At 68.2% G+C, this 112,612-nt stretch carries 113 protein-coding genes and 2 tRNA genes (1 of these 115 running past the window's edge); 57 read left to right on the top strand and 58 right to left on the bottom strand.

Annotated features, from left to right (window positions below):
- A protein-coding gene (locus LFM09_RS20335; protein WP_414098068.1) for a hypothetical protein crosses the window boundary here: on the top strand, positions 1–206 show its final stretch. It extends 1,450 nt beyond the left edge of the window; the window shows 206 of its 1,656 coding nt (coding positions 1,451–1,656); the start codon falls outside the window, past its left edge; it ends in the stop codon at positions 204–206.
- Here LFM09_RS20335 and LFM09_RS20330 read toward each other — a convergent pair.
- The 4 genes from LFM09_RS20330 to LFM09_RS20315 all read right to left on the bottom strand — a co-directional run bounded on the left by LFM09_RS20330 (position 203) and on the right by LFM09_RS20315 (position 4,893).
- Positions 203–2,302, bottom strand: a complete 2,100-nt coding sequence (locus LFM09_RS20330; RefSeq protein ID WP_414098067.1) for a tetratricopeptide repeat protein — start codon at positions 2,300–2,302, stop codon at positions 203–205. The two genes, LFM09_RS20335 and LFM09_RS20330, sit on opposite strands and share 4 nt — an antisense overlap.
- A gap of 24 nt (positions 2,303–2,326) precedes the next feature.
- Positions 2,327–2,521 carry a DUF397 domain-containing protein gene (locus LFM09_RS20325; RefSeq protein ID WP_414098133.1) on the bottom strand — a complete coding sequence of 65 codons (195 nt, stop codon included), beginning with the start codon at positions 2,519–2,521 and terminating at the stop codon, positions 2,327–2,329.
- Positions 2,522–2,773: 252 nt separating this feature from the next.
- Positions 2,774–3,646, bottom strand: coding sequence for a helix-turn-helix domain-containing protein (locus LFM09_RS20320; protein WP_414098066.1), 873 nt, complete (start codon positions 3,644–3,646; stop codon positions 2,774–2,776).
- 437 nt (positions 3,647–4,083) lie between these two features.
- Positions 4,084–4,893, bottom strand: coding sequence for an NAD(P)H-binding protein (locus tag LFM09_RS20315; RefSeq protein WP_414098065.1), 810 nt, complete (start codon positions 4,891–4,893; stop codon positions 4,084–4,086).
- A gap of 86 nt (positions 4,894–4,979) precedes the next feature.
- Here LFM09_RS20315 and LFM09_RS20310 point away from each other — a divergent pair, with 86 nt between their 5' ends.
- The 4 genes from LFM09_RS20310 (at position 4,980) to LFM09_RS20295 (ending at position 8,620) form a co-directional block, all read left to right on the top strand.
- Positions 4,980–5,759, top strand: coding sequence for an AraC family transcriptional regulator (locus LFM09_RS20310; protein WP_414098064.1), 780 nt, complete (start codon positions 4,980–4,982; stop codon positions 5,757–5,759).
- Between the two features lie 34 nt (positions 5,760–5,793).
- A complete protein-coding gene (locus LFM09_RS20305; protein ID WP_414098063.1) occupies positions 5,794–6,441 on the top strand; it encodes a TetR/AcrR family transcriptional regulator in 648 nt (215 codons plus the stop codon).
- 74 nt (positions 6,442–6,515) lie between these two features.
- Positions 6,516–7,493 (top strand): acyltransferase domain-containing protein, encoded by a 978-nt coding sequence (locus tag LFM09_RS20300; protein WP_414098062.1) that lies wholly within the window; start codon positions 6,516–6,518, stop codon positions 7,491–7,493.
- Between the two features lie 83 nt (positions 7,494–7,576).
- Positions 7,577–8,620 (top strand): IS701 family transposase, encoded by a 1,044-nt coding sequence (locus tag LFM09_RS20295; RefSeq protein ID WP_414098061.1) that lies wholly within the window; start codon positions 7,577–7,579, stop codon positions 8,618–8,620.
- Here the strand turns inward: LFM09_RS20295 and LFM09_RS20290 are convergent.
- The 7 genes from LFM09_RS20290 to LFM09_RS20260 form a co-directional block, all read right to left on the bottom strand.
- Complete coding sequence (locus LFM09_RS20290; RefSeq protein WP_414098060.1) at positions 8,591–9,679, bottom strand: ketoacyl-ACP synthase III family protein; 1,089 nt, start codon at positions 9,677–9,679, stop codon at positions 8,591–8,593. The genes LFM09_RS20295 and LFM09_RS20290 overlap by 30 nt on opposite strands.
- Positions 9,663–11,891 carry an MMPL family transporter gene (locus tag LFM09_RS20285; RefSeq protein ID WP_414098059.1) on the bottom strand — a complete coding sequence of 743 codons (2,229 nt, stop codon included), beginning with the start codon at positions 11,889–11,891 and terminating at the stop codon, positions 9,663–9,665. The genes LFM09_RS20290 and LFM09_RS20285 overlap by 17 nt, the downstream gene beginning before the upstream one ends.
- A gap of 121 nt (positions 11,892–12,012) precedes the next feature.
- On the bottom strand, positions 12,013–12,519 hold the full coding sequence (locus LFM09_RS20280; RefSeq protein WP_414098058.1) for a nuclear transport factor 2 family protein: 507 nt from the start codon (positions 12,517–12,519) through the stop codon (positions 12,013–12,015).
- Entirely contained in the window at positions 12,516–13,220 is a 705-nt protein-coding gene (locus LFM09_RS20275; protein WP_414098057.1) for a DUF4386 family protein, read from the bottom strand. The genes LFM09_RS20280 and LFM09_RS20275 overlap by 4 nt, the downstream gene beginning before the upstream one ends.
- A complete protein-coding gene (locus tag LFM09_RS20270; RefSeq protein WP_414098056.1) occupies positions 13,220–14,440 on the bottom strand; it encodes a cytochrome P450 in 1,221 nt (406 codons plus the stop codon). The genes LFM09_RS20275 and LFM09_RS20270 overlap by 1 nt, the downstream gene beginning before the upstream one ends.
- On the bottom strand, positions 14,437–15,855 hold the full coding sequence (locus tag LFM09_RS20265) for an FAD-dependent oxidoreductase (protein ID WP_414098055.1): 1,419 nt from the start codon (positions 15,853–15,855) through the stop codon (positions 14,437–14,439). Before LFM09_RS20265 ends, LFM09_RS20270 begins: the two co-directional genes overlap by 4 nt.
- On the bottom strand, positions 15,842–16,774 hold the full coding sequence (locus LFM09_RS20260) for a prenyltransferase (protein ID WP_414098054.1): 933 nt from the start codon (positions 16,772–16,774) through the stop codon (positions 15,842–15,844). The genes LFM09_RS20265 and LFM09_RS20260 overlap by 14 nt, the downstream gene beginning before the upstream one ends.
- 45 nt (positions 16,775–16,819) lie before the next feature.
- Here LFM09_RS20260 and LFM09_RS20255 point away from each other — a divergent pair, with 45 nt between their 5' ends.
- Positions 16,820–17,227, top strand: a complete 408-nt coding sequence (locus tag LFM09_RS20255) for a hypothetical protein (RefSeq protein WP_414098053.1) — start codon at positions 16,820–16,822, stop codon at positions 17,225–17,227.
- Positions 17,228–17,253: 26 nt separating this feature from the next.
- On the opposite strand, the gene LFM09_RS20250 is transcribed toward LFM09_RS20255, so the two are convergent.
- The 8 genes from LFM09_RS20250 to LFM09_RS20215 are packed head-to-tail and all read right to left on the bottom strand — an operon-like array spanning position 17,254 to position 24,568.
- On the bottom strand, positions 17,254–18,744 hold the full coding sequence (locus LFM09_RS20250; protein ID WP_414098052.1) for a PEP-utilizing enzyme: 1,491 nt from the start codon (positions 18,742–18,744) through the stop codon (positions 17,254–17,256).
- On the bottom strand, positions 18,741–19,742 hold the full coding sequence (locus LFM09_RS20245) for an NAD-dependent epimerase/dehydratase family protein (RefSeq protein ID WP_414098051.1): 1,002 nt from the start codon (positions 19,740–19,742) through the stop codon (positions 18,741–18,743). The genes LFM09_RS20250 and LFM09_RS20245 overlap by 4 nt, the downstream gene beginning before the upstream one ends.
- Positions 19,739–20,788, bottom strand: coding sequence for an SDR family oxidoreductase (locus LFM09_RS20240; protein WP_414098050.1), 1,050 nt, complete (start codon positions 20,786–20,788; stop codon positions 19,739–19,741). Before LFM09_RS20240 ends, LFM09_RS20245 begins: the two co-directional genes overlap by 4 nt.
- The gene (locus LFM09_RS20235; protein WP_414098049.1) at positions 20,785–21,648 is read right to left on the bottom strand and encodes an ACP S-malonyltransferase; all 864 of its coding nucleotides are present in this window, start codon (positions 21,646–21,648) and stop codon (positions 20,785–20,787) included. The genes LFM09_RS20240 and LFM09_RS20235 overlap by 4 nt, the downstream gene beginning before the upstream one ends.
- Entirely contained in the window at positions 21,645–22,370 is a 726-nt protein-coding gene (locus LFM09_RS20230) for a 3-oxoacyl-ACP reductase family protein (protein WP_414098048.1), read from the bottom strand. Before LFM09_RS20230 ends, LFM09_RS20235 begins: the two co-directional genes overlap by 4 nt.
- Positions 22,367–23,062 (bottom strand): hypothetical protein, encoded by a 696-nt coding sequence (locus LFM09_RS20225; RefSeq protein WP_414098047.1) that lies wholly within the window; start codon positions 23,060–23,062, stop codon positions 22,367–22,369. Before LFM09_RS20225 ends, LFM09_RS20230 begins: the two co-directional genes overlap by 4 nt.
- Before the next feature lie 5 nt (positions 23,063–23,067).
- Positions 23,068–24,234 carry a beta-ketoacyl-[acyl-carrier-protein] synthase family protein gene (locus LFM09_RS20220; protein ID WP_414098046.1) on the bottom strand — a complete coding sequence of 389 codons (1,167 nt, stop codon included), beginning with the start codon at positions 24,232–24,234 and terminating at the stop codon, positions 23,068–23,070.
- Entirely contained in the window at positions 24,227–24,568 is a 342-nt protein-coding gene (locus tag LFM09_RS20215) for a phosphopantetheine-binding protein (RefSeq protein ID WP_414098045.1), read from the bottom strand. The genes LFM09_RS20220 and LFM09_RS20215 overlap by 8 nt, the downstream gene beginning before the upstream one ends.
- A 255-nt stretch (positions 24,569–24,823) precedes the next feature.
- Between LFM09_RS20215 and LFM09_RS20210 the strand changes: the two genes are divergently transcribed.
- The 3 genes from LFM09_RS20210 to LFM09_RS20200 are packed head-to-tail and all read left to right on the top strand — an operon-like array spanning position 24,824 to position 28,394.
- On the top strand, positions 24,824–25,651 hold the full coding sequence (locus LFM09_RS20210; protein ID WP_414098044.1) for a MaoC/PaaZ C-terminal domain-containing protein: 828 nt from the start codon (positions 24,824–24,826) through the stop codon (positions 25,649–25,651).
- Positions 25,651–27,807: a pyruvate, phosphate dikinase gene (locus tag LFM09_RS20205; protein ID WP_414098043.1), complete on the top strand. Its 2,157-nt coding sequence runs from the start codon at positions 25,651–25,653 to the stop codon at positions 27,805–27,807. Before LFM09_RS20210 ends, LFM09_RS20205 begins: the two co-directional genes overlap by 1 nt.
- Positions 27,804–28,394, top strand: a complete 591-nt coding sequence (locus LFM09_RS20200; RefSeq protein WP_414098042.1) for a hypothetical protein — start codon at positions 27,804–27,806, stop codon at positions 28,392–28,394. The genes LFM09_RS20205 and LFM09_RS20200 overlap by 4 nt, the downstream gene beginning before the upstream one ends.
- Before the next feature lie 42 nt (positions 28,395–28,436).
- On the opposite strand, the gene LFM09_RS20195 is transcribed toward LFM09_RS20200, so the two are convergent.
- Genes LFM09_RS20195 through LFM09_RS20170 form a run of 6 tightly spaced genes read right to left on the bottom strand, consistent with a single transcriptional unit; the run spans position 28,437 to position 32,928 of the window.
- Positions 28,437–28,889 carry an SRPBCC family protein gene (locus LFM09_RS20195; protein ID WP_414098041.1) on the bottom strand — a complete coding sequence of 151 codons (453 nt, stop codon included), beginning with the start codon at positions 28,887–28,889 and terminating at the stop codon, positions 28,437–28,439.
- A 3-nt stretch (positions 28,890–28,892) separates the two neighbouring features.
- Positions 28,893–30,068 (bottom strand): flavin-containing monooxygenase, encoded by a 1,176-nt coding sequence (locus tag LFM09_RS20190; protein ID WP_414098040.1) that lies wholly within the window; start codon positions 30,066–30,068, stop codon positions 28,893–28,895.
- On the bottom strand, positions 30,065–30,766 hold the full coding sequence (locus LFM09_RS20185) for a maleylpyruvate isomerase family mycothiol-dependent enzyme (protein ID WP_414098039.1): 702 nt from the start codon (positions 30,764–30,766) through the stop codon (positions 30,065–30,067). Before LFM09_RS20185 ends, LFM09_RS20190 begins: the two co-directional genes overlap by 4 nt.
- A complete protein-coding gene (locus tag LFM09_RS20180) occupies positions 30,763–31,431 on the bottom strand; it encodes a hypothetical protein (RefSeq protein WP_414098038.1) in 669 nt (222 codons plus the stop codon). Before LFM09_RS20180 ends, LFM09_RS20185 begins: the two co-directional genes overlap by 4 nt.
- Positions 31,431–32,567 (bottom strand): beta-ketoacyl-[acyl-carrier-protein] synthase family protein, encoded by a 1,137-nt coding sequence (locus LFM09_RS20175; RefSeq protein WP_414098037.1) that lies wholly within the window; start codon positions 32,565–32,567, stop codon positions 31,431–31,433. Before LFM09_RS20175 ends, LFM09_RS20180 begins: the two co-directional genes overlap by 1 nt.
- Positions 32,568–32,586: 19 nt before the next feature.
- A complete protein-coding gene (locus tag LFM09_RS20170) occupies positions 32,587–32,928 on the bottom strand; it encodes a phosphopantetheine-binding protein (RefSeq protein ID WP_414098036.1) in 342 nt (113 codons plus the stop codon).
- A 151-nt stretch (positions 32,929–33,079) separates the two neighbouring features.
- On the opposite strand from LFM09_RS20170, the gene LFM09_RS20165 reads away from it, so the two are divergent.
- The 5 genes from LFM09_RS20165 to LFM09_RS20145 are packed head-to-tail and all read left to right on the top strand — an operon-like array spanning position 33,080 to position 36,256.
- On the top strand, positions 33,080–34,027 hold the full coding sequence (locus LFM09_RS20165; protein WP_414098035.1) for a TIGR03564 family F420-dependent LLM class oxidoreductase: 948 nt from the start codon (positions 33,080–33,082) through the stop codon (positions 34,025–34,027).
- 13 nt (positions 34,028–34,040) lie between these two features.
- Positions 34,041–34,472: an SCP2 sterol-binding domain-containing protein gene (locus LFM09_RS20160; RefSeq protein ID WP_414098034.1), complete on the top strand. Its 432-nt coding sequence runs from the start codon at positions 34,041–34,043 to the stop codon at positions 34,470–34,472.
- 20 nt (positions 34,473–34,492) lie between these two features.
- A complete protein-coding gene (locus tag LFM09_RS20155) occupies positions 34,493–34,870 on the top strand; it encodes a hypothetical protein (RefSeq protein WP_414098033.1) in 378 nt (125 codons plus the stop codon).
- A gap of 29 nt (positions 34,871–34,899) precedes the next feature.
- Positions 34,900–35,868 (top strand): copper resistance D family protein, encoded by a 969-nt coding sequence (locus LFM09_RS20150; protein WP_414098032.1) that lies wholly within the window; start codon positions 34,900–34,902, stop codon positions 35,866–35,868.
- 16 nt (positions 35,869–35,884) lie between these two features.
- Positions 35,885–36,256, top strand: a complete 372-nt coding sequence (locus LFM09_RS20145) for a hypothetical protein (RefSeq protein WP_414098031.1) — start codon at positions 35,885–35,887, stop codon at positions 36,254–36,256.
- Here LFM09_RS20145 and LFM09_RS20140 read toward each other — a convergent pair.
- Complete coding sequence (locus tag LFM09_RS20140) at positions 36,220–36,795, bottom strand: TetR/AcrR family transcriptional regulator (RefSeq protein WP_414098030.1); 576 nt, start codon at positions 36,793–36,795, stop codon at positions 36,220–36,222. The genes LFM09_RS20145 and LFM09_RS20140 overlap by 37 nt on opposite strands.
- A gap of 85 nt (positions 36,796–36,880) precedes the next feature.
- Between LFM09_RS20140 and LFM09_RS20135 the strand changes: the two genes are divergently transcribed.
- Entirely contained in the window at positions 36,881–37,519 is a 639-nt protein-coding gene (locus LFM09_RS20135) for a class I SAM-dependent methyltransferase (RefSeq protein WP_414098029.1), read from the top strand.
- Here the strand turns inward: LFM09_RS20135 and LFM09_RS20130 are convergent.
- Positions 37,467–38,267 carry a DUF3152 domain-containing protein gene (locus LFM09_RS20130; RefSeq protein WP_414098028.1) on the bottom strand — a complete coding sequence of 267 codons (801 nt, stop codon included), beginning with the start codon at positions 38,265–38,267 and terminating at the stop codon, positions 37,467–37,469. The two genes, LFM09_RS20135 and LFM09_RS20130, sit on opposite strands and share 53 nt — an antisense overlap.
- 80 nt (positions 38,268–38,347) lie before the next feature.
- On the opposite strand from LFM09_RS20130, the gene LFM09_RS20125 reads away from it, so the two are divergent.
- Positions 38,348–39,013, top strand: coding sequence for a response regulator (locus tag LFM09_RS20125; RefSeq protein ID WP_414098027.1), 666 nt, complete (start codon positions 38,348–38,350; stop codon positions 39,011–39,013).
- Positions 39,010–40,740, top strand: a complete 1,731-nt coding sequence (locus LFM09_RS20120) for a sensor histidine kinase (RefSeq protein ID WP_414098026.1) — start codon at positions 39,010–39,012, stop codon at positions 40,738–40,740. Before LFM09_RS20125 ends, LFM09_RS20120 begins: the two co-directional genes overlap by 4 nt.
- Here the strand turns inward: LFM09_RS20120 and LFM09_RS20115 are convergent.
- On the bottom strand, positions 40,721–41,530 hold the full coding sequence (locus tag LFM09_RS20115) for an NAD(P)/FAD-dependent oxidoreductase (RefSeq protein ID WP_414098025.1): 810 nt from the start codon (positions 41,528–41,530) through the stop codon (positions 40,721–40,723). The two genes, LFM09_RS20120 and LFM09_RS20115, sit on opposite strands and share 20 nt — an antisense overlap.
- Before the next feature lie 50 nt (positions 41,531–41,580).
- Between LFM09_RS20115 and LFM09_RS20110 the strand changes: the two genes are divergently transcribed.
- Both LFM09_RS20110 and LFM09_RS20105 read left to right on the top strand, forming a co-directional pair.
- Positions 41,581–42,141: a helix-turn-helix domain-containing protein gene (locus tag LFM09_RS20110; RefSeq protein WP_414098024.1), complete on the top strand. Its 561-nt coding sequence runs from the start codon at positions 41,581–41,583 to the stop codon at positions 42,139–42,141.
- A gap of 7 nt (positions 42,142–42,148) precedes the next feature.
- On the top strand, positions 42,149–42,418 hold the full coding sequence (locus LFM09_RS20105; RefSeq protein ID WP_414098023.1) for a DUF2277 domain-containing protein: 270 nt from the start codon (positions 42,149–42,151) through the stop codon (positions 42,416–42,418).
- Here the strand turns inward: LFM09_RS20105 and LFM09_RS20100 are convergent.
- Entirely contained in the window at positions 42,415–42,678 is a 264-nt protein-coding gene (locus tag LFM09_RS20100) for a hypothetical protein (RefSeq protein WP_414098022.1), read from the bottom strand. The two genes, LFM09_RS20105 and LFM09_RS20100, sit on opposite strands and share 4 nt — an antisense overlap.
- A 284-nt stretch (positions 42,679–42,962) precedes the next feature.
- Between LFM09_RS20100 and LFM09_RS20095 the strand changes: the two genes are divergently transcribed.
- The gene (locus LFM09_RS20095; RefSeq protein WP_414098021.1) at positions 42,963–43,643 is read left to right on the top strand and encodes a hypothetical protein; all 681 of its coding nucleotides are present in this window, start codon (positions 42,963–42,965) and stop codon (positions 43,641–43,643) included.
- Positions 43,644–43,999: 356 nt separating this feature from the next.
- Here LFM09_RS20095 and LFM09_RS20090 read toward each other — a convergent pair whose 3' ends face one another.
- Positions 44,000–44,641 carry an HNH endonuclease family protein gene (locus LFM09_RS20090; protein ID WP_414098020.1) on the bottom strand — a complete coding sequence of 214 codons (642 nt, stop codon included), beginning with the start codon at positions 44,639–44,641 and terminating at the stop codon, positions 44,000–44,002.
- Between the two features lie 63 nt (positions 44,642–44,704).
- A complete protein-coding gene (locus tag LFM09_RS20085; RefSeq protein WP_414098019.1) occupies positions 44,705–45,652 on the bottom strand; it encodes a methionyl-tRNA formyltransferase in 948 nt (315 codons plus the stop codon).
- A 92-nt stretch (positions 45,653–45,744) separates the two neighbouring features.
- Between LFM09_RS20085 and LFM09_RS20080 the strand changes: the two genes are divergently transcribed.
- A complete protein-coding gene (locus LFM09_RS20080) occupies positions 45,745–46,995 on the top strand; it encodes a lysine N(6)-hydroxylase/L-ornithine N(5)-oxygenase family protein (RefSeq protein WP_414098132.1) in 1,251 nt (416 codons plus the stop codon).
- 10 nt (positions 46,996–47,005) lie between these two features.
- Entirely contained in the window at positions 47,006–48,541 is a 1,536-nt protein-coding gene (locus LFM09_RS20075; protein ID WP_414098018.1) for an amidohydrolase, read from the top strand.
- Between the two features lies 1 nt (position 48,542).
- Here the strand turns inward: LFM09_RS20075 and LFM09_RS20070 are convergent, their stop codons facing one another.
- From LFM09_RS20070 to LFM09_RS20060, 3 genes are read right to left on the bottom strand one after another with little or no spacing between them, the layout of a single operon-like run.
- The gene (locus LFM09_RS20070; protein ID WP_414098017.1) at positions 48,543–48,854 is read right to left on the bottom strand and encodes an ArsR/SmtB family transcription factor; all 312 of its coding nucleotides are present in this window, start codon (positions 48,852–48,854) and stop codon (positions 48,543–48,545) included.
- Positions 48,851–49,285 carry an SRPBCC family protein gene (locus LFM09_RS20065; protein WP_414098016.1) on the bottom strand — a complete coding sequence of 145 codons (435 nt, stop codon included), beginning with the start codon at positions 49,283–49,285 and terminating at the stop codon, positions 48,851–48,853. Before LFM09_RS20065 ends, LFM09_RS20070 begins: the two co-directional genes overlap by 4 nt.
- A gap of 37 nt (positions 49,286–49,322) precedes the next feature.
- Positions 49,323–50,132, bottom strand: coding sequence for a hypothetical protein (locus LFM09_RS20060; RefSeq protein ID WP_414098015.1), 810 nt, complete (start codon positions 50,130–50,132; stop codon positions 49,323–49,325).
- A 153-nt stretch (positions 50,133–50,285) separates the two neighbouring features.
- Between LFM09_RS20060 and LFM09_RS20055 the strand changes: the two genes are divergently transcribed.
- Entirely contained in the window at positions 50,286–51,758 is a 1,473-nt protein-coding gene (locus tag LFM09_RS20055; RefSeq protein ID WP_414098014.1) for a CHAD domain-containing protein, read from the top strand.
- A gap of 376 nt (positions 51,759–52,134) precedes the next feature.
- Entirely contained in the window at positions 52,135–53,700 is a 1,566-nt protein-coding gene (locus LFM09_RS20050) for a beta-N-acetylhexosaminidase (RefSeq protein ID WP_414098013.1), read from the top strand.
- 18 nt (positions 53,701–53,718) lie between these two features.
- Here LFM09_RS20050 and LFM09_RS20045 read toward each other — a convergent pair whose 3' ends face one another.
- Positions 53,719–55,056 carry an aldehyde dehydrogenase family protein gene (locus LFM09_RS20045; RefSeq protein ID WP_414098012.1) on the bottom strand — a complete coding sequence of 446 codons (1,338 nt, stop codon included), beginning with the start codon at positions 55,054–55,056 and terminating at the stop codon, positions 53,719–53,721.
- Positions 55,057–55,214: 158 nt separating this feature from the next.
- Here LFM09_RS20045 and LFM09_RS20040 point away from each other — a divergent pair, with 158 nt between their 5' ends.
- The 8 genes from LFM09_RS20040 (at position 55,215) to LFM09_RS20005 (ending at position 61,381) form a co-directional block, all read left to right on the top strand.
- Positions 55,215–56,609, top strand: coding sequence for a GAF domain-containing protein (locus tag LFM09_RS20040; protein WP_414098011.1), 1,395 nt, complete (start codon positions 55,215–55,217; stop codon positions 56,607–56,609).
- Between the two features lie 69 nt (positions 56,610–56,678).
- A complete protein-coding gene (locus LFM09_RS20035; RefSeq protein ID WP_414098010.1) occupies positions 56,679–57,968 on the top strand; it encodes an FAD-dependent oxidoreductase in 1,290 nt (429 codons plus the stop codon).
- Complete coding sequence (locus LFM09_RS20030) at positions 57,946–58,488, top strand: DUF402 domain-containing protein (RefSeq protein ID WP_414098009.1); 543 nt, start codon at positions 57,946–57,948, stop codon at positions 58,486–58,488. The genes LFM09_RS20035 and LFM09_RS20030 overlap by 23 nt, the downstream gene beginning before the upstream one ends.
- Entirely contained in the window at positions 58,485–59,078 is a 594-nt protein-coding gene (locus LFM09_RS20025; protein ID WP_414098008.1) for a uridine kinase, read from the top strand. Before LFM09_RS20030 ends, LFM09_RS20025 begins: the two co-directional genes overlap by 4 nt.
- Before the next feature lie 60 nt (positions 59,079–59,138).
- Positions 59,139–59,711: an RNA polymerase sigma factor gene (locus LFM09_RS20020; RefSeq protein ID WP_414098007.1), complete on the top strand. Its 573-nt coding sequence runs from the start codon at positions 59,139–59,141 to the stop codon at positions 59,709–59,711.
- A complete protein-coding gene (locus tag LFM09_RS20015; protein ID WP_414098006.1) occupies positions 59,708–60,415 on the top strand; it encodes a hypothetical protein in 708 nt (235 codons plus the stop codon). Before LFM09_RS20020 ends, LFM09_RS20015 begins: the two co-directional genes overlap by 4 nt.
- A 13-nt stretch (positions 60,416–60,428) precedes the next feature.
- Positions 60,429–60,710 carry a DUF6412 domain-containing protein gene (locus tag LFM09_RS20010; protein ID WP_414098131.1) on the top strand — a complete coding sequence of 94 codons (282 nt, stop codon included), beginning with the start codon at positions 60,429–60,431 and terminating at the stop codon, positions 60,708–60,710.
- A 41-nt stretch (positions 60,711–60,751) separates the two neighbouring features.
- The gene (locus LFM09_RS20005) at positions 60,752–61,381 is read left to right on the top strand and encodes a YidC/Oxa1 family membrane protein insertase (protein WP_414098005.1); all 630 of its coding nucleotides are present in this window, start codon (positions 60,752–60,754) and stop codon (positions 61,379–61,381) included.
- On the opposite strand, the gene LFM09_RS20000 is transcribed toward LFM09_RS20005, so the two are convergent.
- The gene (locus tag LFM09_RS20000; RefSeq protein ID WP_414098004.1) at positions 61,363–62,871 is read right to left on the bottom strand and encodes a PucR family transcriptional regulator; all 1,509 of its coding nucleotides are present in this window, start codon (positions 62,869–62,871) and stop codon (positions 61,363–61,365) included. The genes LFM09_RS20005 and LFM09_RS20000 overlap by 19 nt on opposite strands.
- A gap of 112 nt (positions 62,872–62,983) precedes the next feature.
- On the opposite strand from LFM09_RS20000, the gene pruA reads away from it, so the two are divergent.
- Together pruA and LFM09_RS19990 are read left to right on the top strand one after the other, a co-directional pair.
- Entirely contained in the window at positions 62,984–64,609 is a 1,626-nt protein-coding gene (gene pruA, locus LFM09_RS19995; RefSeq protein ID WP_414098003.1) for an L-glutamate gamma-semialdehyde dehydrogenase, read from the top strand.
- An 87-nt stretch (positions 64,610–64,696) separates the two neighbouring features.
- Entirely contained in the window at positions 64,697–65,620 is a 924-nt protein-coding gene (locus tag LFM09_RS19990) for a proline dehydrogenase family protein (RefSeq protein ID WP_414098002.1), read from the top strand.
- On the opposite strand, the gene LFM09_RS19985 is transcribed toward LFM09_RS19990, so the two are convergent.
- Complete coding sequence (locus tag LFM09_RS19985; RefSeq protein ID WP_414098001.1) at positions 65,607–68,036, bottom strand: hypothetical protein; 2,430 nt, start codon at positions 68,034–68,036, stop codon at positions 65,607–65,609. The two genes, LFM09_RS19990 and LFM09_RS19985, sit on opposite strands and share 14 nt — an antisense overlap.
- A gap of 73 nt (positions 68,037–68,109) precedes the next feature.
- On the bottom strand, positions 68,110–69,063 hold the full coding sequence (locus LFM09_RS19980) for a class I SAM-dependent methyltransferase (protein WP_414098000.1): 954 nt from the start codon (positions 69,061–69,063) through the stop codon (positions 68,110–68,112).
- 228 nt (positions 69,064–69,291) lie between these two features.
- Here LFM09_RS19980 and LFM09_RS19975 point away from each other — a divergent pair, with 228 nt between their 5' ends.
- The 3 genes from LFM09_RS19975 to LFM09_RS19965 all read left to right on the top strand — a co-directional run bounded on the left by LFM09_RS19975 (position 69,292) and on the right by LFM09_RS19965 (position 72,567).
- A complete protein-coding gene (locus LFM09_RS19975) occupies positions 69,292–70,932 on the top strand; it encodes a bifunctional 3'-5' exonuclease/DNA polymerase (RefSeq protein WP_414098130.1) in 1,641 nt (546 codons plus the stop codon).
- 124 nt (positions 70,933–71,056) lie between these two features.
- A complete protein-coding gene (locus tag LFM09_RS19970; protein WP_414097999.1) occupies positions 71,057–72,442 on the top strand; it encodes a carbohydrate-binding protein in 1,386 nt (461 codons plus the stop codon).
- 53 nt (positions 72,443–72,495) lie between these two features.
- A tRNA-Val gene (locus LFM09_RS19965) sits at positions 72,496–72,567 on the top strand.
- A gap of 16 nt (positions 72,568–72,583) precedes the next feature.
- Here LFM09_RS19965 and LFM09_RS19960 read toward each other — a convergent pair.
- Positions 72,584–72,823, bottom strand: a complete 240-nt coding sequence (locus LFM09_RS19960) for a hypothetical protein (protein WP_414097998.1) — start codon at positions 72,821–72,823, stop codon at positions 72,584–72,586.
- 524 nt (positions 72,824–73,347) lie between these two features.
- Here LFM09_RS19960 and LFM09_RS19955 point away from each other — a divergent pair.
- Positions 73,348–73,998: a helix-turn-helix domain-containing protein gene (locus LFM09_RS19955; RefSeq protein ID WP_414097997.1), complete on the top strand. Its 651-nt coding sequence runs from the start codon at positions 73,348–73,350 to the stop codon at positions 73,996–73,998.
- Here LFM09_RS19955 and LFM09_RS19950 read toward each other — a convergent pair.
- Positions 73,980–74,807, bottom strand: a complete 828-nt coding sequence (locus LFM09_RS19950) for a hypothetical protein (protein WP_414097996.1) — start codon at positions 74,805–74,807, stop codon at positions 73,980–73,982. The two genes, LFM09_RS19955 and LFM09_RS19950, sit on opposite strands and share 19 nt — an antisense overlap.
- Positions 74,808–74,954: 147 nt before the next feature.
- Here LFM09_RS19950 and LFM09_RS19945 point away from each other — a divergent pair, with 147 nt between their 5' ends.
- The 4 genes from LFM09_RS19945 to LFM09_RS19930 are packed head-to-tail and all read left to right on the top strand — an operon-like array spanning position 74,955 to position 78,019.
- Entirely contained in the window at positions 74,955–75,347 is a 393-nt protein-coding gene (locus LFM09_RS19945; protein ID WP_414097995.1) for a hypothetical protein, read from the top strand.
- 16 nt (positions 75,348–75,363) lie between these two features.
- Complete coding sequence (locus LFM09_RS19940; RefSeq protein WP_414097994.1) at positions 75,364–75,936, top strand: DUF3558 domain-containing protein; 573 nt, start codon at positions 75,364–75,366, stop codon at positions 75,934–75,936.
- Positions 75,937–75,940: 4 nt separating this feature from the next.
- Positions 75,941–77,233, top strand: a complete 1,293-nt coding sequence (locus LFM09_RS19935) for a PPE domain-containing protein (protein ID WP_414097993.1) — start codon at positions 75,941–75,943, stop codon at positions 77,231–77,233.
- 9 nt (positions 77,234–77,242) lie between these two features.
- Positions 77,243–78,019 (top strand): ESX secretion-associated protein EspG, encoded by a 777-nt coding sequence (locus LFM09_RS19930; protein WP_414097992.1) that lies wholly within the window; start codon positions 77,243–77,245, stop codon positions 78,017–78,019.
- Positions 78,020–78,077: 58 nt separating this feature from the next.
- On the opposite strand, the gene LFM09_RS19925 is transcribed toward LFM09_RS19930, so the two are convergent.
- From LFM09_RS19925 to LFM09_RS19910, 4 genes are all read right to left on the bottom strand, one after another.
- Positions 78,078–79,241 (bottom strand): lactate 2-monooxygenase, encoded by a 1,164-nt coding sequence (locus LFM09_RS19925; RefSeq protein WP_414097991.1) that lies wholly within the window; start codon positions 79,239–79,241, stop codon positions 78,078–78,080.
- Between the two features lie 127 nt (positions 79,242–79,368).
- Positions 79,369–79,521 (bottom strand): tyrosine-type recombinase/integrase, encoded by a 153-nt coding sequence (locus LFM09_RS19920; RefSeq protein ID WP_414097990.1) that lies wholly within the window; start codon positions 79,519–79,521, stop codon positions 79,369–79,371.
- Positions 79,522–79,704: 183 nt separating this feature from the next.
- Positions 79,705–80,325 carry a phage integrase central domain-containing protein gene (locus LFM09_RS19915; RefSeq protein ID WP_414097989.1) on the bottom strand — a complete coding sequence of 207 codons (621 nt, stop codon included), beginning with the start codon at positions 80,323–80,325 and terminating at the stop codon, positions 79,705–79,707.
- An 11-nt stretch (positions 80,326–80,336) separates the two neighbouring features.
- Positions 80,337–80,933, bottom strand: a complete 597-nt coding sequence (locus tag LFM09_RS19910) for a hypothetical protein (protein WP_414097988.1) — start codon at positions 80,931–80,933, stop codon at positions 80,337–80,339.
- Positions 80,934–81,257: 324 nt separating this feature from the next.
- Between LFM09_RS19910 and LFM09_RS19905 the strand changes: the two genes are divergently transcribed.
- Both LFM09_RS19905 and LFM09_RS19900 read left to right on the top strand, forming a co-directional pair.
- Positions 81,258–81,380, top strand: coding sequence for a hypothetical protein (locus LFM09_RS19905; RefSeq protein WP_414097987.1), 123 nt, complete (start codon positions 81,258–81,260; stop codon positions 81,378–81,380).
- A gap of 235 nt (positions 81,381–81,615) precedes the next feature.
- Positions 81,616–82,128, top strand: a complete 513-nt coding sequence (locus tag LFM09_RS19900; RefSeq protein WP_414097986.1) for a hypothetical protein — start codon at positions 81,616–81,618, stop codon at positions 82,126–82,128.
- Here the strand turns inward: LFM09_RS19900 and LFM09_RS19895 are convergent.
- The 5 genes from LFM09_RS19895 to rox all read right to left on the bottom strand — a co-directional run bounded on the left by LFM09_RS19895 (position 82,117) and on the right by rox (position 87,441).
- A complete protein-coding gene (locus LFM09_RS19895) occupies positions 82,117–82,488 on the bottom strand; it encodes a VOC family protein (RefSeq protein ID WP_414097985.1) in 372 nt (123 codons plus the stop codon). The two genes, LFM09_RS19900 and LFM09_RS19895, sit on opposite strands and share 12 nt — an antisense overlap.
- A 9-nt stretch (positions 82,489–82,497) precedes the next feature.
- Positions 82,498–84,618, bottom strand: coding sequence for a protein translocase subunit SecD (secD, locus tag LFM09_RS19890; RefSeq protein WP_414097984.1), 2,121 nt, complete (start codon positions 84,616–84,618; stop codon positions 82,498–82,500).
- A 79-nt stretch (positions 84,619–84,697) separates the two neighbouring features.
- The gene (locus tag LFM09_RS19885; RefSeq protein WP_414097983.1) at positions 84,698–85,030 is read right to left on the bottom strand and encodes a hypothetical protein; all 333 of its coding nucleotides are present in this window, start codon (positions 85,028–85,030) and stop codon (positions 84,698–84,700) included.
- Positions 85,030–85,980, bottom strand: a complete 951-nt coding sequence (locus LFM09_RS19880; protein ID WP_414097982.1) for a tetratricopeptide repeat protein — start codon at positions 85,978–85,980, stop codon at positions 85,030–85,032. Before LFM09_RS19880 ends, LFM09_RS19885 begins: the two co-directional genes overlap by 1 nt.
- Positions 85,981–86,025: 45 nt before the next feature.
- Complete coding sequence (gene rox / locus LFM09_RS19875; RefSeq protein ID WP_414097981.1) at positions 86,026–87,441, bottom strand: rifampin monooxygenase; 1,416 nt, start codon at positions 87,439–87,441, stop codon at positions 86,026–86,028.
- 228 nt (positions 87,442–87,669) lie between these two features.
- On the opposite strand from rox, the gene LFM09_RS19870 reads away from it, so the two are divergent.
- Positions 87,670–88,782 (top strand): MFS transporter, encoded by a 1,113-nt coding sequence (locus LFM09_RS19870; RefSeq protein ID WP_414097980.1) that lies wholly within the window; start codon positions 87,670–87,672, stop codon positions 88,780–88,782.
- Here LFM09_RS19870 and LFM09_RS19865 read toward each other — a convergent pair whose 3' ends face one another.
- From LFM09_RS19865 to LFM09_RS19855, 3 genes are all read right to left on the bottom strand, one after another.
- Positions 88,783–90,633, bottom strand: a complete 1,851-nt coding sequence (locus tag LFM09_RS19865; RefSeq protein WP_414097979.1) for a glycoside hydrolase family 97 catalytic domain-containing protein — start codon at positions 90,631–90,633, stop codon at positions 88,783–88,785. It lies immediately after the preceding gene.
- A 62-nt stretch (positions 90,634–90,695) separates the two neighbouring features.
- A complete protein-coding gene (locus LFM09_RS19860; RefSeq protein WP_414097978.1) occupies positions 90,696–91,082 on the bottom strand; it encodes an NUDIX hydrolase in 387 nt (128 codons plus the stop codon).
- A gap of 10 nt (positions 91,083–91,092) precedes the next feature.
- Entirely contained in the window at positions 91,093–91,674 is a 582-nt protein-coding gene (locus LFM09_RS19855; protein WP_414097977.1) for an FMN-dependent NADH-azoreductase, read from the bottom strand.
- An 82-nt stretch (positions 91,675–91,756) separates the two neighbouring features.
- On the opposite strand from LFM09_RS19855, the gene LFM09_RS19850 reads away from it, so the two are divergent.
- Complete coding sequence (locus LFM09_RS19850) at positions 91,757–92,227, top strand: MarR family winged helix-turn-helix transcriptional regulator (protein ID WP_414097976.1); 471 nt, start codon at positions 91,757–91,759, stop codon at positions 92,225–92,227.
- Here the strand turns inward: LFM09_RS19850 and LFM09_RS19845 are convergent.
- A complete protein-coding gene (locus LFM09_RS19845) occupies positions 92,224–93,411 on the bottom strand; it encodes an NAD(P)/FAD-dependent oxidoreductase (protein ID WP_414097975.1) in 1,188 nt (395 codons plus the stop codon). The two genes, LFM09_RS19850 and LFM09_RS19845, sit on opposite strands and share 4 nt — an antisense overlap.
- Positions 93,412–93,599: 188 nt before the next feature.
- Here LFM09_RS19845 and LFM09_RS19840 point away from each other — a divergent pair, with 188 nt between their 5' ends.
- The 3 genes from LFM09_RS19840 (at position 93,600) to LFM09_RS19830 (ending at position 96,710) form a co-directional block, all read left to right on the top strand.
- The gene (locus LFM09_RS19840) at positions 93,600–93,800 is read left to right on the top strand and encodes a hypothetical protein (protein WP_414097974.1); all 201 of its coding nucleotides are present in this window, start codon (positions 93,600–93,602) and stop codon (positions 93,798–93,800) included.
- A 71-nt stretch (positions 93,801–93,871) separates the two neighbouring features.
- Entirely contained in the window at positions 93,872–95,371 is a 1,500-nt protein-coding gene (locus tag LFM09_RS19835) for an AMP-binding protein (protein WP_414097973.1), read from the top strand.
- Positions 95,372–95,399: 28 nt separating this feature from the next.
- Positions 95,400–96,710 (top strand): response regulator transcription factor, encoded by a 1,311-nt coding sequence (locus tag LFM09_RS19830; protein ID WP_414097972.1) that lies wholly within the window; start codon positions 95,400–95,402, stop codon positions 96,708–96,710.
- 225 nt (positions 96,711–96,935) lie between these two features.
- Here LFM09_RS19830 and LFM09_RS19825 read toward each other — a convergent pair whose 3' ends face one another.
- On the bottom strand, positions 96,936–98,174 hold the full coding sequence (locus tag LFM09_RS19825; protein ID WP_414097971.1) for a helix-turn-helix domain-containing protein: 1,239 nt from the start codon (positions 98,172–98,174) through the stop codon (positions 96,936–96,938).
- A gap of 30 nt (positions 98,175–98,204) precedes the next feature.
- Here LFM09_RS19825 and LFM09_RS19820 point away from each other — a divergent pair, with 30 nt between their 5' ends.
- From LFM09_RS19820 to LFM09_RS19805, 4 genes are all read left to right on the top strand, one after another.
- Positions 98,205–98,351: a hypothetical protein gene (locus tag LFM09_RS19820; RefSeq protein ID WP_414097970.1), complete on the top strand. Its 147-nt coding sequence runs from the start codon at positions 98,205–98,207 to the stop codon at positions 98,349–98,351.
- A 180-nt stretch (positions 98,352–98,531) separates the two neighbouring features.
- The gene (locus LFM09_RS19815; RefSeq protein WP_414098129.1) at positions 98,532–98,957 is read left to right on the top strand and encodes a PH domain-containing protein; all 426 of its coding nucleotides are present in this window, start codon (positions 98,532–98,534) and stop codon (positions 98,955–98,957) included.
- Positions 98,954–100,468 (top strand): PH domain-containing protein, encoded by a 1,515-nt coding sequence (locus LFM09_RS19810; protein WP_414097969.1) that lies wholly within the window; start codon positions 98,954–98,956, stop codon positions 100,466–100,468. The genes LFM09_RS19815 and LFM09_RS19810 overlap by 4 nt, the downstream gene beginning before the upstream one ends.
- Positions 100,465–103,128, top strand: coding sequence for a BTAD domain-containing putative transcriptional regulator (locus LFM09_RS19805; protein ID WP_414097968.1), 2,664 nt, complete (start codon positions 100,465–100,467; stop codon positions 103,126–103,128). Before LFM09_RS19810 ends, LFM09_RS19805 begins: the two co-directional genes overlap by 4 nt.
- Here LFM09_RS19805 and LFM09_RS19800 read toward each other — a convergent pair.
- On the bottom strand, positions 103,107–104,048 hold the full coding sequence (locus tag LFM09_RS19800; RefSeq protein ID WP_414097967.1) for a GlxA family transcriptional regulator: 942 nt from the start codon (positions 104,046–104,048) through the stop codon (positions 103,107–103,109). The two genes, LFM09_RS19805 and LFM09_RS19800, sit on opposite strands and share 22 nt — an antisense overlap.
- 71 nt (positions 104,049–104,119) lie before the next feature.
- On the opposite strand from LFM09_RS19800, the gene LFM09_RS19795 reads away from it, so the two are divergent.
- Positions 104,120–105,385 (top strand): MFS transporter, encoded by a 1,266-nt coding sequence (locus LFM09_RS19795; protein ID WP_414097966.1) that lies wholly within the window; start codon positions 104,120–104,122, stop codon positions 105,383–105,385.
- Here LFM09_RS19795 and LFM09_RS19790 read toward each other — a convergent pair.
- Positions 105,317–106,837 carry a helicase HerA-like domain-containing protein gene (locus LFM09_RS19790; protein ID WP_414097965.1) on the bottom strand — a complete coding sequence of 507 codons (1,521 nt, stop codon included), beginning with the start codon at positions 106,835–106,837 and terminating at the stop codon, positions 105,317–105,319. The genes LFM09_RS19795 and LFM09_RS19790 overlap by 69 nt on opposite strands.
- Positions 106,838–106,909: 72 nt before the next feature.
- Here LFM09_RS19790 and orn point away from each other — a divergent pair, with 72 nt between their 5' ends.
- From orn to LFM09_RS19775, 3 genes are all read left to right on the top strand, one after another.
- On the top strand, positions 106,910–107,515 hold the full coding sequence (orn, locus tag LFM09_RS19785) for an oligoribonuclease (protein ID WP_414097964.1): 606 nt from the start codon (positions 106,910–106,912) through the stop codon (positions 107,513–107,515).
- Positions 107,516–107,581: 66 nt separating this feature from the next.
- Positions 107,582–107,654: transfer RNA gene (locus LFM09_RS19780), tRNA-His, on the top strand.
- Between the two features lie 137 nt (positions 107,655–107,791).
- Positions 107,792–109,417 (top strand): ABC-F family ATP-binding cassette domain-containing protein, encoded by a 1,626-nt coding sequence (locus LFM09_RS19775; protein ID WP_414097963.1) that lies wholly within the window; start codon positions 107,792–107,794, stop codon positions 109,415–109,417.
- 1 nt (position 109,418) lies between these two features.
- Here the strand turns inward: LFM09_RS19775 and LFM09_RS19770 are convergent, their stop codons facing one another.
- Together LFM09_RS19770 and LFM09_RS19765 are read right to left on the bottom strand one after the other, a co-directional pair.
- Complete coding sequence (locus tag LFM09_RS19770; protein ID WP_414097962.1) at positions 109,419–111,416, bottom strand: PQQ-dependent sugar dehydrogenase; 1,998 nt, start codon at positions 111,414–111,416, stop codon at positions 109,419–109,421.
- A gap of 112 nt (positions 111,417–111,528) precedes the next feature.
- Positions 111,529–112,572 carry a L,D-transpeptidase gene (locus LFM09_RS19765; protein WP_414097961.1) on the bottom strand — a complete coding sequence of 348 codons (1,044 nt, stop codon included), beginning with the start codon at positions 112,570–112,572 and terminating at the stop codon, positions 111,529–111,531.
- Positions 112,573–112,612 lie beyond the last annotated feature (40 nt).

The raw sequence follows: 112,612 nt of genomic DNA, 5'->3' as shown, positions 1-112,612 counted from the left end.
GGTTGTCGTTCAGCTGCGAGCTCAAGCGCCACCGGTTCTCGGCCTACGACATCAGGGCGCTGGAACGGGTCTGTCCTGACCCCGGTCTGCGGCTGAGGGTGGCACGGCGCGGCCGCACGTGGTCGGTCTTCTGGGAATTCCCGGGCCGGATCGGCGACAAGAACTGGAAGCGCGCGGTGGAGGAGACCCAGGCCGGCGAGGGCTAGCCGCCGAGCGCGGCCTCACACCTCGCCGCTTCCACAGTTCGGTGCTGGCTGAGGTAGAGCTCACGGGCCCGGTGCAGAGTGTCCGCGGCGGCCGCGTTTCCTTGTGCTGCAAGCACGAGGCCCAAGCGCTCGGTCACTTCTGCCTCGAAGAAGTGGTTCTCCTGATCGGAGGCCAGTCGTGCGGCCTCCGAGAAACGGGACACGGCCTCGTCGAGCGCTCCCGTTCGGTGCAGCAGGACGCCCAGGTTGTCCAAGGCGACGACACGGCCGCTGCGGTTACCGAGGCCCTCGCTGAGGACCAGGGATTCGGTGCAGCTGCGAATCGCGGCCTCGTGGTCGCCCAGCTCGCTTTGCGCGCGGCCCAACGCGTTCAGGGCGTGCGACTCCCCCACGGCGTTGTGCCCGGCCCGGTAGTGGCGCAGGGCTCCCGAGGCGTGGTGCAACGCGGCTTCGTGGTCACCGGAGCGAGCAGCCAGCCTGCCGAGGTCGTGGTGGACGTGGCCGAGCTCGGTGTCGTTGCCGTCCTCGCCGATCGACGCCAGGGCGCGGTGGAGGCAGTGTGCAGCCGGCTCGAAGTCCCCAGCCCTCGTGTACGCGCGGCCGAGCTGGCGCAGGGCGATGGCGGTCAGCGACTCCTCGCCGAGAGCACTCGCCGCGATCACACCCACCCGCGAGGTCTCGATGTTCTCGGCGAGGCGCCCGCTGCGGTAGTGATACGTGTCCAGCGCCCTGGCCAGGTGCCAGGCTTGCTCGTGCCACCTGCCGCGCACGGCTTCGTCCAGTGCCGCACGCAGTTCGCGGTACTCGGCGCCCAGCCACTGAACCGCGTCGTCCTCGCTGCCGAACGCCAGTGGCTCGCTTCCTTCCACGGGTTCGGGCAGCGGGACAGCGGCGCGGTTCGGGTACAGCAGGCGGTCCGCCGCACAGGCCGTGTGGGTGTAGAAGTCGACCAGCCTCAGCGTCGCGTTCAAGACCTCTCCCGGTTCGTCTGTGGCCACGCACATCTGGCGCGCGTAGGCGCGAACCAGCGGATGCATGCGAAATCTGAACCGGCCGCGCTGGGCGAGCAGGTTTCTCGACGTCAAGCGCCGCAGGTGCCGGGTGGCCGTGCCGCCGCGGACGGCCAGGAGGCTCGCCGCCGACGCCGCGGTCAGCTCGTCCGCAGGCGAAGTGCCCAGCATTCGCAAAGCACGCGCGTCCTCCTCCGACAACGACGTGTACGCCCACGTGAACACGGCACGCAGTCGGTTTCCGCCGTCGGTGGAGTCGAAGGCGTCGAGCTCGTCGTCCGCGTCGTCGAACTCCGCGACGAGGCCCGGCAGGTCGTGATCCTCGGCGGCACGGGCCGCCACGATCGCGAGCGCCAGCGGCAGGCCTGCGCAGCGCTCGACGAGGACCTCGACGGACTCCCGCTCCGCGTCCGCGCCGAGGTACGCCCGCAGCAACGTCGTGGCTTCCGCGTTCGCCAGCTCTCCCAGGTGGATCGCGGCGACACCGTTCAGATCCGGCCCGGTCAGCCTCGAACGGCTGGTGGCCACCAAGGCACTTATGGCGGTTCCAGGTACGAACGGCAGCACCTGTTCCGCGTTCACCACGTTCTCGAGCACGACGAGCACTGGACGCTGCGCCAGAACACTGCGGTACAACGCCGCCGCCGTGCCCAAGTCCTGAGGCAGAGCGGCCGGCTCCACGCCCAGCGCACGAAGAAAGCCGTGCAGTGCCACCAAAGTCGAGACGTCGCGGGCTCCACCGAGGTCGGCGAACAGCTGGCCGCCGGGAAACCGGCCGGCGTGATCGTGCGCCCACCTGAGCACCAGGCTGGATTTGCCGATTCCCGCGGCCCCCTCGACCACGGCCACCGGCACCTCGTCACGCTCCCGCATCCGATCGAGCGCTTCGGTGAGCAGCCTCAGCTCCGGATCGCGGCCGACGAGCACACGAGGCGGGGCGGGCAGCTGCCGAACCTGAGGACGCGACGCGTCTCCTGCCAGCGGCACGGTCAGTGATCCGAGGACGGTCCCCACCTGCACCACGGACCCCAGCGACGAGGAATCGACCTGGTTGTGCACGTCACCGAAACCCTCAGGCGGACGCATCAGCTGTCACTTACCTGTCGGTGATCAGATTCCTTTGACGACGGCGATGAACATCGCCCAAGAAGATTCACGGAAGCGCAGCCTCCCGCCCTCGCGATCACGCGAAGTCCTCACCAGCACATCGCCGTCTGCTTTGGACGTGAATTCCACGCACGATTGACTGTTGGTGACAGGTCCGCTCGCCGAGCTTTTGACCCACGTGCATCCGGCACCATCCACCTGAACCACACGGGCTCGCCTTGTCCTGTTCTCTGTCCTCTTCACGTTCGCCCCTCACCCCGATGGACGCACACGAACAGCGCCCCTTGTGAAGTTAGCTCGATATAGCGGAGAACTGCACCGCCGATCGAGTACGTGAACAACGGGGCCGCCGGAGAACATCGACTCTCGATCGAACCGTTCAGACCACCCGATTACTCGGTTGAGCCGCACGCGCAAGCACCGAACCAGCCCATCGGATCCGACCACGGGTCACGATTTGGCTGACAGCGCCTTCTCGATGAGGCCTTCAATCATTTCGCGCGAATCTTCTTCCGTCATCGCCAGGCTCTGCAGCACGACAAACGCTTCGTCGTACTTCCGGATGTCCTCCTGGTCGTCCCGGATCATGACGTCGCGAAGCGGTTCCTCCAGGACGAGGACATCGCCGTCACCACCAGGAAGTTCCAGCAAGGAGAAAGATCCACGCATGCCGCGGTGCGCCTTCGCGTGCTCCGGCTTGAGCGGCAGCACCCGCACGAAGACATTTGGCAGTTTCGCCTTCTCCAGGATCGCTCGCCACTGCTCGACCATGATTTCCGGATCGCCGACGTGCCTCAGCAGTACCGCCTCGTCGATGATGAAGTGCAGCTCAGGGCCGCCTTCGACGACAATGCCCTGACGTTGCGCGCGAATTACGACGCCACGATCGATCTCGGCCTGGTCCTCACCCACCCCGGATCCGAGCGCGCGGGTGTACGCGCTCGTCTGCACCAATCCCGGCATCGCCAAAGCTTGGTACTGACGGATCCGAACAGCCGAAGCCTCATAGCCGATGAACACGTACAGCTGCGGGTCGATATACGGCCTGAAAGGAGTCCACCACACACTCTTGCGACTCGCACGCGCTTCATCCAACAACGAGTCGACCTCTTCGGTGTCGGTCACTCCGTAAAGATGCAGAAGAGCTTTCAGGTCCGTGACCCCGACCTTCGATGTTCCGTTCTCAATTCTGATTATCTTGGATACCGACCATTCAAGTCGCTCGGCTACGTGCTTTTGGGTGAACCGAACCGACTCGCGCAGCTTGCGCAGCTCGCCCCGCAGTCGCCGCTGGTGGACGATCGGGGTGTCCCTCTGGCTCATGACGCCCTCCCAATGTGGGTTCATCTTGCCACATGGCAGAAGTTAGATCGCAGCCTGCACCTAACTGTTACGCACGTTGCGCACCGACATCAGACGAAATGCCACGGTCGATGCTGCACCACCACCGACCGAGACACCCCACATCCCGTACTACTCACCCACCGAGATAACAGTCCGTAGCGAAACCACCCGAGCAGACTCCATCTGAGTGTTTCTCGAAAGCGTGAAGTGCTCGACACGAACATCGTCCACTGGCGAATCCCGGAAGCAGGACCCTGCTAACCAGCGAAGATCGAACTTGGCGGGTGGCCACCACGCGGAGTGATCTTCATCGGCGAGCGCTCGATTCCTGCCCACGCCGCAACGGCCGGATCGGGCAGCAACCCACCAGTTCTGCCCGATCGACCGTTGATTCCCGGTCCCATTTCCGGTAGTCGCTACCTCCAGATTTGGGCCACGTAGGTGTCGAAAGTGGTGGCCGGCCGACCCAGCAGGTCGCTGACATCGGTAGTCGGAGTGGCCAGCAGGCCCGCGCGCATGCCGGCGAAGAGGGTGTTCAGTTCGGCGGCTTCGGGTTCGGAGACGCCGTGGGAGAGCAGGAAATCGCGGTACTCGTCCGGGGTCAGCTTCACCAGTTCGACGGGTTGGCCGGTGGCTGCGGAGATCTTGGCGATGGCGTCCGCGAACGCGATGGCGGTGGGACCGCTCAGGTTGTAGGTCTGGCCGTGGTGCTCGGTGGAGGTCAGGGCCAGGGCAGCCACGTCAGCGATGTCCTGGACGTCGACGAACGGTTCCGGGGTGTCGTCCACCGGCAGAGCGAGGCGGCCCGCACGGATCTCCGGCTCCCAGATCTCCTCTGAGAAGTTCTGGTTGAAGTTGTTGGCCCGCAGGATGGTCCAGGACAGGACTGAGGCGCGGACGGCCTCTTCGGCGGCGCGCATGCCTTCGAAGAAGCCGACTGGGGTTTCGTCCAGGCCTCGGCCGGAGAGCAGGACCACGCGGTGCACGCCGGATTCCGCGGCCTGTTTGAAGAACGGGGCTGCGGCGGCTGGGTCGTGAGGGGCGATTACGTAGGCCGCGAAGATCCCGGACAGGGCTGAGTGCCAGGTAGCGGAGTCGGACCAGTCGAAGCGGGTGGCGCTGGAGCGGGAGGCTGCGCGGACTGGCACGTCCAAAGCTTTCAAAGCGGTTACCACGCGGCGGCCCGTTTTGCCGGTCGCTCCCAGGACCAAGATCTCGTTTGTCATGGAACCAGCCAAGCTTCTGGGCAGTCGTATGGACATGGGTGAGCGTTCATCGATGATGTTCGATCGTCCACGGTTAGGTTGGGGGTATGGATCCGTTTGACGAACTGCTGCGCGGGGTGCGCGCGGATGGGGCTGGGCTCGGCCGGGTCGAGGTGGACGGAGCACGGGTGGCGCAGGGGCTCACGTTGTACGCGGTGGCGTCCGGGGAGATCCGGGTTCTGGATCAGGTCGCCAGGGCCGGGGACATGGTTGTCACGCGAGGGGAGCTCGCCGTGAAAGGGCGGGCGTCGGCCATCAGCGGGACGTACGACGTCATGGGGGCCAAGGCGCAGCGCCTCGCCCAGGCACTGCCGGAGGTGTTGGTGGCGCCGGGCAGCGATGAGTGCGCGGCGTTTTACGGGGCCGTTGACGGCGGGCCGCAGGTGGTCGCGGACCGGTTGCTGGACTGGCTGATGACGTGTGCGCTCAAGGAGTGGTTCGACCGGGAGCACGGGGCAGGGTGGCTGGCGGCGCTCGGGGACGAGGTGGTCGGGGCGGCGCTCAAAGCGATGCACGCCGAACCTGGCAAAGCCTGGACGCTGGCGTTGCTGGCGGAACAGGCACAGGTGTCGCGGACGACGTTGGCCACGCGGTTTGCGCGGCTGGTCGGGGTGGCGCCGCTCAAGTACCTCACGGAGTGGCGGATGGCGCTGGCGGCCGATCTGCTGGCCGAAGGTCAGACGGTGGCCGCGGTGGCGCGGAGGGTCGGGTATGCGGACCCGTTCGGGTTCAGTGCGGCGTTCAAACGGGTGCGCGGAATCAGCCCTGGTCAGTATCGGATACGAGGTGAAGTTGTGAGCCACACCACACTAACCACTGTTACCTGACGCTTGTCAGGTTCCGCGTTTAGACTCGGTGGCGATGACCGAGCAGCAGAGGCGTGGCCAGTCGACTTCCCGCTTGTCGTTCACCGAGCGGGGAGCGGTGATCCTCGCCGCCGCCACGGAGGTCTTCGCGGCACGGGGGTTCGATCAGGCCTCCATGCGGGAGATCGCCCGGATCGCCGGCATCACGACGCCGGTGCTGTACGACCACTTCAAGTCCAAGACGGACCTGTACATCAGCGTGGTGCAGCACCACGCCGGAGCCCTGATCGGTCATTGGGCCGATCCAGGGGACGCTTCCACGATGGAGGAGCTCTTCCATCGGACCACGGAGGTGTTCTTCGGCTGGATCGCCGACAACGAAGCAGGTTGGCGGATCCTCTTCCTCGGCAACCCGAGTGATCAGGCGGCCAAGGACGTCCACGACCAGGTACAGCAGATGGCCACCGACGCGATGGCCATGCTCCTGCAGAAGATGCCACCGCTCGACCTGCCCAGCGAGCTGGAGCGGGAGCGTGCACACCAGGCGATTGCGGAGTCGGTCAAGGGAGCCGGCAACGCGTTGGTCGCGTGGTGGTGGAACAACAGAGACGTACCGAAAGAAACCATCGCCAAGCTGAACTCCGAACTCGTGTGGAACGGGCTCAAGGATCTCGTCGGGCGTCAACCGGACGAGACCGCCTGAAACCGTTTCGCTGAAGGCAGCGACGAACGCTGTGTTCGGCGTGCACGAAAACATGCGGTTTTGGGGAGATCCGTATGTCCCAGAATGTTTCACTGATGTTTCCCGGCCAGGGGGCCCAGCACCACGGAATGGGTGTCGGGCTGTACCGGGACGAACCGGTTTTCCGGAACGCGATGGACGACTTCTTCGCGGCGCTGGGAAACGACGGCGAGCAGTTGAGAGACGAATGGCTCTCCGCCGCTCCCGGACCGCTCCTCGACGACTCCTCCAGGGCGCAGCCGCTGCTCTTCGGACTCGGCCACGCGCTGGGTGCGGCGGTGCTCGCCCGCGGAATCGAGCCGTCGGCGCTCATCGGCCACAGCGTCGGTGAGCTCGCCGCGGCGGCCGTCGCCGGGGTGTTCACCGCGACAGAAGCCGGGCGGATCATGGCCGGGCGCAGCGAGGCGATGGCCAAGACCGTGCCCGGTGGCATGGTCGCGGTCGCCGGCACGGTTGACGACGTCACGCCGCACCTCCGCGGTGACGTGGTGGTCGGGGCCGTCAACACGCCACGTCAGGTGGTGCTGGCCGGGCCGCAGGAAGACCTTCAAGCAGTCGTGCAGGCGTTGGCCGCGCACGGATTCGCATGCCAGCCGGCGCGTGCCCGGCAGGCTTTCCACAGTCCCGCTTGCGCAGGGGCCGCGGTCGAGTTCGAGAGCGCGTTCGACGGCGTGCGGCTGTCCACTCCCCGCATCACCATCCGGTCGACGCGAACCGGACTGCCCGTCACACCGGATCAGGCGGCGACGCCCGAGTTCTGGGCCGCGCAGATCGCGTTGCCCGTCCGGTTCTGGGCCGCGCTCGACCACCTGCTCGAAGAAGAAGGCACGCATGTGCTGTTGGAAGCCGGTCCTGGAGGCAGTTGTTCCAGCATGACCCGCCGGCATCCCGCGGTACGAGAAAAACGCGCCGAAGTCCTCCCGCTCCTGCCGCCAGCCGGACAGGATCCGGGCATGGACGTCGATACGTTCGACAGAGCACTGACTCGGTTGTCGACAGTTCCGCACGCCTGATCAGATCTCATGGGGGAGAAATGATTCCGGTCGAAGCTCACGATTACGAACGATGGCTCAGGAAGGTGTACAACCAGATAGCTGTGAATTTCGGCAGGGCAGAACCCCGCCGCCGCATGTGGACCTATTTGCTCAGCCTCCCCAGCGCGTACAGCGAGGGCCGGCGCAACGGTAACCAGTTCGGCACGTATGACGGCGAGCAACGGGCAGACGGTGTGCAACGACTGCTCACCAGCGCCCAGTGGGACGAGGAGGCCGTCCGCAACGACCTCCGTGCGTTGATCTCTCGAGTTGGCGGCGCCTCTGGCGGTGCGTTGTTCGTCAGCGAGGTGGCGTTCCCGAAGAAGGGCAGCCAGGCTGTCGCGGTCGAACGCCAGTACTGCGTCGAGACCGAGAAGCACGAGAACTGCCAGATCGGCATCATCCTGTCCTACTTCACCGCCAGCGGGCAGGCGTTCGTGCTGGACCGCGAGCTGTACCTGCCCAAGACCTGGGCGGGCGACGCGGCACGGCGCAAGCGGGCGGGCATTCCCGAGGACGTCGTCTACCGCAGCAAGTCCGTCATCGCGGCGGAGATGATCGAACGGACCATCCGCTCCGGCATCGTGCCGCGGTGGGTCGGCCACGCGATCCAGTGCCCGGACAAGCAGACGTTCCGGCGCATCATGCAGCGCAACCACATCCCGCACGTCATGGCGGTCACGCCGGGCGAGCTCTCCCGGATGCGACCACAGCAGGAAGGCCACACGGCGTTGCGCGCGCTCGGCGGGAAGCCGCCTGTGCGCGAGACGTTGACGTACGGCAGCACCACGCTCGCCCAGTCACGAATGCCGGGCGCGGCACCGGAGGGCTTCGGCCACTTCCACGTCGTCGCGTCGAGCGAGGAGCAGGCCCACTACCTCGCGTTCTCCAAGCAGGGCACCAAACTCGCCGAACTCGCCCAGGTCGTGGAGGTGCTGCGCAACTCGCGGGCCTACTGCAGCAGGGCGAAGCAGGAGATCGGCCTCGGCTACTACGAGGTCCGCAGCTGGCGTGGGTGGTACCGCCACATCACGCTGGTCATCGCCGCGTACACGGCGATGGAGATGGCACGCAGCTCAGAGCAACCCGTCCTCGCGCACGCGTGAGATGCGCCCGGCACGCCAACGGTGACTGGCGTGCTGGGCGGGCTCATCGACCTGGCGAATCTCCACGACCGCGCAGGACCACGAGAACCCGGCGCCGGTGCCGACCAGCAGGCAGAGCTGCCCCGGCCGCGCCTTGCCCGTCGTGACCAGGTGATCAAGACCTGCGACCTGGTCCCCCGCGCCGAGATGACCCACCTGCCGCGCCCACGGCCACGTCGACCGCTCCGGATCGGCGCCGAGCCGGCGGAACAGTCCCAGATCCAGGCGCCTGCGCCCGAACGCGGGCAGCACGAACCAGTCGATCTCGCCGAGCTTCACGCCCGCCTCGGCCAACGCCCGGTCGATCACCTCGTCCTGCCCGGCCTCGACCCGGTCGATCGCGTACTGCATCCCGACCTTCTCGACGAACTGCTGCTTGCGCACTTCGAGACTCATCGGTTGCGGCGCCAGCGATTCACCGTCGTAGAACGGATCCGTGCCGCGGTGCATCTGCTCCAGGTCCGAGTCGGACACCATCGCCAGCGAGAGCAACCGCGCGAAACCGTCCTTTTTGGACAGCAACGCCGCGGTGCCGCCGTCCGCGTACACAGTGCCGGGATCGGTGTTCCAGCGGTCGAAACCCGGCGGGCAGAACTTGTCCCCGGTCGTCACGAGCACGAGTGCGTCGTCCGAACACCCGGCCAGGAAACCAGCGCCGAGGTGCACGGCCGCCATGCCACCGTTGGACATCTGCCGCACGTCGATCGCCGGCGCCCGGCCTCCGACGGACTCCCGCTGCACGAACGAAGCGGCCGGCCACATCTCCCGGCCCTGGTAGTGCATGTTGGCGTGCAACAGGAGCTCGACGCGGTCAGCACTGAACCCGGCCATCACGGACCGGGCAGCGAAAGCCGCCATCTCCGCCGGCGACTCGTCCCCGGCGACCCGGACCGCTTCCACCTGACAACGGCGGAAGCTCTTCTGGTCGAACAACCCCGCGCTCACCGCGTCCGCAGCGGCGACGGCCGGCGGGAGCCAGACCGCCGTCGCCGCGAAGAACACATCACCGCTCAGCGGCATCGGCCATCACTTTCGGTTCGGGCTTGACCGGCTCGTCGTCGATGCTCTCCGACAGGTGGAACTTCTCGTGGAACCGCCGCAGGAAGCCCGGCGCCCACCAGTTCGCCTTGCCCATCATGGACATCAGCGCGGGCACCAGCGCCGAGCGGATCAGCGTGGCGTCCATCAGGATCGCCAGCACGATGCCGAGACCGGCCATCTGGATGATCGACACCTTCGACGCCACCAGACCGGCGAACACGATCGCCAGCAACAGCGCCGCGGAGGTGAACACCGCACCCGTCTTCTTGATGCCCTCGACGACGGCGAGGTTGTTGTCGCCGGTGCGGACGTACTCCTCCCTGATGCGCGCCACCAGGAACAGCTCGTAGTCCATCGACAACCCGAAGGCGGCGCAGAACATCAGCACCGGCATGGCGTTGTCGAGATAACCGGACGACGTGAACCCGAGCAGCCCTTCGAGGTGGCCGTCCTGGAAGCCCCACACCATCACGCCGAACGTCGCCGTCAAGCTGAGCAGGTTCAGGAACAGCGCCTTGATCGGCACGATCACGCTGCCGGTCAACAGGAACACGAGCACCAGCGTGAACAGCATGATCAGACCGATGGCGATCGGCAGCCGTTCGCTGATGATCTGCTTGTTGTCCACGAGCCGCGCGGACTCGCCGCCGACCATGACGCCGTGGTCCTTGCCGGCCTCGCGGATGCTCTTGATCGCCTCGGCCGCCTCCCCGGAGTACACCTCGATGTCCGGGCGCAGCAACACCGACAGGAACGAGGCCTGCTCGGTCGACATGAACTCGCCGACACCGGGAACCGGCTGCGCGAGCGCACCCTTCTCGTAGATCCCCTCACCACCGCGGACGAGACTGATCTGCGGGATGGCCGAGATCTTCAGCGACAGGTCGGCGAGCGCCTTCTGGTCAGCGGCGTCACGACCGAGGTCCGGCAGGTACACGTTGACCGGGAACGCCGTGTTGCCGGAGAAGTTGTCCCGGATCTGCTGGCCGACCTCGCGCACCGACGCGTTCTCCGGCAGCACGCGGTCGTCCGACTTGCCGATGTTGACGTGGAAGAACGGGACGGCGAGCAGCGCCAGTCCGAGCACACCCACGGCCGCGACCGGGACGCGCCAGCGGATCGTCCACTGCGACAGGCGTTCCCAGCTGCGTTCGCTCGGGTTGATCGACGGCAGCTTGTGCAGCGAGCCCTTCTCCACGTTGTGGCCCAGGAGCTTGAGCATCGCGGGCAGCACGAACAACGCGCCGAGCATCGTCACGAAGACAACAGGAACCGCGGCGTAACCGAAGGAACGCAGGAACGGCAAGGGGAACAGCAGCAACGTGCCGAGCGAGAGCGCGACGGTGATGCCGCTGTAGAGCACGGTCCGGCCGGCCGTGCGCATCGTCCTGCTGATCGCGTCGGGAACTGTCCTGCCGTTCGCCAGTTCTTCCCGATATCGCGTGACTATGAGCAGGCCGTAGTCGATGCCGAGGCCGAGCGCCAACGCGCTCGTGAGGTTCAGCGAGAAGATCGAGACCTCGGTGAACTCGGTGAGCACGCGCAGCACGAACAACGTGGCGCAGGCGGACAACGCGCCCATCGCGATCGGCAGCAACGCGGCCATGATGCTGCGGAACACGAAGAGCAGCAGGATCAGGCTGATCGGGATCGCGATGGCCTCCGCGATCAGCATGTCCTCCATGATCTGGTCCTGGATCGCGCGGAACACCTCGGCGTTGCCGCCGATCTGCACCTTCAGCACGCCCTGCGGGGAGTCGTAGCGCTCGTGCATCGAGCGCAGCCACTCGCTCTTGTCGTTCTGCGTGCCGTCGAGCTGGACGATCAGGATCGCGGACTTGCCGTCGTTGCTGCGCAGACCGCCGAGCTGCTGGTTCTCCCAGTAGTTGACGACCGACTTGACCATCTTGTCGTTCTTGAGGTCACCAGCGAACTTGTTGCCCGCCGCGGTCGCCTCAGGACTGTCGATGGAACCCGAGTTCGACGTCGCCAGGAATACCGCGTCGGACTCGCCGACCTTGAATTCCTTCTCGAGCTTCTCGGTCGTCAGCACCGATTCCGTGCCGTTGGCGTCGAAACCGCCACCGGAAAGGTGTGGAATGACCCCGATACCTGTGACGAGCGTCACCAGCAGGATGGCGGCAGCGGTGAACAGGACCAATTTCGGCCGCTTTTGCGAAAGTTCTTTCACGTGACTCAGCCGCTCCCCTGCCAGGCCTTATCATGATCAGTAGTCAGTTGATTACGGTACCGGCGACACCAGTCACGACTCCATCTCCGACCGCGATCCCACAGCCATATACGCACATAGCTCAGCGCTTGCCGGCGAGCCGCCTCGACACCGCCACCTTGAAGTTGAAAGCACCCGTCATGATCTTCTCGACAATGCCTCCGGGTGGCGGCAGCAGTTGCAACTGCTGAGCCAGGTCCATGCTGTCCATATACGCGTCCATGCGCGTGATGAGACCGTTCTCAACGGTGAAGAACTCCGCCATTCGAGCGCTCCACGGCCGCCCGTTGGCGCTCAGCCCGTTGAACTTCCCGCCGGTGAACGTGCCGGTCAGCGTGACCTGGACGGCCACCCTCCCGGCGCCGTCCGAGACGATGCTGTCGATGCGGGTGCGCGCGTCGGGGAACGCGCCGTAGAACGACCGCAGGTGGGGGCCGAGCTCGGTCCTGGCCCGCATCTCCCCCTTCAACGGCAGGAACTCCACACCGTCGTCGTGCCAGCACGCCAGCACGCCGTCGATGTCGTGCCGGTTGTAGGCCTCGTAAAGCCGCTTCACCACAGCGATCGCAGGACTGTCCACACTGGTCATGCCGCCACCGCCACGTGCGTCTCGGCGGACGCGCGGACCTGGCGCACACCGGCCGCGAACAGCCACACGAAGCCGAGCATCGAGAACAGCAGGAACATCAGCGTGGTCACCAGGAACGACGATCCGAGCAGGTAGATCAGGCAGCCGGTGACCAGGCCGCCGAGGCCGGCCGTGACGCCGAGCATGCCGATCCACCGCGGGTAGAACGTGTCGCGCAGCATCGCGAGCGAGTACAACGGCATCGCCACACCGAAGAACAGCGCGTACCAGAGACCGAGCATCGCCAGCAGCAGCAACAGGATCAGGTACGCCACCGGGTACGCGGCCGCGCGGCCTGCCTCGTCGGCGGCGACGTAGAAGTCCGCGATGTGCTTGGTGGTGAAGCCGTCGACACCCATCAGCACGATCATGACCGCGGCCGACAGGATCGCCGACCCGTTGGCGTAGCGGACCAGGTCGGGCCGGTCGACGTGCTTCAAAGTCCGGCCGATGGCGAGCATCGCGAACATGTCCAGCACGACCGCGATGGAGATGCCGAGGTGCAGCGGGATCCACAGGTTCCCGGACTCGTGCACCTCCTTCATGAACGGCTCGGTGGGCACGTCCTGGTGCGGGTGCAGCATGTTGACGACGACCGAGAGGATCGTGCCGCCGATCGCGAGCCAGCCGCCCAGCTTCAGTTCACGAGCGGTGATCTTCATCAGGATTCCTTCAGCGTGAGCGGGAGCTTGTCGAGCGAGCGGAGGATGGCCGTGTCGCGCCACACCGGCTCGTCACCGATGCGGACGTTCGGGAACCGTTGGGCCAGCGCGGAGAACACGACCTCGGCCTCGGTCTTGGCCAGCGCCGCGCCCAGGCAGAAGTGCGGGCCGTGCGCGAACGTCATGTGCCGGTTGGCGTTGGCCCGCGTCAGGTCGAGACGGTCGGGGTCGGCGAACACGCTCGGGTCGCGGTTCGACCCGCCCAGCAGCACCACGACCATCTCGCCCTTGCGGATCGTCGTGCCGGCGACGTCGATGTCCTCCATCGCCTTGCGCGCGGTGACCTGCACGGGCGCCTCGTGCCGCAGCAACTCGTCCACGGCAGCGGAGATGATCTCCGGTTCACGCTGCAGGCGCTCGAACTGGTCGCGGTTGGTCAGCAACGAGTGCATGCCGTTGGCCAGGTGGTTCATCGTCGTCTCGTAGCCGACGGTCACCAGCAGCACGCACATGAAGATGATCTCGAAGCTGTCCGACGCGCGGCCGTCCGCGTGCGCCTGGATCAACGCGCTCACCAGGTCGTTGCGCGGCTGGTCCAGGCGCGATTCGAGGATGTCGACGAACCTGTTGGAGATCTCCAGCATCGACTCGCCGGCGAGGTTGACCCGCTCGTTCGGCGCGTCCCACTCCAGCAGGCCGGCCAGCGCCCAGCCCTTGTCGTAGAAGAACTTCTGGTCCTCCTCGGTGCTCGCGCCGAGGATCTCGGTGACCACCCTGATCGTCATCGGGTAGGCCAGGTCGCTCATGAACTCCATCTCGCCGCGCTTGCCGAGCGAGTTGTCCAACAGTTCGTTGGCGATCTCCTCGATGCGGGCGCGGAAGTTCGTCACGATGCGCGGGGTGAACGTCGTCGACACGATGCTGCGCAGCCTGCGGTGCGCCGGGTCGTCGAGGAAGTAGTAGAAGCCCTGCATGATCTGGTCGACCGTCTCGTTGGCCGCGTGCTGGCGCTCCAGGAAGTTCGATCCCGGCCGCACGTGCCACTTGCTGCTCTTCAGCACCTCGACGACGTCGTCGTAGCGCGGCACGACGTAGGCGTTGAACCCCTCGTGCCAGAAGATCCGGTGGTTCTCCCGCAGCTCCTGGTACTTGGGGTACGGGTTCTTCCGGAACTCCGGGTCCTTCAGATCGAAGTCGACCGACTCCGTCACCGCGCTCACGACATCTCCTCCTGCTTCAGGTCTCCTGCCCAGACCTCGCCACCGGACCGCGCGGCTGCCGCGCCCCCGGTCGGCTTGGGCAGCGGGGCGTACTTCGGCCGGCGCATCAGGTACTGGCGCTTGATCTCCATGCCGATCCTCTTGAACACCACGCCCAGCACGCGCGGCAGCGGGAACTTCTGGTCGCGCGACAACGACCGGGCGGCCTTGAGCATCAGGCCCGGTGTCAGCACGGCGTACGGCGACGCGCGGTGCGACAGCACCTCGTCGATGAACATCTGGCGCACCCGGTCGTCCGCGGCGATGCAGCGCAACATCTCGCGCTCCAACGGGTCCATGTCGCCCGCCTTCGCCAGGTCCCAGGCGAGCCAGTACATCGGCGTCGCGTCCCGGTCGCGCCACTTCCACCACGCCCGCATCGCGCGGTCGACCGCGCCGACGTCCCGGAAGTCCACTGCGGACAGATCCGCGGACATCCGTTCGGCCTGGCGCAACGCGTCCGAGATGCCCTGGCCGACGGTCGGGTCCTTGAAGTGGCCGGAGTCGCCGACCAGTGCCCAGCCGGGCCCGGCGGACTCGCGGAAGTAGCCGGGCACGTAGGCGGTGCCGACCAGTGAGCTGACCCTCTTGGCACTGGCCAGGAACGGCCGCAGCGGCACGCACGCGTCGACGGCCTCGTCGAAACTGTCGGGCAGCCGGCGCTTGAACGCGGAGAAGTGCTCCAGCCCCGGCGACACCATGACGGTGAAGCGGTCGCTGTCGGACTGGAACCCGAGCGTGAGGTCAGGTCCGGAACGGTAGTGGTGCACCGCGGCCGGGCCCTCCTCGACCGCGCCCTCGTAGTCCGCCCAGTACACGAACCGCTGGTTCTCGGTGACGTTGTACGTGCGCGCGCCGACGAGGTCGCTCACCTTGGAGTTGCGGCCGTCCGCGCCGACCAGCAACGTCGTCCCCACGACCTCGACCGTGCCCGCGGACTTGAGCTCGACGCCGTTGACCCGGCCGGCAGCGTCCTTGCGCACACCCACGAGCGAGGTGCGCAGCCGGACGTCGACGCCCTCCTTCTCGGCGACGTCGACGAGGAACTTGTCCAGCAGGTTGCGGCTGATGCTGATACCACCGGGCGGCCAGTCCTCGTGCGCGCGCACCACCGAGTCGAGGCTGATGCCGTCGTAGATCGGCCGCATCGCGGTCAGGAACGGCGCCCCGGTGCTCGCCAGCTCGTCGAGGATCCCGAGCTTCTGCATGCACCGCACGCCGCTGACCTGGATGAGGTGCGTGGACAGCGTGTCGCTCGGGAACTTCGCCCGGTCGACGAGCATGACCGACACACCGGCGCGGGCGAGGTGGATGGCGAGCGACGCGCCCGCGATCCGCGCCCCGACGATCACTACATCCGGCTCACGCGAGGACATTGACGACCACCAATCCGAGAACCGCCAGGCGCAACGCGAAGAAGCTGTAGTTGCGCTTGTTCCGCCACTGGCCGCGCATTCCGTTGCGCAGCACGTAGAACTGGAGCGCCCAGGCCGGCAGCAGGGCGACGATCGACCAGAAGCTCATGACCCCGAACACCACCGCGCCGATGGTCAGCAGCCAGGTCGAGCTGAAGACGACAGCCACGAAGATCTTGTTGCCGCGCACCGACGTCAGCGCCGCGACCGTGCGCCGGCCGACCTTGCGGTCGTCCTCGGCGTCCGCGCTGTTGGAGCAGATCAGCACCTGCACGAGCCAGACCCCGAACAGGACTCCCTGCACCACCGCGATCGCGTCGAGCCGCTGCAACGACGCCGCGTACGGCAGCCACACGCTGGCCGCCAGAGTCACACCCGTGAGCGTCTCGCCACCACCGACGAACCGGTAGCTGAAGTTGATGCCCGCGGAGTACTGCGCGCCCAGAACGACGACCCCGAGCCCGCCGACGAACGCCCACCACGGCTGGAACTCCGCCACCGCGCTGAACCCGACGATGCACGCCACCGCGAGACCCGCTGTGATGAACGCGAACGTCTGCGCCTGCTTCACCGTGAGATGCCCGTGCACCAACGGCTTCACCTGGCTGCGGTTGCGTTCCGGGGCGTAGTTGCGCAGATCGCTGCCGTCCTTGAACCCGGTGATGTCGTCGAACGCGTGGGTCGCCCACATGCCGACCGCGATCGCGCCGAAGAACAGCAGGCACATCGCGCTGGTCCGCACGTCCAGCACGCCCGCGCCGATCACCAGCGACCACGCCAGGATCGGGCCCAGCCAGATCTCGAACAGGCTCGCCTTGCCGAGTCTGGCGAACGCCCCGATCCGCTGCGCCGGGGTCAGCACCGCCGCCGTGGTCGTCATCGAAGTCCTTTCCAGAAGAGCATTTCTGTGCCTACAGTCGGTTTCGTGAACCAACACCTCCGCGCAGCCGCCGCCGGTCTGGCAGGCACCGCCGGCTACACGTTGCTCAGCAAGACCTTGAAGGCTCGCGCCGCCACCCACCACGAGTCGGTGCAGCCCGTCACCGTCGCAGCCGCACTCACCGGCACCGAGGCGAAACCCAGTGGAGGACTGAACTTCGTCCTCCACTGGGGCTACGGCGCGTGGGGCGGTGTCGCCCGCGGTCTCGTGGAACGCCGGCTGAGCGGCTGGCGTGCCGAGGCCGCCCATCTCGCGGTGATCTGGTTGCCGTGGCGGTTGATGCTGCTCGCCAAGCGCGGGCACCGCACCAGTCCACAGGCCCTCGCACTCGACTTCGTCAAGCACTCGGTCTACGTACTGGTGACGGGTGCGGTGCACCGCAAGATCCGATAGAGCCGCGCCAACTCCGGGCGCGCGGTTTACCCGGAGTTGGCGTGGTCCACCGTTACCGCGCCGGTCCAGCCGTCGACCACGGCGTGCTTGCCGATGTCCGACTCCGGCACGGAAACCCCGGCCACGAACGGAATTCCGAGTTCGCGGCACACGATCGCGACGTGCGAGAGCACGCTGCCGTACTTGCTCACCACGCCGTCGGGCAGCACCGCGAGGACGTAGTTGCCGTCGACGCGGTCGCCCACGACGATGCGGCCTTCCTCGCCGTCGCTCTCCCGCACGAGCACGCCCTCTGCCCAACCGGGCGCCAGAGCGTTGCCGGTGTCCGCAGCGGTGCGACGGGGGCGGCGGGCCTCGGTCAGACCGCGGCTCTGGTGGTGCAGGTCCGTCGGGTAGTCCAAAGCCGCGGCCTCAGCGAGTTCCTCAGACCGTTGCGCGGCAAGGCGCTTGCGCTCCACCGCACTCGCCGTCCGCAGCTCGTGCACGCCCAGCATGGCGGCTTCCTCAGCCTCGGCACCGAACGCACCGCGGTCGAGCAGCACGCGGGTGCAGTGCAGCGCCCGCAGGCCGATCTCCTTGGACTTCTCCCGCTCGCCGAGCCCCAGGCCCATGAACTTGACCATGCGCTCGTACACCGGGCCCATCGCGGTGCCGAACGGCACACCGACGTGATCAGGCACGACCTCGGGCCGTGCCTGGGCGGGCTTGGCGCGCAGCAAAGACGCGGCGGACGACAGGCTGGCCGAGCCGAACCGGGCGAACGCCGGGGTGGAGTCGGCCACCTCGTAGTTGTTCATCCGGTCGAGGTCCACGGTCAGCGCGCCGGCTCCGGCACTGCTGTTCTGGCCGTCGTCCTCCCGATGTGCGCTGGCGCGCAGCAACTCCAGCGCGGTGGCCTCGTCGTACTGCGTCTGCAGGATCCGCTTGGCCGCCGCGGACGCGACGAACGCGACGCAGGTGGTGCGGATGTGGAGCGCCCAGGCCGAACGTCCGGCGCGGATCGCCGCCTCGATCGCGACACCGCTCTGCCAGGCGCTGCCCGACTCGACGGCGTCCATCGTGGCCTGTTCCGCGGCGGCGAGGTCGGCGTGGGCACGACCGAACGCCTCGGCGTTGGAGCCCAGGAACTTGAGCCCGCCGACGAGCCGGCTCAACCGGTGCCACTGACTCGGCCGCTTCTCCCGCTTCACGTCCGGCGCGGGACCACCCAGCAGCAGCTCCCAGATGTCCTCGGGCGCCACCAACGGGAGTTCGTCAGCCAACCGCTCAACCGTCGTCATGTTGAAGAACGGCCGGAACCCGAAGTAGCTCACGAAGTGCGGACGCGCGCCGCGAGGGCGTTCCCGGCCGAACTTGTCGGCGGCGGCCCGGAAGCCCTGCTCCATGCCGGCGCCGATGATCGACCAGGTGAGCGGCGACAACAGCTCGGGAGCGACCTCGCGGAAGTTGTGGCCGCTGTGCACCGAGTTGCGGTCGGTGAACGGCGTGTCGAGCGAGAAGCTCGGAAGTGTGGTCACGGCAGACGCTCCCGCAGTCGAGAGAATTCGTAGTCGAGCGCCTCCACGAGGTAGCTCCGGTCGGCGGGCGCGGTGACCCGGCCCGCCTCGAGCAGCTCGTCGAGGCAACGCAGTTCCAGGTCCCACACGGCGTTGCAGTAGTCGAAGACCTCGCGCTCCATCGGCAGGTCGAGCCACGAAGGCTTGACCACGGCACCGATGGCGCGGGCGAGCTTCGCGCTGCGGACCCGCTTGGCCCGCACCCCGAACCGCGCGTTGATGAGGTCGAAGATCTCCGCGTACGTGGGCGACTTCGGGTCCACTGCCCACACCGCGGAACCACCGGTGCCGAACCGGACCCGGTCGATGATCACCTGGGTGGCGAAGTCCAGCGGGCACGACCAGTAGCGGTTGGACCCGACCACCGGCAGCGGCCAGCCACCGGCGAGCATCCGCAGCAGCTCGAACAACGCCTGCGGCGGCGCCGAACGGTCCGGGCCGTCAGCAGTCGCCACGACGTGCCCGGCGCGCACGATGTCGACCGGCAGGCCGGACGCCTTCGCGAGCTTCTCGCCGTGCAGCTTCGCCCACTCGTAGAAGTTGCGGTGCCGCATGGAGTCCGGGATCAGGTCGCTGCGCAGCCGCTGCTTCACGTCACCAACGGCGAGCAGGCTCGACACCAGCACGACGTTGCGCAGGTTCGGGCACTCCCGAGCGAAGTTCAGCACCCCGCGCAACGGCACGACGTGCTCGGCCTGCGCGTCCGACAACGAGATCGACAGGTTGAACCCGCCGGTCGCGACGACGATCGAGGTGACCTCGTCGGCGAGCGACGCTGCCTCGTCCTCGGCCAGCCCGAGACCGGTCCGGCGGGCGTCACCGACGTGCACCTTGGCATAGGACTCGATGTGCGGCGCCGGCCTGCGCACGAGACCGTGCACTTCGAGGTCGTGGCCGGCGGCGGACTCGGCGAGTGCCGATCCCAGATGGCCACCGGCTCCGACGATCAGGACACTCATGCAGGCCACCCCGCGTAATAGCTGTTGATCTTCGGCGGATCGTCGTGCAGCGGCATGCCCAGCGTCTTCACCAGGCTCCGCACGGAAACCTCACGGCCGAGCCCCGTTCCGGTGTAGACGGTCCGCGAGGCGAAGTAGCGCAGGCCGATCACCGCGGCGTTGCGCGGGTGCTCGTCGAGCCGGTCCGCCTGCAGCGAGATCGCCTTGAGCCAGTTGGCCGGCATCCGCACCGGACGCGGGAACGACTGCGGTTCCCGTTCCGCGGCAACGGAAGCCTCGCGGATGAACGACTCGACGAACGGCGCGGCCGCACCGTTGCCGATGTTGCGCACGTCGATCAGGTCCTGCTGGTCGCCGTCCACGAGCTCGACCAGCCGAGCCGCGACGAGGTCGCGCGGGCACACGTCGAGCCGGGCACCGGTGCTGTACGGCAGGATCTTGAACCAGCCACTGGTGATCAGCCGGGCGAGCGGGACTTTCTTGGCGCCGTTGTCACCTGCCACCGCGTCGAGGTCACCGGACAACGCCGGGATGCGCGCGATCACCGCGGGCACGTCGTACTTGCGCGCGGCACGGGCGACGGCCCACTCACCGCGCAGCTTGCTGCGCTCGTACTTGGTGAGCTTCTCCTTCTCCTCCAGGAGAACCTCACCGACCTCGTCACCCGACTCGTAGCCCACGTAGAGCGAGCCGGCGTGCACGAGCTTCGCACCGAGCCGGCGGGCCAGTTCCGCGCCCTGCTCGGCACCATCAATGTTGATCTTCGAGAGCCTCGACCACGGTGCCGACCACGCGACGTCGCCGGCGACGTTGAGCACGACGCGGACTCGGCCGGCCAGCTCGTCGATCTGCCGGTCGGACAATCCCCAGTTCGGCAGTCGCAGATCTCCCTGCACGGCCTCGATCTCGGCGCCGCTGCGGCGGGCGAGCGACCGGCCGCGCTGCTCGAAGTCCCGGCCGCGGATCACCGCGACGACGGGCTCGCGCAGCTGGCGGAGCACCGCCAGGCCGAGGAAGCCCGTGCTCCCGGACATCAGTACGGTCATTGCGCTGCCTCCAAAGCAACGAACTTCACGATGCTCTCCCGCTTGGCGAGCCTCGCGAGGGTGGTGCCGGGACCCGCGTCCCACAGCTGTTCGACACCGAGCGCCCGCACCGCGCGCATCGCGTCCAGCCAGCGGACCGGCAACAGCAGAGCGCGGATCACGAGTTCCCGGATCTCGGCCGGATCGGTGTGCACCTGACCGTCCACAGAGGACACGAACGGAACGCGCGGCGCGTGGAACTCGACGGCCTCGACGACCTCACGCCAGCGCGGGATCGCGCCGTGCATGAGCGGGCTGTGGAACGAGCCGCCGATCGGCAGCACCTCCACGATCGCCCCGGTCTCCTTGGCCACCTCGACGCACGCCTCGACCGCCGCCACATCACCGGACAGCACCGTCTGGCGCTTGCCGTTGAGCCCGGCGATCTCGATCACGCCGCCCGACCGAGCGACAGCCTGCCTGCGCAACCACTCGGCGCCGGTGACGTCGGTGCCCATCACCGCGATCATCGAACCGCGGCGTTCACCCTGCTGCTTGTGGCAGATCTCGCCACGACGCTGGGCGAGCACGAACCCGTCGTGCGGGTCGAGCACACCGGCGAACCCCGCGGCCGTCAGCTCGCCGAGGCTGTGGCCGAGCACCACGGGCACATCAGCGGTGCCGAAGGCTGCCTGGGCTGAGGCGATGCCGGCGGTGTAGGTCGCGGGCTGGGACACCGAGGTGTTGCTCAGGTCGAGCTCGTCGGGTTCCTGACCGCCGAGGAACTCCGCGACGAGCGGGTGCGCGCGGTGTTCGCGCAACGCCGCGATCGTGGCGTCCCTCTTGTTGCCCTGTCCGGGAAACGCGATGCCGGGGGTCATGAGATCGACAACCCGCCGTCGATCGAGAGCACCTGACCGGTCATGTACCCGGCGTCGACCAGCAGGCCGACGCCCTCGGCGATCTCGTCCGGCGTGCCGAAGCGGCGCACGGCGGTGCGGTCGAGGAACCCCTTGCGGATCTCGTCCGGCACCTCGCCGGTCAGCTTGGTCTCCATGAAACCGGGCGACAACGCGTTCACCGTGACGTTGCGCTTGCCGCACTCCAGCGCGAGCGACCGGGTGAACCCGATGACGCCCGCCTTCGAGGCGGAGTACGCGGTCTGACCGCGGCTGCCGATGATGCCTGCGGGCGAGACGACGTTGATGATCCGGCCCCAGCGCTGGCTGAGCATGCCGGCGGCGACCGCGCGGCACGTGTGGAACGTGCCGATCAGGTTCGTCTGGATGGTCGCCTGCCAGTCCTCGACCGACTGCGTCGCCATCAGGCCGTCACGCCGGATCGCACCGGAGTTCACCAGCACCGACACCCGGCCGAGCTCCTCGGTGACCTGGTCGACCATGGTCCGCACGGAGTCCCAGTCACCGACGTCCGCGCGCACCACGGTGGACTGGTTCGTCAGCTCGGCCTGCACCTTGCGGGCGCCGTCCTCGTTGCCCGAGTAGTGCAGCGCGACCCGGAAACCCTTGCTGTCCAGCAGTTTCGCGATCGAGGCACCCAACGCGCCGGAGGCACCGGTGACCAGTGCGACGTCCTTGCTCATGTCGCCACCAGCGCTGTCCGGGTGGACTCGATGTAGCTCTGCATCGCGACCAGCGCGGTGGTGCCGGCGGGCTGGTCCGCGGCCGAACGCACGAGCCGACTGGCGGGACGGTCGCCCGCACCCTTGGCCAGCACGACCGCCGCCGCGGAGGAATCTCCTTCGTGCGCAAGGAGGTGGTGCTCGCCGTCGGGCATGTCGTACGCGACGACCATGGCCACGTCCGCGGTGCCGTCGGCGATCGTGGACAGTGCGACCGTCGTGATCATCGACAACGCGTCGGCGCCACCGATGTAGTGCATGCACGGCCCGCGGAACCCGGTGGTGATCGCGATGTTGCAGATCGGGTTGTTCGGCATGCGCCGCAACCAGTCCGTGGGGTTCGCCGGGTGCGTGTAGAAGTGGCTGAGCCGCTCGATGCGGTCCTCCGCCTCGACCTCGGCGTAGTCCGGCACCGGCACCGACGGGTCCCAGCTGCTCACCGTGAACAGCGCGAACTTCTCCAGATCGCCCTGCCCGTACTGCTTGTGCAGCTCGACGGCGGCGACGTACGGCGCGTAGAACGTCCGGTCCAGCAGCCGCCGCACGGCCCGCTGGCTGGCCTTCTTCGAGTAGTCGACCAGGTCTTCGGGCAGTTCGTCGGAACCGAGCGCGGCGACTACCGAGAATTCGTCCGCAGTTGCGATCTCACGCATTGCGCTCACCCCCTGCCGATCACGAGCGACGCGTTGTGGCCGCCGAATCCGAAACTGTTGTTGACGACCTTTTCGAGCTTCATCTCGCGCGCGCCGTCCGGGATGTAGTCGAGATCGCAGCGCGGGTCGGGATTGACCAGGTTCACGGTCGGTGGCGCGATCTGGTCACGCAGCGCGAGCACGCTGATAACCGTTTCGATGGCACCCGCGGAGGCCATGCTGTGCCCCAGCACGCCCTTTACCGAGCTGATCGGAATCTGCTCGGCGACCGCGTTGCCGAACGCCTGCCGAATCGCGAGCGTCTCGCACCAGTCGTTGTCCCGCGTGCTGGTGCCGTGCGCGTTGATGTAGTCGATGTCCGACGGGTCGAGCTCCGCGTCGTGCACCGCCCTGGCCATCGCGTACTGCGGCCCGAGAGCATCGGGCGGCGAGGCCACCATGTGGTACGCGTTCTGCGAGAACCCGAAGCCGTCGATCGTGGCGAGCCGGTCGGCGCCACGGCCGCGCGCGTGCCGTTCGGACTCCAGCACGACGAACGCCGCGCCCTCGGCCAGCAGGAACCCGTCCCGGTTGGCGTCGAACGGGCAGGACGCCTCCTCGGGCGGGCAGTCCCGCGCCGTCATCGCGTAGAGGCTGCAGAACGAGAAGTAGTCGATCTCGCGCAGCAGGCTGTCCGTGCCGCCCGCGATGACCACGTCGGCCTCGCCGGAACGGATCAGCTTCGCGGCCGAACCGACCGCGAGGGCACCGCCCGCGCAGGCGCCGTACAGCGCCGTCGTGCGCCGTGCACCAGCGGTTTTGCGCACCGACTCGACGATGTCGGCGACCTTGCCCAGCTGCGCGGGACGACCGGGGCCGGGCATCTGGCGCTCGCCGTGCGTGGCGACGACGGCGACGTCGACACCGGTCTCGGCGCCGAGGCCGGCCTGCAGCATCGCCTCACGGGCGGCGTGCTGACCGAACGCGATGGCGTGCGAGCGGTCGAGCGGCGCGTTCTCCAGTGAGGGCACCGGGGCGCCGACCCGCGTGGCCGCGTCGTAGAGCGGGAAGCGCTGCAGGTATTGGCCGAACCGCTTGCCCGCGGCGACCGCGTCCCAGGTCTCCTCCGCGGACCAGCCGCCGGGCGTGACAGCGCCCAGGCCGGTGACCCAGACCTCGTTGCCGCTAGACACCGGCACCCACCCGGTCGGCGATGAACTCGACGATGTTGGCCACGGAGAGACGGCGCGAGACCTCGGCCAGCTCCTGGTCGGACAGCTGGCCGCCGTTGCCGACGTCGGGGAGGAACCGCGCCAGCTCGGTCAGCAGGAACTTGACCTCGCCGTCGTTGACGCCGATGCCGAACTCGCCCTTGAGCGCCAGAATCAGCTCCAGCAGATCCAGCGAATCCGCGTCCAGGTCGTCCACCAAACGCGAGTCCAGCTCAATCGAGTCGGCATCCAGTTCCAAATGCTTCGCCATCTGGGTGCGCAGGCGCTCGAAGATCTCGACACGATTCACAGACATGGTGATTCCCCACCCCACGGATACATTGCTTCTGACTGAAAGATTGAGTCCGGCACGAGGAGTGGCCGGTACGTCGTACTAAACACCGCGCCCAGCGAGCGGCTCAAACCTAGCTCCGCACTTAGGAGCAATCGCAGCTACAACCGCAGATACGATCATTCGGGGCCACATCCGCACTTGCGGCTTCCCCGTCGCGAACCGATTGCACAACCCTGGCGGCCACTTCCACTCTCTTCCCGCTGGGGGCTGCTCGTGGTGAATCGCCGCACGCTCGCCGGACGCCGCTTCTCGATCAACGCGCTGCGCGTCGACGCCGACGAGAGCGCTCTGTACGCCGCCGCCGTCGGTGACGAACCGAAGGCCGGCACGGCACCGGCGTTCTACTCCGTCCGCCTGGTCGCACCGCTGTGGCGGCTGATCTACCAGGCGCCCGAGCTCGGCACGGCCGACCAGCTGGTGCTGCACGCGGAGCAGAGAATGCTGTTCCACCGCGACATGCGCATCGGCGAGGTCCTCGACGGACACGCCGAGGTGCGTGACGTCGTCGGCTTCGGCTTCGGCGACGCGGCGATCATCCGCTGCACGCTCACGGACACCGAAGGCCGCTCCGTCGTCACGATGGAGAGCACGCTCGCCGTGCAGGGCAGCAGCGGGTTCCCGCCGGACCCCCGCCGCTTCACCCAGCCGTCCAAAAAGGACATCGCGGTGGAGCTGAGCCAGTACTTCGGCGAGGAGACGCCGCAGCAGTACGCCGACGCGGCCGACGACCACAACCCGTTGCACCTCGACGACGAACTGGCCCGCCAGGCCGGGCACCCGCGCCGGATCGTGCACGGCATGTGCACGCTCGCGACCGGGATCAGCGGGCTGGCCAACAAACTCGACGGGCGACTGTCCTACGTGCGAGCCCGGTTCACCCGGCCGGTGCTGCCGGACACCGCGGTCGACTTCACCGCGCACAGTTCCGGTTCGCCGAACACCTACCTGGTGTCGGCCAAGCACGACGGCAAGGCCGTGCTGAAGAGCACCTGGTTCCGGCTATCGCGGATCCAGCCTTCGACACAGGCCTTGGGAGGCCAGTGATGACCAGTCCCTACGGTGGCTATCTCGACGTGCCCGCGCTGCTCAGCCTGCAGCGGCCGTTGACCGACGTGCCGGACGAGTACCTGTTCATCGTGACGCACCAGGCACTCGAACTGTGGTTCGCCGAGGCGTTGCACGAGATCGACCAGGTCATCGGCGCGATGACGCACGGCGAGCTGACCGCGGCACGTCACGGCGTGCAGCGGCTGCACCGGATCGTCCGGCTGTGGCTCGCCCACCTCGACGTGCTGGACACCATGCCCGCCAAGGAGTTCGCCGCGTTCCGACCGGCGCTGGGCAACGCGAGCGGCCTGCAGTCCGGGCAGTTCCGCGAGCTGGAGCTGGCTTCGGGACTCGCCCGTGACGGCGTGCTGCGGATCGCGCGAGCGGTCGGGTCCGACGACGTCAACGTGCGCCGCCGGGCCGGAAACTCCTCGCTGCGCCAGTCGTTCCTCGACCTGCTGCAGCGGGCGGGGATCACGGTCTCGAAGCTCTACGACCCCAAGGCGCCCAACGACGAGCTGCGGGCGTTGGCCGAGGACCTCGTCGAGTACGACATGGTCTTCAGCCAGTGGCGCTACCGCCACTACCTGATGGTGCTGCACGCGATCGGCGTCGCGCCGGGAACCGCCGGCAGCGAAGGTTTCTCGTACCTGAGGAAGACCCTCGACAAGTGGTTCTTCCCCGAACTCTGGAGCGCACGAAGCATGTCGGAGAAACCGCCGGCCTCGCCGGTAGCCTTCGTCGTCCCGCTCGACGGGTCCGTCACGGCCGACCGCGCCGTGCTGGGCGGCAAGGGCTGGGGACTGCAGCAGATGAACCAGCTCGGCATCCCGGTGCCACCCGCGTTCACGCTCACGACCCGCGCCTGCCACGAGTACTTCCGCAACGACGGCACGCTGCCCGAGGAGATCTGGGCGGAGGTGCTCACCCAGCTGGAGATGCTGGAGCGCCGCACCGGTTCGCGCTTCGGCAGCTCGCCGTCGCTGCTGGTGTCGGTGCGCTCGGGCGCCCCGGTCAGCATGCCGGGCATGATGGACACGATCCTCAACGTCGGTCTCACCCACGCCAGCGCGGCCTGGCAGCTCGACGAGCTCAGCTCGACGTTGCGCGAGTCGTTCCCCGACCTGCCGACGCTGGTCGCGTTCGACTCCGACGGCACGCGCACCGAGGCGTTGGCGCAGCTGCGGTCCGCGATCTGCCGGATCTTCGACTCGTGGCACAGCGACCGCGCGCGGATCTACCGGCAGGCCAACGGGATCCCGGACGACCTGGGCACCGCGGTCACCGTGCAGGCGATGGTGTTCGGCAACCGCGACGAACGCTCCGGCACCGGCGTGTACGTGACCCGCAACCCGATCACCGGTGAGGCCGTGCCGTTCGGCGAGTGGCTGCCGCGGGCGCAGGGCGAGGACCTGGTGGCGGGCAAGCGGACGCCGTTGCCGTTGACCGCGCTGAGCGAGGAGCAGCCGGAGATCTACCGGCAGCTGATCGCGATCGGCCAGCGGCTCGAACGCGCGCACCGCAACGTCCTGGAGATCGAGTTCACCGTCGAGTCGGGTGAGCTCTTCCTGCTGCAGGCCCGCAACTCCTCCAGCTCTGCCGTCGCCGCTGTGCACTGGGCGGTCGATCTGGTCCACGAAGGACTGATCGACATCCCGGAGGCGCTGTCCCGCGTGCCGGCGGACTGGCTGCCGTCGACCACCGAGGACGCCGCCGTCGCCGCTTCTTCCGACGCCCCCGTCGCGACCGGCCTGGGCGTCTCCCCCGGCTTCGCGACCGGCTGGGTCGTCGACGACGCGGACGAGGCCGGCGACTTCGCCGACCTGGGCAAGCCGGTGATCCTGGCCCGCCCCACCACCAGCCCGCACGACGTCCACGGCTTCCTGGTCGCGGCCGCCGTGATCACCGAACGGGGCGGCAGCACGTCGCACGCGGCCGTCGTCGGCAGGCAGATCGGCCTGCCGTGCGTCGTCGGCTGCGGTGACGGTGTCGTGAAGAAGCTGCTGGGCAAGTTCGTCACGGTCGACGGCTCGTCCGGCGCCGTGTACGAGGGTGACCTCACCACCCGGCGGAAGACGGCACCGCCGTCGCCGCAGATCGAATGTCTCCTGCGCTGGCGCAGCGAATCACAACCCGGGGAAGTGCTGACATGACCACGACCGAAGAGTTCGACACCGCGGTGCTGCACAGCCTGCGCCTCAAGGGCAGGGCGAGCACGTCCAGCATCGCCGCCGCGATCGGTGCCGACGAGGAGATCGCCGCCGCGGTGCTGGAGGCCAACGCCGCCAAGGGTCTGGTGCTGCTGCGCTCCGGCCGGATCAGCGGCTGGCTGCTCACGCCGGAGGGCAGGACGAACATCGGCGAGCGCATCTCCATCGAGAAGTCCACTGTGGACCTCGCGGTGATGGGCGCGCTGTACGACGACGAGTTCCTCAAGCTCAACGGCAAGTTCAAGGAGCTGTGCACGCACTGGCAGCTCGCCGGCGGCAAGGCCGAGGTCGTCGAGACCGAGCTGACCACGATCCACGAAGCGAACCTCATCCTGCTGGAGCGGTTCGGGGCCAGCGCTCCCCGCTTCACCAAGTACGTGGCGCGGTTCGTCTCGGCCTACGACCGGTTCCGCGGCGGTGAGGCGGCGGCGCTGCTGCAGCCGATGCGCGAGTCGTACCACGACGTGTGGCTCGAACTGCACGAGGACCTGCTGATCCTGCTCGACCGGCAGCGCGAAGAAGACGACTAACGAGAAAGGGCCCCTCGCGAGAGGGGCCCTTCTTCGTTCAGCTCACGCCGCGCGTTCGAGGAACGCTTTGGCTTTCGCCAGCTCGTCCGGCACGTCCTTCGCCAGCCACTTGCTGAAGGGCTTGTCCAGCAGCCAGGCCAGCGCGGACGGGAACGTGAACGTCACCCGCCGCGTCACCCAGGTGCCGCCGTCGCCCTCCTCGAAGCGGAAGAACGCCGCGAAGGCCGCGATCTTGTCGGTGAACGCGGGCTCCGCGCCACCGATGTCGATGCGCTTGCCGTCGTCGGACAGCACGACCTTCTGCGTCGTCGCAGGCCCCGGCAGTCCGAGCAGCTTGGGCTGGAACTTGAACGTGACGACGTTGCCGTCGCGCTTCACCCAGTGGATCTTGCCCAGCTTCGCGTCGACCTGCTGGTACTGCCGCAGGTCGAGGATGAACTCGATGATCTCCCCAGCCGGCCGGGCGATGTGTTCCCTTGCCTCGCCGTACGCCATGACTTACCTCCCCGTGCGCATGGACGGCACCGACGCTACCGGTGCCGCCGCGGGGACCGGCGCGCGCCTGATCCGTTTCGCGGTCTTCCTCGCCAGCAGACCGATCTCACGCAGGTGCCCGGTGAGCGGTGAGGCGAACCCGACGAAGTGCAGGCCCTGGTCAGCCCAGTGCTGGTTGTCCTTGCCGTACTGCGGCGGCACGCCACGTGAGTCGAGCACGCCGAGCGGGCCCAGCACGTCGGCGAGGCCGGTGCGGTAGCCGGTGGCGGCGATGATCGCGTCCGCCTCGACCTTCTTGCCGGACTTCGTGACGACGCCGTCCTCGTACAGCCCGACGACCTCGTCCACGACCTCGACCCTGCCCTCGCGCACGGCCGGCACGAACACGCCGTCGTCGACCGCGGGGTTGACGCCGGTGCGCTTGAGCCTGCTGAACATGCCCTCGGTGGGGCGGCCCAACGGTGTGTCGCCCAGGTCGCCGACCGACAGCCACTGGATGAGCTTGCCGCCGAGGTCCTGCACCGCCGTCGGGGCGTGCCGGTTCGTCACGGACAGGCCCTGCAACGGGATGTTCCACATCTCGCGCGGCAGGAAGTTCGGCGGCGTCCGCACGGCGACCACGAGCTCGCCACCCCTGCGCGACAGGAGATCCGCCGCGATGTCCACACCGGACACACCAGGTCCGACGATGAGCACCCGCTTGTCCTCGAACGGCTCGGTGCGCATGTAGTCGGCGGCGTGCAGCAACCGGCCGCGATAGGTGTCGCGGCCGGGCCAGTCCGGGATGACCGGTGTGCCGTAGAGCCCGGTCGCCACCACTACGTGGGCCGCGTCGAAGTCGCCCTGATCAGTGACGACGCGCCACGGCGTACCGCGCTCGACCCGCAGGACCTTGACGCCGTTGCGGATCTGGTCCTTGATCGGCGCGGCATAAGCGTTGACGTACTCGACGAGATCGTCGCGACTGACCCAGCGGCCGTAGCGCTTGGGCATCGGCATGCCCGGCATGTGCGAGAGCCACCGCACCGAGTTGAGTTTCAGGTTGTCGTAGCGGTTGGCCCACGTGTGGCCGACGTCCGGGTTCTCGTCGAGCGCGATCGCCTCGATGCCGTTGTCTCGCAGGCAACGCGTCACCGCGAGCCCCGCCACGCCCGCACCGATCACGACGGTGTTCGTCATGCGTCCACCCTGCGGTAGATGTTCACGTTCTCGTCCAGGCCCAGTGGCAGCGGGTCGGTCCGGCCGGTCGCGGCCAGCACGAAGGCGAGCGGGTCGCCGTTGACGACGGGTCCGCCACCCCGCACAGGCAGGCTCTCCACGCCGTCGAGTTCGAGCGTCGCCGGGCCCCAGCCCCACAGCCCCAACGTCTCCGCGACGTGCACGACGCTCGCGCGCATGCCGGTGCCGCGGTCCGACGGGCGGCCGATGGCGTGCCGGATGTCGTCACCGTGCACGTAAAGCTCGTACCAGAGCACGAGAACGGCGCGGCGCAACGGCCCGGGGAACCCGCCGGGCGCACGGGCGAGCCACGCGTCGTCGTCGAACCCGGCGAGCACCTGGCCGCACAACCGGCCGGCCTTCTCCAGTTCCTTGGCCACCTTGGCGGGTTCGCGGTCGCGGCGGTCGGCGGCCTGGCGCGCGGTGACCTCGGGCAGACCTTGGCCCTGCATGCGGCCGACCGCCACGTCGGCGAAGAGCCCGGCCACGTGACCCGCGACGTCGCGGACCTCCCAGCCCTCGCACCGGCTCGGCGCGGTCCACTCCTGCTCGTTCAGCGACCGCACGAGCGTGCCGAAGTTCTCGCAGTACTCCGCGATGCCGGCCATGACCTCGGTCCGCGGCAGCACGATCGGCGGTGCGATCTGACGCTGCCTCACGACTGCGCTCCCACCGGGAGAGCCAGCTCCAACGCCTCCAGCGCGGTCCGGCGTTCGGCCGCGGCGGCGTCGATGATCTCGAAAAGCCTTGGCAGCACGTCGGTTCCGTCCTCGGCTGCGCTCAGCCCGATCGCGGCGGCCGTGCTCGGCGCGCGGTCGGACGGGTTGTTGCGGTCGGCCTCGGCGACGTCGTAAGCGACGACCAGAGCGAGCTTCGCGGCACCTGTGCGCAGGTCGTAGGCCGCGGCGGCGAGCGCCTGGGCCAGCGCGTTCGCGTCACCGACGAAGTGCGCGTTGGGACCGCGGAAGCCTTCGACGATCGACACCTGGCACAGCGAGTTGTTGGACAGCATCCGCAACCAGCCGGTCGGGTTGGCGTCCTCCAGGATGTGCCTGCTGAGCTTCGCGTACTCCTCGCGCGAACCGTCGGTCGGGAACGGCTGGTCGGGCATGTCGCCGTCCCACCCGCTCACGGTGTAGAGCGCGACGTGCTCCGGCTCGCACACGGGGTTGCGCCGGTACGCGGTGGCGACGGCCGCGAACGGCCCGTACGACACCGCGTCGAGGAATCGCAGAATCTTGCGCGAGGCGAGCGCCTTGACCTGCCCGCGCACGTCCTCCTGCTGTTCGGCCGCCGCGCAGACGGCCGTGACGTGAATGTTCATCACACCCGCCCGAAAATGAGAGAAGCGCTGTGGCCGCCGAATCCGAAACTGTTGCTGAGCACGTGGTCGACCGCGATCTCGCGCGGCTTCAACGGCACGTAGTCCAAATCGCAGGCGGGATCGGGTTCGTGCAGGTTCGAGGTCGGCGGAATGATTCCCGAACGCAGTGACTGGATGCTCAGCACTGCCTCGATCGCACCGCAGGCACCCATTGTGTGGCCGATCTGGCTCTTGTTCGAGCTGACCGGGAGAACGTCCGCGTGCGCGCCGAACACCTCGCGGATGGCCATCGTCTCCGAGGAGTCGTTGTCCTTCGTGCTGGTGCCGTGCGCGTTGATGTACCCGATGGCCGACGGGTCGAGGCGGGCGTCGCGCAACGCCTCGCGCATCGCGTCGGCGGGACCGCGGCCGTCCGGTGGCGGCGCGAACATGTGGTACGCGTTCTGGCGCAGGCCGAAGCCCTCCAGCACGGCCAGCGGCTCGGCGCCGCGCGCCCGCGCGTGCGCCTCGGACTCGAGGATCAGGAACGCCGCACCCTCGGCCAGCACGAACCCGTCGCGCCGCACGTCGAAGGGGCAGGAGGCCTCCTCGGGCGGGCACTCGCGCGTCGACATGACGTAGAGGCTGGAGAACGAGAAGAAGTCGAACGGCGTGACCAGTGCGTCGCAGCCACCCGCCAGCGCGGTCTGAGCGCGGCCGCTCCTGATCAGCTTCGCGGCCGTCCCGATGGCCTGCGCGCTGCCGGCGCACGCCCCGTACGGCGCGCTGTAGCTACTCGCACCAGCGACTTTGCCGACCTCGGAGGCGATGTCGGACACGCCGGTGACGCGGCCGGACGCGCTTTCCGCGGGCAGCCTGCGCTCGCCGTGGTTCGCGACGATCGCGGTGTCCACGGCGGCGAGCCCGGACCGTTCGAGCGCCTGCCGGGCCGCGTGCACGCCGTACTCCAGCGACAGCGAGTGCTCGGGCAGCACGGCCTCCCGGCCCGGCACCATCCCGGCGACCCGGCTGGACGAGGAGAAGGTCGTGAACCGGTCGACCTGGCTGATGCAGGACTTGCCCGCCGACACCGCGCTCCAGGACTCCTCGACGGACCAGCCGCCGGGTGTCACCGCGCCGATGCCGGTGACCCACACGGCCCCAGATCCTGTTGGGCTAGACACCGGCACCAACCCGATCAGCGATGAACTCCACGATGTTGGCCACGGACAGCCGTCGCGAGACCTCGGCCAGTTCCTGGTCCGACAGCTGACCGCCGGTGCCGACGTCCGGCAGGAACCGCGCCAGCTCGGTCAGCAGGAACTTGACCTCGCCGTCGTTCACGCCGATCCCGAACTCGCCCTTCAGAGCGAGAATCAATTCCAGCAAATCGAGCGAATCCGCGTCGAGGTCGTCGACCAGACGCGAGTCCAGCTCAATAGAGTCGGCATCCAGTTCCAAATGCTTCGCCATCTGGGTGCGCAGACGCTCAAAGATCTCGACACGATTCACAGACATGGGGCGACTAAACACCGTCCTCGCCGGAGAGCTCAAACCTACCTCCGCACTTGTGCGCAATCGGTTCTACAACCGCAGATAGCCCACTCCGGCACCACATCCGCACTTGCCGCTCGTCCCCGTGGAGACATCGGTACTAGCTTCGGCTCTCGTGCGAATCGGCATCAATATCGACGGCGGTCGCCGGCTTGACGAGCTGGTGCGCAAAGTCCGGGAAGCCCACGAGCGCGGTTACGTCAGCGCGTGGCTCCCGCAGAGTCCCGGCGGCGGCCCGCGACACAGCGGCGGCAACCGGCGGCGGCGGCACGAGCTGTTCGGCTACGACGCCCTGACGGCGCTCGCGGTCGCCGGAACCCAGATCTCGGGGATGGAACTGGGAACCTGTGTGCTGCCAACGTTTCCGCGTCACCCCATGGTGATGGCGGAGCAGGCCCTGACCGTGCAGGCGTCCTACGACGGCCAGGTCACCCTCGGCATCGGTGTGTCGCACCGGCACGTCGTCGAGGACCAGTGGGGCTACACCTACGACCGCACCGCGCACCGGATGCGCGAGTACGTCGAGGTGCTCAACGAGATTCTTGAGACCGGCGCGGTGTTCTACGAGGGCGACACGGTGTCCGCGCGCGGCTCGCTGTCGTTCGACGTGCCACGCCGCGTCCCGATCCTGGTGGCAGCGCTCGGTCCGCGGATGCTCGAAGTCGCAGGGTCGCTGACCGACGGCGTGATCACGTGGATGACCGGGGCGAAAACCCTGGAGGAGCACACGGTTCCGCTGCTGACGGCGGCGGCGGACAAGGCGGGCAAGCCACAGCCGCGCGTTGTGGCGTCGTTGCCGGTGTGCGTCACCGATGACGCCGATGCCGCCCGTGACCTGGCCGCGCGGATGTTCCTCATCTACCGGTCGCTGCCGAACTACAAGGCCATGCTGGACAAGGAAGACGCCGAGCACGGCGGTGACATCGCCCTGGTGGGCACCGAGGACCAGGTCGCGGGTGCGCTGAAGCGGCTGGAAGACATCGGCGTCACCGACCTCAACGCGCTGGTGATCGGCTCCGAGACCGAGCAGGAACGCACACACGCGTTGCTCACCAACCCGTGAGGAGAACCTCGACATGACCGACCAGAACACCGTGGCGTTCCACGAGATCAAGCAGGCGATCACCGGACTCGGCACCGACGGCGTCGACGCGTACGCGACCGGGCGTGACGGCGGCGTGGAAGGCTTGCTGGACCTCGTGTTCGCGAACCTGCCCGGCGCGTTCATCCCGGAACGGGCCGGCGACCAGAACATCAGCTTCCAGTACGTGATCACGTCAGCCGGCGAGACCTACCGCTACCACGCGGTCGTCGCCGATCGCTCATGCATCGCCGGTCGCGGCGACACCGAGGCGCCGAACGTCACGATGACCATGGACCTGGCGGTGTTCCTCCAGGTTCTCGTCGGCACCATGGCACCGGTCCGCGCGTTCCTCACACGCAAGATCAAGGTGTCGGGCGAGATGATGGCCGCCACCAAGTTCGAGAGCTGGTTCGCGCGTCCGTGAACCGTCCACTTAGGAGCACCGTGAAGATCCACCCGATCCGTCTGCTCACCTACGGCGTGGTCGGCGTCCGCGTCGTCGTGGCGGCGATGTTCGCGTTCGCGCCGCAGAGCACCATGGCGAAGCTCTTCGGATCGACCGGCACGAGTCCGCGCGCGCGGGCGGTCGCGGGTGCATATGCCGCCCGCGACCTCGCCCTCGGCGTTGGTCTCTTGAACGCGTTGCGCAAGGGCCGCAACGAAAAGGCGTGGATGGCCGCGGGCACGGCGTGCGACGTCGCGGACCTGGCCGGGATCATCGCGACCGGGTCGAAGCCGGGCCAGGGGCAGATGGTCGCCGGCATGATCGGCATCATCGCGACCGACACCGTGCTGACCGCCAAGGTCGAGGAGACGCGCTAGTGCTGATGCGCCGTCCCACCCCTGCGCGCGTGTCACCCTCCGTGCGGCTCTCCCCGCTCGGATGGTTCTGCGCGGCCGCACTCGTCGCGGTCGTGGGTGGGACGGCGTGGACGTCGTTGAACGCCATCGCCGGGCTCTCGGCGAGTCCGTTCGTCACCTATGCCCTGCCTGTCGCACGGGTGCTGATGAACGTCGGTTCGGTGCTCGTCGTCGGTTGCGCGCTGGTGCCGGTGTTGTCCGGGCGCGTGGTGCGCAGCGCGACCGCGGGTGGGATCGCGGCGGCTTCGGTGGTGGCGCTGGCGTCTTTGGTGACATTGGTGCTGCAGGTCGCCGAGCTCTGGCCGGTGACCGTGCCGAACGTGTTGCGGTACATCAAACTCGTGGTCGTCGGCCAGTCGTTGTTGGCCACTGTGGTGTTGGCGCTGGCGTGCCTGGTTGTCGGCGCGGTGTCGTTGCGGCGCCCTTTGCTGATCCCGGCCGAGCTGCGGTTCGTGCTGGCGTTGTGCGCGGTGGTGCCGTTGCCGCTCACCGGGCACGCCCGCGGCTCCGAGTACAGCGACGTCACGGTGCTGACCCTGCAGGCCCACGTGCTGGCCGCGGCCGCGTGGACCGGCGGCCTGCTCGCTCTCGTGATGATCCTGGCCCACCTGCCCGCGGTGCTCGCCGTTGCCCTGCCCCGGTTCTCGCTGCTCGCCACGATCGCGATCGCCGCCGTGGCGTTGAGCGGCCTGGTGAACTCGGGCGTCGAGCTCGGGACCACACCCGGCGTCGGACTGGCCGGGTTCTTCACCACGACCTACGGGTTGATCAGCCTGGCGAAGGTGGCGTGCGTCGGGTCGGTGGCCTTCCTCGGCGGGACGATCCGGACCCGCCTGCTGCCGCGGATCGTCCTGCGGGAGCGCACGGCGTTCGTGTCGCTGGCGCTGGTGGAGATCGGTGTGCTGGGAGTCTGTTATGGACTCGGCACCGTGCTGTCGCGTGCGCCGGTCATCGCCTGAACAGTTACCCTGCCGCGTGGACAAGACCCGGTTGGGCATCTCCGTCGTCGCCGCCGTCCTGGTGATCCAGACCCTGGCCGGCCTCGTGTGGAGCAGCACGCCCGAGCTCACCGCGATCGGCCTCGTCTTCAACGCCGTCGCCGCTGTTTCGCTGGTGCTCTTCGCCCGCCGCGGCAGTGCGGCGTGGGTCGTGGTCGGCTGGTGCGCGGCGTTCTTCGGCTGGCACGTCACCGGTCTCGGCGCGCTCGCCGGCTGGTGGACGACCGGCCTGGAGGCGGTGTTCCTGGTCGGAGGGACCCAGCTGTCGCTGATCTACCAGGCCGTGCTGGCGACCGGCTGCGGCTTCGCCGTTCACCTCCTGCTGCCACCCAGGACCAGCGCCAGCTGATGGTCGACCAGCTCCACCGCGGCCTCGGCTGACACCTGACCGATCAGCACCTGCATCATCAGGCCGTCGACGAACGCCAGCAGCACCATCGCGTCTTTCGCCGAGTCACCGCCGGGGCGAACCGCCGTGATCATCCCGGCGAGCCACGCCACCATCGCGCCGTTGCCCTCGTGCAACGGCAGACCCAGCCTCGGTTCGACCACGGCCTGCGCCAGGAACGCGGCGAGCACCGGTGCCTCAGCGCGTGCGGCTTCGCTGAGCGGCAGCAGTTCCAGCAGGATCGCGCGCAGGCAGACCGCGGGATCGTCGGAGTCCACAGCACCCAGCCGCGCGGCCACCCGTTCGCTGATCAGGTCGAACGCGAACATCAGCATCTCGTCCTTGGTGGCGAAGTAGTGCTGCACCCGCCCCATCGACACTCCCGCCTCGGCGGCGACGTGGCGCAGGCTCACCGCGTCCAGGCCTCTCGTGGCGATCAACCGGCACACGGCGTCCCCGATCTGACGTCGGCGTTCGTCGTGGTCGACCTGCTTCGGCATGCCTCACTCCAATGCAATCGCATTGCATCCTACGACCAGGTCGTTTTACGATGCAGTCGCATTGCAAAACCGACTGGGGGTCGTCATGGAGCTCTGGGACTTCGCCGCACTCACCTACTACCGCGTGCTCGACCTGTTCTCCGGCTCGCTCAACCGGCTCGCGATCGCCGAGCTGGAGCTGGAGCCCGGCCAGGCCGTGCTCGACATCGGTTGCGGCACCGGCGGGTCGATCTCGGCACTCGCGGAAGCCGTTGGGCCAGAAGGACGTGTGGTCGCGATGGATGCCAGCCCGCGCATGGTCGCGGTGGCCAGGAAGCGTGCGCGGAAGTGGCCGAACGTCGAGGTCCGCCAAGCAGACGCGTGCACCACCGATCACGGCGCGGGCGAGTTCGACGCGGCGATCGCGTTCGGGGCGTTCAGCGCGATGCCGGACGTGCCGGCGGCGTTGGCGAACGCCGCAGACGCGTTGAGGCCGGGCGGGCGGCTGTTCGTGTTCGACATGCGCCTGGTCAAGAAGACGAGGACGACCCGGTTCCTGCGCGCCGCCTACCGGAGGATCGCCGGGTTCAGCGGTGCCGACGTCGTGGCCGAGCTCCGGAAGGTGTTCGGGCAGGTCGAGCCGGTGTTCGCGGTCGAGGGCGAGACCACGACGGTGGTCATGGCCCGCAAGGTCACGGGTACGGCCACCCGTTCGGCAGGCACACCTTCCCGTCCTGCGGGATGAAAGCACCCTGCGGAACTCCTTGGGTGATGCGCACGATCTCGTCGTTCGAGACGCTGAACGACTGCTGCATCATCACCGGCGCCGGGCCGCCGGCCACCTCGCAGGGGCGGTGGGGCTGACCGAACGCGTGACCGGTCTCGTGGTTGACCATGTACTGCCGGTACGAGGTCAGATCTCCGTTGAACGCAACGGCTCCGCGGATCCAGCGGGCCGCGCTGAGGAAGACGGCGTTGCCCTCGCGGCACGACACGTCGACCGGGATCTCGTAGCCGCACACCATCCGTGCGGTCTTCTGCGAGGTCAGGCGGATGCGCAGCGACGCAGGGCCGGAGACGCGCTGCACCGAGCGGGCGCCTCCGGCCGTCCATCCGCGCGGGTCTGCGAGTGTGGCGTCGACGAACGTGGCGAAGCCCTGCTCGTCGACCGTCATGCCGTCCTCGACCTCGACGGCGTAGGTGCGCAACGGTCCGGTGCCGACCCTCGGGCCGTCGCCGGGGACGACGTGGAACGTGCCCGCGCCGGCCGCCGGGAAGTCCGGGCCGTCGGGCAGGTCGGAGCTGGAGGCGTACACCCGTGGCGGTGGTGCGACCGAGGAAGGCGTCACGGACGAAGGCGCCGGAGCGGAAGAAGGAGACGACGACGGCACCGCCGTCGGAGCGGCCGCGGGGGACGTTTCCCCTGCCAGCTGGGTGGTCGTGAGGAGCACCGCCGTCAACGCGACAGCACCCAGCACCAGGTGGAGCTTCATGGGCACCACGCTCGCCGGAACTGATGAAGAACCTGTTTACGTCCCGCTTGACTGTCGTGAAGACCTGCATACTGCGAAACGTGTGTGCCCACATCCTCGTGGCCGAGGACAACGTTCACCAGGCGGAGCTCGTGCGCCGGTACCTCGAGCACGACGGGCATTCCGTGGTCGTCGTGCACGACGGGCGCGCGGCCATCGACGAGACCCGGCGCCGCAACCCCGACCTGCTGGTTCTCGACGTGATGATGCCGCTGGTGGACGGCATCGACGTGATGCGGGCGATCCGGACGGAGTCGGACGTGCCGATCGTGCTGCTCACGGCGCGGTCGACGGAGGACGACGTGCTGCTGGGGTTCGACCTCGGCGCGGACGACTACATCACCAAACCGTTCCGGCCACGGCAGATGGTCGCGCGCGTGCGGACGATCCTGCGGCGCACGGGGCGTGCGCGCGAGACGAGCGCGACCGTGCTGAAGGTGGGTGATCTGACCGTCGACCCGATCCGGCACGAGGTGCGCATCGAGGACGAGCTGATCACCCTCACGCCGGCGGAGTTCCGGTTGCTGGCCAAGATGGCCGCGCAGCCGCAGCGGGTGTTCACGCGCGAACAGCTGCTGGAGGACGGGTTCATCACCGCGCGCACGGTCGACGTGCACATGATGAAGCTGCGCCGCAAGATCGAGAAGGACTCACGCAGACCCGAGCGGCTGCTGACCGTCTACGGCATCGGATACAAACTCGTATGAAGACCCTGCTGATTCGCTTCTTCCTGTTCTCACTGGTGATCGCGGCCTGCTCGATCGCCGTGACGGCCTGGCTCGCGAGCCAGGCGACGACCGGCGCGATCCGGCAGGAGCAGGGCGAGGCACTCGAAACCGACGCCCAGATCTACGACGAGCTGCTGAAGCTGGCTGCCACCAACAAGAACTGGGCGGACGTCAAGTCCCAGGTGGACGAACTGGCGCGCACGCACAACCGGCGCATCGCGTTGACGGACCGCAACGGCAAGAAGCTGCTCGACACCGGGAACGAGAACTCACCACCGTTGCCCGTGAACCCCAGGGCGTACGTGGATCCGCTCGACGTCAACCCGGTGCTCAAGCAGGGCACCGGCAAGATCGACCCGCGCGCGGTGGGGCCGTTCAAGCTCACCGACGAGGAGTACCGGACGCTGCACGCCTACGCCGGGCAGCTCAAGGACGAGTGCAACGTCAAGATCCAGATCGTCGACGCGCCCAACGGCAGGCCGCGGCTGGAGAACGACGACCCTGCCAGCCCCTCGTACTGGGACTGCCTGCCCGGTAAGCAGCTCTACGAGCTCACGTTCACGGAGAAGGCCGCGTACGCGCAGTTGAACCCGTTGTTCGAGGAGTGCCTGACCAGGACGAACGTCTACGGGGACAGGCCACCGAGGTTCGGCACGATCAGGCTCGACTGGGAGTACACCGCGGTCGCGGGCCAGCCGACCCAGGTCGTCGAGTGCATGGACGAGGCCCGCCAGAAGCTGCTGCGGCCCTACGTCGCCGAGCGGGCGAACCTCTTCATCACCGAACCGACCGGAGGCATGCCGCAGGCGATCGACCTGTCGACCACGGGCGTCAACCGGATCACGTTGGTGGCGCTGGGAATCCTCGCGCTGGCGGGCTTCGCGTCGTGGCTCACGGCGACCCAGCTCGTCCGCCCGATCCGCGCGTTGACCGCCGCCACCAAACGCACCGCGGAAGGCGACCGGACCGTGCGGGTGGCCGGTGGCGCAGGTGAGATCGGTGAGCTGGCCAAGTCGTTCAACGCGATGTCGGAGAAGCTCGCCGACACCGAACGGCAACGGCAGGCGCTCATCAGCGACGTCGCACACGAGCTGCGCACACCGCTGGGCAACATCACCGGCTGGCTGGAGGCCACGCAGGACGGCCTCGCCGAACCGGATCCGCACCTGATCGACATGCTGCTGGAGGAATCCCTTCTGCTGCAACGACTCGTGGACGACCTGCACGACCTGGCGCAGGCCGACGCCGGCACGTTGCGGCTGCACCCCGAGCCGATCGCGCTCGACGACGTGGTCGACCAGGTCGTCAACGCGCAGCAGAACCGCGAGATCCTGCTGCGCGCGGAGACCACGCCGGTGCACGCCACCGCGGACCCGGTGCGGCTGCGGCAGGCGCTCGGCAACCTGGTCGCGAACGCCGTCCGCTACACCCCGGCAGGCGGCGAAGTCGTTGTGCGGCTTCGACAGGAAGGCGACTCCGCGATCCTCGAAGTGCAGGACACCGGCACCGGGATCGCACCCGACGACGTGCCGCACGTGTTCGACCGGTTCTGGCGGGCGGACAAGTCCCGCAGCCGCACGACGGGCGGCAGCGGGCTCGGGCTCGCGATCACCCGGCACCTCGTGGAGGCGCACGGCGGCACGGTGTCGGTGACCAGTGAGCTCGGCGTGGGCACGACTTTCCGGATCAGCCTGCCGCTGACGTGATCAGGTCCATGTTGATCATCCCGGCGGCCTGCGCGCCCTGCGCGGCGGCGACGATGACGATCGCGGTCGGGTCCGTGACGTTGCCCGCCGCGTAGACACCCGGCACGCTCGTGCGGCCCTTGTCGTCCGTGCGCACGAACGGACCGGCCATCGTTTCCGCGGTCTCGGCGCCCAACGCCAGAAGAAACTCGTCGCGTGGTTTGACCGGTGCGGAGTACACGAGTGCGTCGGCCGGGAAGCGTTCGCCGCCGGAGATCACCGCGACCAGCCGGTCGTCCTCGACCTCGATGTCGTCGACCGACGGGACGTGCGTGACGTCGTCGGACCACTGCCGGACCAGCGCGACCTTCATCTCCTCGCCGAACACCACCAGCTTCTGGTCGCGGACCTCGTAACCGTGGCAGTACGGGCAGCCGAAGACGTCCCGGCCCCAGCGTTCGCGCAGGTTGTCCGGCACCTCGTCGACGAGCCCGGTCGCGAACAGCAGCCGCTTGGCGTGGACCGTGCGTTCGGACAGCTCGACCGCGAACCCGTCGTCCGTCCTCGTGACGCCGCGGACCTCGTCGTTGACGATCTCTCCGCCGTAGCCCTCGACCTCCTCTCGACCGTGCTTGAGCAGGTCCAACGGCGAGAAGCCGTCACGAGAGAGGTAGTTGTGCATGTGCGCGGCCGGCTTGTTGCGCGGCTCGGCACCGTCGACCACCAGCACGCTCCTGCGCGCCCTGGTCAGCATCAGAGCGGCGCTCAGTCCGGCCGCTCCCCCACCAATGATCACCACTTCGCAGCTCATGCTTCGAGGATGCGGTCGACAGCGCAGTTTCGGCAACGTATGTTGCTGTTATGGCAACTTCCGTGGGGGCGAGGCTGGCTGCTCTGCGAGCCGAGCACGATCTGACGCTGGCGGCGTTGTCCGAGATGACGGGCATCTCGAAGTCGACGCTGTCCCGCCTGGAGACCGACCAGCGCAAGCCGACGCTGGAGCTGCTGCTGCCGTTGTCACGGACGTACCAGGTGTCGCTCGACGACCTGGTCGGCGCGCCCGAGGTGGGCGACCCTCGCGTCACGATGAAGCCGCGCCAGCTCGACCACGGCCGCGTCGGAGTGCCGCTGACCAGGTCGATCGGCCCGCTGCAGGCGTGGAAGATGATCCTCACCGAGACGAACCTCCACGAACCGCGCGTGCACGAGGGCTACGAGTGGTTCTACGTGCTGAGCGGCCGCATCCGGCTGCGACTGGGCGAGCAGGAGGTCGTGCTGCGCGCCGGCGAGGTGGCCGAGTTCGACTGCCGCCAGCCGCACGCCCTGGCCAGCGCGGACGGCAACCCGGCCGAGATCATCAGCCTGTTCGGCAAGCAGGGAGAACGCCTGCACACCCGCGCGGCGCCGCCGAACAGGTCATAGTGGAGCCATGTGCCGAAACATCCGGGTGCTCCACAACTTCGAACCGCCGGCGACGACCGACGAGGTGCAGGCCGCGGCGCTGCAGTACGTGCGGAAGGTGAGCGGGGCGGCGAAACCGTCGACGGCGAACCAGGCGGCGTTCGACAAGGCGGTGGCGGCGGTCGCGGCGGCGACCCAGGAACTGCTCGACGCGCTGGTGACGTCCGCGCCACCGAAGGACCGCGAGGTGGAGGCCGAGAAGGCTCGTGCGCGTGCGGCCGAGCGCTACGGGCGTTAGTTCCTGGTTCCGACGCGGGTGTCGAGGTACATGCAGATGAGCTTGGCCGCGACGCCCGCCGACCCGACGATGAACGCCTGGTCAGGACCGAGCGTGAGGGCGATGGCCCAGAGCAGCAGGGCGATCAGCGCGAGGATGACCGACACCTGAGCGGCATGCGGCCACTGGGCGGGGTGGACGAGCCACCTCGTCGGCTGCCGAGGCTGCGGAACCTCCACGTCACCCGCACTATCGGGTGAACGCTCCGCCTTTACCGCCATCGTGCTCCCTCACTGCGATTCTTCCTGCGGGACCCATTCTCCCGTGTTGATCTTCTACAGAGTGTTACTTCCGCTTGTCGTGCGGTGAGCGTTGGGTGAGCGTCGGCGAACGGCAGACGAGCGGTCACCAACGTGATCAGTCGCCGGTCCGTCACCGTCCGTTTACCGATTGAGGTCCAGGCCACCACATTGAGTGGCGCCCACAGGGGAGTCGCTCAACTCTACGTAGTCGTTACACCGTTCGGAGCAGCACGGTTTTTGTCAGACCCCTCGGATAACGTCAGGTGAAGAGAGCGGTACGAGGGGAGAAAGCGTTGCCGGACAACAACGTCAGCGTCACCGCACTGTCGTTCACCGAGTACGTCATGAGCGGCCAGCGTGGACGCATCAACATCGTGTCGGAGCAGCGGGGGATGTACCTGACCTCCGACACCAAGGTCTGCGGGTTCTACAACCCGATCCGCGACGCCATGCGACGAGCGGTCAGCTCCACCGAACCCGAACTGGAGCTCAAGAAGGCGATCATGAACGCGAACCGCACGGGCCAGCCGCGCGCGTTCGAGGAGATCGCGGACGGCTTCCTGCCGTGGCTGGCGTCGTTCAAGGCCACCGGTGTGCAGGTCGAACCGGCCACCTACCGAGTCGGCGACCTGACCCTGAAGGTCCGCCCGCACCTGGGGTTGCGGCGCAAGGACGGGTCGACCTACGCCGTGCTCGTGCACACCAAGGAGGTGCCGCTGACCAGGGAGGCGGCGAACGTCGGGCTGCGGATCCTGCAGCACACCATCGCGGACACGCTGCCGGGGGCGACGCCGATGGTGCTCGACGTGCGGCGGGGCAAGGCCTACCAGATGCCGGTGCGGACGAACCTCGGGAAGCTCGACGTGCTGATCGCGGCCGAGGCGATGGGGTACGTGACGCACTGGCAGCTGTCCGGGCTGTTCGAGTCGGTGCAGGCCGGGTAGAAGGCGCCGACGCGGCCCGCCTGGGGGGTCGGGCTGTGTCGTCGGGTTGAAGGACGGATGTTGTGGCCTGCTTGGGGGAGCAGGCCGCGCTGTCCGGTTGGGGGAAGGGACCGCGTAGCTCGCTGAGGAGCGGGCCGCGCTGTCCAGTCGAGGGAACGGACAAGGCCGCCTGTCTGGGGGGACGGGCCGTCGCGTCCAGTCGAAGAAACTGATGGCGTGGCCCGCCGGGGAAGCCGGGCCGCGCCATCGGGTTGAGGAAACGGACAAGGCGACCCGCCTGGGTAGACGGACCGCCAAGTCCAGTCGAAGAAGCGGACGACGCGGCCCGGCTGGGGGGTCGAGCCGCGTCGTCCGTTTCAGCAAGCCTTGAGCATCGCGGCCAGCGCGTCGTGCTCGGCCTGATCCACCGTCAGCTTGTAAGTGATCTTCACCGAGATCCAGTGCTGCGCGTAGGTGCACCAGTACGCCTCGACCGGCGGCTTCCACTTCGCCGGATCCTGGTCGCCCTTGGAGCGGTTCGACTTCGCGGTCACCGCGATCAGCTGGATCCCGCCGAGGTCGTTCGCGAACGCCTTGCGCTCCTCGTCGGTCCACTTGTCCGCACCGGACCGCCACGCCTCGGCCAGCGGCACCGTGTGGTCGATGTCGACGTCGCCGCCGTCCTTGATCACCACGCCGTCGTAGACGCTGTTCCAGGTACCCGAAACCGCCTTGCAGTCCTTGTCCGACTTCACGTCGGCACCCTGGCGCTGCAGCACGATCTCCCTGGTGTCGCAGGAGTTTCCCTGCGAGGCCCAGTGCGGGAACCGGTCGCGGCTGTAGCCGGCCATCTTGCTCTCGGGCGCGATCTTCAACGCCCCCAGATCGGACGAACCGGCCGGAGCGGACTGGGTGGGGGTGGGCGGATTCTCCTTGGAGGACTGGAGTTCCGTGAGGTACCAGCCGAGTGCCACCAGCAGCACGAAGACCACCAGTGACGTCACCGCGGCGCGATTCATGCGCCAATGATCGACCATGCTGATCACGGACCGGTCACCCGGCCCGTGATCAGCGTGTCGGGGTCACGGACGCGAGGTCAGGTACCCGCCCATGTTCTTGAAGTACTCGTGCGCCTTGAGCTCGGTGCCGTCGGCGGTGCGAACCTTCTTGACCAGCAACGCCTTGCTGCGGCCGCGCCGGGCCTCGGCGCCCGCGACGATCGCCACGCCGTCGCCCTCGCGGTAGAAGATGCGGCCGGGTGTGCCGCCGTAGACCTCGGAAGACAAGTCCGCCTCGATGATCTCCAGGCGCTGACCGCGGTGGAAGCAGAACGCGCTCGGGTACGGGGCACACTGCGCGCGCACCAGGCGGTCCAGCTCCTCGGCGGTCCACGTGAAGTCGATCCGGAGATCTTCCTCGGCGCGCTTGTGGAAGAACGAGGCCTGCGAACGGTCCTGCTTCACGAAGTCGGTCCGGCCGGATGCGATCTCGGCGAGGCCGTCGACGGTGATCGGGCCGAACAGTTCGAGCGTCTTCTCGAACAGGACAGCCGTCGTGTCGCGCGGGCCGACCGGGACCGAGCGCTGCAGCACGATGTCGCCGGCGTCGAGTGTGTCGTCCATCATGTGCGCCGTCACGCCGACTTCCTTCTCGTCGTTGATGAGCGCCCAGATCAACGGCGAGAAGCCCGCGTACTTCGGCAAAAGCGAGTCGTGCACGTTCAACGTGCCGCGCTTGGGCAGCGCGAAGACCTGCGGCGGGATCCACGTGCGCCAGTTGCAGGCGACGATCACGTCGGGGTCCGCGGCCTTGAGCGCGTCCAGCAGCTCCTGGTCCTCGGGACGCTCGCGGATCAGGACCTCCACGCCGTTCTCGCGGGCAAGATCCTCGACGGAATCGCTCCAGATCTTCTCGTACGCGCCCTCCCCCTTCGGGTGCGTCACCACCAGGACGACCTCGTGCTCAGATGCCAAAAGTGCCTGCAGGGTGCGATGTCCCCAGGTCTGGAACCCGAACATGACGACCCTCATGGGGGTGTCCTCCTTCTGCGCGGTGGGATACGGTCAGGCTAACCTAACCAGCGGCTTGCAGATTAGCTTAGGCTGCCCTAAGTTAGGTGCTCATGCATCCGATCTACGACATCGTCGGTATCGGGTTCGGTCCGTCGAACCTGGCGCTCGCCATCGCTCTGACCGAGCACAACGAGCAGGCCGAAACCCCTGTCACCGCGGTGTTCCTCGAACGTCAGGAAGCGTTCGGCTGGCATCGGGGCATGTTGCTCGACGACGCCACCATGCAGGTGTCGTTCCTCAAGGACCTGGTCACCATGCGGAACCCGACCAGCCGCTTCTCGTTCCTCTGCTACCTGCAGGACCGCGGCCGGCTGATCGACTTCGTCAACCACAAGAACCTGTTCCCGCTGCGCGTCGAGTTCCACGACTACTTCGAGTGGGCCGCGGCGCAGGTCGACGACCTGGTCGCCTACAACGCCGAAGCCGTTGGCGTGGAAGCGATCGCGGACGACCTGTTCGAGGTGACGACCGCCACCGGTGACGTGTATCGCGCCCGCAACCTGCTCTTCGCCACCGGCCTGCGCCCGACCGTGCCGGACGGCATCGCGTTGTCGGACCGCGTGTGGCACAACAGCCAGTTCCTGCACCGGATCGCCGAGCTGAAGGACCCCGAGCGCTGCGTCGTCGTGGGCGCCGGCCAGAGCGCCGCGGAGGCCGTGGCGTACCTGCACCGCGAGTTCCCGAACGCCGAGGTGTGCTCGGTCTTCTCGCGCTACGGCTACTCCCCCGCCGACGACAGCTCGTTCGCGAACCGGATCTTCGACCCCGAGGCCGTCGACCACTACTACGACGCGCCGGACGCGGTGAAGCAGCGGTTGATGGGCTACCACCGCAACACGAACTACTCGGTCGTCGACATCGACCTCATCTCCCAGCTCTACCGCACGATGTACCAGGAGAAGGTCCTCGGCACCGAGCGCCTCAAGATGCTGAACATGACGAGGCTCGTCGCCGTCGAGGAGTCCTCCACCGGCGCCCGCGCCGTGATCCAGTCGCAGGTCACCGGCGAGCAGGAGTTCCTCGACACGGACCTCGTGCTGCTCGCGACCGGCTACGACGAGGCCGCGCCGATCCTCGGTTCGCTCGACGAGACCTGCGCACGTGACGAAGAAGGCCGTCTGGTCGTGGGCCGCGACTATCGCGTGAAGTCGTCGTTGCGCGGCGGCATCTACCTGCAGGGCGGCACCGAGCACTCGCACGGCATCACGTCGTCCCTGCTGTCCAACGTCGCGGTGCGCTCGGGTGAGATCCTGGCGTCCGTGCTGACCAACACCCCTGTGCCGGTCCTCGCCACCGCGTAAGACTGGCCGGGTGAGACTGGATCTCAAACTGACGGGCTGCCGGGCCATCACGATGGACCCGGCGCGCCCCGCCGCGCACACGATCGGCATCTGGCAGGGCCGGATCGCGGGCCTCGACGAGCAAATCGCCGACCTGCCCGCCGCCGAGACCGTGGACCTCGGCAACGCCGTGGTGCTGCCCGGTTTCATCGACGCCCACACGCACCTCGCGTGGAACGGCCGCCGGAGCCGAACCGTCGACGTGACCGGGCTGACCGCCGTGGCCCAGGTGCTCGAACGGCTCTCCGGCGCTCCCGGCGAGGGCTGGATCGAGGCCTCCGGGTACGACCCGCGGATCATGGACCGCCCGCTCACCGCGACGGCCCTCGACTCGGTCAGCAGCGGCAGACCTGTGTACGTCGCCGATCTCTCCGGGCACGCGTGCGTCGTCAACACCGTTGTCCTGAAACAGCTTCCGGAGATCACCAGCGACGGCTGGCTGACCGAGAACGAGCAGCTGGCCGCACGGTCGTTGCGACTGCCGCACTCGATCGAAGAGATCATCACCGACCTGCGCGAGAGCGCACGCCAGGTGCTGTCCGAGGGCGTGACGATGTGCGCGGAGGCGGGCATCGGCGCGGGCCTGATCGCGAGCAGCCCCCTGGAAGCCGCCGCGTACCAACGAGCTCGGCTGCCGATCCGCGTGCAGCTCATGGTCTCCGCGACCGTGCTGCAGCCCGTCGCCGCCGACGCGGCGGACGGCATCTCCCGGGCGATCGACCTCGGCCTGCACACCGGCTTCGGCGACGACATGCTGTCGCTGGGCGCCCTCAAGCTGTGGACCGACGGCGGCATGATCGCCCGCACCGCCGCGTTGTCCGAGCCCTACGCGGGAAGTGACAACACAGGTCAGCTCGCCGACTCCGAGGAAGCCATGCGGGCGGCGATCATCGACGGCCACCACGCCGGCTGGCAGCTCGCGATCCACGCGATCGGCGACCGCGCGATCGACTTCACGCTGGACGCGGTGGCCGAGGCGCAGTCCCAGCGATCACGCCCCGATTCCCGGCACCGCATCGAGCACTGCGGCCTGGTGCGTCCAGAACAACTCGAACGGATCGCGGCCCTCGGACTGATACCCGTTGTCCAGCCGACGTTCCTCTGGTCCTACGGCGACGACTACAGCGAGATCATGGGCGAAAAGCGGGCACCCTGGATGTACCGCGGGCGGTCGTTCCTCGACCACGGCATCACCGTGGCGGGCAGTTCGGACCGCCCGGTCGCGGACGGCGCACCGTTGCGCGCCATCGAGTTCATGGTGCGGCGCCGGTCCTCCGGCGGCCGCGCGGTCGGACCGGACGAGGCGATCACCGTCGAGGAGGCGATCCGTGCGTACACGCTCGGCAGCGCCTACGCGTGCCACAAGGAGCACGTGCTGGGCAGCCTCACGCCGGGCAAGCTCGCGGACCTCGTGGTGCTCGGCGACGACCCGCGCACCAGCGACGCGATCGCGGACATCCCGGTCCTGGCCACGATGGTCGGCGGCACCCTCATCCCGCAGCGCTGAATCAACCTTCGGCGATCTTCTTGATCGCGGCCAGCCGCCGATCCCACTGCGAGGCCAGCGAGGCCATCCACGTGGCGGTGGCGTCCAGCGCGCCGGACCGGACGGAGAAGTTGTTCTCCCGGCCCGCCCGCTCGGACGCCACCAGCTCGGCCTTCTCCAGCACGGCCAGGTGCTTCACGATCGCCTGCCGGCTCACCGGCAGTTCGCCGGCCAGCGCCGACGCCGACACAGCCCCCTTGGCCGCCACGAGATCGAGGATCCGTCTGCGCATCGGATCAGCAAGCGCGGCCAGCACATCATCGACCTGACTCACTTCTCCAGGTACTCCCGCAACTCGTCCAGCTCGTGGCCCCAGCCGTCGACGTTGCCGGACGCGTACTTCTCCTGCTCCTCCGACGGCAGGTCGAGCCCCGTGAACCCGCTCTCGACCACCTGCAACAGCGTGCCGCCGTCCTTGGGCGTGAGCGTGAACTCGACCAGCGTCGCGTTGCCGGGCACCGGATCCGGTCCCAACGGCCCCGACCAGCGCCACGAGAAGAACGACTCGGGCTCGACCTTCTCGATGATCGCACGCCCGGTCCCGTGCTCGGCCCACGTCAGCGTGACCTCGCCACCGGCCACGAGCTCCGACACCGTCGCCCCGGCATCACCGAACCACGTGCCGAGGTGCTCAGCCGACGTCAGCGCATGCCACACCCGCTGCTGCGACGCGTTGATCAGCACATCGCGTTCGATCCGGTCCACTGCCGCCACCTCCTGCAACCCAGCGGTTGCAGAAAGACTACTGCAGGTGGAACGTGGCGGCCAGCGTCGTGAGCCGGTCGGTGATGTCCGCGTAGACGTTCGTGCGCCGAACCCAGTTCTGACACCCGCTGGAAGCCGACGGCGGCGTACCGAGCGGCGAGACCGCGTCGACGACCCCGTACTCCAGCCGATACGCGAGCACCGCGATGGCCGACTCCAGCCAGAACGAGGGATCAGGCGTGGGAATCTCGCCCAACCCGACCCGGAACCACACGGGCATGCGCGCGTACTGCCCCAACGCCTCCGAGATGCGCCGCGCGGCAGCGTCCTTGATCTCCCCGCGAGCCTTGTCCCCGGCCAGCACCGCCTCGGTCCGCCAGTCCTCACCGACCGCGTCCTCGTCGGCGTCCAACCGCTCAGCCGCCCGCTTGGCACTGGCCTCGTTGGCGTTGATCAACCACTCCATCTGCCGCACCTCGTGCGACAACGCGTCCCTCTCGAACCGAGGAACCCGCCCACCGTCCAACTTGGACTTGGCGTCATCCCGCCGAGCCTTGAGCCCGTCGAACTCAAGCACCTCTTGACGCAACTCGACCCGAGCCGGATCCGCCAAGATCTCCTGCTCCGCGTCCCAAGCCTTCCGCAACGCCTCAACCAGCGGCGCGACGTCCCCAGCCACCGCGTCCAGGTCCACCAGCGGCCCGTCCCCGGCCCCCGACAACCGCCGCTCCAACACCGTCAACCGAGCGGTGACCCGCTCGAGCTCAGCCGTCAACTGTCCAACGTGACTGATCAACGTGGCGACCTGCGGCTCGACAACATCAAGCCGTTCCTTCTCCGTGGGCACCCGACCAGCGAACCGGACACACCCACCCCCGCCAAGCGGGTACCCAGCAATTGCACGCATTCGAGGCCGACTTTCCGCCCGCCCGAGGCAATCCCCCATCACGCACCGTCACCACACTGGGTCAACAGCAACGAAACGAGGTATTACTAGTAAATGGCGACCTCCGTTACTGAGACCGAACGCAAGTACGAGGCCCCATCGGACGCGAGTCTGCCGGACCTCACCAACATCACCGGCGTGGCCACGGGCCCGGAAGAGTTCGATCTCGAAGCCACGTACTTCGACACCGACGACTACCGCCTGGCCCGAGCCGGCGTAACCCTGCGCCGCCGAACCGGCGGCGACGACGAGGGCTGGCACCTCAAACTCCCCGCAGGCGAAGACTCCCGCCAGGAGGTCCGAGCCCCTCTGGGCCGCGCCGTAAAACAGCCGCCCAAAGACCTCTCCTCCTTGGTCCGAGCCCACACCCGAGGCTCCGGCCTGGGGCCCATCGCCGAAATCCGCACCAACCGCCGCCGCTGGCAACTGACGAACGGCAACGGCGAACTCCTGGCCGAGGTAGTGGACGACGTGGTCACCGCCCAAACCATGGGCTCCTCGACCACCACCACCTCGTGGCGCGAGATCGAAGTCGAGCTGGGCGAGAGCGGCGACCGCAAACTCCTCGACACCGTCGAACAACACCTGGGCGAGGCAGGCATCCACCCGTCCTCCTCAAAGTCCAAGCTCTCCCAGGTGATCGGCGTAAAACGAGACGCCATCCCCACCATCACCAAAAAGTCCACCGCAGGCGAGGTAGTCCTCGCCTACCTCCACGAACAACGCGCCGCCCTCCAAAACCAGGACCCCCGAGTCCGCCGCAACGAGGACGACGCAGTCCACCAGATGCGAGTAGCCACCCGCCGCATGCGCTCCGCTCTCCAAGCCTTCGGCAAAATCGTCGACCGCGACTCCACCCGCGCGCTGACCGACGAACTCAAGTGGCTCGCCTCAGTCCTCGGCACCTCCCGAGACCTGGAAGTCCTCCGCATGCGCTTCGAAGACGGCCTGCACTCCCTCCCACCCGAGGTGGTCCTGGGCGACGTCGCGGCCCGCATGACGCGCTACTTCGCACCACTGGAAGCCAAGGCCCACAAGGACTCCGTAGCCGCCCTGGACAACAAGCGCTACTTCGCCCTCCTGAACTCCATCGACACCCTCCTCACCTCACCTCCACTTACGAAGCTCGCGTCCGGCAAGGCCAAGGACGTCCTCCCCAAGCTCGTGGAGAAGGCCCGCCACCGCCTGGACGTCCGAGTAGAAGCCGCGCTCGCAACCAACGACAGCGACGAGCCGCTCCACGAGGCCCGCAAGGCCGCAAAACGCCTCCGCTACTCCGCCGAGGTGGCCGAACCCGCCCTCGGCAAGCACGCCACGCACCTGCGCAAGCGAGCGAAGGACGTCCAAACGCTGCTGGGCGACCACCAGGACTCAGTGGTGGCACGTCCGGTCCTGCTGGAACTGGGCAGGGGCGACGAGAACGGCTTCACATTCGGCCTGCTCTACGGCAAGGAAGTCGAACTGGCGCACAAGACGGAAGCCGAACTCCCAAACCTGTGGAAGAAGCTGAGCAAGGAACACCTCTAAACCGCGAAGGCGAATCCGAGCCCTCTATTCCTTACGGGCCGGGTGCGGTGGTCCCGTCACGAGTCGTGCCACAGCTCTTGCCGCTCGCTCTGGTGCGGCTCGTGACGGGACCACCGCACCAACGCAAGCACCTGCGCAACAGCAAGCCGCCCTGAGCAACAGGCGTGCCATCTACCCGCGTGTGGCGCTGGCCGGTCCTTGATCAGATTGGCGGGGTCCGGGGCGGAGTCCCGATCTTTGAACAGGACTCGCCGCCCGCAAGGTGACCACCCGCCCGGCCGCGCTCATTGGTCTAAACCTTGACATCCCAGACCCACCCCTGAAACCGTGAACCCTCGCCGCCACCACAAGGTCCCCCCTTGCCCTGGAGGATGGCGTGACAAGAACCCGAGTGCGCGCAGCACTCACGGCCTTGGTCCTGGCCGGATCAGGAGTGCTGGTGACCGGACAAGCAGCAGAAGCCGCGACCACGCTGCAAGAGCTAGTCCCCCAACCGGTCCAAACCACCCCGCGCGCGGACATCACCTTCGCCCTCACCGCGGAAGCCAAGATCCAGCTGGGCGCGGCAACAGCCCGCAAGCCCGCGGAACACCTGGCAAGCATCCTCCGCCCCTCAACAGGCTTCCAACTCCCGATCACCGACGGCGTAACCGGCGACGGCATAGTCCTGCTGAACAACGCCGACCCCAAGGTCGGCCAAGAGGGCTACCAACTGGACGTCACCCCCAAACAGGTGATCATCCGAGCAAACACCCCAGCAGGCCACTTCAACGGCGTCTCAACTCTCCGCCAGCTCCTGCCGCCCAAATCAGAAGCCAAAACCAAGCAACCAGGCCCCTGGACCGTCCCAGGCGCAAGCATCCTGGACTACCCGAGGTACCAACACCGCGGCGCAATGCTCGACGTCAGCCGCCACTTCTTCACCCCAGACCAGGTCAAGCGCTACATCGACCAAATCGCGGCTTTCAAAATCAACTACTTCCACCTCCACCTGAGCGACGACCAGGGCTGGCGCCTGGAGATTACCAGCTGGCCAGAGTTGACCAAGATCGGCGGCAGCACAGAAGTAGGCGGCCGCAAGGGCAACCTCTTCTACACCCAGGCCCAGTACAAGGACCTGGTCGCCTACGCAGCCAACCGCGGCATCACCGTGATCCCGGAGTTCGACATGCCAGGCCACACCAACGCAGCCCAGGCCAGCTACGCCGAACTCAACTGCGACAACAAGAAGCGCCCCCTCTACACCGGCACAGACGTGGGCTTCTCCAGCCTCTGCATCAGCAAGGAGATCACCTACAAGTTCGTAGAAGACGTGGTCCGCGAGGTATCAGCCATCACCCCCGGCCCGTACTTCCACATCGGCGGCGACGAAGCGCTCAGCACCCCCGACGCCGACTACGTCAAGTTCATGAACCGAGTCCTGCCGATCGTCAAGAAGTACGGCAAGACCACCACGGGCTGGCACGAGTTCATCAAGACCACCAAGGACACCACCCTGGTCCCGCAGTTCTGGGGCACCACGACGTCCGACGCGAACGTGGCCGCGGCCGCCCAGCGCGGCAACAAGATCCTCATGTCACCGGCCAACCGCATCTACCTCGACATGAAGTACAACAAGAACACCAAGCTGGGCCTGAACTGGGCCGGCTACGTCGAGGTCAAGGACGCCTACAGCTGGAACCCGGGCGCCTACCTCAACGGCGTCACCGAAGCGAGCATCCGCGGCGTGGAAGCTCCACTGTGGACCGAGACCATCAAGACGAGCTCCGACATCGAGCAGATGGCGTTCCCGCGTCTGCCAGTCGCGGCAGAGCTCGGCTGGTCCACCGCCGCGAACCACAACTGGGACAGGTTCGCCCCACGCCTGGGCGCGCAAGGACCCCGCTGGAAGATCCAGGGCATCAACTACTACGCAAGCACCCAGGTGCCCTGGAAGAAGTAGGTCCCGGAAGTCAGGCCCCTAGAAGTACCCCTGCGCCCGGTCGGAGTAGCTGACCAGCAGGTGCTTCACCCGGCGGTACTCGGCGAGCACCGCGGTGTTCGCCGGGTACGCGTAGTAGTTGTTGACCCACACCCGCTCGGCGCGCAGCTCCTGGCCGACGTTGTGCGCCAGCGCGACGTCACGGCACCAGATGCCGGCGCCGAGCTGGGCGGTGGACTCGTTCGCGATCTTCACCGCGTCGTCGCGGTCGTCGAACCTGGTCACCGACACGACCGGTCCGAGCACGTCGTCGGAGAACACGGCGGAGCGGTGATCACCCTCGAAGATCGTGGGCTGGACGTAGTGACCGGAGGCGTCGCCGCCGGTCACCAGGCGCGCGCCCTCGGCCTTGCCGCGCTCGATGTACGCAAGAACTCGATCGCGCTGCGCAAGCGACACGACCGCGCCGATCATGGTGTCCGTGTCGAGCGGGTCGCCGGTGCGGATCTGCTCCGTGCGAACCGTCGCCATGTGCAGCAGTTCCTCGTAGCCCGCGGTCTGGATCAACGCGCGGGACGGGGCGGTGGCGACCTCGCCCTGGTTGGCCGCGAACATCGCGAAGCCTTCGAGGGCCTTGTCCAGGTAGCCGTCGCGCTGGGCGGCGACGTCGGAGAAGAAGATGTTGGGGCAGCGGCCCGCCACGACCGGGTGGTCATCGGATCCGGTGACCACGTTCACCACACCGGGCGGCAGCAGGTCGGCGATCACGCCGAGCAGCACGTGGATCGACGCCGGCGTCTGCAGCGCGGGCTCCAGCACGACCGCGTTGCCGGCGGCCAGCGCGGGTGCCAGCACCCGGCCCGCGTTCATCAGCGGGAACGTCCACGGCAGCCGTTCGTGCACCACGCCGAGCGGCTGGAACGAACGGTAGTCGCAGGTGTCGCGGCCGAGCTGCTCGACCTGGCCCACCTCGGTGCGGATGACGGCGGCGAACTGGCGGAACTGCTCGATCAGCAGCGGCACGTCTGCGACCAGGGCCTCGCGCACCGGCTTGCCGTTGTCCCACGTCTCGGCGACCGCGAGCTCGGTCGCGTGCTCCTCCACCCGGTCCGCGATCTCGACCAGCACCGTTGCGCGCTCTCGTGCCGTGGCACTTCCCCACGCTCGTGCGGCGCCGCTGGCCGCGTGCAGCGCACGGGCCCGGTCCGCATCGGTGCCGCGGGCGACCTCGGTGAAGACCTCGCCGGTTACCGGCGTGACGTTCTCGACGTACTCGCCCGAAACCGGAGGTACGTAGTCTCCGCCGATGAAGTGGTCGTACCTAGGCCGGTACGCGACCACGCTGCCGGGCTGACCCGGTGCCGCGTACTGCGTCATTCTCGACTCCGTGGTTTGGATGGCCTGCTGAGTGCCTCGGGTGGGGAAAATGAGAAAGTAGGCAGCAGAACGTTGCATGCTCGTTGCAAGTTGCGGATGGATCAGTGACCCAGGACCCCGCGCAACACGCACTGTTGCTGAGTCGGGTACGAGATGCCGTGCTGAGTGGTACTCGCACGGTGCATTCGCCACGCTCCGTCATCTCCGCGTCGTGGCAACGGTCACTAGCCGCCAACGTGGATCCCGACCTGCACACCGCGCCGACGGTGTTCGCGGCGGACGAGCTGCCGGATCTGCGGGACCGGCACCCGCTGCAGCCCAGCCTGCCCGTGCTGCGCGAGACCCTGCTCGGGTTCGCGCGCGAGGCGCGGCACATCATGATCGTCGCCGACGCCCAGGGCCACATCCTGTGGTGCGAGGGCGCCAACGACACCCGGCTCAGCGCGGAGGACGTCGGCCTGGCCGAGGGAACGCGCTGGTCGGAGGACGCGGCCGGGACGAACGGCATGGGCACCGCCCTGGCCGTGAACTCGACCGTCATGGTCCACTCCGCCGAGCACCTGGTGCGGACGTACCACCACTGGACCTGCGCGGCGAGCCCGATCCGCGACCCCGACACGGGTGAGACCATCGGCGTCGTCGATCTGAGCGGCCCGATCGAGACGGTCCACCCCTCGATGGTGGCGCTGGTGTCCGCCTCGGCGCGGCTCGCCGAGTCCGAGATGCTCTCGCGGATGCACGCGCAGGACGAGGAGCTGCGGGCCCGCAACATGCGGCACCTGATCGCCCTGCGCGGCGAGCCGGGCGCGTTGCTCAGCCCGACCGGACGCGTGGTCGCGGTGGAGCCGTACGGGCTGCTGCCGTCCCGCGTCGACGTGTCGTCGGAGCGCGTGCGCCTGCCGGACGGCCGGGACGCGGTGCTGGAACCGCTCGCGCAGGGCTACCTGCTGCGGGTGCCACGGCAGCGGCACGTGCGGCGGTCGGTGCTGTCGCTGTCGTTCCTGCTGCAGGAACCCAAGGTCGTGCTGGACGGCCGCGAGATCCCGATCTCGCTGCGGCACGCCGAGATCCTGTGCGCGCTGGCGTTGCACGGCCGGCTGTCCGCGGACCAGCTGGCACTGCGGCTCTACGGCGAACGCGGCAACCCCACGACCGTGCGCGCCGAGCTGCACCGGCTCAGGGCCCAGCTGGGCGCGGACGTGCTCGCGACCAGGCCCTACCGGCTCACGGCCGACGTCGAGGCGGACTTCCTGGGTGTGCGGGCGGCGCTGAAGGACGGCAACGTCACCCTGGCTGCCTCCCGATACCGCGGCGCGCTGCTCCCCCGCTCCGAGGCGCCGGTCGTGCTGGCCGAACGCGACGACCTGGCCAGCGGCGTGCGCAAGGCCGTCCTGTCGCGTGGCGACGCGAACGCGCTGTGGACCTTCACCCAGACCGACTCGGGCGAACACGACTGGGAAGCCCTGGAACAGCTGGTCAGGCTGCTGCCGGTCAACGACGTGCGCCAAGCGATCGCCAACGCCCGCATGAGGAGACTCAGTCAGGACGACTAACCCCGGTTGACAAGAGTCTCGCCAACTGAATATCTTTCCAACTAAGAGACTTGGTTGGAGGGGGTTGCTGTGCGCGTACTCATCATCGGAGCGGGGACCGGTGGCCTGTGCCTGGCGCACGGGCTGAAGAAGGCCGGCGTGGACGTGGCGCTGTTCGAACGCGACCGCACGCCACGCAGCATGTTGATCGGCTACCGGGTCGGGATCAGCTCGGACGGCAGCAAAGCGCTCCACAGCTGCTTACCGCCGGACGTGTTCGCCGAGTTCATCCGCACCACCGCCCGCCCGGCCACGCGGATCAACATGCGCACCGAGAAGTACAAGGAACTGCTGGTAGCCGAGCTGCCGCAGCAGGTCGACCCGAGGCACAGCGAGAACTCCGTCAGCCGCATCGCCATGCGAACAGCACTGCTCAACGGCCTGGACGACGTCGTCCAGTTCGACAAGACCTTCACGCACTTCAGCCGCAACGACGACGGCACGGTCACCGCGTTCTTCGCCGACGGCACGTCCGAGACCGGTGACGTCCTCGTCGGCGCGGACGGCGCGCAGTCCAAGGTGCGCAAGCAGTACCTGCCGCACGCGAAGGTCGTCGACACCGGCATCAGCTCGATCGCGGGCAAGCTGCCGCTGACGCCGGAGACCGTGAAGCTGCTGCCACCAGAGGCCGACGGCGGCGTCACGCTGCTCTACGGACCCAAGGGCGCGTTCGTGATCATCCACGTGATGCGCTTCGACGGGACGGGGGTCGAAGACGACTACATCATGTGGGGCTACGCGATCGCCCACGACAAGCTGCCCGACCTGAAGGGCCTCGACGGCGACCAGCTCAAGCAGGCCGTCCTCGACGCGACCCCGAAGTACCACCCGAACCTGCGGGAGATGGTCCGCCTGGCCGACCCGGAGACGGTGTTCGAGATCCGCATCCGCACGTCGGAGAAGCTCCAGCCGTGGAAGTCGAGCAACGTCACCATGATCGGCGACTCGGTGCACCTCATGACGCCCGGCCGCGGCATCGGCGCGAACACGGCGCTGCGGGACGCGGAGCTGTTGTGCCGCAAGCTGACCGAGGCCTCCCGCGGCAAGGATCTGATCACCGCCATCTCCGAGTACGAGCGGGAGATGATCGAGTACGGGTTCGAGGCGGTGCTCGCCTCCCGCGAGCAGATGGACTCCAGCGGCGCGGTCCACAAGCCCGTGATCGGACGGGTGGCGCTCGCGATGTTCCGCACGTTCCTGCGGGTCGTGAACCGCGTACCTGCACTGAAGCGCCGGATGATGGCCAAGGAGAACGAGCGGCGTGATCACGTAGATCGACCTGAAGTAGATTCGGCCGATGAGGTTGTTCACGCCGGGTGAGGTAGTGGTGCGGCGTGAGGTGCTGCACGGGAAGGTCTGGTCGGAGATGCCGACCAGGGTCGTCGTCGACGAGCCGGGGCTGCTCGCGGTGTTCGTGGAGCCCGGCACCCGGCTCACCTACCCCGACCACCACCACCCGCACCCGTGGGACAAGCCCGAACGCGGGTTCTGGCGCGGGCACGGCAAGTTGATGCTGCACCGGCCCGACGACGCCTACTCGGTCGACCTCTTCTGGAAGGGCGACGACCGGGTGTTCGGCAACTACTACCTGAACCTGCAGGCGCCCTACCGCCGCACCGACGACGGTTTCGAGACGCTCGACCACGCGCTGGACTACACGATGGCGCCGGACGGCACGTGGGAGCAGCGCGACCTCGACGAGTTCGAGGAGCAGGTGGCGTCCGGCAAGTACTCGCTCGACGAGGCCGAGGCGATCCGCGCCGAGGGCCGCAAGATCGAGAAGATGCTGGAGTCCGGCGAGATCTGGTGGGACACGGCCTGGGCGGACTGGCACCCGTGAAGGTTCGTCCGCTGACCTTCGACTCGCTCGTCGCCGAGATCGTCGAACGGGTGTCGGCGTTGCCCGGCCGGGTGCGTCTGCTGATCGACGGCGCACCCGCCGCGGAACCCGGGAAGCTTGCAGACGCGGCGGTGGAACCGTTGCGCGCCTTGGGCCGCTCGGTACAACGGGTGTCCACTGAGGACTTCCTGCGACCGGCGTCGGTGCGGCTGGAACACGGCCGCACCGACCCGTACTCGTATCGGCACGACTGGTTCGACGTCAACGGCCTGCAGCGCGAGGTGCTCGCCCCGGCGCTGGACGGCAAGGTGCTGCCCTCGTTGTGGAACGCGGCCACCGACCGGGCCAGCCGCGCCGAGTACGTCGATGTTCCGGAGAACGGCGTCGTGATCGTCGACGGCACCCTGCTCCTGGACCGGTGGCTGCCGGCCGAGCTGACCGTGCACCTCTGGCTCTCCCCTGGCGCGTTGAAGCGCAAGACGGCAACGGAACAGCAGTGGACGCTGCCCGCGTTCGACGACTACGAACCGGTGGCAGACCTCTTCGTCCGCTACGACCACCCCGATCGGCCAGGTCTGGTCGAGTCGTGAACCTGGCCAAGAGAACCACACTGCCTCCTGCGGACATAGACGGGGCAGAGGGGAGGAACCGTGCCAGAAGATTCAAAAGCCGAAGACGAACTGTGGGCTCGGGTCCGCGACGGGGACGGGGACGCGTTCGGCGTGCTGTTCGAACGCCACGCGCAGGCCGTCTTCGCGTACTGCCTGCGCCGCACCGGCGTATGGGCGGTGGCCGAGGACCTGGTGTCCGTGGTGTTCATGGAAACCTGGCGAAAACGCGCGTCAATAACGCTTGAGGGGTCCCAAGAATGGACCCTGTTGCCGTGGTTGTACGGCGTTGCACTCGGTGTCACTCGCAACCACCACCGATCCCGCTCGCGGTACGAGGCCGCGCTCGGGAAGGTGCCGCAGCCCGCGGCCGACGACGACCACGCGGAGGACGTGGCACGCCGGGTGGACGCGGAGATCAGGACGCGGGCGGCGATCGCGGAACTGGCGAAGCTGCCGGACTCCGACCGCGAGGTGCTGGAGATGTCCGCGTGGTCCGACCTGTCGCACGCCCAGATCGCCCAGGTGCTCGGGATTCCGATCGGCACGGTGAAGTCCCGGCTGGCTCGCGCCCAACGCACCCTGCGTGGCGCTTTGGTTGAGGAGGCACTGTGAACATCACGCCAGAGATCCCGCAGCTCGACCCGTTGCGCGTGCAAGTCCGCAAGCACGCGCTGATGAACGAGATCGGCACGAGGCCGTCCCGCAAGTGGTGGCGGATCGCCGTTCCCGCCACCGGACTTGCCGCGGCTGTCGCCATCGGCACCCTGCTGTGGCCCGCCGCCAACCCGTCCGCGTTCGCTTCGTGGACTGCCGAGCCACGGGCTCCCGGCCCCGACTCGGTCCTGGCGAGCGACGACTGCCGCACGACGTTCGGCAAGATCCTCAAGCCGAACCCGGACGCACTGGAGTCCGGGATCCCACCGAAGCCGGCACCGACCGAACAGACGTTGGTCGACCAGCGCGGGAACGTCGTGCTCACCGTCCTGACCGGCCCCGAGACCATGGGGTACTGCCTCGAGGGCCCGGAGTACCGGACGATCGGACTGAGCGAACTCAGCCTCGGCGAGACCTGGTTCACCGCCACGCTGGCGGGACGCACCGTCGAGGCCGCGGCGAACGCACGGGTGCTGACCGGGCACGTCGGCCCGGAGGTGCGTCGCGTCCGAGTGGACACCGCTGACGGCAGGCAGGTGACGACGACGCTCGACCGGGGATGGGTGGCCGCCTGGTGGCCCTCCGCCGCAGAGGCGTCGCTGATCACGTTGTACGACGAGGCTGGTCACGTTCTCGGGACTCAGGTACCGACGAACCGGTAGCCTCGGGGGCGTGATGCGGCCGGAGACCAAGAACCGAGCACTGTTGATGCTCGCGGTCTTCCTGCCCGCCCTCTACGCCTTCACGTTGTTCTCGTCGCCCACCGAGGTCGTCGCGGCCGTGACCGCGCTCGCCCTCGCGTTGATCGTCGTGGTCGCGCTGGTGCCGCATCAGGTGGCACCAGCGCGTTCGCTCGCGATCCGGGAACGTGCGCAACGATCAGCCCAGCTGCGGCTGCGCGACCCCGACGCCGCGGGTCGCCCCCGTCCTCGAGCACCGGGATGCCGGACGTTCTGACACGTCCTGCTCGTCCCCAACTCGATACGGAGAAACAACCCTTGTTCGCTGACCTGGGCGCTGCCCTGGCGAGCTTCGGCATGCCCGCGCTCGCCATCGTGCTGTTCACCATCGTCGTGCGGATCGCGCTGCATCCGCTGTACCGCGCCGCCGTGCGCGGCGAGAAGGCCAAGGCCAAGCTCGCCCCGGAGATCGCCAAGCTGCAGAAGAAGTACGGCAAGGACCTCATGCGGATGTCCGAGGAGTCGCAGAAGGTCTACAAGCGCAACGGCGTGTCGATGTTCGCCGGCATGCTGCCGATGCTCGCGACCATCCCCTTCTTCATGGTCATCTACCAGGTGGTCACGACCCCCAACCCCCTGCTGGACGGTGTCTTGTTCGGGGTTCCGCTAAGTGCTCATTTCATGGGCACTTTCTCCTGGGTGTTCTTCGCGCTCTTCGGCCTGCTGGCGGTGGTCGCGTACCTGACCGTGCGCTGGCAGCAGTCGCGGATGGCCGCCAACCCGTCACCGACGCCCACGCCGGGGTTCATGAACGGGCTGATCAAGGTGCTGCCGTTCGGCACGATCCTGGTCGCCGCGTACCTGCCGCTGGCCGCCGGGCTGTACCTGCTGACCACGACGACGTGGACGATCGCGGAACGGGCGTTGCTCTACCGCATCCTGAGCTGAAGCTGGGCGATGAGCCGGACCAGCGGGTCGTCCAGGTCGAGGTCGATCCGCCGCAGCCGGTACCGCAACGTGTTGGGGTGGACGTGCAGCCGTTCCGCGGCGGCGCGCACGTCACCCAGCGCGTCCAGGTAGGCCAGCAACGACTTCGCGAGCTCGGGATCCAGGGCGTCGATCCTGGGATCGCGGATCCGCGGATTGTCCTGCAGCAACGCCAGGATCTCGCTCACCAGCACCTGCGACCGGACGTCGGCCAGCGTCGCCACCTCGGCGTCGAGGTCGCGGGCCATCGCGTCCAGCACGCGTTCGGCCTCCTGCCGGGAGATCCGCACGTCGTCCAAAGTGGACACGGTCGAGCCGACCGCCGCCTGGACCGAGGTGTGCAGGTGTCGGCGGGCCGTGGTGACGATTTCGCGCGTCAGACTCAGGAGTTGGGCGTTCGGGGCGAGGTCCGGGAGCAGCACGTAGGTGCGGCCACCCGACTCGCTGACCAGGGCGCTGCGCCGGTAGGCCGCGGCGTGCACGGAGATCAGGCCGGTCATCTCGGCACGGCGGAGCTCGTGTTCGCTGCGGTCGCCCTCGCCGCCCCGCAGCGCGAACACCACCACGGCAGCGGGTTTGCGAGGGTCGGCACCGATCTGACCGGCGACCGTGGCCGCGTCCATCCGGCCGGTCAGCAGGGCGGCGAGCAGGTTCTCGCGGAACCGCGACGTCGGCTGGTTGCGCTGCTGGATCAGGTGCGGGGCGGTGACGCGGGCGGCGCCGAGCAACGCCCGTTCGGCCTGGTCGTTGAGCGGCTGGTCACCCTCCTGCACCCAGATCGTGCCGAGCGGCTGTGAGCCCGCGTGGATGCCGACGGCGATGCGGCGGCGGATGCCCAGCTCAGGGCGTTCGTCGATGCGCACGACCTCTTCGCCGGAGCGGAGCAGGTTGTAGACGCCCCACTCGCGCAGCATCTTCAGGTACGGCTCGGGGCCCTGGCGGCCGAGGATGGAGAGCCGGCGCAGCTCGTCGACCTCGTCGGACGAGCGGGAGTACGCGAGGACGCGGCTCGCGGTGTCCTCGATGCTGACGATGCCGCCGGTCAGGGTCGCAATCGTTTGCGCGAGCGCGAACAGGTCGCCGAGCACCTCGCCGTCGTCGGTCGTGGTCGTGAGCACGCCCTTGGCCAGCGACTCCAGGTGTCCCCAGCGGACCTCCGGCCGGACCTCCAGCAGCGCCACGCCCGCGTCGGTCGCAGCCTGTTCGAGAGCCTGCGACGACTCCTTGACCGCCACCGCGGCGGCTTTGGCCCGTCCAGCGGCCCTGATCAGCGGCAATGCGGCCCGGCCACGCGCGCCGATGAGCAGCGCGAGATCACCGGCCGCGACGTCCGGCGGGTCGTCCGGATCCATGATCACGACATCGCGCACCTCGACCTCCAGGCCGTTCGGGGCGACCTGCAGTTCGACGAGCGGATCGCCGAGCGCGATCAGGATGTGCCGAAGACTCATAACCTGTCCGATCGTACATCCGAGACGGTGAATCTTGGCCAGTTGCACAACAGCGGGTGACCTGCGCGGACTTACGGTTTGGGCACCCCACATCTTGAGGAGGAGTTGCCGAGTGGACGCTGTCACCCAGGTTCCCGCCCCGGTCAACGAGCCGGTGCTGCAGTACGCCCCCGGTACCCCGGAGCGCGCGGAGCTGCAGGCCAAGCTGGCCGAGCTGCAGAAGGAGCCGCTCGAGCTGACTCTGACCATCGGTGGCGAACAGCGCATGGGTGGCGGCGAGCGTTTCGACGTCGTCCAGCCGCACAACCACCGCTCCGTCCTCGGCACGCTCGCCGGCGCGACCCAGCAGGACACCACCGACGCCCTGCGCGCGGCCCGTGAGGCTGCCCCGGCGTGGCGCGCGATGTCGTTCGACGACCGCGCGGCGATCATCCTGCGCGCCGCCGACCTGCTCGCCGGCCCGTGGCGCCAGACCCTCAACGCCGCGACGATGCTCGGTCAGTCGAAGACCGCGATCCAGGCCGAGATCGACTCCGCGTGCGAGCTGATCGACTTCTGGCGCTTCAACGTGCAGTTCGCCCGCAACCTGCTGGCCGAGCAGCCGATCTCCTCCCCCGGCGTGTGGAACCGCACGGACCACCGCCCGCTGGAGGGCTTCGTCTACGCGATCACGCCGTTCAACTTCACCGCGATCGCCGGCAACCTCCCGACCGCGCCCGCGCTGATGGGCAACGTGGTGCTGTGGAAGCCGTCGCCGACGCAGTCGTTCGCGGCGCACCTGACCATGCGTCTGCTCGAAGAGGCCGGCATGCCTCCGGGCGTCATCAACCTGCTGCCCGGTGACGGCCTGGCCGTGTCCGAGGTCGCGCTGAGCTCCCCCGACCTCGCGGGCATCCACTTCACCGGCTCCACCGCGACGTTCCAGAAGCTGTGGGCGCAGGTCGGCGCGAACATCGCGAACTACCGCTCGTACCCGCGGATCGTCGGCGAGACCGGCGGCAAGGACTTCATCCTGGCGCACCCGTCGGCCGACCCGGACGTGCTGCGCGTCGCGCTGATCCGCGGTGCGTTCGAGTACCAGGGTCAGAAGTGCTCCGCCGCGTCGCGCGCCTACGTGCCGCGCTCGGTGTGGAACAAGATCAAGGACCAGTTCCTGGCCGAGGTCGACGCGCTGACCTACGGCGACGTCACCGACTTCTCGAACTTCGGTGGCGCGGTGATCGACCGCCGCTCGTTCGACAAGCTCTCGGGCGTGCTGCAGGCCGCGCGTGCGGACTCCTCGCTGGAGATCGCCGCCGGTGGTACCGCGGACGACTCGGACGGCTTCTTCGTGCGGCCGACCGTGCTGCTCGGTTCCGACCCGTCGAACTCCGTGTTCACCACCGAGTTCTTCGGTCCGGTGCTCGCGATCCACGTGTTCGAGGACGCCGACTACCTCAAGGTTCTCAAGCAGATGGAGAACGCGGCGCCCTACGGTCTGACCGGCTCGATCATCTCTCGTGACCGCGCTGCCGTGGCGCACGCGCAGGAGGAGCTGCGGTTCGCCGCCGGCAACTTCTACGTCAACGACAAGCCGACCGGTGCCGTCGTGGGCCAGCAGCCGTTCGGCGGCGGCCGCGCGTCCGGCACGAACGACAAGGCGGGGTCGGTCCACAACCTGCTCCGCTGGGTCAGCCCGCGCTCCATCAAGGAGACGTTCGCGGCGCCCACCAACCACCTCCACCCGCACCAGGGCTGACCCAGCCCGAAAAGCCATGAGGGTGACATTCATGGACCACAAGTCCATGAATGTCACCCTCATGGACTGCATCCCGAGGAAGTGATCTTGATGCGTAGTGTGCTGCTCGCGGCGTCCCGCAGTGCGGGTGCGCGGAAGTTGGTCGAGTCGACGCCGTTGACGCGGCCCGTGGTTGAGCGGTTCGTCGCCGGGGATGACGTTGACGCGGCGATTCGCGCAACGGCCGAGGTCCTGGGCGACGGGCGTCTGGTCACGCTGGACCACCTCGGCGAGGACACCGTCGAGGAGTCGCAGGCCAACGACACCGTCGAGGCGTACCTGACGTTGCTGGCCCGGCTGGAGTCGCACGGCCTCACGAACGGTGCCGAGGTGTCGGTCAAGCTGTCCGCGGTCGGCCAGTCGCTGCCGATCGACGGCGAGAAGATCGCGCTGGAGAACGCCCGGCGCATCTGTGCGGCGGCCGCGGTCGTCGGCACGACCGTCACGCTGGACATGGAGGACCACACCACCACGGACTCCACGCTGGGCATCCTGCGTGAGCTGCGGGTGGACTTCCCGTGGGTCGGCGCGGTTCTCCAGGCGTACCTTCGCAGGACCGAGCAGGACTGCCGCGACCTCGCCTGCGCCGGTTCGCGCGTGCGGCTGTGCAAGGGCGCGTACCAGGAGCCTGCTTCCGTTGCGTACCAGGACAAGCACGACGTCGACCTGTCGTACGTGCGGTGCCTCAAGGTGCTCATGGAGGGCGACGGCTACCCGATGGTGGCCTCGCACGACCCGCGCCTGATCGCGATCGCCGCCGACCTGGCCTCCGCGCGGTCCAAGGACTCCTACGAGTTCCAGATGCTGTACGGCATCCGGCCCGAGGAGCAGCGCCGCATCGCCGCCGAGGGCAACCGCATGCGCGTGTACGTGCCCTACGGCGACGAGTGGTACGGCTACTTCATGCGCCGCCTCGCGGAGCGTCCGGCCAACGTGGCGTTCTTCGCGCGGTCGCTGCTCACGAAGAGCTGAGCGCCTCCACCGTCTCCAGGGCGAACTCCAGCTTCACCGGCTCACCCACCTCGCGCATGATCTTCACCGCGCGGTGGGTGAGCTGAAGTGCTTTCTTCAGCTCGTACTTCGTCTCCGCGCAGAGCCTGGCGTAGACCGTGAGCGTGTCGGCGTACCCGGCCTCCCGGTCGAGGTCCTTGCCCGACATGTGCCACAGGACGACAGCCGTGTGCGCGGTGTTCCGGGCTTCCACCCGTCGTTCGGCGCCGCGGAGCTTGCACGCGTGCTGCTGCACGGCCCCGATGTAGGCGTCCGACGACTTGTCCTTCAGCGCACGCCAGATGTCGAGCATCAGCTCGGACGACTCCAGCGCGTGCGCGTGATACTCCATTTCGGACAGTGTGGCCGTCATGGGCTGCATCGCGGTCGCGAGCCTGGCACCGAAGAAGTCGACGAGCTGCGACGGCAACCGCCGCACGATGTCGAACAGCTCGGCCGCGGTGAGGAGCGCCGTGTCGATCTGGTCCTGGACGAGCTGCTGCTCGGTCAGCGCGGCCAGCGCGACGGCGAGGTCGGCCTGGTGCCAGACGGTGTTCTCGGCGGCCAGTTCCCGGTACACCTCAACGGCTTCCTGAGCCGCCACGAGCTCGGCGTCGTAGTCGTGCGCGACCTCGACGACGTTGAGCAGCGCGGTTCCGAGCCCCTTCTGGTCACCGGTCTCCCGCCACAGCATCACGGCCTCCTGCGCGGTGAGCTTGGCGTCCGGGTCCTCGCACAGGTCGCGCAACGCCTTGCTGTGCCGCATCAACGCGTCCGCCAGCTCGGCCCGGAACGTCTGCGGGTTCACCACGGCGAGGCGGCGGAAGACGTCCACGGCCTCCTTCAACGTCTCGTGCGCCGCCTCGGCCCGCCGCAGCTCGACGAGCATGCTGCCCGCCGCCGCGAGGTTGCGCGCCAGTTCGGGTTCGTAGCGCGGATCCTCCTGGGAGAGGATGCGCCAGTTCGCGATCGAGAGCTGCATCGAGTCCGCGGCCTGCGCGTTCTCGCCCTGGGCGTGGAACCTCCGCGCGATCGTGCCCGCGACCCTGGCGAAGTCGGCGCGGAACAGCGCCGGGTGCATCTTCGCGAGCTCCTGGTACATCAGCACGGACCGGCTGATGGCGTCCATCGCCGCTTCGGGCATGGCGAGCGCCTGGTAGCGGTAGCTGATCTGCTCCAGCGCGGCGGCGAGCTGCGGGGCGGTCTCCGGGTCGTCGATCGCGATCTCGTGCCAGAGCTGGATCGCTTCCTCGGACACCTGCAGGACTTCCTCGTTGCGGTGCACGGCGATGAGCCGCAAACCGAGGTCCCCCAACGAGTCCGCGAGCAGCGGCCGGTTCTCCCGGTCCTCCGCCACGAGTTCGCGGTAGCACTCGACCTCTTGCCGTGAAGCCTCCACAGCTTCCTCGCGGAGGCCGCACAGTGCGGTGCGGGCGCTGAGCATCCCGTACATCTCGGCGCGTTCGAGGGTGTCCTGGGCCCGTTCGATGAGGCGTTCGGTGAGGGTCGCCGGAACGCAGTCGGTGGCGAACCGCTCGTCGCGGAAGACCTGCCGGGCGATGTGGTCGACGGTCTTGAACGACCCGATCTCGGCGGCGATGCGCAGGCTGTCGCGGGCGAGGTCCTTGACGATCTCCGGATCGGCGTCGATCAGCTCGTCGAGCCTGGTCCGCAGGTGCGGCCAGCGCGCGGCGGCGCGGGCGAGCAGGTCGGGGTCCGGGGCGTCCGGGGTGGCGACCGCGAGGTAGTCCTCGGCTATGCGGCCGATCTTGGGACCGTCGTCGTGCTGGAGGAGCCGGCGGACGAGCTGGGTGCGGTTGACGTCGCACGGGTCGCCGTGGACCGCGGTCAACGCGGCCATGTGCAGGTCGAGAACCGTCTCCTGGGCGATGTTCGGCGGGGGCTCGTCGGGCGCGGTGACGTTGAGCTGCTTCGCGAAGTGCTGGCAGGCCAGGGTGAACGACTCGGCGCGGTCTGCCACTGTGGGTTCGAGTGCGAGGTCGGTGACCTCGTGGTCGAAGTCCGCGATGCGCTGGCGGGTGGAGGACCACCACCAGCCCGTGGTCCTCGCCGCCAGCAGCACCCGCGTGCGCGCCGGTCCGTGCCGGAGCGTGTCCTGCAGCCGCAGGAAGATGTCGTTCCAGGTCAGGCGGTCGGCGTCGTCGATCAGCAGCAGCCTGCCGTGCTCCTCCTCGTGCTCCGCTGCGAACTCTTCAGCGAACCGTTGGAGCAGCCTGGTCTTGCCCGCGCCGGCCGGGGCGTGCAACAGCAGAGACGCTTGTGGCGCCGGGCTGTCGCGCCAGAGCGCCAGGGCGTGCAGTTCGGATTCTCTGCCGTGAAAGGGGACCACCTGGTGGGTGGGGTCCAGCAGTGCGGCGACGCTGAGTGCTCGGTCCACAGCCTCATAGTCGGCTCGTGGTCAGGCGAGGGACAGCAAGACCACACCATCGTGCAGTTCTCCCGTTTTTCCTTCACTCCTTTGCTGCCTGGTTTGGAGTGCTTCCAACGGTTAGGCGTCGCGCTACGTGATGACGGTACGACTCGTACTCACCCACGAACCGCGGCCGGATGCGGGCGATCTCCAGCACCCTGGACAGCGGGTCGCGGTGTCCGATGAAGTCCGCGCCCGCGTAATGCGCGCCGCCGAGCCCGCCGATGATCCGGGCCCTGATCGGCATCTGCTTGCGGGCGTACTCCTTGCGGAAGAAGCTGCCCGGCGCCATGCGCTGGCGGATCGCGCTCTTCACGTTCTCGGTCACGTCGCGCTCGTGGAACCACTCGAAGCCGGTGATCTCCTGCTGGAGCTTGCCGAACTGCGCGGACGAGCGGGGGTCGAAGACGTCGATGAGCGAGAAGTGGCCGCCGGGCTTGAGCACGCGCGCGACCTCGTGGAAGAAGCGCTCGACGTCCGGGTAGTTGTGCGAGCTCTCGACGTTGATGACGAGGTCGAACTCGCCGTCGTCGAACGGCAGCTGCTCGGCGTCGCCCTCGACGTAGGTCAGCCGGTCGCCGCGGGCGAGCAGCGCGTTGGCCCTGCGGATGGCTCCCGTCGAGATGTCGAGTCCGACCGCTCGGGCGGGGTCGACGAGCCGGGTGAGGAAGTTGAGACCCTCGCCCATGCCGCAGCCGACCTCCAGCACGTTCAACGTCTTGAAGTCATTTCTGCTGTACGGCAGCCCGCGCAGGGTTTGAAAGTAGAGCTGCTCGGAGAAACCGTCGCTGACGCCCGCGTTGAAATTCGGGCAGAGATCGGTCAGTTCTTCCAGCAGATCCGGGCAATGCATGCCCCAGTTCCAGAAGTCGCCGGTCCGCGACCACGACGCGACGTCGTCGTAGACCGCCGAGACGGCGCCTTTGATCTGGTCAGCGCCGGGGATGCCGGTGTTGAGGTCGCGCAGCCCGGTAGCCGCGTTGCCGTTGGTCATGAGAGCTCTCCCAAGGTGAGCGTTCCTTGGGTTCGCACTGTGGCAGCGCTCCCACTGGGAGATGCCCTTTCGCGCACCCATTCCGGGTGAATTCGTAGAAATCGACGTTGAATGACGCGTTGTAAAAACGTTTTCCAAACTTTCCCGGTCCTTTTCCCGGTCCGGAACCGGTCTCGGACTTCAGTCTGGACTGAAATTGTCAGACCTGCGCTGCACAATCAGGACGTGCTGGTCGCCCTCGTCCCGGAAGCGGACGGTGCGGGCCGGTGGCAGAAGCTGCACGACGACGGGACGCCCGCGGGTCCCGCGATGGCAGCCACGTCGCTCGCCTCCGCCGTCGCGTCGCTCGAACGCGCCCACAAACCGCGCTGGATCTGGGCCGACACCTCCGAGGTCTACCCGCCGCTGCTGGCCGCCGGGGTGCGAGTCGACCGGTGCTGGGACCTGCACCTGACCGAGGCGTTGCTCCTCGGTGCCGACGGCAGGCACAGAGAGCCGAAAGAGCTCGCAGCGGCGGTGGCACGCGAGCTGAACCTGCCCGCACCGGCCGATGTCGGACCACGCAAGAAGGACGTCGAACTGACGTTGTTCGGACCGGATCCGGTGGTGCTGCCGGGCAACACCGACGAGCTCGACGCGCTGGCGATGGTTTTCCGGGCACAGCAACGGAATCCGGCGCTGGGCCTGCTGATCGTGGCCGAGTCCGCGTCGGCGTTGGTGGCGGCGGAGATGACGTTCCACGGGTTGCCGTGGCGGGAGGACGTGCACAACGCGATCCTCGAAGAGATGCTCGGGCCGCGAACCGCACCGGGCGTGCGACCGAAGGTGCTGCAGGCACTGGCGGACCAGATCCGGGAGGCGTTCGGCGGCAAGGAGATCAACCCGGACGCGCCGGCCAGCATCGTGCGAGCCTTCGCGCGCGAAGGCATCGACGTGCCGTCCGCGCGCCGGTGGGTGCTGAAGAAGATCGACCACCCGGCCGTGGAACCGTTGCTGGAGTACAAAGAGCGCGCACGGTTGTGGGTCGCGCACGGCTGGACGTGGCTCGACGCCTGGGTGCACGACGGTCGGTTCAGACCGGATTACGTTGTCGGCGGCGTGGTTTCCGGGCGTTGGGCATCACGAGGTGGTGCGGCGCTGCAGATCCCGCGGCTGATGCGCAAGGCCGTGCTGGCCGACGACGGCTGGTGCCTCGTGGCGGCGGACGCCTCCCAGCTCGAACCGCGGATTCTCGCTGCCCTGTCAGGAGATCAGCGGTTGATCGAGGTGTGCGGGGACGACGACCTGTACTCCGCGCTGGCCGAGGACTCGTTCAAGGGCGAGCGGCCACGGGCGAAGATCGCGATGCTCTCAGCGATGTACGGCGGCACGTCAGGTGAGGCCGGACCGCTGCTCGCCGTGCTGCGCAAGAGGTTCCCGCAGGCTGTCGGGTACGTGGAGGCCGCGGCACAGGCCGGCGAGCAGGGCCGGATGGTCCGCACGCGACTCGGCCGCACCTCGCCGTCACCGTCGGACGCGTGGCGTGAGCTGACCGGCGGGGCGGACGACTCGGGCGAGGTGTCGAGCTCGTCGCGGCAGGCGGCGCGGAACTGGGGCAGGTTCACCCGCAACTTCGTGGTGCAGGGCAGCGCCGCGGACTGGACGGCGGCGCTGCTGGGCGTGCTGCGCAACCGTTTGCCCGCCAACGCACACCTGGTGTTCTTCCAGCACGACGAGGTGCTCGTGCACTGCCCCCGTGAAGACGCCGACGCCGCGATCGAGGCGATCGCCGCTGCCGGACGTGAGGCGACGCGGCTGCTTTTCGGCGAGACATCGGTGCGCTTCCCGATGAACGCCGTTCCCGTCGACTGCTACGCCGACGCCAAATAAGTCCAAACGAGACGCAACGCCACCTGCGACGTTCTGGGTCGTTGGTCCGAATGGCCGCTTGTCCGCAAGCCGTGAGAGCGCTCTCATAAATGGACTGCACCCGTGACAAGGAGGTCACTCGCGCATGAGGCAACGCCGCCGCATCCTCGCGGCCACGACAGCTCTTATTGCCGCGGTACCCCTGGCGATCGCCGCCATGTCCGCCAACGCCTCGATCCCACCCCCTGCACCGGGATGGACGCAGGTGTGGGGTGACGACTTCAACGGTCCCAACGGGTCGCTGCCGTCGAGCTCCAACTGGATCTTCGACCTCGGTCACGCCTATCCGGGCGGTCCTGCGAACTGGGGCACCGGAGAGATCCAGAACTACACGAACAGCACGAACAACATCAAGCTCGACGGGTCCGGCAACCTGCGCATCACCGCGTTGAAGGACGGCGCCGGCAACTGGACGTCCTCGCGCATCGAGACCCAGCGCGCGAACTTCAAGCCCGCGGCGGGCGGCAAGCTCGCGATCGAGGGCCGCATCCAGATGCCGAACGTCACCGGCCAGGCCGCCCTGGGCTACTGGCCCGCGTTCTGGGCGCTGGGCTCGCCGTTCCGCGGCAACTACTGGAACTGGCCGGGCATCGGCGAGTTCGACGTGATGGAGAACGTCAACGGCATCAACTCCGTGTGGGGCGTGCTGCACTGCGACGTCGCACCCGGCGGAGCGTGCAACGAGTTCAGCGGCATCGGCAACTCGCGGGTGTGCCCCGGCGCCTCCTGCCAGTCCGCGTTCCACACGTACCGCTTCGAGTGGGACGACAACGAGAAGTCGTTCAAGTGGTTCGTCGACGGCCAGCACTACCACACCGTGACGCGCGCCCAGCTCGGCGCGGGCGTGTGGGACCGGATGACCCAGCACGCCGGGTACTTCATCCTGCTGAACCTGGCGATGGGCGGTGCGTTCCCGAACGCCCTGAACAACGGCCAGCCGACCCCTGTCGCGGCCACTCAGTCCGGGCACTCGATGGTCGTGGACTACGTGGCCGTCTACACGGCTGGTGGTGGGCCCACCACTCCCCCGACCACCACGACGACGACAACCAACCCGCCGGGTGGTGGCGGTTCCGCCTACAGCGAGATGCAGGCGGAGAGCGCGGCCGAACGTTCCGGCGGCTCGGTGGCACCGGGTGACGGCGGCTCGGGCGTGCACCAGATCGCGAACGGCGGCTACCTGAAGTTCTCCGGCGTCGACTTCGGCTCCGGACCCGCCCGGCAGTTCTACGCCCGCGTGGCGTCGGGCGCCGGTGGCGGGGTGAGCGGGTTGGTCGAGGTCAGGCTGGGTTCGCGGACAGCGGCCCCGATCGGCACGTTCGCGGTCGGCAACACCGGTGGGTGGGACGCGTGGAGAACCGTGCCCGCGAACATCTCCAATGTCAGCGGGGTGCACGACGTCTACGTGACGTTCACGAGCGGGCAGCCCGCGCCGTACGTGAGCGTGAACTGGGTGAAGTTCGGAACCTGACCCTGGGTGAGCGCCCCTGCGAAACCGTGAGCTAGAATCTCGTCCGTCAGCTCGGACGATTAGCTCAGCGGGAGAGCACTACCTTGACACGGTAGGGGTCACTGGTTCAATCCCAGTATCGTCCACTCGAAGAACGGCCCGTCAGCTCAGCTGACGGGCCGTTTTCGCTCCGGTGTTGGGCATCGGGTGGCCGAGCCGGTTGTGCATCGCGTTGTACCCGACCTCGGTGATCGGGCCGAGGCCGCGTTTGACCGTCCCGCCGCACAGCCACGACGGCGGCCCGGTCTGCTCGTAGGACGCGTGGAAGCCCAGCGCCTCCTGCAGCCGCGCGCCTACCTCCGGGTAGAGGTCGACGCCCTCGATCCGGGTCGTCTCGGCCACGTGCGAGATCGACGACAGGCCGCACCCGGTGTGCCAGAAGCCGATGATCTTCGCGCGGGTGTTGAGGTTGTTGCTGGGGCACGGTCTTGGGCAACGGGCCGTCGGACGTGAGGTGGATGAACGCCGGCACGCGCGCCCGGTACAGCGAGATGCCGCGGTCGTAGATGGCCTTGTCGTCCAGGAACACCCCGATGCCCGCGACGGCCTCGGCGATGCTCAGCTCCCAGTTGCCCGTGCGGGGGTCGCTGGTGTGACGTCTTCACGTTCGTCCGTACAACCGTTGTCGGGCTGGGATCCCGGCCCGCAGTCGACGACCGGACGTGGGCGCGGGTTCCACGACAGGGACGCGTACCGGGAGCCCATCATCGAGTCGTAGGCACGTTTCTGCGGTCGGGTTCCGGCGTCGGCGGGGCGGCGCTCGCGGCGGGGCTCATGCTCAGCAAGAGCAACGCGGAAACGGCGGTGCCGTGCCGATAACCGTTCTGTTGACACAGTTCTCGCGGCGTCCGCCAACGGCTGAGATGATGGGGGGTGTGTACGCCGAACGCCCTGCTCCCGCGGGTCTGGCTTGCCTGTGGACGCGCACGGTCACCTCGTCGACCGTGCAGCGCGTGGTGCCCGACGGCTGCACGGATCTGATGTGGTCACCTGTGAGCGGCTCTCTTTTCGTCGCCGGGCCGGACACTCAGGCTCAGCTCGCGACAGTCCAGCCGGGGACGTTGTACGGGGTGCGGTTGCCGCCTGGGGCTTTTCCGTCGGTGTTCGGGGTGCCCGCGCACGCCGTGCGGGATCTGCGGGTGCCGTTGTCCTCCTTGGTTCCTGAGGCGCGGCTTGAGTCGTTCTCCGACATGGTGGAGTTCTGCGCTTCGCGGGTGGTCGTCGATCCTTCGCTGGCCGCTACCGCTTCTTTGCTGCGGTCCGGTGATGTGGCTTCCGTGGCCTGGGAGATCGGGCTGAGTGCTCGGCAGCTGCGGCGCCGGTGCCTGGACGCGTTCGGGTATCCGCCCAAGGTGTTGCAGCGGGTGCTGCGGTTCGACGCGGCGATGCGCCTGGCGTGGGGTGGAATGCCGTTCGCCTCGGTCGCTTTTGAAGCGGGCTACGCGGACCAGGCGCACCTGGCCCGCGAAGTGCGGTCGTTGGCCGGAGTGCCTCTCGGTCAGCTGATCCGGCCGTAGCGCTTGAGGGTCAGCAAGGCGTCGACCGTGGCGATGGAGCGCCATTCGAAGTTCACGATCGGGGTGAACGCCGGGAAGCCGAAGTTCCAGCCGCCGTCTTCCTGTTGTGCCGCTTGGAGTTCGTCGAGGCTCTTCTCGAATTCCTCGTCGGTGTACCAAGTGCGGGCGACACTGGTGGGCTTCGGCGCGTAGTCGTGCATCGCCATGCCTTCGTCTTCCTCGTAACCCGCCGTGGTGGCGACGAGGTGCTTGAGCTTCTCCCCCACCAGTTCCGCGCGGGCCCGGTCATCGACCTGGTCCAGGAACATGATCGCGGCCCGCAGCTCGTACGGGTGGGTCTGCTCCAGCTTGTCGATCTCCTGCCAGCAGTGGTCACTGGCCTTGTCGAGCCACGGGTTCTTGACGTCCAGAGCGAGCAGCCCGGCCGCGATCTGGGCGGTCAGGAGAAGTCCGCCCTGGTCGTCGGCGGCGACCCACGGTGCCTTGGGGTGGTCCTTCGAGGTGGACATGCCGAACGGGACGCTGCCGTCCGGGCAGGTGTCCTCCAGCCACTTCAGAATCGATTCCGCATGTTCCGGCGCTTCAGCCTCCGCGAACATCTGGAGGGCGCGCAGAGCGTGCAGCGGCTGGCTGGTGGGTCCGCGGTGGTCGGGTTCGAGGGCGTGGCCGTAGCCACCGTCGTCGTTGCGGTAGGCCAGCACGGCGTGAACAAGGCCTTCTGCTCCGCCTCCGTCGAAGGCGTGCTCGAACCAGCGTTGTTCCAGCGTGCGGGCGTTGTGCCAGATGAAGTTCCGCGCTTGTTCGATCATGTCTCGAACCTATGCCGCTGCTCCGTCCGGGTCTTGTACGAAACGGCCATGTGACCTGATCAGCTGATTCGTTCGCCTCCAAGGGGAACCGGCCCTGTGCAAAAATCCTCCAACAGGGGTGTGGCGTTCTGAGGGGAGCTGGCCTAGATGCTGATGTTCGACGCAGTGGTGCCGGTCATGGCGAATGCGGCGGGTAATACCGCTGCCCCTGGTGGGGGCACCGCGGGGACGGCGCGGTTCAGCGTCGACCCGGACCAGGCGCAGAAGATGATCGACGGCTTGAAGCAGGCCATCGCCAAGCTGACCGAACTCAGCGACAAGGGCGACGAGCTGACGCAGTCCGGCGCCCCTGGCCCCGACCCCTACAGCGGCTGGGCGACGCTGGAGATGCGGAAAGCCGCCGGAAAGCAGGACGGTGGCTACATGTGGGCCAACGACGCCGCGATCAAGGCGCTCAACCAAACGATCGAGAACATCGAACGGTCCCTGGCCAAGTACCGGGGCGTGGACTACGACGCCGAGCAAGCACTGAAGGGCTGACACGATCTTGAAGCGCATGACCACCCTGCTGACCGCCGTCGTCGCGATCGGCGTGCTCGCCGGCTGCTCGGAGAAGACCGGGGGGAACGCGAACACGACCGCTCCGACCTCGGGTGAGCAGACGAGCAGCGCGCCCACGAGCGACGAACCGTCCTCGGGTCTCAGCATCGCCAAGTTCGTCAGCAAGCCGTGCGACGTGCTCACCGCCGCACAGGTGGCGAAGCTCGGTGACGTGGGCGCCCCCAAGTCAGGCACCAGCACGCTCGGCCCGACCTGCGACTGGGACGGCAAGGACGTCACGAAGAACTCCTCCTACAAGGTCTACGTGACCGAGGACAAGGACGTCGAAGAGATGGTCTCGAACGTCAAGTCCAACCCGATCTTCCAGGACAAGAAGATCGGTGACGTGCGCGTGATCGTCAATGACTCCACCGACGGCACCCTGCACTGCAGGGCGATCATCGTGGTCGGCAAGACCGACTCGGTGACTGTGGACGTCAGGACCGCCTTCAAGGAGCGAGAGTCCAAGCCTTCCTGCACCGACGTCGAATCGGTCGCGACGATGGCCATCGAGACACTGAAGGGGTAGCGCAATGGCTGGGGATGAGCCGAACATCGGCGGCTTCGCGATGCTCCCCCTCGGGGGCGGCGAGATGGTCTACAAGTGGTTCGACGCGGGCAAGGGCCCGAGCCAGAGCACGTCACCGACGGCGCAGGCCTGGCGTGATCTCTCCACCGGCCACACCGAGGTGTCGAGGCTGATCGAGCAGGCCGTCAAGGACTCGGGCGCGTCCTGGGAGGGCGCGGCGGCCGACCAGGCACGAGGCAAGACCTCCCCGCTCGCGACCTGGGCCGACGTCACCGGGCTGTCCGCGACGGAAGCGGGCAAGACCAGCGATGCCGTCGGTCAGGCGTACGTCGACGCCAAGTACAAGATGGCGAAGGCGCCGGAGGTCCCCGACAAGCCGTTCCTCAACGACTGGAAGCCCTGGACGACCGACTACGACGAAGCGGTCGAGAAGAACCAGCAGGTCAACGAGCAGAACATGCGGGCGTTCACGCAGTACGGGGACGCCGTCGTCGCCAGCACGAACAACATGCCGATCTTCATCTCGCCCGACCCGAACGACGCCAAGATGGTGGATGACGGTGGTGGCAAGAAGCCCGGAAAGGTCGACCCGCCCGGCACGGGCGACCCGTACACCCCGCCTGGAGGCGGCGACAAGCTCGGCACCACCGGTGTCGGCGACGACACGACCACGTCCGGTTGGAAGCCGCCGACGACCGGGACCGGTGACGACACCAACCCGTCGCGCTTCGACCCGAACGACCCGCGCAACCGCCCGCCGGGCTTCGACCCCAACGATCCCCGCAACCGCCCGCCCGGCACCAACGACCCGGGCATTCCTCCCGGCGGCAGGTGGGACCCGAACAACCCGAACGACCCGCGCAACCGCGGCCGGTTCGACCCCAACGACCCGCGCAACCGGCCCGGTGGACCCAATGGTCCCGGCAGCGGTCGCGGCGGCGGTGGTGGAGGCGGCGGTGCCGGCGGCGGTCGTGGAGCCGGTGGCCTCGGTGGCGCTGCGGCGGCCGGGCTCGGCAAGGGTCCCGGTGGCATGGGCAGCGGCTTCGGAGGCGCGGCCGGTGTCGGTGCCGCCGGTGAAGGAGCCGGGCGCGGTGGCGCCGGTGGCTTCGGGCCGGGTGGTGCTGGTGCGGCCGGTCGTGGTGGCGCTGCCGGCATGGGTGCCGGAGGTATGGGCGCCGGAGCGGGCAAGGGCCAGGGCGACGAGGACAAGGAACACAAGTCCGCGTCCTACCTGCAGGAGACCGAGGACATCTTCGGCGACGGAACGATGGTGGCACCGCCCGTCATCGGCGGTTAAGGGGGAAACGTGCTGCGGAGCAGGGTCGCCATCCCTGTCACGGCGCTTTATCAGGCCTGGCAGGCAGCGGGTCTGCCGTCGCTGCACCGTGCGTTGATCGCTCAGGTCGACTTCGACGAGGGACTCCTCGAGTCGGGTGACCTGAGCGAGCTCGAACGGATGCAGCGCTCGGCGTGGGCACAGCTGGAGCAGTACGGGCTCGCGCGCGGCAACCAGATCCACCCGGACCTGGCCAGCGCGTTGCGGCTCGTGGCCGAGGCAGGCATCGAGTACTGGGCGTTCTTCAGCCTGAAGGACGGCCCGCAGCAGAGCGTGCTGGTCGTGTCGAACGGCGAGGACGCGCTGCGCATCGTGCTGACGCCGGACCAGCAGTTCGTGCTGGAGCCGGTCCGCCCGGACGAGGCACCACAGGCGTTGGTCGGCGCGCTGCCACCCACGCCGGCGGGCAAGGGCAACCCGATCACGTTGCCCGAGGACGCGCTGGAGCAGAAGCGGCAGACCTACGAGGACACCGGCTCGTTCATGCAGCAGAGCCGTCCGACCAGCACACCGAACGACGCGCTGGTCGCGCAGCTCAAGCAGATCATGAGCGAACCGCGCACCGGCGGCGGCCAGGTCTACTCGGCCAAGCGCGACCACCTGGGCCGCAAGCAGCGCTGCGTCGCACCGCTCACGTACATCGACACGACGAGCGGGCGCTACATCGCGGCCAAGGACCAGGGCTGGCTGCGGGTGCAGCCAGCCGACTTCGGCACGCTCGCGCGCATGACCGCGACGATGCCGTAGACAGGACATCACCGCATCGGCCGGGTCGCAGCAGCGGCCCGGCCGATGTCGTTCAGGCTCAGGAGAACCGCAGCGCGTCCGGGCCCAGCTCGGCCGGGCTGCGGTGACCCGACAGCCCGAGCGTCAGGTCGAAGTCCGCCAGCAGGCTCCGCAACACGTGCCGCACGCCGACCTGCCCGCCGTGCGCCAGCCCGTACGCGAACGGCCGCCCGACCATCACGGCCTTGGCCCCCAACGCCAACGCCTTCACGATGTCCGCCCCGGTCCGGATGCCCGAGTCGAACAACACGTCGACCTGCTCCCCCACCGCCTCGACGATCCCGGGCAACGCGTCCAGCGACCCGACCGCGCCGTCGACCTGCCGCCCACCGTGGTTCGACACGACGATTCCGTCCATTCCGGACTCGACCGCCTTGCGCGCGTCGTCCGGGTGCTGGATTCCTTTGAGGACAATCGGCCCGTCCCAGTGCTCCCGCAGGAACGCCAGCTGGTCCCACGACTTGTCGGTCCCGGTGAACAGCTGCACCCACCGCAGGATCGCCATCGGCAGGTCCTCCTCGGGCGACTTCTCCAGCCCGGCCCGGAAAACCGGGTCGCTGAACGGAATCGCCGTCCCCACCCCGCGCAGGAACGGCAAGTAGGACTGATCCAGGTCGTGCGGCCGCCACGCCAACGTCCACGTGTCGAGCGTGACGACCAACGCCGTGTACCCGGCCTTCTTCGCCCGCTCCAGCAGCGACGCACACACGTCCGGATCGTTCGGCCAGTAAAGCTGGTACCACCGCGGCCCGTCACCGGACGCCTCCGCGACCTCCTCGATGGTGTGCGACGACGCCGTCGACAACACCATCGGCACCCCGAGCTCAGCAGCGGCACGAGCCGTCGCCAGCTCCCCGTCCGGGTGCAGAATCGATTGCACGCCAACGGGTGCGAGCATCACCGGCGCCGGCAGCTCGGTGCCCAGCACGTTCACCCCGAGATGCCGCTCGGTCGCGTTGGTCAGCATCCGCGGCACGATCTGCACGCGGTCGAACGCGTCCCGGTTCGCCCGCACGGTGGCACCCGAGCCCGCACCTCCCGCCACGTACCAGAACGGCCCAGGTCCCAGCCGGTCGCGCGCGGACTGCTCCAGCGCGTTCGGTTCGGTGGTGAACGGCGGCACCGCGCCGCCGAGCCCCTGCAGGTAAATCTCGTTCTGGTAGGCGGCGAACTGACCAGCCATTTTGTGCCTCTCCATCCGCTCAGGCCGTCTACAGGCCGTCTGCCTGGTCTTCGAGGTCGTCAGCGTCCTTCTCGACCCGATCATGCTCGTTCGCGTCGTCCAGCGGCGCAAGCACCCGGTCTACCGCCTATCGCGTCCGATCGCTGCTGGACGGCAACAGGTGGGTGTAGACCCGCATCGTGAACGCAGGGTCAGCGTGCCCCAGCCACTCGGCCAGAGCCTTGATCGACTCACCCGCGTCGAGGAGCACCGAGGCGTAGAAGTGCCTCAACGCGTGCATCCCGTCTTGTCGCAGCGTGCGACTGACCTTCGCGCGCTTTGAGCGCCGGCCACCAGATGTACTGGTTGAAAGCATCCCGGCGAACAGGCTTGCCGTACTGGTTGACGAGGATGAGCGAGACAGTCTCAGGCTCCCCGTCCGCCTCCTTCCACGGCAACGTGACCTCAACCGGCGGGAAGTTCTTCATGTAGTCGTCCAGGTCCCGGAGGACACTGTCAGGCAACGGCACGTCCCGCTCTTTGCCGCGCTTCGGAGGCGCGAAGACGTGCACGTTGTCCACCACCCTGATCTGACGAACGACGTGGAGCACCTTCTCGTCCCGGTCAACGTCCACAGGGGACAGACCGAAGATCTCCCCTTGACGAAGTCCGCAGCAGCCCCCAGCGGAACAACGATCTTGTATTTGGCGCTGAGCGCCAGGCGAACGGCCGCTACCTTGCCCGCCGACCAAGGCACGATCTTCCGCTTGTCCGGCTGTGGCTTCGTCACGCTCTTGGCCTTACACGGGTTCTCTGCGATCTTCTTGTCGTCAACAGCCGCGTTGAAGATTGCCGAAACGTGGATGAACGTCACCGCACGCGTACCGCCAGCCAGTTTCCGCTGTTGCAACGTGCGCAGCCAGACGCGGATGTGCGTGGGCAGAATGGAACCGATCTTCCGGTCACCCAAGTAGGGATACACCAGGTTCCGCAGCCGCCGTTCAACGGCGTTCTTGGTGCTTCCATCGAACGCCCTGTCCACCAGCCACTCGTTCGCGCATGCACGAAATACGCGTTTACGTCGTACCCCAACTGAAAATCGCAAGATCTAATGCGTCAATTTCTCCTGGTAAGCATAACGATCAACTGTGAGATAACCAGCAAGACCAAGCTGCCACCTATCAGCCCCGCACTCACGCCGAAGTTAGGCAGATCAGTCGGACTCGGCACTCGACCGTCATAACCAACTACGCCGAAAACCAGAATTGCGACCCCTGTCAACAACCCCAGGAATCCGACCACGATCATCGCTTTAACCCAGCTCGGCGCATCACGCGGATCCCTTGGGTCAGAATATCCCCTGTTAGTAATCGGTGCGTAGATCGCATCTCTACCCCCCTGCACATATGGCCCATACACGGTAGTAATCACATTGCGCCCGCCATTCCGATCTAATTGAGCTACGATGCGAGCCAGATCGTCACTGAATAGACGATCGTTGCGAGCGGCATGTTCAATTTCACCAGCGATGCGCTGCCGCGCATCTGGACCAGGTTGACGTGCCAGCTCCGAAGCCGGGTTTCGACCGAGCTTCGCTCGCACGCTGTTCAAAAGGGCCTCCAGCCCCACATCCAACCTGCGATCAACAAATCGACCGGCCGCCCGAGCTGCAATCAGTCCCAGATAGCCGGCTACCACCATCCCATCGATCATGAACACCCCCTCAGCAGAGACCTGAACGCTACGTTCAAAGCTGGTGGGTCGACAGGGCACAAGGACCTAGCTGATAGGTAGACCATCGATCGTCTTGCTGTTGAGGATCTGCGCCAGCAGTATGCCACTGCGGGGAGAATGATTGGCGCCCTGATCAATAGACACGAACCAGACTCAGATCGATCTCTCAAGGAACACGAGGCTACATACTTTCAGTGCTGTCCGCATTGTTGCCGTAGCGCTGCCGTAGCCCGCTGCTGAATTCAGCTTTATGGGATCAAGGCGCCGCCGCCGCCGTCGGCGCGGGGCCAGTCGCCTACCAGCGTGGCCCGTATCCATCCGGGCACGTCGGGCTCCCGCTTCGCTCCGCCCGCCGGCCACGGCGGCGCGGCCCACGAGGTGGCGCGGCAACGCACCGCCGACGACGGAACCACTCTCATCACCTGATCAGAAGTCACTGCGGAATTCCCCACGAACGCGCAGCTCAGATGGTGTCTGCTCCCGTCGAGGCCCTGGGATCGTTCAACACCGAGCCGCCGATATCAAGGGCGGCCTACGGCGTCGCTACGCGATGGGCCAAGGCCCACCCTTGACATCACCGTCACGGCGCTAACTGCGGCAAGGGCCGAGGGAGCCGGGGGACCAGCCACCGAGGTTCACCGGGAAGCCGATCAGCAGGCGGATGGAGACGGCGATGAGGACCAGGCGCACGACCAACCCGAACCAGCTCGCCCTGTGGGGACGCTACGAGCTGGACGAGCTCGCGATGATCAGCCGCAGCCGTCCGGCCGAGCTCAAGCAGGAGCCGCCGACGCTGCCCGAGCCCAAGCTGATCGTGTCCGAGCCGGTCCGGCTGATCCCTTCGTTCCGCCCCGCCGTCGACCTGACGCCGTCTTTCCTCACGCCCACTCAGACGCACAACAGCCCCTCTGCCCACGCTTGGACGCAGGTCAGTCGACCACGCAACCAGAAAATCTCGTTCTGGTACGCGGCGAATGAGGTCATGACGCCTAGCTTGCTACGAAGCCAGTGCCGTGGCCACCAGCCTTTGCCCTGTCTTTCGACGGTCAGACGGGTGCATCGCGGTGCCGGCCCCACGTCCTCATCCTGGTTGGCTGTGGGCGTGGGGCCGGTGCCGCGAGGCGCCCTGCTGAGCGCCGGAAGACACGGTGAAGGCTGGTGGTCACGGCACTAGCTGGACCAGGAAGAACTCGTTGCCGAACGGGTCGCTGAACCAGGTCGCCCGATCACCCCACGGCATGGTCTCCGGCGCCCCCTTGACCTGCACCCCCTTCTCGGCGAAAGCCGCCACGTCCCCATCGATGTCGGAGGTGATCAGCGAGATGCCGCAGCCCATCGAGAACGACACGTTGGGCGTGTCGTTCAACGACAGCGCGAACGCCGTCTGCGCGCCGGGAGGAGCGACAGTCAGCCAGCGCATGCCGGCCTCGTTGCTGTCCTGCCGCTTCTCCCAGCCCAGCACGTCCACGTAGAAGGCCACCGCCTCGTCCAGCGAGCGGACGTTGATGGTCACCGAGTGTGCATGAGTGATCATGCGGAGAAGCTAGGCCCGCGCGTCCGCCTGGCGCTTCTTCGAAACTGCTTTGCGCGGCCAGCGCGACTCCAGCCAGATCGCGATGGGGGCGGCGGTGACCACTGTGGACAGCGTGCCGGCGATCAGGCCGATCAAGAGCGCCGTGGCGAAGTTCGCCAGCGAGCCGTCGCCGAGCACGAGCAACGCCGACAGCACGAACAGCACGCCGATGCCGGTGTTGACCGTTCGGGGCACGGTTTGGACCACCGCGTCCGACACCACGTCCGGGTAGAACGCCTTCAGCCGGGAACCCCGCAGCTCGCGCAACCGGTCGAACACGACGACCGAGTCGTTGACCGAGTAGCCGATGACGGTCAGCAGGGCCGCGAGGAACACGCCGTCCGCGGTCTTGCCCATCCACGCGAACACGCCGATCAGCACCAGCACGTCGCTGATCAGCGCGGCGACCGTGGCGAGACCCAACCTCCAGTCGAACCGCACGGCCAGGTACGCCAGCTGGGCGCAGACCGCGATGGCCAGGCCGATCACGGCGTTGCGGCGCAGCTCCGACGACAGCGACGGGCCGATCAGCTCGTTGCTGGACTGGCGGGCGCCGCCGTCCACGGCCGACGACACGACCTCGCCCAGGCGGGACGACTCGCTGTCGTTGATCGGGCCGGTGCGCAGCGAGACTTCATTGCCGGACGACGACACCACCACGTCCGAGAAGCCCGCGTCGGACAAAGCAGTGCGCACGCGAGAAGCGTCGATCGGGCCGCCCGCGGTGAAGTCGAGCATGCGGCCGCCGGTGAACTCGACGCCCAGGTTCAGCCCGCGCACGAACAGGCCGGCGAACGCCACGAGCGCCAGCACGCCCGCGGAAAGCAGCCACCGCGAAGGCCGCCGGTAGAGCACGACGGACAGCCGTTGCCGCACCCAGCCCAACGTGTGCAGGCCGCTCAACCGAGGCCGCTTGGCCACGAACCGCGTGCCCAGCACCCACACGACCAGCACCCGCGACAGAACAAGTGCGCTGAACATCGAGGCGAGCACACCGATGGTCAGCGTGACGCCGAACCCGCGCACCGGCCCGGTGGCCAGCCAGAACAGCAATCCGGCCGCCAGCAACGTCGTGACGTTCGAGTCGGCGATCGCACTCAGGGCGCCGCGGAACCCGCTCTCCGAGGCGCGGCGCAGGTTCGGTTTGCGCCCGTACTCCTCCCGCGCCCGTTCGAAGATCAGGACGTTCGCGTCGACCGCCATGCCGATCGCCAGCACGAAGCCGGCCAGACCGGGCAACGTCAATGTCGCGCCCACCGCCAGCAACCCGGCGTAGGCGACGCCCGCGTAGCCGACCAGCGCCACCACGGCCAGGAACCCGGCCAGCCGGTAGGCGAAGATCAGGAACACCGACGTCAGGGCGATGCCGATGATCGCCGCCTTTGCAGAAGCCTCGATCGCCTCGGCGCCCAAAGTCGCGCCGACCGTCCGCTGCTCGATCACCTCGACCGGCACCGGCAGCGCGCCGGAGCGGATGACCAGGGCGAGCTCCTTGGCCTCGGCCTGGGAGAACCGGCCGGTGATGGTCGTGGCGCCGCCGGCCTGACCGGCACCGCAGGGCGTGTCGGTGCTGACCTCCGGCGACGAGATGGGCTTGCCGTCCAGCACGAACGCGATCTGGCGGCCGGGTGTGCCGGACGGTTCGCAGGCCGCCTCGCCGGTGACCTTCTGCCACTTCGCGGGCGCGTCGCCCTGGAACTGGATGTTGACCACGAAGCCCGCGCCCTGCGGGTTGCGGGCGGACGTGGCGTCCGAGATGCCCTCGCCGGTCATGACGGTCTGGCCGTTGCGCTGCACCAACAACTGGGCGGTCTTGCCCAGTACGTTGACTGCCTCTTCCGGGTCCTGGACGCCGGGCAGTTCGACGACGATCCGGTTCTCGCCGGAGCGGGCGATCACGGGTTCGGCCACGCCGAGTGCGTCGACGCGGCGGCGCAGGACCTCCAGCGAACGGTCGGCGGCGTCGGAGTCGCCCTTCGCTTCGAGGACGATCTGGGTGCCGCCGCGCAGGTCGAGGCCGAGGCGGGGATCGGAGGTGAGCACTAGAAAAGCAGATGCGACGAGGACCCCGAGCGCTGTGAGACCGCGCACGAGGAGACCCCGTCGCGCGTTGTCGCGCGACATGGTGAAAGAAGCCTTCCGAAAGAAAGTGGTTGCTGGGAAACGAGATTCAGCGACCGGAAGGCGGTGAACGATCCCGCTGCGGGGTCCAGCGGATGCCGTCGGGCGTGCGGTGCACGCGCCGGGCGAAGGAGACGACGAACCGCATCGGCAGCGCGGGCTTGGCCACCGGCGGCACGTCCATCGGCAGCTGGGCCTGCGGCACCTGGGCGGCCTGCAGGTTGTGCGGCTTGGGCGCGGCTCCCGGCAGGTTCGCGAAGTCGTGGCCGTGCCGGACGACGGAACCGGAGCCGGAAGCAGGAGCGGGCGAAGCGGGCGCGGCGACGACGAACAGCTGTCCGAGGAACAGCATGAACGCGAGCGCGACCGCGTTGCGACGCATCACCGCTTCCTGCCTCCCCCGACGTACACGAGCGCTCCCCCCACGACAGCGCACAACCAGGAAAGCACAAGTGGCTGCATCGTGGTGGCCCCGAAGAACAACAGGATCGTCCACACGACCAGGACCAGCGCCGAGGCGGCGAGCAGCGACACCGTCACAGCGAGCTTGCGCAGGCTGAAGAGCAGCTTGAACGGCCGCAGCCGCAGCGCCACGACCAGGCAGCACAACACCAGCGCGCCGGTGAAGAACCCCAGGTAGGGCGTGGGCCGCGGCATACCGGCGATCAACGCCAGTAAGCCACCGCCGACGAGCAGCAACGAGAGCGTGCGCAACGCACGCCACACCTGCACCTTGTTCAACTGCAGAGGGGCCGGCTTGGTCGATCGGCGCCGTTGCACGGTCGCGAGGTTGGCTTTGGAGTCCGCGTCGGACGGGTCGAGCTTGATCGCCGTGCGGTACGCGTGCTCGGCGGTGCCCCAGTCGCGCATGCGCAGCGCCGCGTCACCGAGCACCTGGAACGCCCGCGCCTCGGTGGGCGCGAGCTGTGAGGCGTGCAGCGCCGAGTCGAACGCCTCCACCTCACCGTCGGGCAGGTCCGCGAGCACCTCGGCCAGCACGACGTAGCACCGCCAGTCGCCGGGCTTGCGCCGCACGGACTCCCGCGCCGCGACCGCCGCCTCCTGGTGCCGGCCGAGGTCGCTCAACGCCAGCGCCGCCAGCCGTTGCGGCCACGCGGGCTCACCGTCGAGGATCATCGCCCGCTTGGCCGAGTCGAGAGCCTGGTCCGCCTCACCGAGGTCGAGATGAGCGGCCGCGAGCCGGCACCACGCCTCGGCGTGCCGGGGGTTCGCCGCCACCAGGGGCCGCAGCAGGTCGATCGCCTGCCGCGGTTTCCCCGAGGCGGTGAGCTCGGCAGCGCGCAACAGCACCGCGGTCATCGGCTCGGACACGCCGCACAGTGTGACAGCGCGCCCCCGGCCCCCGAACGGGTGACCTCAGCCGAACCAGCGCGCGAGCTCCTTCTCGAGCCCCTCCTGGTCGTCACCGACCCACGCGACGTGCCCGTCCGGCCGCAGCAGCACGGCAGCCACGTCGAGTTCCTCACTCACGTCCACGACGTGGTCGACCCGATCCGACCACGCACCGACCGAGAGCGACCCGGTCTGGTCGAGCAGGATCCCGCGGCCTGCGTGCATCAGCGAATACAACCGGCTCTGCTTCAGCGCGACGTCCCGCATCCGCCTGCCCACCAGGTCGTTCTCGGAGCCGAAGTCGTACCGGACGCTGATCGCGACGATCTTCTCGACCAGGTACCGGTTGACCTCCTCGAAGTCCATCAGCTCCGAGAACAGCCGCCGCACCGACTGCGGCCCCGGCTCGACCTTCATCAGCTCGATCTGCGCACGGGTGTTGTTCAGCACGTCCTCGGCCGTCGGGTGCCGCTCGGCCTCGTAGGTGTCGAGCAACCCCTCCGGCGCCCAGCCCCGCACCGCCGCGGCGAGCTTCCAGCCCAGGTTGAACGCGTCCTGCACGCCCAGGTTGAGGCCCTGGCCACCGGTCGGCGGGTGGATGTGCGCGGCGTCGCCCGCCAGGAACACCCGCCCGGCCCGGTACCGCGAGGCCTGCCGGGTGGCGTCACCGAACCGCGACAGCCACTGCGGCGAGTGCACGCCGAAGTCGGTGCCGGCGACGCGCCGCAGCTCGCTCTTGAACTCGTCGAACGTCGGCTGAGTCGCGCGATCCTCCGCCACGTCCGCGGCGGGCACGATCACGCGGTAGGACGCGGTGCCCCCGATCGGGCCGATGCCGAACCGCTTCTGCGTCTCGCGGATCTTCAGCATCTGCGGCGCCACCTCCTCCCACGGCACGCCGAGCTCCATCTCGCCCAGCAACGTCTCCACGCGCGACGGCTCGCCGGGGAAGTCGATGCCGGCCAGCTTCCGCACGGTGCTGCGGCCGCCGTCGCACCCGACGAGGTAGCGCGACCGCAATGAGGTGCCGTCGGCCAGCTCGACCGTCACGCCGTCGTCGTCCTGCACGAACCCGGTCAGCGTGCTGCCGCGCCGGATGTCCGCGCCGGCCTCGGCAGCGTGCTCGGTGAGCAGGCGGTCGATGACCGGCTGCCGGATGCCGAGGACGTACGGGTGCGTGGTGTCGAGCGCGATCGCGGGCTTCGTGATCCCGGCGAAGAAGCCACCGATCGGGTGCTGCTCGCCCAGCTCGAGGAACCGGTCGACGATGCCGCGCTGGTCCATCACCTCGATGCTGCGGACGTGCAGGCCCAGCGCCCGGACCACCTTGGTCGGCTCCGCGTCCCGTTCCAGCACGACCACGTTCAGGCCGTGCAACCGGAGCTCGCCAGCCAGCATCATGCCGGTCGGTCCACCGCCGGCGATGATGACGTCGATCATGGAGTGTTCCCCATTTCCCCAGGTAGATGACGTTGGCCGGGAAATGATGAGGCATGCCCGGGGTCTTGTGGCAAGACCGGGTGTGCGCTATATGTTGAAGTGGGAGGAGAGCCGGGCTCTCCTCTTTTCGCATTTCCGGACTCCCCCTGACGGCCGAATCGCACGGCGGCCCACCGATGCCGCCAAGTTGAGTGCAGCAGGCTCAAGTTTCATGGCAGGGTCGCCTGCATGGTGCGGTGGTACTTCGCAGGGCTGACGCTGTCCTTCTTCGGAACGAGCGCGATGTACCTGGTCGCGGGCGTGTGGGTGAAGTCGCTGACCGGCAGCGACGCCCTCGCGACGCTGGCCCTGCTGTGCGTCTACGCGCCGGGCGTGCTGTCGCCGTGGGTGGGCAGGTTCGTCGACGCCTACCGCAAGAAACCGCTGATCATCTGGACCAACCTCGCGATGGCCCCGGTGCTGGCCGTGCTGCTCCTCACCGACGAGATCGCGGCGATCTTCGCGGTGCTGCTGATCTACGGCACGAAGTCCGTGCTGGTCAGCGCGGCGGAACCGGCGCTGATGGTCGCGCTGCTGCCGCAGGATCAGCTCGCGAGGTACAACGGCCTGCGGATGTCCCTGCAGGAGGGGATGAAGCTCGTCGCCCCACTGGCGGGTGCGGCGCTGTTCGCGGCGTACGGGGCGTCGCCGGTGGTGGCGATCGACGCGCTGTCGTTCCTGCTCGCGGCCGCTGCCACGACGATGATCCGGATCGACGAACCACCGCCCCGGCCACGCGAAACCCCGAGCCGGCCGCACCTCAAGGCGCTCAGGTGGCCGATCGCCGGTGCGACGATCGCGCTCTTCGCGGGCTCGTTGCACACCGCGGCGTCGTTCCCGCTCGTGGAGAAGGGCCTGCTTCACGGCCCGGAGTTCCTCGGCGTGCTCACGGCCGTTCAAGGTGCCGGATCGGTGCTCGCGGGCTTCACCGGCAAACGCGCGAACGTCACGGTCGGGCTGGTCCTGATCGCGGGCGCGGCGCTGGCCAGGACCACGGGATGGCTGCCGGCGGTGCTCGCGGCCGGGTTCGTGCACGGAGTCGGGCTCGCGTGGGCTGTGATCGCGGTGGCCACACTGGTGCAGCGACGCACGCCACCAGAGGTGCTCGGCCGGGTCAGCGCCACCGCGACGAGCATCGTGTTCGGCGCCGCGCCCGCAGGTCTCGCGATCGGTGCGGCACTCGTCGCGCACCTGAGCTTCCAGTGGATCTACGTGATCATCGCCGTGCTCACGGCAGCGGCGGCAACGCGCTGGCCGCGCAGAACGCGGCCAGCGCTGGGTGCGACCGACCAGATGGAGTGATCAGCCGCAGGTCGTGACGGACACCGGCACCTGGCAGAGCCGGGCCGCGTAGCCACCGTTGCGAGCCACGGGCACCGTCAGCGAGTCTCCCGCCGACACCCGTTTGGTGTCGAACGTGATCTTGCCGGTCGGGCTGTCGTGGTACAGCTCGACCAACCACGAACCGGACCCGAGGAATCCCGTTCCGACCGAAAGGTCACGCGGATCACCCGCCACCCCGGCACCGAGGAACCACGTCGAGCCGGACCGGCGCGCCAGCACCGCGAGCTTGCCCGGATCGCCGGCCACCAGTCTGGTCTCATCCCACGCCGCCGGCACGGTGCGCAGGAACTGTTCGGCCACCGGGTACGCCGCGTACACCGAGACTTTGTCCGCGAAGTGCTGGACACCCGACTCGTACAGCACGCCCAGCGCCAGCTCGGCCGCGTCCGAGTTCGGCCGCACCCCGGAGAACGTCACCGGCGTGAAGTCCATCGGACCGGTCAGGTTCCGGGTGAACGGCAACGTCAGGTAGTGCTCGATCGGGAACGGCTCACGCCCGGGCCGCGGCTTGGTGCCCTCCGCGCCCTTCACCGCCTCGACCGACAACACGTGCGGCCAGGTGCGTTCAGTGCCACGCGGAATCGGCGCGCCGTGGAAGTTCAGCATCAGCTGGTACTTGGCGGCCGCCGCGTGAACGGCGTCGTACCAGCGCATCCGGTCCTGCCCGTCGGACTCCACGAAGTCGATCTTCAGGCCGACCGCGCCCCACGAGCGGTACTGCGCGAAGAGCCGCTCGCGTTCGCTGTCGGTGTCGATGGTCTGCCACCGCACCCACAGCCACGTCTCGACGCCGCGCGCCTTCGAGTACGAGATCAGCTCGGGGATCCAGTCGGCGCTCCACCCGGAGTCGACGAGGTTGTACTTGTAGCCCTGCTTCGACGCGTAGTCCGCGTACTGCTTCTGCAGCGACAGGTTGCCGGTGCCGTCGCCCCACCACGACCACACCGCCGTGTCCGGCTTGATCCACGACGTGTCGGAGATCTTCGACGGCGGCGCCAGCGACGTGATCAGCGAGCTCTCCACCAGGGAGGCCAGCGATCCGACGCCGAGCACGCGCCACGGCGTGGCCAGCGGGCCGGCCGAGGTCTCCGCGGGGTCGGGCAGCACGAGCCGGTAGCGGGACCCGTCGAACGCGACGCGCGAACCGCCGTAGCGGCCGTCGACGTCCGATTCGGCGAGCAGCAGCCACGACTGCCCGACGCGGAACAGCGCCGGATAGCCGTACTCGACCCCCTTGGCGGCCGTGCGGACGTGCGCGGACTCGTAGTCGCCGCGCCCGTTGTCGTACGGCAGCAGGAAGCTGTCGGCGTTCGCGGGCACCGCGAACTCGGAGGCCTCACCGAGCACCGTCGCCCACTTGTCCGACGGCAGCACGTACTTGTACGCCACGCCTTCCGCCGACGTGCGCACGACGACGTCCAACCGCTCGGACATCCGCTGAAGGTGGAACGTCGTCTCAGTGCCGACGTAGGTGTGCTCACGTTTCTTGCCGGAAACGGTCGTGTAGGAGTCCTGGACGAGCCGGGCGTCCGACCCGACGAACTGCAGACCCGACGTGAGGTCGGCATCCGCGGTGCGAAGGCCCAGCGCCGACGGCTCCAGCACCGTGGTGCCGCCGTGCCGGACCGAAAGGCTCAACTTCCCCTTGTCGAGCCGTACAAGTGCTTCTGGCGCAACGGATTGCGCACTCAATGGCGCCGAAACGCGCCACTCTCCGGATTCTGCGATGGCGGGAGTCGTGCCGACCAGCGCGCCGGCGGCGGCCGCACACACCGCCGCCAGCACGACCGATCTGTTGCGAAACCCCATGCGTGTCACTCCCTACAGCGTGGCGGCGGTAGGTGGACAGGGTTGGGAAAGCGCTTACCAGACTAGGCCAGCAGGCCGTTCGACTCCAGATGACGAAAGATGATCCGCGTGACCGGTGAGACCCGGTCCGCGTCGGCGGCGGTGAACCACGCCAGTTCGGCGATCTCACTCGCCGGCTTCAGCTCCCCGGCGAAGGACGCCGTGTAGCAGGTCATCCGCACGGTCTCCCCCTCAGCGCGACCGTGCGCCTGAGCCTCGAACACCCCGAGGAGCTCCGCATCCGAGACGTCGACCGACAGCTCCTCGCGGATCTCGCGAACGAGCGTCTCGACGTCCGTCTCACCCGGCTCCCGCTTGCCGCCGGGCACGTAGAACGTGTCCTTGCCGTGCGACCGGGCGACCAGCACCCTGCCGCTGTCCAGATGAACCCACGCAACCTTGTCGATCACGCAGCCGACACTAGGCCGAGGCGAGTTCCTTCACCACGCGGTGTGCGTCGGCCAGCGACTCGACCGCCAACTCGCGGAACTGGTGCATCTGCGGCACCACGTCCGCCAGCGTGAGCTCGGCGTGCACGAACTCCAGGTTCTGGTCGAGCCCGACCATCGACAGCACGGCCCGCAGGTACGGCTCCTGGAAGTCGAAGCCCTCACGCGGCGTGCCCGGCTTGTACGAGCCACCACGCGCGGTCACGACGACAACGCGCTTGCCGCCCCACGGGAACGTGCCGTCCTCGCGGGCGAAGTAGTCGGAGATCGCGACCTGGTCGATCCAGGCCTTCAACGTCGACGGGATCGAGTAGTTGTACATCGGCGCGCCGATGAGGATCACGTCCGCGGCCTCGACCTCGGCGATCAGGTCGGCCGCGATCCCCTGCGCGGTGCCGTCCTTGTGCGGGACCGGCGACGCGTGCACATCGCGGTAGACGTAGCCGCCCTCGGGGTTCACGGACCGCCAGTTGTCGGCGAAGGCACCCGAGATCTCGCGGGTCACAGACCCCTCGTACCGGATGCTCGAGTCGATGTGAAGCAGATTGGTCATACCCAGAACATACGAGTAGAGAACTTCCGAGTCAAGATGTTCTGAGCCAAGAACATCTCCCCTGGGATGTACGATGGGCCACATGACGGAGGTGCAGCAGATCCCCTCGTGCGTGGAGAAGTGGGACTTCAACTGGCTGCTGCACCGCGCCACCCAGCGGGTCGGGGCGGTCTTCGCGGACGAGATCGCGAAGTTCGGCGTCTCCGTCCGGGGCCAGCTGGTCCTGGAGGCGCTCGCCAACGAGGAGGCCCAGCGCACCCAGCTCAAGCTCGGGGCGATGCTCGGCCTCGACAAGACCACGCTGACCAGCGAGCTCGACAAGCTGGAGCGGGCCGAGCTGATCGTGCGAGTGCCGGACCCGAAGGACCGCAGGGTGCGCACGCCGATGATCACCGACAGGGGCCGCGAGCTGCAGAAGCAGGCGCGTGACGCGTTGATCGAGGTCGAACGCGCCTATCGCGCCCGCTTCACCGACGAGGAGATGGCGGTCGTCCGCAAGGCGTTGATCACGCTGGCCGACGGCGAGGCCCCCGTCCACGGTTCCTGCATCTAGACCAGAGAACCCAGGTCCGCGTCACGAAGCTGCGCCGGCGTCACCGTCGCCTGTGCGTCCACCAACGCCTGCAGCGCCGTGCCGTGGTCCCAGACGTTGACGTTCATGGCCGCCCGCAGCCGCCCGTCGCGCAGCCAGAACGCGATGAACTGCCGTGAGGCCAGGTCGCCGCGCACCACCAGCTCGTCGTCCGGGTCGGCGAGCCCCCGGTACTCCATGCCCAGGTCGTACTGGTCGGTGAAGAAGTACGGCGACTTCAGGTACGGGTCGTCCAGCCCGAGCAACGACCCCGCGACGTGCGTGCCCTGGTCCTTCGCGTTCGCCCAGTGCTCGACGCGGATCCGGTGGCCGTAGCGCGGGTGGTCGTGCGCCGCGATGTCACCGGCCGCGAACACGTCCGGCGCGGACGTGCGCAACGCGGCGTCGACCGCCACGCCGCCGTCGGTCAGCTCCAGCCCGGCTGCTTCGGCGAGTTCCAGACGTGGTGTCGCACCCACGGCCAGCACCGTCACGTCCGGCATCAGCTCGGTGCCGTCCTCCAGCCGCACGCCCGACGGCGAGAAGCCCGCCACCCCGGTGCCCAGCTTGAACTCGACGCCGTGCTCCTCGTGCAAGCCGCGGAACATCACGCCCATCTCGGTGCCCAGCACGCGCACCAGCGGCTGCGTCAGCGGGTCGATCACGGTGACGCGGCAGCCGTGCGTGCGGGCGGCGGACGCCACCTCGCAGCCGATCCAGCCGGCGCCGACGATCACGACGTGCCTGCCCTCGTGCAACGTCGACTTCAACGCCAGCGAGTCGTCGATCGTGCGCAGCACATGTCCTTGCGCGCCAGGCAGAACGCGCGGGCGCGATCCGGTCGCGAGCAACAGCCGGTCGTAGGAACGCACTGCTCCATCGGAGTCAACGAAGCTGTGATCGTCCGGCCGCAGCTCCAGCACCGAGACGCCGAGCTTGAGGTCGATCTCGTTGTCGGCGTAAAAGCTCGCCTCGTGCACCCAGGCCGGTTCGTTGGCCTTTCCCAGCAACACGTCCTTGGACAGCGCGGGAAGTTCGTACGGGCGGTGATGCTCGGTGCCGAACATGGTGATCTGGCCGCCGTAGTCGCGGTCTCGGAGCGCGCCTGCCGCGGCGGCACCGGCGAGGCCCGTCCCGACAATCACGATGCGTTGCGGTTCCGCCATTTTCACCCCTCCAGGTGACCTACTCTCGTCCCACGTGCGACGCTATCCGCAGCTCGGCACGGTCGCTCGATGGAGAAAGTTCGCGGGAACGCGAAACCTCCGTCATGACCCCCGGTAACGCTCGTCTCACTCAGGCGAGCGCCGGGACCACCGGGCCGGCGCGCCGAGTGACCTGGAGGAAGAAACCCGTGGGAGCCAAAGAGGAGTGGCAGGTGAGCTGCCGCGACATCGCTTCGCGCCGACGGGACTTGACGGTGTTCGTCAGCCAGGGGCACATCGTGATCAACGTGCCGCCGGGCGAGGCCGCCGTTCTGACACCGCTGGAAGTGGGCCGTTTGCGCGCCGCGCTGAGGGAAGCCGTCGTCGCCGCGTCCGACACTGCCGTGTAAAAGAACCTTGGCGTGTGACCGCCGTCACAGCGTTACCTACTCACAAGTAGGTTGATGGCAGAGTGGGACTCATGTTGACCCGCGTGCTGCTGACCCTGGTCAAAGCCGGCGTGATCCGGCCGTTGGGCCCGCGAGGGCTTTCCGGCACCGTGCGCGGGTATCTGCAGTGGAACATCACGCTCGCGTGGGGTTACCAGACCGGCGCGGGACGACACCCGGACCGTGCCGCGATCGTCGACGACGACGGCGTGCTGACGTACCGGCAAGTGCATGAACGCACCGACCGGCTCGCACATGCCTTTCGCGCCAAGGAACGCATCGGGCTGCTGTGCCGCAACCACCGCGGCTTCATCGAGACGCTCACCGCGTGCACGAAGGTCGGCGCCGACGCCGTCCTGCTCAACACCGGTCTGAGCAAGACGCAGCTGGCCCAGGTCGCGCAGGACCAGGAGATCGACCGGTTCGTCGCCGATCGCGAGTTCGCCGACGCGCTGCCCGATCTGCCGGTTGTTTTCAGCGACGAACTGGAGTCGCTGATCCTCAACGGGCCCACGACGTCACTCCCCCGCCGTCCTCCGCGCGGCCGGTTGATCATCCTCACCTCCGGCACCACCGGCACCCCGAAGGGCGCGCGCCGGCCGGAACCCGCGAGCCTCGCCCCCGCCGCCGCGCTCCTGTCCCGGATCCCGCTCCGGCACGGCGACGTCATCTCGATCACCTCACCGCTGTTCCACGCCTGGGGGCTCGCCGCGTTCCAGCTCGGGCTCGTGCTCGGCGCCACCCTGGTGCTGCGCCGGAAGTTCGATCCCACCCAGACGCTGAAGGACGCCGAGAAGTGCACGGCGATGTTCGTCGTTCCGGTGATGCTGCAACGCATGCTGGAGACACCGCACCGGCCGAAGCTGCGGATCATCGCCTCCAGCGGGTCGTCGCTGCCACCGAGGGTCGCCACCCGCACGCTCGAAGAGTTCGGCCCGGTGCTCTACAACCTCTACGGCTCAACGGAAGTCAGCTGGGCGAGCATCGCGACGCCCGAGGAGATGCTCGCCGACCCCGGCACCGCGGGTCAGCCGCCGCTCGGCACCCGACTGGCCATTGTGGACGATCAGGGCAAGCCGGTCGCACCCGGTGAGACCGGGCGGATCTTCGTCGGGAACGAGATGCTGTTCGACGGCTACACCAACGGCACCAGCAAGGAGTCGTTGAACGGCCTGATGTCCACCGGCGACCTCGGCTACCTCAAGGACGGTCTGCTGTTCGTGGCGGGCCGCGACGACGAGATGATCATCTCGGGCGGCGAGAACGTCTACCCGCGCGAGGTCGAGGACCTGCTCTCGACGCTGGACGGCGTCACGGAGGTCGCGGTGATCGGCGTGCCGGACGACGAGTTCGGACAGCGGCTCGTGGCGTTCGTGGTCGGTGAGGAAACCCTGACGGCCGAACACATACGTGAACACGTGAAGGCGAACCTCGCGCGGTTCTCCGTGCCGCGGGATGTTTTCTTCCTCGACGAGCTACCTCGCAACGCAGCCGGCAAAGTGTTGAAACGCCAACTGCGCGAACAGGGCTAAGCTTCGCCCCCGAAGAGGGGGCTTGATCATGACGGTTCCCGGCCGGACCGCAGATCCGCGGTCCAACGCCGTGCACAACCTGCGCGAGGCCCGCATCGCACTGGACGAGGGCAGGCCAGGCGAGGCATTGGAGTACGCCGAGAAAGCGGTTGCCGCGTTCGCGTGGCTGGACGACGTCGAGGGCGTCGCGGAGGGTGTGCTGGCGCAGTCCGTCGCGCTCGGCAAGCGCGGTCTGTGGCCCAGTGCGCTCGACACGATCGACAGGGTGCAGGAGATCGCGGCGGCGAACCGCCACATCGGACTGCAGGCGCGCTGCAGCTTTTCCCGTGCTGTGGTGGAACTGCGACTCGACTCGCGGGAACGCAGCTTCAACTCGTTCGCGAGAGCGCTCGGCCTCGCGGAACTGACCGGGGACAACGAGCTGATCGGCTCGGTGCTGTTCGAACAGGCCCGCGTGATGCGCATGCAGTTCCACGAGCACTGCATGATCCGCACCCAGGAGAGCCGCTGCAGCCTCGACGGCGAACCGTGCGTGCGCAAGCTGCGGCGCGCGGAAGCGTTGTGCGCGCAGGTGCGCGACCGGTGGAAGCAGGTCGGCGATCCGGTGCGGATGGCGATGGTGAACGTCCTGCTGACACACGTGCGCATCGATCTGGGTGAACTTGACCGCGCGCACCGCAGCTGGCAGCGCGCTGACCAGTTGCTTGCCGGAAGGAACCGCCCGGTGGCGCGGGCCGAGATGCTGATGGCGCGGGCGCGGCTGAGCGGGGCGCGCAAGCGGTACGCGGACCAGATCACCCAGTTGACGCAGGCCGCTGAGCTGGCGATGAGCTGTCTCGCGCGCGAGGTCGCGGTGCACGCACATCAGCAGTTGAGCGAGGCGTACGAACGGTCCGGTGACTTCGAACGCGCGCTGCGGCACGCCCGGCTGCAGCTGGAGCAGTACCGCCTGTGGGAGTTGCAGGAAGGCCGCGACCTGCTGCGGATGCGCGAGCACGACCTGTCGTCGCGACTCGTGGAACAGTTGGCGCACAGGCGCTTCGAGCCCAAGCGCGAGGACGCGGTGGTGCGGGTGCCGCACACCGGCGAGCTGCACGAGACCGGCACCGCCGAGCACACGAACACCCGGATCGCCCGCGCACTGAGGGCCGGGCTCACCAAGCGCGGCATCGAGGTGCTGCGGCTGGTGGCCGCCGGCGCGAGCACGGCGATGATCGCGGAGTCGCTCGGCCTGTCGCCCAAAACCGTGCAGAACCACCTGCAGCGGATCTACACCACCCTTGACGTCAACGGGCGCGCCGGAGCGGTCGTGTGGTGGATGAGCCTGGCCCCGGAATAGTCATCCATTGTCAAGTAATTGACAATTGGTCCGACCAGCGAGGGGTTCAATCGCCCGTTCGGTCGCTTGCCGCTGACGGGGTGGTCGCGGTTCTTGGGTAATTTACCCACGTCGGCGCAGTGGAATTGGGTGATGTGACGGGTAACTGGTCTGTGTCATGCTCCGTTAACAACGTAGCCAGTTAACGAACGAGGGGCGGTCATGACCGGGCAACGACGCCCGCCCTCAGTGCTTGCGCAGGGCGATGCGGGCCACATCGCGCCACAGGAGCGGATCGACGCCCTCCGGGTTGATGTGCTCCAGCAGCGCGGCCAGGTTCGTGCGCGCGCCGGTGCTGCCGTCCGGATCGACCTCGTCCGCCGCCCGCACGAGCAGGAGGTGGCAGCGCAGCTGTTGCTCGGCGTCCAGGTGCCCTGTCGCGAGCGCCTGCTCCGCCAGGTCCCGTGCCTTGTCGACCTCACCGTCGCGCAACGCCAGCTCGGCGCGCAACGCACGGGCGTGCGCGAGCAGACCGTCCTGCCGGCGCATCGCGGCGACCGTCGTCTCCACCTTGTCCAGCAACGCCACGACGTCGTCGAGGTTCGCACCGGGCGTGCGCAACGCGATGGACGCGCCGGCGAGCCGGACACGGCAGCGGTACTCGGGATCGCCGTCGAAGTCGTCGAGCATCTCGATGGCCTCGCGGATGCAGTGCGCGGCCTCGGTGCGATCGCCGAGACGGTCGGCGACCTTGGCGCGCGCCCACCACGTGGAGATCGCGAGCCGGTCGCGGCCGAGTTCGGGCAACCGCAGCGACAACTGGTCCACAACCTGTTCGGCGTCTGCCAGACGTCCGGCCGCGGTCAGCTCGGCACACAACGAGATGAGCGCGCGCGTGTTGACGCGACGCACCCGTTCGCCGTCACCGGTGGCCAGCTCAACAGCCTCACTCGCGGCCTTCACAGATTCGGCTGTCCGGCCGAGGCGCCGCAACGAGGATGCGCGCAGGATCTCCACCAACGCGTCCACCGCCGGACCGGGAGACCACGACTTGCGCAGCTTCGCCGCCGCCAGCAGCAGACCCTCGTGGTCCCGCTGCCTCGCCAGCATCACCAGGCGCGTCCACCGCACGCACCAGCCGAACATCTCCTCGTCCGACCGCTTTCCCAGCGTTTCCAGCAGGTCGACGGCCATCACCAGGTCACCGTCGTGATACGCGAGCAGCGCCTCGCACCACGCCAGCGCCTCGTCCTGCATCGCGGTGCGGTCCTCGTCGACCATCAGCTCGGACGGATCGACGTCGAGCACCTCGGCGAGCCTGCGCACCACCGCCGGCGAGGGAACCCGCTCGCCGGACTCGAGCCTCGACACGTAACTCATGGAGACGCCGGGGCACGCGAGGTCCTTTTGCGACAAACCGCGTTGCAGCCGGACCGCCCGCAACCGCGCGCCGAACCTCGTCAACGACTTCCTGCCCTCATCCACGGCCGCCACCTATCGGAACGGAGCACCTCAATGAAGTTGAACACTATCGCTCGAATCGCCGCCGCAGTGATCCTCAGTTTGGGAGCGCTCGTGGCAGCGGCGGGAGCGGCCTCGGCGGACGAAGGGCCCGGCAAGCCCGGCGACATCTTCACGCCGCCGTACGTCCAGCCCGTCTGATCGTTTTGCCCGGTTGGGGTGGTCCTGCCTCCCTCGCAAGCAGGAGCACCCCAACACGGGCCCGCCAATTGCCGCACCTGACCACACCACCAGGTGCTGGTGAGGCACCCTTGAGGGGTGACTCTGCAACTGCGCACGCCTGCACACCAGGTGAGTCCGAAGTCCGTCCTGCTGTGGACGATGCAGGCCGCCGTGTTCTGGCTCGTGCTGTTCGTGCCCCAGCTCGTCGTGTTCCTGCTGGTGGACTCCCCGCCGACGTGGGAGCTGGCGCTCATGATCGCCACCGGGGTCGTCGGGATCGTGCACACCGCGGTCGAGCCGAGCTGGCGGTACCGCGTGCACCGCTGGGAGACAACGCCGGACGCGGTGTACACGTTGTCGGGCTGGCTGAACCAGGAGTGGCGGGTCGCGCCCGTGTCACGCATTCAGACCATCGACACCAAGCGCGGGCCGTTCCAGCAGATGCTCGGCCTGGCGACGGTCACGGTGACGACCGCGTCGGCCGCGGGTCCGGTGGAGATCGAGGGCCTGGACCACGTGACCGCGCAGCAGCTCGTGGTGGAGCTGACCAACACCACGCAGGCCACGCCGGGTGATGCCACGTGACCACTCCCGCGGAGATACCTGCTGGGCTTCCGGCCGCACCGGAGTTCACCGAGCCGCTGTCGGAGTGGCACCGCCTGCACGTCCGCATGCTGATCGTGCGCCCGCTCAACGAGGGCATCGCGATGCTGGTGCCGATCCTCATCCTGCTGTTCACCGGCAACGGCGAGAAGTGGCGGCTCATCGCGAGTGGCGTGACGGTCGCGGCGATCCTGTCGTTCAGCTACCTGATCTGGCGCACCACGAAGTACCGGATCACCGACGAGCAGGTCGAGCTGCACACGGGGTTGTTGACCCGCAAGCAGCTCGCGGTGCCGCGCGATCGCATCAGGACGGTCGACCTGACCTCCAAGCCCGGCCACCGGGTGTTCGGGCTGTCCGCGGTGCGGATCGGTACCGGACAGCAGGACGTGCCCGGCACGGACGGCCTCACGCTCGACGCGGTGACGTCGGAGGAGGCCGAACGGCTGCGGGTTCTGTTGCTGCAGAAGGCTGTTGCACCGAAGAGCACGTCTTCCGAGCCGGACGCGGTGCCGGTGGAGACGCCGTCCGAGGTCATCTCGAAGCTCGACTTCAAGTGGCTGAAGTTCGCGCCGCTGTCGTTGTCGGGACTGGTCGCGATCGGCGCGGTGTTCGGCGTGCTGTCCAACTACGCCGACGACCTCGGCCTGCACCCGGTGCAGGACCTGTGGGAGTGGCTGTTCGAGCACCCGAGCATCACCCTGCTCGGCGGGTTCGTGGTGGCGCTGGTCGTGCTCGGGCTCGTGCTCTCGGTACCGCTTTACATACTTCAGTTCTGGAACTACCAGCTGACACGCGAGCCGGACGGGACGCTGCGGGTGCAGCGCGGTCTGCTGACCACCCGGTCGGTGTCGGTCGAGGAGCAACGGCTGCGCGGCGTCGACATCCAGGAACCGCTGCTGGTGCGCGCGGGCCGAGGCGCGAAAGCCGTTGCGGTGACGACGGGTCTGGGTTCGAAGGGCGAGAGCAACCTGCTGCTGCCGCCCGCGCCGTTGTCGGTGGCGCACCAGGTCTCGCGCGACGTGTTGAAGGTCGACGACGACCCGACCACGCGCAAGCTGCGCAAGCACCCACTGGCCGCGTTGCGCCGCAGCCTGTTCCGGCACGTGGCGCCGTGGGTGGTGATCGCGATCGGCCTGGCGGTCTGGGCGCCGTCGTGGGCGTGGCCGATCCCGGTGGCGATCATCCCGTTCGCCGCGCTGGTCGGCTGGGACAACTACCGCTCGCTCGGCAACGCCCTGGACGACCGCTATCTGGTGACGCGCAACAACTCCCTGGTCCGCAGCACCGTCGCGTTGCAACGCACCGGCATCATCGGCTGGCGCATCCAGCGGTCGTTCTTCCAGCGCCGCAGCGGGTTGATGACGATCGGCGCGACCACCGCGGCGGGTGCGGGCGTCTACCACGTCACGGACGTCGGCGAGTCGGACGGCCTGGCACTGGCCGACGAGGCGGTCCCGGACCTGTTGCGCCCGTTCCTGCTGAACGAATGACGGCCGAGTTCCGGGTTCTCGGCACCCTGGAGGTCACGGCACGGGGGCGGGTGGTCCCGCTCCCGCCCGGCCACAGCAGGGTGGTTCTCGCCGGATTGTTGTTGCACGCCAACGAGGTCGTGCCGGTCGACCGGCTCGTGCAGTGGCTGTGGAACGACGCGCCGCCCAACCCCGAGCGCGTCGGCAGGACGATCCACATGATCATGACCCGGTTGCGCAGGGCACTCGGCGAGGCGAACGTCGTGGCCACCGCTCCCGGCGGCTACGTGGCGCGGGTGCGGCGCGATCAGCTGGATCTCCTCCGGTTCCGCGACCTCGTGGCTTCGGGAGCGCACGCGGAGGCGCTGTCGTTGTGGCCTGGACCGGGCCCGGTCCTCACTGACGTCGTGTCGGACTCGCTGCACCGCGACGTGATCGCGCCACTGCTCCAGGAACGCCTGGCCGCGCTGGAACTGCGCATCGAGGACGACCTGGTGACCGGCGTCGACGTCCTCCCCGAACTGCGGTCGCTGACCCGCCTGCACCCGTTGCGGGAGAAGTTCTGGACGCACCTGATCCTCGCGCTGCACCGCGCCGGCCGGCAGTCGGACGCGCTGGCCGCGTACCGCGCGGTGACCAGGCTGCTGGCCGAGGCGATGGGCAGCACGCCCGGCCAGGAGCTGCGCGACCTGCACCAGCGGATCCTCACCGGCGCCGAGCCGAAGCCGCACGAACTTCCCGCTGTCACACCGCATTTCGTCGCCCGCGACGCCGAACTGGGCCTGCTCGACGACGCCACCTCGCTCGTGGTCATCAGCGGCACCGCCGGGGTCGGCAAGACCACGCTGGCCCTCCGCTGGGCGCATGCGGTGGCGGACCGGTTCCCGGACGGCCGCCTGTACGTGGACCTGCGCGGGTTCGACCCCGGTGGCGAGCCGGTGCGGCCCGCGGACGCCCTGCGCGGCTTCCTGGACGCGCTCAGGTGCCCGCAGATCTCGTCCACTGCGGAGGGACGTGCCGCGCAGCTCCGCAGCCTGCTCGCCGGCCGGAAGATGTTGGTGCTGCTGGACAACGCCCGCGACGCCGAACAGGTCCGCCCGCTGCTGCCGGCGAGTCCCGGCTGTCTTGCGGTGGTGACGAGCCGCAATCCGCTGTCCGGTCTGGTGGCCAGGGAAGGCGCCCGCCCGCTCACGCTCCCGGCCCTCACCCGCGAGGAGGCTTCCGCACTGCTGGAAAGCCATCTCGGGACATCACGGATCCGGGCGGAACCCGACGCGGCCGTCGAGCTGGCGGACCGGTGCGCAGGCCTGCCGCTGGCGTTGTCCGTCGTGGCGGCACGGGCAACGCTCAACCCGACGTTCTCGTTGCGCGCGTTGGCCGGCGCACTGACCGATGAGGCGACACGGCTCGACATGCTGGCCGACGAAGACCCCGCAGTGAACGTGCGGGCTGTCTTCTCCTGGTCGTATCTGCGGCTGAAACCGGACGCGGCCAGGTTGTTCCGGCTCTTCTCCCTGCATCCGGGCCAGGACGCGGGTGTGCACGCGATCGCCTGTCTTGCGGGCGTGCCCGTGGCATCGGCTCGACGGCTCCTCGACGAGCTGAAGAGTGCCCAAATGGTCATGGAACACGCACCTGACCGGTTCTCGTGCCACGACCTGTTGCGGGTCTACGCGCGTGAGCTGACCGAACGGCACGATCCAGCGTCCAGCCGACGTGCGGCCGTTCAGCGCGTGCTGGACTTCTACCTGCACTGCGCGGACATCGCCGACAGCCAGCTGCCGGTGACCCGGTCGCCGATCGAGATCACCGTCGAGCACCCGCCCGCCGAGATCCCCGCGCTGGACGACGCCTGGTTCGACACCGAGGCCGAGAACCTCCTCGCGGCCGCCGAGCTCGGCCACACCTGGCAGTTCGCGTACACGCTGTCGCGCTACCTCTGGCTGCGCGCGGACTGGCCCACCTGGCTGCGCCTCTGCCACCAGGCCCTGCCCAGCGCCGCGGACCGGCTGGACGCACGGCTCGCGATGCTTTTCAACATCAGCAGCGCCCACCACCAGCTGCACGACTACGACGAAGCGCTTCGGTGGGGCGCGGAGGCTCTCTCCGTGAGCGCCCTGGTCTCCGAGGCCGCACGGGGCCGGGTTCTCGCCGCGATGGCCCACGCGCTGGAGGAGATGGAGCGCTACGAAGAGGCCGAGCAGCGCTACCTGGAGGCCGCCGCCGTCGACGACCCTTGGGTCGCCGCGAACGCGAGCCACCACCTGGGCATCGTGCACCGCAAGACCGGCAGGTGGGACGAGGCCGAACGCGAGCTCACGGCAGCGTTGCCGAGGTACGAACGCATCGGCGAGAAGGTCGGCATGGTCGCCTGCCACGCCGACCTGGCCGCGCTCCGGCTCGATCGCGGGCACCTCGTCCGGGCTCTGGCCGGCGCCCGGACCGCCCTGGAGCTGGCGCGTGAGTGCAACAGCCCGTACTACGAGGCGATCGCGCTGGAGCTGATCGGCGATGCCACCAGCGCCGCCAAGCCCGCGGAGCCGGCGCTGGAGCTCATCGGCGACGCCGGCGAGACCCCCTTCGAGCACTGGGAGAAGGCGCTCGCGATCTACGAAGAACTCGGTGTGGCAGAAGCCGACCGCGTCCGCGAGAAGCTCGCTCAGGCCGTGCGGAACGTCTGACGGTAGACCGTCGGCGACACCCCGATCGAGGCCGCCAGCTGCTGCCTGAGGGCCGCTCCCGTGCCGAACCCCGCGTGCCGCGCCACCAGGTCGATCGGCAGGTCCGTGGACTCCAGCAGATGCCGGGCCCGCTCGACGCGCTGCTGTGTCAGCCACCGCCCCGGCGACATCCCGGTCTCCGCGCGGAACCGCCGCGTGAACGTCCGCACGCTCATCCGCGCCTGCTCGGCGAACGACGACAGCTCCAGCGGCTCGTCCAGCCGGTCCAACGCCCATTCGCGGGCAGGCCCGGTGGACGCGTCCGGGTCGGCGGGCACGGGCCGGTGCACGAACTGCGACTGCCCGCCCTGCCGCCACGCCGGGACGACGCAGTAGCGGGCCACCTGGTTCGCGAGCTCGCTGCCGAAGTCCGACCTGATCACGTGCAGGCAGAGGTCGATGCCCGCGGCCACCCCCGCGGACGACAGCACGTCGCCGTCGTCGACGAACAGCACGTCCGGGTCGAGGTGCACCTTCGGGAACAGCTCGCGGAACGAGTCGGTGGCGCTCCAGTGCGTCGTGGCGGGCCTGCCGTCGAGGATGCCCGCCGCGCCCAGCACGAACGCGCCGGTGCAGATCGACATGATCCGCGGCGCGTTCGTCGTGGTCAGGGCCTCGTGCACGGCCGGTTCGAGCTTCCCCTCCAGCCGCGCCGGCAGGTAGCGCGTGCCCGGCACCAGCACCGTGTCGGCGTCGCGGATGACCTCCAGACCGTGGTCCGGGTGGATCGTGTAGCCGCCGCTCGTGACGATCGGGCGGCGGTCCGGCGAGCACACCAACACGTCGTAGTGGTCCGGCAGCTGGGCGAACATGTGCGTCGAGGAGCCGAGGTCGAAGGCGATCGAGGTCTCCAGCGCCAGCACTGCGATCCGGTGGGCCATGGCCCGATTCTTTCACATGTTGGCTTTTCGGCCACTGGTTGCCAAGTCCACCATCACCGAACCTTGTCGGCGTGAGACTGCATTGGGCCTGGGTTGTCGCAGGTGTGTCGTTCATCGCGCTGGTGGGTGCCGCGTCGTTCCGCGCGGCGCCCGGTGCGTTGATCGAGCCGTTGCGGGCGGAGTTCGGCTGGACGACCGGCACGATCTCGCTCGCCATCTCGATCAACCTGTTGCTGTACGGGTTGACCGCGCCGTTCGCGGCCGCGCTGATGGACAAGTTCGGCGTGCGGGTCGTGGTGACCTATGCGTTGACGATGGTCGCGATCGGCAGCGGGCTGACGGTGTTCATGACGGCCTCGTGGCAGCTCGTTCTGCTGTGGGGCGTGGTCGTCGGGCTCGGTACCGGTTCGATGGCGCTGGCGTTCGTCGCGACGATCACCGGCCGCTGGTTCGTGAAGCACCGCGGCCTGGTCACGGGTGTGCTGACGGCCGGTGGGGCGGCCGGGCAGCTGGTGTTCCTGCCGCTGGTGGCGTGGCTGTCGGCCACCTACGGGTGGCGGCCCGCGTCGTTGGTGATCTGCATCGCCGCGCTGGCCGTGGTGCCGCTGGCGGCGTTCTTCCTGCGCGAGTACCCGCGTGACGTGGGGCTGTTGCCGTTGGGTGCCACCGAGGACACTCCCCCGCCGCCGTCCGGTGGCGCGGCTCGTCGCGCGATCGGCGGGTTGGTCCAGGCAGCGAAGACCCGGCCGTTCTGGTTGCTGGCCGGTGGGTTCGCGATCTGCGGTGCCTCGACGAACGGCCTGGTGGGCACGCACTTCATCCCCGCGGCGCACGACCACGGCATGCCGACGACGACTGCCGCCGGACTGCTCGCGCTGGTGGGTGTGTTCGACATCGTGGGCACGGTCGTGTCCGGCTGGCTGACCGACAAGGTCGACTCGCGGATGCTGCTGGCGGGCTACTACGCGTTGCGCGGCCTGTCGTTGATGATCCTGCCGCAGCTCTTCAGCGAGTCCGCGCACCCGTCGATGCTGGTGTTCATCATCTTCTACGGCCTGGACTGGGTCGCGACCGTGCCACCGACCGTGGCGTTGTGCCGCCAGTACTTCGGCATGTCCGGGCCGGTCGTGTTCGGCTGGGTGTTCGCGTCGCACCAGCTCGGCGCGGCGTTCGCGGCGTCCGCGGCCGGACTCACCCGCGACCACCTGGGCAGCTACGACCTGGCCTGGTACGTCGCGGGAGCGCTCTGCATCGGCGCCGCGGTGCTCTCAGCGTCGCTTGCGCGAAGTCCCGAAGATGCCCCGCGTGATCTCGCGCGCCAGGGCGCTGCCGGCTGACCGCAGGAACGACTTCACGGCGCTGTTGCCGAGCACCTTCTCGACGAGCCCCGGTTCCTCCTTCTCCTGACGTTGGGGTTCCGGGGCTTGTTGTCCCTGTTCTTCTTGCGGCGGTGCGACTTTCTGCATCAGCTGCTCGTAGGCCGACTCGCGGTCGACGGTCTCCGAGTACTTGCCGTGCAGGTCCGAGCCCTGTGCGGCCTGCTTGATCGCGTCGTTGCCGATCGTGTCCATCAACGACCGCGGTGCCCTGAGCCTGGTCCACGCGACCGGCGTCGGGGCGCCCTTCTCGCTGAGGACGGTGATGATGGCTTCACCGATGCCCAACGAGGTAAGCGCCTTCTCCAGGTCGTAGTGCGGGGTGTTCGGGTACGTCTTCACCGTGCGCGACAACGCCTTCTGATCGTCCGGCGTGAACGCGCGCAGTGCGTGCTGAACGCGCGCGCCCAGCTGTGACAGGACGTCGTTCGGGATGTCGGTCGGCAGCTGAGTGCAGAAGAAGACACCGATTCCCTTTGACCGGATGAGCTTCACGGTCTGGGTGATCTGGTCGAGGAATGCCTTCGACGCGTTGGCGAACAGCAGATGCGCCTCGTCGAAGAAGAAGACGAGCTTGGGCTTCTCGACGTCGCCCTCCTCCGGCAACGTCTCGAAAAGCTCCGCCAGCAGCCACATGAGGAACGTGGAGAACAGCTGCGGATTGCCCTGCAGCTCAGCCAGTTCCAGCAGGCTGACGACGCCCTTGCCGTCCCGTTGCCGCATCAGGTCGGCCGGATCGAGCTCGGGCTCGCCGAAGAACCGGTCGCCGCCCTGCGCCTCCAGGTTGACGAGCGCCCGCAGGATCACGCCGGCCGTCGAGCTCGACACACCGCCGATGCCCTTGAGGTCTTCCTTGCCCTCGTCGCTGGTGAGGTGCTGGATGACGCTGCGCAGGTCCTTGGTGTCGAGCAGCGGGAGCCCTTTCGAGTCCGCCCAGTGGAAGATCAGGCCGAGCGTCGATTCCTGGGTGTCGTTCAGGCCCAGCACCTTCGACAGCAGGATCGGCCCGAAGCTCGTCACCGTGGCGCGCAGCGGAACGCCGATGCCGCCCGTGCCGATCGACAGGAACTGGATCGGGAACGACTGCGGCTGCCAGTCGTCGCCGGTGTCCGCGGCTCGGGTCTTGGTCCTGTCGCTTTCCTGGCCTTGCTGAGACAGACCGGACAAGTCGCCCTTCACGTCGGCCATCAGCACCGGCACGCCGTTGTTCGACAGCTGCTCGGCCAGCAGCTGGAGCGTCTTCGTCTTGCCGGTTCCTGTTGCCCCAGCGACAAGTCCGTGCCGGTTGACCATGGACAACGGGATGCGGACGTGTGCGGTCGACTCCACCTGGCCGTCGACCAGCACAGCGCCGAGCTCGATGGCCGCGCTCTCGGACGCGTATCCAGCAGCGATCTCAGCTTGAGCCGTCATGCACGAGGAGCGTAACCAGGTTGCTGCACGCCGCCACTCGAAGTTGAGGCATCGCGCAGTAATGTTCGGGGCGTGATGGATCGTCTGGTGTGGATCGACTGCGAGATGACCGGACTCGACTTGGGCAAGGACGCTCTGATCGAGATCGCGGCACTGGTCACGGACGCCGAGCTGAACGTGCTCGGCGAGGGTGTGGACATCGTGATCCACGCCTCCGACGACGTGCTCGCCTCGATGCCGGAAGTCGTCATGGAGATGCACGCCAAGTCGGGGCTGACAGAAGAGGTGCGCGCCTCCGCGGTCTCGTTGGAAGAGGCCGAGGCGGCCGTGCTGGCGTACATCAAGGAGTGGGTCCCGGATCCCAGGACCGCGCCGCTGGCCGGCAACTCCATCGCCACCGACCGCGGCTTCATCGCCCGCGACATGCCCGCGCTGGACGCGCACCTGCACTACCGGATGGTCGACGTGTCGTCGATCAAGGAGCTGTGCCGGCGCTGGTACCCGCGGATCTACTACGCGCAGCCGGGCAAGGGCCTCGCCCACCGGGCGCTCGCGGACATCATCGAGTCGATCCGGGAGCTCGCGTACTACCGGCGCACGGCGTTCGTGCCGCAGCCCGGTCCGTCGACCGAGCAGGCCCAGGCCGTGGCCGCTGAGCTGCTGAAGAACGCCGAATGACCCCCTGATTTCAATATCGGTGGATGCCATTGCTATGCTTCCTCTGCCGGTCAACGACCGGTGATGGTGGGTGTAGCTCAGCTGGCAGAGCACTGGGTTGTGATCCCAGGTGTCGCGGGTTCAAGTCCCGTCACTCACCCTGACAGCCTGGCTATGTTTGCAAAAAGCGCAAACATAGCCAGGCTTCGTTGTTTTTTCTGGGGGCCGAGCCCCCAGACCCCACGCCGGGGGGCAAGCCCCCGGACCCCCATCCCATTCCTGCCGGAGCACCCTCTTATGACCACGCTCGTCGCCAAGGACCTCGCCGCAGGTCACGGTGATCGTGTCCTCTTCTCCGGGCTCGATCTCGTGGTCGCCCCCGGCGACGTCATCGGGCTCGTGGGCGTGAACGGCGCGGGCAAGTCGACGCTTCTGAAGACGCTGGCCGGGCTGATCCCCGCTGAGCAGGGTCGCGTGTCGTTGAGCCCGCCGTCCGCGAACGTGGGGCACCTCGCTCAGGAGCCGGAACGTCTCGAAGGCGAGACCGTGCGGGACTTCCTGGCCCGCCGCACCGGTGTCGCCGCCGCTCAGGCCGCGCTGGACGCCGCCACCGAGGCGCTGACCGCCGGCAACGACGAGGGGTACTCCGAGGCGCTGGACCAGTGGCTCGCGTTGGGTGGCGCTGACCTGGAGGAACGGTCGCTGGAGGTCATCGCCGACCTCGGGCTGACCGTCGGCCTGGACGCGTTGATGACGTCGCTGTCCGGTGGTCAGGCGGCCCGGGCTGGCATGGCGTCGTTGCTGCTCAGCCGCTACGACATCTTCCTGCTGGACGAGCCGACCAACGACCTGGACCTCGACGGCCTGGAGCGGCTGGAGAAGTTCGTCACGGGCCTGCGCGCGGGCACCGTGGTGGTGTCGCACGACCGCGAGTTCCTGGCCCGCACGGTGACCAGCGTCCTGGAGCTAGACCTGCACCAGAACCAGGTCCGGCTGTTCGGCGGCGGCTACGAGTCGTACCTCGAAGAACGCGCCCGCTCCCGCCGGCACGCCCGCGAGGACTACGAGGAGTTCGCCTCCAAGAAGGAGTCGCTGGAGGAGCGCGCCCGCATGCAGCGCGCGTGGATGGAGAAGGGCGTGAAGAACGCCCGGCGCAAGGCCGGCGACAACGACAAGAACGCCCGCAAGTTCCGCGCCGACGCCACCGAGAAGCAGGCCTCGAAGGCCCGCCAGACCGACCGCATGATCGAACGCCTGGACGCCGTCGAGGAGCCCCGCAAGGAGTGGGAGCTGCGGATGGAGATCGCCGCCGCACCCCGTTCCGGCGCGGTCGTGGCCTCGCTGCGCGCCGCCGTGGTGGCTCGCGGGGACTTCACTCTGGGCCCGGTGGACCTGCAGATCGACTGGGCGGACCGGGTCGCGATCACCGGCGCGAACGGCGCGGGCAAGTCGACGCTGCTGGCGGCCCTGCTCGGAAGGGCAGAGCTGACCTCGGGCTACGCGACGCTGGGCTCGGGCGTCGTCGTGGGCGAGGTGGACCAGGCACGCGGGCTGTTCCTGGGCGACCTGCCGCTGGTGGAGGCGTTCGAGGCAGCCGTGCCGGAGATGACACCCGCCGACGTGCGCACGTTGCTGGCGAAGTTCGGCCTGAAGGCGGCGCACGTGCTGCGGCCGGCGGCGTCGTTGTCGCCCGGCGAACGGACGCGGGCCGCGCTGGCGCTGCTGCAGGGCCGCGGGGTGAACCTGCTGGTGCTGGACGAGCCGACGAACCACCTCGACCTGGCCGCGATCGAGCAGCTGGAGTCGGCGCTGGAGAACTACCCCGGCACGTTGCTGCTGGTCACGCACGACCGCCGGATGCTGGAGGCGGTGCAGGTGAACCGTCACCTGGCCGTTTCCGGTGGCCAGGTGACGGTTTCCTGAGCTAGTTCAGGGACACCTTGTAGATCTGGGTGTTGCTGTTGTTGGGGATGGAGTCCTTGTCGCCGTTGGACGTCGTCAGCCAGAGGTCGCCGCTGGGCGTCTTCTCGACCGTCCTGATGCGACCGTAAGCACCCTCGAAGAAGACCTGCGGCTCACCGCCGATCGGGATCCGGTAGAGCCGCTGACCGCGCAACGCCGCCAGGTACAACACGTCGTCCACAACGGTCAGTCCGCTCGGCGAGGCTTGGGACACCGGCCAGGTGTGCTTCGGCGCGACGAACGACGGTTCGCCGCACTCACCGGACGTGCCCTCGCAGGCGGGCCAGCCGTAGTTGCCGCCGGGCTTGATCAGGTTGATCTCGTCCATCACCGAGTTGCCGAACTCGGCCTCCCAGAGCCGGCCGCGCGAGTCGAAGGCCAGGCCCTGCACGTTGCGGTGGCCGTAGCTGTAGACGTACTTGCCGGGGAACGGGTTGTCGCGCGGCACGCTGCCGTCGGGGTTGACGCGCAACACCTTGCCGCCCAACGAGTTCAGGTCCTGTGCGGTGGCCGCGACCTGGCCGTCGCCGGTGGCGATGTAGAGCTTGCCGTCCGGGCCGAACCGCAGCCGGCCGCCGTTGTGGAACTTGTTGCGCGGGGCGCCGGTGAGCAGAACCTCGTGCTGGCCGAGCTTTCCGTCGACGAGCTTGAACCTCACGAGCCGGTTGTCGGTCGGGCTGGTGTGGTACGCGTAGAGCCAGCCGTCCTTGTGCTCGACGCCGAGGAGGCCGCCCTCGCCGTCGGTGCTGACGACGTTCGGGACGCGGCCGGCGACGGTCTTGGTGCCGTCGGGCGCGATGCGGATGATGTCGCCGGTGTCGCGTTGCGCGTAGAACGCCGTGCCGTCGCGGAGGAACTCAAGACCCCACGGCACATCGGTGTCGTCGGTGATCTTCGTGACCTCGCCGACGGCGTCCTGCCCCTTGCGGGTGCTGGCCTTGATCGGCGCGGTGAACGCGGAGCTCTTGCCGGAGGTGTCGATGGCCTTGACGGTGAACTCGTAGGCCGTGTCCTGCTTCAGGCCGGCGATCGTCGTCTGCTGGCCGATCGTCGTGCCGACCTGGACGCCGTTCGAGAAGACCGCGTAGCTCGCGACCGCGACGTTGTCGGTCGACGCTCCCCAGGCGAGGGAAACGCTGTTGGCGCCGACCTTCTGGACGATCGCGTTGTAGGGCGTGGTCGGCGGCTCGTTGTCGACGACGGCCGCCGGCGTGGTGACCGTGATCGAGTTGCTGGCCTGCGAGATGTTGCCCGCGGCGTCCTTCGCGTTGACGTAGAAGGAATACGTGGTGTTCGGGGTGAGGCGCGTGACGTTGTTGGAGAGCGCGTCGCCCGCGACCGTTTTCACGTATTGGCCGGACTGGTAGATCTCGTAGTTCGCGACGGCCACGTTGTCGCTGGCCGGTCCCCACTGCAGGTTCACCGAGGTGGCCGTGAAGCTCTTGACGGACAACGTTCCTGGCGCGCCGGGCGGTGCCGTGTCGACGACGCCGGGCGTGCCGTGGACCTCGAACTCCCTGAGCTCGTAGTTCCGGAAGCACGGCTTGGTCAGCGAGACCCGAACCCAGCGGCCGAAGCCGGTGAACTCGATGTTGTCGTCCCCGCCGCGGCCTTTCTCCGTGCTGTACATGTCGCGCCAGTACACGCCTTCCGGCGACGTCTGGACGGAGAACTTCCTGGCGCACAACGCACCCCAGCGCAGGACGACCCGGTTGACGGTGGACATCGAACCGAGGTCGACCGCGATCCACTGCCGGTCACCGCCCTCGCTGCGCCAGGTGGTGCGGCGGTCGAGATCCGTTGCCTTCGTGGCGACGTGGCGGGCGTTGCTCTCGCTCGACGCCGTCGCTTTGCCGCCGAGTGAGATGAGCACGTCGTCGGCCTGTGCGGGCGGTGCCGCCACTGCCACGAGTGTTGTTGCTACAGCCAGCACGAGCAGTCTTCGCAGCGGTGAAGCCACAGTGCCTCCCAGGTAGGTGCGGGCGGCGGTGACAGCTTTCCACAAACGTTTTCAGGAGGCCAGGGCGCACCAAAAAGGGCCGCGCACCTCGTGCGCGGCCCTTCAGGCGTGTCTAGCGGTTGCCCTTGACCCAGGTCTCCCAGGGGACCTGCCAGTCGCCGAAGCCGTCCCACGACTCGAGGGCGGGGCCACCGGAGTTCGTCACGACGACGACATCGCCCTGCTTGCTGTTGTCGAAGACCCACTTGGCGTTCTCCGGCGACAGGTTGAGGCAGCCGTGGCTCACGTTGCGCCGGCCCTGGTCACCGATCGACCACGGCGCGCCGTGGAAGAAGATGCCGCTGTTGGACATCCGGTACGCCCAGTCGACCGGGGTGCGGTAGCCGCCGTTCTCCAGCGCCAGGCCGTACGTGGTCGAGTCCATGATCATGTGGTCGTGCTTCTCCATCAGCACGTACGTGCCGGTGGGGGTGGCGTCCGCGGGCTTGCCCATCGAGGTCGGCATCGTGCGGATGACCTGACCGTTCTTCTTGACGACGACCTGGTGCGACTGCCCGTCGGCCTCGTAGATCATCGAGTCGCCGACGGTGGTGTTGATCACACGGTCTTCCTGGCCGTAGATGCCGTCACCGACGTGCTTGCCGTAGACCTTGATGTGCATCGTGATCTTCGTGCCGGGCGCCCAGAAGTTCTGCGGCCGCCAGTGCACTTCCTTCTTGTTGAACCAGTAGAAAGCGCCCTCGACCTTGGGCTCGGTGGTGATCTGCAGCATCTGCTCGGCCGCGACCTTGTCCGTCACCGGCTCGTCGAAGTAGAACGCCAGCGGCTGCCCGACACCGATCGTGGTGCCGTCCATGGGGTTCGTCGACACGTAGGTGAGCGTCCGCGGCTTCACCGTGGTGAACGACGACACCTTCGTCTGCGACTTGCCGTCCTCACCGACCGCCGTGGCGCTCAGCTTGTACGTCTTGGAGTACCCGAGGGGCTCGGTGTTGTTCCACTGGGTCTTCTCCTCGTTGAGCTTGCCCTCGACGACCTTGCCCTCGGCGTTCGTCAGCGCGACCTCGGTGAGCTTGCCGTCCGCCGCCGTGGCGATGACCGGCAGACCAGGCGAAACATCCCCCTGCCCGTCGTTGAGCGCCAGCGTGAGCGTCACCGGCTTGGGCGGCGGCGGAGCACTCGAAGACGAGCCCCCT

Origin of the sequence: Lentzea alba, from assembly GCF_047445655.1 — a bacterium.
GTDB classification, from domain to species: Bacteria; Actinomycetota; Actinomycetes; order Mycobacteriales; family Pseudonocardiaceae; genus Lentzea; species Lentzea alba_A.
Note: the sequence above shows the minus strand (reverse complement) of the source record. Positions and strands in the feature narration are given on the sequence as shown.

What these genes read in the sequence shown, in the direction of transcription:
- LFM09_RS20330 (WP_414098067.1), bottom strand. Translation starts at nt 2,302, where the DNA reads ATGCGTCCGCCTGAGGGTTTCGGTGACGTGCACAACCAGGTCGATTCC.
- LFM09_RS20320 (WP_414098066.1), bottom strand. Translation starts at nt 3,646, where the DNA reads ATGAGCCAGAGGGACACCCCGATCGTCCACCAGCGGCGACTGCGGGGC.
- LFM09_RS20315 (WP_414098065.1), bottom strand. Translation starts at nt 4,893, where the DNA reads ATGACAAACGAGATCTTGGTCCTGGGAGCGACCGGCAAAACGGGCCGC.
- LFM09_RS20310 (WP_414098064.1), top strand. Translation starts at nt 4,980, where the DNA reads ATGGATCCGTTTGACGAACTGCTGCGCGGGGTGCGCGCGGATGGGGCT.
- LFM09_RS20305 (WP_414098063.1), top strand. Translation starts at nt 5,794, where the DNA reads ATGACCGAGCAGCAGAGGCGTGGCCAGTCGACTTCCCGCTTGTCGTTC.
- LFM09_RS20300 (WP_414098062.1), top strand. Translation starts at nt 6,516, where the DNA reads ATGTCCCAGAATGTTTCACTGATGTTTCCCGGCCAGGGGGCCCAGCAC.
- LFM09_RS20290 (WP_414098060.1), bottom strand. Translation starts at nt 9,679, where the DNA reads ATGCCGCTGAGCGGTGATGTGTTCTTCGCGGCGACGGCGGTCTGGCTC.
- LFM09_RS20280 (WP_414098058.1), bottom strand. Translation starts at nt 12,519, where the DNA reads ATGACCAGTGTGGACAGTCCTGCGATCGCTGTGGTGAAGCGGCTTTAC.
- LFM09_RS20275 (WP_414098057.1), bottom strand. Translation starts at nt 13,220, where the DNA reads ATGAAGATCACCGCTCGTGAACTGAAGCTGGGCGGCTGGCTCGCGATC.
- LFM09_RS20265 (WP_414098055.1), bottom strand. Translation starts at nt 15,855, where the DNA reads ATGTCCTCGCGTGAGCCGGATGTAGTGATCGTCGGGGCGCGGATCGCG.
- LFM09_RS20260 (WP_414098054.1), bottom strand. Translation starts at nt 16,774, where the DNA reads ATGACGACCACGGCGGCGGTGCTGACCCCGGCGCAGCGGATCGGGGCG.
- LFM09_RS20245 (WP_414098051.1), bottom strand. Translation starts at nt 19,742, where the DNA reads ATGAGTGTCCTGATCGTCGGAGCCGGTGGCCATCTGGGATCGGCACTC.
- LFM09_RS20240 (WP_414098050.1), bottom strand. Translation starts at nt 20,788, where the DNA reads ATGACCGTACTGATGTCCGGGAGCACGGGCTTCCTCGGCCTGGCGGTG.
- LFM09_RS20235 (WP_414098049.1), bottom strand. Translation starts at nt 21,648, where the DNA reads ATGACCCCCGGCATCGCGTTTCCCGGACAGGGCAACAAGAGGGACGCC.
- LFM09_RS20230 (WP_414098048.1), bottom strand. Translation starts at nt 22,370, where the DNA reads ATGAGCAAGGACGTCGCACTGGTCACCGGTGCCTCCGGCGCGTTGGGT.
- LFM09_RS20225 (WP_414098047.1), bottom strand. Translation starts at nt 23,062, where the DNA reads ATGCGTGAGATCGCAACTGCGGACGAATTCTCGGTAGTCGCCGCGCTC.
- LFM09_RS20215 (WP_414098045.1), bottom strand. Translation starts at nt 24,568, where the DNA reads ATGTCTGTGAATCGTGTCGAGATCTTCGAGCGCCTGCGCACCCAGATG.
- LFM09_RS20205 (WP_414098043.1), top strand. Translation starts at nt 25,651, where the DNA reads ATGACCAGTCCCTACGGTGGCTATCTCGACGTGCCCGCGCTGCTCAGC.
- LFM09_RS20200 (WP_414098042.1), top strand. Translation starts at nt 27,804, where the DNA reads ATGACCACGACCGAAGAGTTCGACACCGCGGTGCTGCACAGCCTGCGC.
- LFM09_RS20195 (WP_414098041.1), bottom strand. Translation starts at nt 28,889, where the DNA reads ATGGCGTACGGCGAGGCAAGGGAACACATCGCCCGGCCGGCTGGGGAG.
- LFM09_RS20190 (WP_414098040.1), bottom strand. Translation starts at nt 30,068, where the DNA reads ATGACGAACACCGTCGTGATCGGTGCGGGCGTGGCGGGGCTCGCGGTG.
- LFM09_RS20180 (WP_414098038.1), bottom strand. Translation starts at nt 31,431, where the DNA reads ATGAACATTCACGTCACGGCCGTCTGCGCGGCGGCCGAACAGCAGGAG.
- LFM09_RS20170 (WP_414098036.1), bottom strand. Translation starts at nt 32,928, where the DNA reads ATGTCTGTGAATCGTGTCGAGATCTTTGAGCGTCTGCGCACCCAGATG.
- LFM09_RS20160 (WP_414098034.1), top strand. Translation starts at nt 34,041, where the DNA reads ATGACCGACCAGAACACCGTGGCGTTCCACGAGATCAAGCAGGCGATC.
- LFM09_RS20140 (WP_414098030.1), bottom strand. Translation starts at nt 36,795, where the DNA reads ATGCCGAAGCAGGTCGACCACGACGAACGCCGACGTCAGATCGGGGAC.
- LFM09_RS20135 (WP_414098029.1), top strand. Translation starts at nt 36,881, where the DNA reads ATGGAGCTCTGGGACTTCGCCGCACTCACCTACTACCGCGTGCTCGAC.
- LFM09_RS20130 (WP_414098028.1), bottom strand. Translation starts at nt 38,267, where the DNA reads ATGAAGCTCCACCTGGTGCTGGGTGCTGTCGCGTTGACGGCGGTGCTC.
- LFM09_RS20120 (WP_414098026.1), top strand. Translation starts at nt 39,010, where the DNA reads ATGAAGACCCTGCTGATTCGCTTCTTCCTGTTCTCACTGGTGATCGCG.
- LFM09_RS20115 (WP_414098025.1), bottom strand. Translation starts at nt 41,530, where the DNA reads ATGAGCTGCGAAGTGGTGATCATTGGTGGGGGAGCGGCCGGACTGAGC.
- LFM09_RS20110 (WP_414098024.1), top strand. Translation starts at nt 41,581, where the DNA reads ATGGCAACTTCCGTGGGGGCGAGGCTGGCTGCTCTGCGAGCCGAGCAC.
- LFM09_RS20105 (WP_414098023.1), top strand. Translation starts at nt 42,149, where the DNA reads ATGTGCCGAAACATCCGGGTGCTCCACAACTTCGAACCGCCGGCGACG.
- LFM09_RS20100 (WP_414098022.1), bottom strand. Translation starts at nt 42,678, where the DNA reads ATGGCGGTAAAGGCGGAGCGTTCACCCGATAGTGCGGGTGACGTGGAG.
- LFM09_RS20090 (WP_414098020.1), bottom strand. Translation starts at nt 44,641, where the DNA reads ATGAATCGCGCCGCGGTGACGTCACTGGTGGTCTTCGTGCTGCTGGTG.
- LFM09_RS20085 (WP_414098019.1), bottom strand. Translation starts at nt 45,652, where the DNA reads ATGAGGGTCGTCATGTTCGGGTTCCAGACCTGGGGACATCGCACCCTG.
- LFM09_RS20080 (WP_414098132.1), top strand. Translation starts at nt 45,745, where the DNA reads ATGCATCCGATCTACGACATCGTCGGTATCGGGTTCGGTCCGTCGAAC.
- LFM09_RS20055 (WP_414098014.1), top strand. Translation starts at nt 50,286, where the DNA reads ATGGCGACCTCCGTTACTGAGACCGAACGCAAGTACGAGGCCCCATCG.
- LFM09_RS20045 (WP_414098012.1), bottom strand. Translation starts at nt 55,056, where the DNA reads ATGACGCAGTACGCGGCACCGGGTCAGCCCGGCAGCGTGGTCGCGTAC.
- LFM09_RS20030 (WP_414098009.1), top strand. Translation starts at nt 57,946, where the DNA reads ATGAGGTTGTTCACGCCGGGTGAGGTAGTGGTGCGGCGTGAGGTGCTG.
- LFM09_RS20010 (WP_414098131.1), top strand. Translation starts at nt 60,429, where the DNA reads ATGCGGCCGGAGACCAAGAACCGAGCACTGTTGATGCTCGCGGTCTTC.
- LFM09_RS20000 (WP_414098004.1), bottom strand. Translation starts at nt 62,871, where the DNA reads ATGAGTCTTCGGCACATCCTGATCGCGCTCGGCGATCCGCTCGTCGAA.
- LFM09_RS19980 (WP_414098000.1), bottom strand. Translation starts at nt 69,063, where the DNA reads ATGACCAACGGCAACGCGGCTACCGGGCTGCGCGACCTCAACACCGGC.
- LFM09_RS19970 (WP_414097999.1), top strand. Translation starts at nt 71,057, where the DNA reads ATGAGGCAACGCCGCCGCATCCTCGCGGCCACGACAGCTCTTATTGCC.
- LFM09_RS19955 (WP_414097997.1), top strand. Translation starts at nt 73,348, where the DNA reads ATGGGGGGTGTGTACGCCGAACGCCCTGCTCCCGCGGGTCTGGCTTGC.
- LFM09_RS19950 (WP_414097996.1), bottom strand. Translation starts at nt 74,807, where the DNA reads ATGATCGAACAAGCGCGGAACTTCATCTGGCACAACGCCCGCACGCTG.
- LFM09_RS19945 (WP_414097995.1), top strand. Translation starts at nt 74,955, where the DNA reads ATGCTGATGTTCGACGCAGTGGTGCCGGTCATGGCGAATGCGGCGGGT.
- LFM09_RS19940 (WP_414097994.1), top strand. Translation starts at nt 75,364, where the DNA reads ATGACCACCCTGCTGACCGCCGTCGTCGCGATCGGCGTGCTCGCCGGC.
- LFM09_RS19935 (WP_414097993.1), top strand. Translation starts at nt 75,941, where the DNA reads ATGGCTGGGGATGAGCCGAACATCGGCGGCTTCGCGATGCTCCCCCTC.
- LFM09_RS19925 (WP_414097991.1), bottom strand. Translation starts at nt 79,241, where the DNA reads ATGGCTGGTCAGTTCGCCGCCTACCAGAACGAGATTTACCTGCAGGGG.
- LFM09_RS19920 (WP_414097990.1), bottom strand. Translation starts at nt 79,521, where the DNA reads ATGCACGCGTTGAGGCACTTCTACGCCTCGGTGCTCCTCGACGCGGGT.
- LFM09_RS19910 (WP_414097988.1), bottom strand. Translation starts at nt 80,933, where the DNA reads ATGATCGATGGGATGGTGGTAGCCGGCTATCTGGGACTGATTGCAGCT.
- LFM09_RS19900 (WP_414097986.1), top strand. Translation starts at nt 81,616, where the DNA reads ATGGAGACGGCGATGAGGACCAGGCGCACGACCAACCCGAACCAGCTC.
- LFM09_RS19895 (WP_414097985.1), bottom strand. Translation starts at nt 82,488, where the DNA reads ATGATCACTCATGCACACTCGGTGACCATCAACGTCCGCTCGCTGGAC.
- LFM09_RS19885 (WP_414097983.1), bottom strand. Translation starts at nt 85,030, where the DNA reads ATGCGTCGCAACGCGGTCGCGCTCGCGTTCATGCTGTTCCTCGGACAG.
- rox (WP_414097981.1), bottom strand. Translation starts at nt 87,441, where the DNA reads ATGATCGACGTCATCATCGCCGGCGGTGGACCGACCGGCATGATGCTG.
- LFM09_RS19870 (WP_414097980.1), top strand. Translation starts at nt 87,670, where the DNA reads ATGGTGCGGTGGTACTTCGCAGGGCTGACGCTGTCCTTCTTCGGAACG.
- LFM09_RS19865 (WP_414097979.1), bottom strand. Translation starts at nt 90,633, where the DNA reads ATGGGGTTTCGCAACAGATCGGTCGTGCTGGCGGCGGTGTGTGCGGCC.
- LFM09_RS19855 (WP_414097977.1), bottom strand. Translation starts at nt 91,674, where the DNA reads ATGACCAATCTGCTTCACATCGACTCGAGCATCCGGTACGAGGGGTCT.
- LFM09_RS19850 (WP_414097976.1), top strand. Translation starts at nt 91,757, where the DNA reads ATGACGGAGGTGCAGCAGATCCCCTCGTGCGTGGAGAAGTGGGACTTC.
- LFM09_RS19845 (WP_414097975.1), bottom strand. Translation starts at nt 93,411, where the DNA reads ATGGCGGAACCGCAACGCATCGTGATTGTCGGGACGGGCCTCGCCGGT.
- LFM09_RS19835 (WP_414097973.1), top strand. Translation starts at nt 93,872, where the DNA reads ATGTTGACCCGCGTGCTGCTGACCCTGGTCAAAGCCGGCGTGATCCGG.
- LFM09_RS19830 (WP_414097972.1), top strand. Translation starts at nt 95,400, where the DNA reads ATGACGGTTCCCGGCCGGACCGCAGATCCGCGGTCCAACGCCGTGCAC.
- LFM09_RS19820 (WP_414097970.1), top strand. Translation starts at nt 98,205, where the DNA reads ATGAAGTTGAACACTATCGCTCGAATCGCCGCCGCAGTGATCCTCAGT.
- LFM09_RS19815 (WP_414098129.1), top strand. Translation starts at nt 98,532, where the DNA reads ATGCAGGCCGCCGTGTTCTGGCTCGTGCTGTTCGTGCCCCAGCTCGTC.
- LFM09_RS19805 (WP_414097968.1), top strand. Translation starts at nt 100,465, where the DNA reads ATGACGGCCGAGTTCCGGGTTCTCGGCACCCTGGAGGTCACGGCACGG.
- LFM09_RS19800 (WP_414097967.1), bottom strand. Translation starts at nt 104,048, where the DNA reads ATGGCCCACCGGATCGCAGTGCTGGCGCTGGAGACCTCGATCGCCTTC.
- LFM09_RS19790 (WP_414097965.1), bottom strand. Translation starts at nt 106,837, where the DNA reads ATGACGGCTCAAGCTGAGATCGCTGCTGGATACGCGTCCGAGAGCGCG.
- LFM09_RS19775 (WP_414097963.1), top strand. Translation starts at nt 107,792, where the DNA reads ATGACCACGCTCGTCGCCAAGGACCTCGCCGCAGGTCACGGTGATCGT.